General features: G+C 40.8%; 106 protein-coding genes (2 of these 106 only partly in view). 80 read left to right on the forward strand and 26 right to left on the reverse strand.

Features of this window, described 5'->3' with window-relative positions; all coding sequences use genetic code 11:
* From N6H18_RS13065 to N6H18_RS13090, 6 genes are all read left to right on the forward strand, one after another.
* Window positions 1-325, forward strand: partial view of an IPExxxVDY family protein gene (locus N6H18_RS13065; protein WP_262308719.1) — the 3' portion only. The gene continues 113 nt to the left of window position 1, outside the view; 325 of the gene's 438 nt are visible here — the last part of the coding sequence; its start codon lies beyond the left edge, outside the window; the stop codon is at window positions 323-325.
* Window positions 326-339: 14 nt separating this feature from the next.
* Window positions 340-1,764, forward strand: a complete 1,425-nt coding sequence (pyk, locus tag N6H18_RS13070; protein ID WP_262308720.1) for a pyruvate kinase — start codon at window positions 340-342, stop codon at window positions 1,762-1,764.
* Window positions 1,765-1,845: 81 nt separating this feature from the next.
* Window positions 1,846-3,669 carry a hypothetical protein gene (locus N6H18_RS13075; protein ID WP_262308721.1) on the forward strand — a complete coding sequence of 608 codons (1,824 nt, stop codon included), beginning with the start codon at window positions 1,846-1,848 and terminating at the stop codon, window positions 3,667-3,669.
* Window positions 3,650-4,942 (forward strand): glutamate-1-semialdehyde 2,1-aminomutase, encoded by a 1,293-nt coding sequence (gene hemL / locus N6H18_RS13080; RefSeq protein ID WP_262308722.1) that lies wholly within the window; start codon window positions 3,650-3,652, stop codon window positions 4,940-4,942. Before N6H18_RS13075 ends, hemL begins: the two co-directional genes overlap by 20 nt.
* Before the next feature lie 5 nt (window positions 4,943-4,947).
* Window positions 4,948-7,464 carry a replication restart helicase PriA gene (gene priA / locus N6H18_RS13085; RefSeq protein ID WP_262308723.1) on the forward strand — a complete coding sequence of 839 codons (2,517 nt, stop codon included), beginning with the start codon at window positions 4,948-4,950 and terminating at the stop codon, window positions 7,462-7,464.
* 100 nt (window positions 7,465-7,564) lie between these two features.
* Complete coding sequence (locus N6H18_RS13090) at window positions 7,565-11,779, forward strand: CHAT domain-containing protein (protein WP_262308724.1); 4,215 nt, start codon at window positions 7,565-7,567, stop codon at window positions 11,777-11,779.
* A gap of 432 nt (window positions 11,780-12,211) precedes the next feature.
* Here N6H18_RS13090 and N6H18_RS13095 read toward each other — a convergent pair whose 3' ends face one another.
* Together N6H18_RS13095 and smc are read right to left on the reverse strand one after the other, a co-directional pair.
* Window positions 12,212-13,675 (reverse strand): Ig-like domain-containing protein, encoded by a 1,464-nt coding sequence (locus tag N6H18_RS13095; protein WP_262308725.1) that lies wholly within the window; start codon window positions 13,673-13,675, stop codon window positions 12,212-12,214.
* 224 nt (window positions 13,676-13,899) lie between these two features.
* Window positions 13,900-17,445, reverse strand: a complete 3,546-nt coding sequence (gene smc, locus N6H18_RS13100; protein ID WP_262308726.1) for a chromosome segregation protein SMC — start codon at window positions 17,443-17,445, stop codon at window positions 13,900-13,902.
* A gap of 56 nt (window positions 17,446-17,501) precedes the next feature.
* Here smc and N6H18_RS13105 point away from each other — a divergent pair, with 56 nt between their 5' ends.
* Complete coding sequence (locus N6H18_RS13105) at window positions 17,502-18,068, forward strand: hypothetical protein (RefSeq protein WP_262308727.1); 567 nt, start codon at window positions 17,502-17,504, stop codon at window positions 18,066-18,068.
* Here N6H18_RS13105 and nadE read toward each other — a convergent pair.
* Genes nadE through N6H18_RS13125 form a run of 4 tightly spaced genes read right to left on the reverse strand, consistent with a single transcriptional unit; the run spans window position 18,065 to window position 22,197 of the window.
* Window positions 18,065-19,918: an NAD(+) synthase gene (nadE, locus tag N6H18_RS13110; RefSeq protein WP_262308728.1), complete on the reverse strand. Its 1,854-nt coding sequence runs from the start codon at window positions 19,916-19,918 to the stop codon at window positions 18,065-18,067. The two genes, N6H18_RS13105 and nadE, sit on opposite strands and share 4 nt — an antisense overlap.
* Before the next feature lie 16 nt (window positions 19,919-19,934).
* Window positions 19,935-20,648, reverse strand: a complete 714-nt coding sequence (rnc, locus tag N6H18_RS13115) for a ribonuclease III (RefSeq protein WP_262311613.1) — start codon at window positions 20,646-20,648, stop codon at window positions 19,935-19,937.
* A 23-nt stretch (window positions 20,649-20,671) separates the two neighbouring features.
* Window positions 20,672-21,925: a beta-ketoacyl-ACP synthase II gene (gene fabF, locus N6H18_RS13120; RefSeq protein WP_262308729.1), complete on the reverse strand. Its 1,254-nt coding sequence runs from the start codon at window positions 21,923-21,925 to the stop codon at window positions 20,672-20,674.
* A gap of 35 nt (window positions 21,926-21,960) precedes the next feature.
* Window positions 21,961-22,197 (reverse strand): acyl carrier protein, encoded by a 237-nt coding sequence (locus N6H18_RS13125; RefSeq protein ID WP_262308730.1) that lies wholly within the window; start codon window positions 22,195-22,197, stop codon window positions 21,961-21,963.
* 301 nt (window positions 22,198-22,498) lie between these two features.
* Between N6H18_RS13125 and infC the strand changes: the two genes are divergently transcribed.
* The 4 genes from infC to N6H18_RS13145 all read left to right on the forward strand — a co-directional run bounded on the left by infC (window position 22,499) and on the right by N6H18_RS13145 (window position 24,864).
* Window positions 22,499-23,059 (forward strand): translation initiation factor IF-3, encoded by a 561-nt coding sequence (gene infC, locus N6H18_RS13130; RefSeq protein ID WP_262311614.1) that lies wholly within the window; start codon window positions 22,499-22,501, stop codon window positions 23,057-23,059.
* A 17-nt stretch (window positions 23,060-23,076) separates the two neighbouring features.
* Window positions 23,077-23,271 carry a 50S ribosomal protein L35 gene (rpmI, locus tag N6H18_RS13135; RefSeq protein WP_262308731.1) on the forward strand — a complete coding sequence of 65 codons (195 nt, stop codon included), beginning with the start codon at window positions 23,077-23,079 and terminating at the stop codon, window positions 23,269-23,271.
* Window positions 23,272-23,367: 96 nt separating this feature from the next.
* Entirely contained in the window at window positions 23,368-23,712 is a 345-nt protein-coding gene (gene rplT, locus N6H18_RS13140; RefSeq protein ID WP_262308732.1) for a 50S ribosomal protein L20, read from the forward strand.
* A 99-nt stretch (window positions 23,713-23,811) separates the two neighbouring features.
* Window positions 23,812-24,864 (forward strand): S66 peptidase family protein, encoded by a 1,053-nt coding sequence (locus tag N6H18_RS13145; RefSeq protein WP_262308733.1) that lies wholly within the window; start codon window positions 23,812-23,814, stop codon window positions 24,862-24,864.
* A gap of 222 nt (window positions 24,865-25,086) precedes the next feature.
* Here the strand turns inward: N6H18_RS13145 and N6H18_RS13150 are convergent, their stop codons facing one another.
* Window positions 25,087-25,500 carry a DUF1573 domain-containing protein gene (locus N6H18_RS13150; RefSeq protein ID WP_262308734.1) on the reverse strand — a complete coding sequence of 138 codons (414 nt, stop codon included), beginning with the start codon at window positions 25,498-25,500 and terminating at the stop codon, window positions 25,087-25,089.
* Between the two features lie 38 nt (window positions 25,501-25,538).
* Window positions 25,539-26,870, reverse strand: coding sequence for an ATP-dependent DNA helicase (locus N6H18_RS13155; RefSeq protein WP_262308735.1), 1,332 nt, complete (start codon window positions 26,868-26,870; stop codon window positions 25,539-25,541).
* Between the two features lie 112 nt (window positions 26,871-26,982).
* Between N6H18_RS13155 and N6H18_RS13160 the strand changes: the two genes are divergently transcribed.
* The 4 genes from N6H18_RS13160 (at window position 26,983) to coaD (ending at window position 29,500) form a co-directional block, all read left to right on the forward strand.
* On the forward strand, window positions 26,983-27,474 hold the full coding sequence (locus tag N6H18_RS13160) for an NUDIX domain-containing protein (protein WP_262308736.1): 492 nt from the start codon (window positions 26,983-26,985) through the stop codon (window positions 27,472-27,474).
* Window positions 27,475-27,540: 66 nt separating this feature from the next.
* Window positions 27,541-28,134, forward strand: a complete 594-nt coding sequence (locus N6H18_RS13165) for a hypothetical protein (protein ID WP_262308737.1) — start codon at window positions 27,541-27,543, stop codon at window positions 28,132-28,134.
* 6 nt (window positions 28,135-28,140) lie between these two features.
* Window positions 28,141-29,031, forward strand: coding sequence for a DUF3822 family protein (locus tag N6H18_RS13170; RefSeq protein ID WP_262308738.1), 891 nt, complete (start codon window positions 28,141-28,143; stop codon window positions 29,029-29,031).
* A gap of 10 nt (window positions 29,032-29,041) precedes the next feature.
* The gene (gene coaD / locus N6H18_RS13175; RefSeq protein ID WP_262308739.1) at window positions 29,042-29,500 is read left to right on the forward strand and encodes a pantetheine-phosphate adenylyltransferase; all 459 of its coding nucleotides are present in this window, start codon (window positions 29,042-29,044) and stop codon (window positions 29,498-29,500) included.
* Here coaD and N6H18_RS13180 read toward each other — a convergent pair.
* Window positions 29,488-30,183, reverse strand: a complete 696-nt coding sequence (locus tag N6H18_RS13180) for an NUDIX hydrolase (RefSeq protein WP_262308740.1) — start codon at window positions 30,181-30,183, stop codon at window positions 29,488-29,490. The genes coaD and N6H18_RS13180 overlap by 13 nt on opposite strands.
* A gap of 85 nt (window positions 30,184-30,268) precedes the next feature.
* Between N6H18_RS13180 and pyrE the strand changes: the two genes are divergently transcribed.
* Entirely contained in the window at window positions 30,269-30,919 is a 651-nt protein-coding gene (gene pyrE, locus N6H18_RS13185; RefSeq protein WP_262308741.1) for an orotate phosphoribosyltransferase, read from the forward strand.
* A gap of 70 nt (window positions 30,920-30,989) precedes the next feature.
* Here pyrE and N6H18_RS13190 read toward each other — a convergent pair whose 3' ends face one another.
* From N6H18_RS13190 to N6H18_RS13200, 3 genes are all read right to left on the reverse strand, one after another.
* Entirely contained in the window at window positions 30,990-31,754 is a 765-nt protein-coding gene (locus N6H18_RS13190) for a TIGR02757 family protein (protein ID WP_262308742.1), read from the reverse strand.
* Window positions 31,751-32,746: a LysM peptidoglycan-binding domain-containing protein gene (locus N6H18_RS13195; RefSeq protein WP_262308743.1), complete on the reverse strand. Its 996-nt coding sequence runs from the start codon at window positions 32,744-32,746 to the stop codon at window positions 31,751-31,753. Before N6H18_RS13195 ends, N6H18_RS13190 begins: the two co-directional genes overlap by 4 nt.
* 73 nt (window positions 32,747-32,819) lie before the next feature.
* Window positions 32,820-33,593, reverse strand: coding sequence for a hypothetical protein (locus N6H18_RS13200; protein ID WP_262308744.1), 774 nt, complete (start codon window positions 33,591-33,593; stop codon window positions 32,820-32,822).
* A 90-nt stretch (window positions 33,594-33,683) separates the two neighbouring features.
* Between N6H18_RS13200 and N6H18_RS13205 the strand changes: the two genes are divergently transcribed.
* From N6H18_RS13205 to N6H18_RS13345, 29 genes are all read left to right on the forward strand, one after another.
* Window positions 33,684-35,030 carry an NfeD family protein gene (locus N6H18_RS13205; RefSeq protein WP_262308745.1) on the forward strand — a complete coding sequence of 449 codons (1,347 nt, stop codon included), beginning with the start codon at window positions 33,684-33,686 and terminating at the stop codon, window positions 35,028-35,030.
* Window positions 35,031-35,035: 5 nt separating this feature from the next.
* Window positions 35,036-35,482: a nuclear transport factor 2 family protein gene (locus N6H18_RS13210; protein WP_262308746.1), complete on the forward strand. Its 447-nt coding sequence runs from the start codon at window positions 35,036-35,038 to the stop codon at window positions 35,480-35,482.
* Window positions 35,483-35,484: 2 nt separating this feature from the next.
* The gene (locus N6H18_RS13215; protein WP_262308747.1) at window positions 35,485-35,664 is read left to right on the forward strand and encodes a hypothetical protein; all 180 of its coding nucleotides are present in this window, start codon (window positions 35,485-35,487) and stop codon (window positions 35,662-35,664) included.
* A 59-nt stretch (window positions 35,665-35,723) separates the two neighbouring features.
* Entirely contained in the window at window positions 35,724-36,299 is a 576-nt protein-coding gene (locus N6H18_RS13220; protein ID WP_262308748.1) for a hypothetical protein, read from the forward strand.
* A 1-nt stretch (window position 36,300) separates the two neighbouring features.
* Window positions 36,301-37,050 carry an LVIVD repeat-containing protein gene (locus N6H18_RS13225; protein WP_262308749.1) on the forward strand — a complete coding sequence of 250 codons (750 nt, stop codon included), beginning with the start codon at window positions 36,301-36,303 and terminating at the stop codon, window positions 37,048-37,050.
* A complete protein-coding gene (locus tag N6H18_RS13230) occupies window positions 37,050-37,886 on the forward strand; it encodes a hypothetical protein (protein ID WP_262308750.1) in 837 nt (278 codons plus the stop codon). The genes N6H18_RS13225 and N6H18_RS13230 overlap by 1 nt, the downstream gene beginning before the upstream one ends.
* Entirely contained in the window at window positions 37,886-38,548 is a 663-nt protein-coding gene (locus tag N6H18_RS13235; RefSeq protein ID WP_262308751.1) for an HAD family hydrolase, read from the forward strand. The genes N6H18_RS13230 and N6H18_RS13235 overlap by 1 nt, the downstream gene beginning before the upstream one ends.
* Before the next feature lie 31 nt (window positions 38,549-38,579).
* Window positions 38,580-40,229, forward strand: a complete 1,650-nt coding sequence (pgi, locus tag N6H18_RS13240) for a glucose-6-phosphate isomerase (RefSeq protein ID WP_262308752.1) — start codon at window positions 38,580-38,582, stop codon at window positions 40,227-40,229.
* Between the two features lie 79 nt (window positions 40,230-40,308).
* The gene (locus N6H18_RS13245; RefSeq protein WP_262308753.1) at window positions 40,309-40,680 is read left to right on the forward strand and encodes a methylglyoxal synthase; all 372 of its coding nucleotides are present in this window, start codon (window positions 40,309-40,311) and stop codon (window positions 40,678-40,680) included.
* Window positions 40,681-40,862: 182 nt separating this feature from the next.
* The gene (locus N6H18_RS13250; RefSeq protein WP_262308754.1) at window positions 40,863-42,821 is read left to right on the forward strand and encodes a GNAT family N-acetyltransferase; all 1,959 of its coding nucleotides are present in this window, start codon (window positions 40,863-40,865) and stop codon (window positions 42,819-42,821) included.
* A 317-nt stretch (window positions 42,822-43,138) separates the two neighbouring features.
* Entirely contained in the window at window positions 43,139-44,125 is a 987-nt protein-coding gene (locus N6H18_RS13255; protein ID WP_262308755.1) for an aldo/keto reductase, read from the forward strand.
* An 84-nt stretch (window positions 44,126-44,209) separates the two neighbouring features.
* Window positions 44,210-45,892 carry a pseudouridine synthase gene (locus tag N6H18_RS13260; RefSeq protein ID WP_262308756.1) on the forward strand — a complete coding sequence of 561 codons (1,683 nt, stop codon included), beginning with the start codon at window positions 44,210-44,212 and terminating at the stop codon, window positions 45,890-45,892.
* A gap of 291 nt (window positions 45,893-46,183) precedes the next feature.
* Window positions 46,184-46,369: a CsbD family protein gene (locus N6H18_RS13265; protein ID WP_262308757.1), complete on the forward strand. Its 186-nt coding sequence runs from the start codon at window positions 46,184-46,186 to the stop codon at window positions 46,367-46,369.
* A 234-nt stretch (window positions 46,370-46,603) separates the two neighbouring features.
* The gene (gene surE / locus N6H18_RS13270; RefSeq protein WP_262308758.1) at window positions 46,604-47,377 is read left to right on the forward strand and encodes a 5'/3'-nucleotidase SurE; all 774 of its coding nucleotides are present in this window, start codon (window positions 46,604-46,606) and stop codon (window positions 47,375-47,377) included.
* 306 nt (window positions 47,378-47,683) lie between these two features.
* Entirely contained in the window at window positions 47,684-48,490 is an 807-nt protein-coding gene (locus tag N6H18_RS13275) for a hypothetical protein (protein ID WP_262308759.1), read from the forward strand.
* Window positions 48,491-48,748: 258 nt separating this feature from the next.
* Window positions 48,749-49,105 (forward strand): 30S ribosomal protein S6, encoded by a 357-nt coding sequence (rpsF, locus tag N6H18_RS13280; RefSeq protein ID WP_262308760.1) that lies wholly within the window; start codon window positions 48,749-48,751, stop codon window positions 49,103-49,105.
* On the forward strand, window positions 49,102-49,353 hold the full coding sequence (gene rpsR, locus N6H18_RS13285) for a 30S ribosomal protein S18 (protein WP_262308761.1): 252 nt from the start codon (window positions 49,102-49,104) through the stop codon (window positions 49,351-49,353). Before rpsF ends, rpsR begins: the two co-directional genes overlap by 4 nt.
* A gap of 9 nt (window positions 49,354-49,362) precedes the next feature.
* Complete coding sequence (gene rplI, locus N6H18_RS13290) at window positions 49,363-49,806, forward strand: 50S ribosomal protein L9 (RefSeq protein ID WP_262308762.1); 444 nt, start codon at window positions 49,363-49,365, stop codon at window positions 49,804-49,806.
* A gap of 76 nt (window positions 49,807-49,882) precedes the next feature.
* Complete coding sequence (locus tag N6H18_RS13295; protein WP_262308763.1) at window positions 49,883-50,851, forward strand: GSCFA domain-containing protein; 969 nt, start codon at window positions 49,883-49,885, stop codon at window positions 50,849-50,851.
* A gap of 352 nt (window positions 50,852-51,203) precedes the next feature.
* Window positions 51,204-51,815 (forward strand): GNAT family N-acetyltransferase, encoded by a 612-nt coding sequence (locus tag N6H18_RS13300; RefSeq protein WP_262308764.1) that lies wholly within the window; start codon window positions 51,204-51,206, stop codon window positions 51,813-51,815.
* Window positions 51,815-53,005 (forward strand): argininosuccinate synthase, encoded by a 1,191-nt coding sequence (gene argG / locus N6H18_RS13305; protein ID WP_262308765.1) that lies wholly within the window; start codon window positions 51,815-51,817, stop codon window positions 53,003-53,005. The genes N6H18_RS13300 and argG overlap by 1 nt, the downstream gene beginning before the upstream one ends.
* Complete coding sequence (gene argC / locus N6H18_RS13310) at window positions 52,998-53,963, forward strand: N-acetyl-gamma-glutamyl-phosphate reductase (RefSeq protein WP_262308766.1); 966 nt, start codon at window positions 52,998-53,000, stop codon at window positions 53,961-53,963. The genes argG and argC overlap by 8 nt, the downstream gene beginning before the upstream one ends.
* 43 nt (window positions 53,964-54,006) lie before the next feature.
* Window positions 54,007-54,813, forward strand: a complete 807-nt coding sequence (gene proC, locus N6H18_RS13315; protein ID WP_262308767.1) for a pyrroline-5-carboxylate reductase — start codon at window positions 54,007-54,009, stop codon at window positions 54,811-54,813.
* A 2-nt stretch (window positions 54,814-54,815) separates the two neighbouring features.
* A complete protein-coding gene (locus N6H18_RS13320) occupies window positions 54,816-55,940 on the forward strand; it encodes an aspartate aminotransferase family protein (RefSeq protein ID WP_262308768.1) in 1,125 nt (374 codons plus the stop codon).
* Window positions 55,937-56,893 carry an N-acetylornithine carbamoyltransferase gene (locus tag N6H18_RS13325; RefSeq protein WP_262308769.1) on the forward strand — a complete coding sequence of 319 codons (957 nt, stop codon included), beginning with the start codon at window positions 55,937-55,939 and terminating at the stop codon, window positions 56,891-56,893. Before N6H18_RS13320 ends, N6H18_RS13325 begins: the two co-directional genes overlap by 4 nt.
* An 11-nt stretch (window positions 56,894-56,904) precedes the next feature.
* On the forward strand, window positions 56,905-57,687 hold the full coding sequence (argB, locus tag N6H18_RS13330; protein WP_262308770.1) for an acetylglutamate kinase: 783 nt from the start codon (window positions 56,905-56,907) through the stop codon (window positions 57,685-57,687).
* A complete protein-coding gene (locus N6H18_RS13335) occupies window positions 57,675-58,754 on the forward strand; it encodes a M20 family metallo-hydrolase (protein ID WP_262308771.1) in 1,080 nt (359 codons plus the stop codon). The genes argB and N6H18_RS13335 overlap by 13 nt, the downstream gene beginning before the upstream one ends.
* 176 nt (window positions 58,755-58,930) lie before the next feature.
* Window positions 58,931-60,265 carry an argininosuccinate lyase gene (gene argH / locus N6H18_RS13340; protein WP_262308772.1) on the forward strand — a complete coding sequence of 445 codons (1,335 nt, stop codon included), beginning with the start codon at window positions 58,931-58,933 and terminating at the stop codon, window positions 60,263-60,265.
* Window positions 60,266-60,387: 122 nt separating this feature from the next.
* Window positions 60,388-60,855: a CBS domain-containing protein gene (locus N6H18_RS13345; protein WP_262308773.1), complete on the forward strand. Its 468-nt coding sequence runs from the start codon at window positions 60,388-60,390 to the stop codon at window positions 60,853-60,855.
* A 5-nt stretch (window positions 60,856-60,860) separates the two neighbouring features.
* Here N6H18_RS13345 and N6H18_RS13350 read toward each other — a convergent pair whose 3' ends face one another.
* From N6H18_RS13350 to N6H18_RS13365, 4 genes are all read right to left on the reverse strand, one after another.
* Window positions 60,861-60,992: a hypothetical protein gene (locus N6H18_RS13350; protein WP_262308774.1), complete on the reverse strand. Its 132-nt coding sequence runs from the start codon at window positions 60,990-60,992 to the stop codon at window positions 60,861-60,863.
* A gap of 120 nt (window positions 60,993-61,112) precedes the next feature.
* A complete protein-coding gene (locus tag N6H18_RS13355) occupies window positions 61,113-61,994 on the reverse strand; it encodes a sensor histidine kinase (RefSeq protein WP_262308775.1) in 882 nt (293 codons plus the stop codon).
* Window positions 61,994-63,130, reverse strand: a complete 1,137-nt coding sequence (locus tag N6H18_RS13360) for an FIST signal transduction protein (RefSeq protein ID WP_262308776.1) — start codon at window positions 63,128-63,130, stop codon at window positions 61,994-61,996. Before N6H18_RS13360 ends, N6H18_RS13355 begins: the two co-directional genes overlap by 1 nt.
* 94 nt (window positions 63,131-63,224) lie before the next feature.
* Window positions 63,225-64,649: an aminotransferase-like domain-containing protein gene (locus tag N6H18_RS13365; RefSeq protein ID WP_262308777.1), complete on the reverse strand. Its 1,425-nt coding sequence runs from the start codon at window positions 64,647-64,649 to the stop codon at window positions 63,225-63,227.
* An 85-nt stretch (window positions 64,650-64,734) separates the two neighbouring features.
* On the opposite strand from N6H18_RS13365, the gene N6H18_RS13370 reads away from it, so the two are divergent.
* Genes N6H18_RS13370 through N6H18_RS13385 form a run of 4 tightly spaced genes read left to right on the forward strand, consistent with a single transcriptional unit; the run spans window position 64,735 to window position 66,984 of the window.
* Window positions 64,735-65,397, forward strand: coding sequence for a pyridoxamine 5'-phosphate oxidase family protein (locus N6H18_RS13370; RefSeq protein ID WP_262308778.1), 663 nt, complete (start codon window positions 64,735-64,737; stop codon window positions 65,395-65,397).
* A 20-nt stretch (window positions 65,398-65,417) separates the two neighbouring features.
* Window positions 65,418-65,930, forward strand: coding sequence for a gamma carbonic anhydrase family protein (locus N6H18_RS13375; RefSeq protein WP_262308779.1), 513 nt, complete (start codon window positions 65,418-65,420; stop codon window positions 65,928-65,930).
* A gap of 3 nt (window positions 65,931-65,933) precedes the next feature.
* Window positions 65,934-66,452: a DinB family protein gene (locus tag N6H18_RS13380; protein ID WP_262308780.1), complete on the forward strand. Its 519-nt coding sequence runs from the start codon at window positions 65,934-65,936 to the stop codon at window positions 66,450-66,452.
* A 1-nt stretch (window position 66,453) separates the two neighbouring features.
* Window positions 66,454-66,984, forward strand: coding sequence for an acyl-CoA thioesterase (locus N6H18_RS13385; protein ID WP_262308781.1), 531 nt, complete (start codon window positions 66,454-66,456; stop codon window positions 66,982-66,984).
* Window positions 66,985-66,990: 6 nt separating this feature from the next.
* On the opposite strand, the gene N6H18_RS13390 is transcribed toward N6H18_RS13385, so the two are convergent.
* A complete protein-coding gene (locus N6H18_RS13390) occupies window positions 66,991-67,665 on the reverse strand; it encodes a metallophosphoesterase (protein ID WP_262308782.1) in 675 nt (224 codons plus the stop codon).
* Between the two features lie 192 nt (window positions 67,666-67,857).
* Here N6H18_RS13390 and N6H18_RS13395 point away from each other — a divergent pair, with 192 nt between their 5' ends.
* The 3 genes from N6H18_RS13395 to N6H18_RS13405 all read left to right on the forward strand — a co-directional run bounded on the left by N6H18_RS13395 (window position 67,858) and on the right by N6H18_RS13405 (window position 71,612).
* Window positions 67,858-68,466 carry a fumarylacetoacetate hydrolase family protein gene (locus tag N6H18_RS13395; protein ID WP_262308783.1) on the forward strand — a complete coding sequence of 203 codons (609 nt, stop codon included), beginning with the start codon at window positions 67,858-67,860 and terminating at the stop codon, window positions 68,464-68,466.
* Complete coding sequence (locus N6H18_RS13400) at window positions 68,453-70,345, forward strand: M23 family metallopeptidase (RefSeq protein ID WP_262308784.1); 1,893 nt, start codon at window positions 68,453-68,455, stop codon at window positions 70,343-70,345. The genes N6H18_RS13395 and N6H18_RS13400 overlap by 14 nt, the downstream gene beginning before the upstream one ends.
* Window positions 70,346-70,442: 97 nt before the next feature.
* Window positions 70,443-71,612 carry an aspartyl protease family protein gene (locus tag N6H18_RS13405; protein ID WP_262308785.1) on the forward strand — a complete coding sequence of 390 codons (1,170 nt, stop codon included), beginning with the start codon at window positions 70,443-70,445 and terminating at the stop codon, window positions 71,610-71,612.
* Window positions 71,613-71,675: 63 nt separating this feature from the next.
* Here the strand turns inward: N6H18_RS13405 and N6H18_RS13410 are convergent, their stop codons facing one another.
* Window positions 71,676-72,860: an aspartate aminotransferase family protein gene (locus N6H18_RS13410; protein ID WP_262308786.1), complete on the reverse strand. Its 1,185-nt coding sequence runs from the start codon at window positions 72,858-72,860 to the stop codon at window positions 71,676-71,678.
* A gap of 118 nt (window positions 72,861-72,978) precedes the next feature.
* Between N6H18_RS13410 and N6H18_RS13415 the strand changes: the two genes are divergently transcribed.
* The 9 genes from N6H18_RS13415 (at window position 72,979) to N6H18_RS13455 (ending at window position 86,132) form a co-directional block, all read left to right on the forward strand.
* Window positions 72,979-75,042, forward strand: coding sequence for a carboxy terminal-processing peptidase (locus N6H18_RS13415; RefSeq protein ID WP_262308787.1), 2,064 nt, complete (start codon window positions 72,979-72,981; stop codon window positions 75,040-75,042).
* Between the two features lie 9 nt (window positions 75,043-75,051).
* The gene (locus N6H18_RS13420) at window positions 75,052-75,849 is read left to right on the forward strand and encodes an alpha/beta hydrolase (RefSeq protein WP_262308788.1); all 798 of its coding nucleotides are present in this window, start codon (window positions 75,052-75,054) and stop codon (window positions 75,847-75,849) included.
* 26 nt (window positions 75,850-75,875) lie between these two features.
* Window positions 75,876-76,334 carry a DUF302 domain-containing protein gene (locus N6H18_RS13425; RefSeq protein ID WP_262308789.1) on the forward strand — a complete coding sequence of 153 codons (459 nt, stop codon included), beginning with the start codon at window positions 75,876-75,878 and terminating at the stop codon, window positions 76,332-76,334.
* 177 nt (window positions 76,335-76,511) lie between these two features.
* The gene (gene holA / locus N6H18_RS13430; protein WP_262308790.1) at window positions 76,512-77,531 is read left to right on the forward strand and encodes a DNA polymerase III subunit delta; all 1,020 of its coding nucleotides are present in this window, start codon (window positions 76,512-76,514) and stop codon (window positions 77,529-77,531) included.
* Between the two features lie 66 nt (window positions 77,532-77,597).
* A complete protein-coding gene (locus N6H18_RS13435) occupies window positions 77,598-80,564 on the forward strand; it encodes a tetratricopeptide repeat protein (protein ID WP_262308791.1) in 2,967 nt (988 codons plus the stop codon).
* 7 nt (window positions 80,565-80,571) lie between these two features.
* Window positions 80,572-82,212, forward strand: coding sequence for a porin family protein (locus N6H18_RS13440; RefSeq protein ID WP_262308792.1), 1,641 nt, complete (start codon window positions 80,572-80,574; stop codon window positions 82,210-82,212).
* Window positions 82,213-82,301: 89 nt separating this feature from the next.
* Window positions 82,302-82,844 (forward strand): hypothetical protein, encoded by a 543-nt coding sequence (locus N6H18_RS13445; protein ID WP_262308793.1) that lies wholly within the window; start codon window positions 82,302-82,304, stop codon window positions 82,842-82,844.
* A gap of 111 nt (window positions 82,845-82,955) precedes the next feature.
* Window positions 82,956-83,495 carry a type 2 periplasmic-binding domain-containing protein gene (locus N6H18_RS13450; protein ID WP_262308794.1) on the forward strand — a complete coding sequence of 180 codons (540 nt, stop codon included), beginning with the start codon at window positions 82,956-82,958 and terminating at the stop codon, window positions 83,493-83,495.
* Window positions 83,496-83,579: 84 nt separating this feature from the next.
* Window positions 83,580-86,132 (forward strand): M1 family metallopeptidase, encoded by a 2,553-nt coding sequence (locus N6H18_RS13455; RefSeq protein ID WP_262308795.1) that lies wholly within the window; start codon window positions 83,580-83,582, stop codon window positions 86,130-86,132.
* On the opposite strand, the gene N6H18_RS13460 is transcribed toward N6H18_RS13455, so the two are convergent.
* The 3 genes from N6H18_RS13460 to N6H18_RS13470 form a co-directional block, all read right to left on the reverse strand.
* The gene (locus N6H18_RS13460) at window positions 86,129-87,865 is read right to left on the reverse strand and encodes an ABC transporter ATP-binding protein (RefSeq protein WP_262308796.1); all 1,737 of its coding nucleotides are present in this window, start codon (window positions 87,863-87,865) and stop codon (window positions 86,129-86,131) included. The genes N6H18_RS13455 and N6H18_RS13460 overlap by 4 nt on opposite strands.
* Before the next feature lie 84 nt (window positions 87,866-87,949).
* Window positions 87,950-88,540 carry a hypothetical protein gene (locus tag N6H18_RS13465; RefSeq protein WP_262308797.1) on the reverse strand — a complete coding sequence of 197 codons (591 nt, stop codon included), beginning with the start codon at window positions 88,538-88,540 and terminating at the stop codon, window positions 87,950-87,952.
* A gap of 10 nt (window positions 88,541-88,550) precedes the next feature.
* Complete coding sequence (locus N6H18_RS13470; protein ID WP_262308798.1) at window positions 88,551-89,156, reverse strand: DUF4136 domain-containing protein; 606 nt, start codon at window positions 89,154-89,156, stop codon at window positions 88,551-88,553.
* 287 nt (window positions 89,157-89,443) lie between these two features.
* On the opposite strand from N6H18_RS13470, the gene N6H18_RS13475 reads away from it, so the two are divergent.
* The 8 genes from N6H18_RS13475 to N6H18_RS13510 all read left to right on the forward strand — a co-directional run bounded on the left by N6H18_RS13475 (window position 89,444) and on the right by N6H18_RS13510 (window position 99,263).
* Complete coding sequence (locus tag N6H18_RS13475) at window positions 89,444-89,638, forward strand: helix-turn-helix transcriptional regulator (RefSeq protein ID WP_262308799.1); 195 nt, start codon at window positions 89,444-89,446, stop codon at window positions 89,636-89,638.
* Window positions 89,639-92,662 (forward strand): type I restriction endonuclease subunit R, encoded by a 3,024-nt coding sequence (locus N6H18_RS13480; protein WP_262308800.1) that lies wholly within the window; start codon window positions 89,639-89,641, stop codon window positions 92,660-92,662. It abuts the gene before it with no gap.
* A 56-nt stretch (window positions 92,663-92,718) separates the two neighbouring features.
* Window positions 92,719-93,159, forward strand: coding sequence for a GxxExxY protein (locus N6H18_RS13485; protein ID WP_262308801.1), 441 nt, complete (start codon window positions 92,719-92,721; stop codon window positions 93,157-93,159).
* The gene (locus N6H18_RS13490) at window positions 93,156-94,529 is read left to right on the forward strand and encodes a restriction endonuclease subunit S (RefSeq protein WP_262308802.1); all 1,374 of its coding nucleotides are present in this window, start codon (window positions 93,156-93,158) and stop codon (window positions 94,527-94,529) included. The genes N6H18_RS13485 and N6H18_RS13490 overlap by 4 nt, the downstream gene beginning before the upstream one ends.
* A 3-nt stretch (window positions 94,530-94,532) precedes the next feature.
* Entirely contained in the window at window positions 94,533-95,522 is a 990-nt protein-coding gene (gene rhuM / locus N6H18_RS13495) for a virulence RhuM family protein (RefSeq protein ID WP_262308803.1), read from the forward strand.
* Window positions 95,523-97,178 (forward strand): type I restriction-modification system subunit M, encoded by a 1,656-nt coding sequence (locus N6H18_RS13500; protein ID WP_262308804.1) that lies wholly within the window; start codon window positions 95,523-95,525, stop codon window positions 97,176-97,178. It abuts the gene before it with no gap.
* 836 nt (window positions 97,179-98,014) lie between these two features.
* On the forward strand, window positions 98,015-98,407 hold the full coding sequence (locus N6H18_RS13505; RefSeq protein ID WP_262308805.1) for an HU family DNA-binding protein: 393 nt from the start codon (window positions 98,015-98,017) through the stop codon (window positions 98,405-98,407).
* Between the two features lie 451 nt (window positions 98,408-98,858).
* Window positions 98,859-99,263 (forward strand): rhodanese-like domain-containing protein, encoded by a 405-nt coding sequence (locus tag N6H18_RS13510; protein WP_262308806.1) that lies wholly within the window; start codon window positions 98,859-98,861, stop codon window positions 99,261-99,263.
* Here the strand turns inward: N6H18_RS13510 and N6H18_RS13515 are convergent.
* On the reverse strand, window positions 99,241-100,425 hold the full coding sequence (locus N6H18_RS13515; protein WP_262308807.1) for an exo-beta-N-acetylmuramidase NamZ family protein: 1,185 nt from the start codon (window positions 100,423-100,425) through the stop codon (window positions 99,241-99,243). The genes N6H18_RS13510 and N6H18_RS13515 overlap by 23 nt on opposite strands.
* Before the next feature lie 53 nt (window positions 100,426-100,478).
* On the opposite strand from N6H18_RS13515, the gene N6H18_RS13520 reads away from it, so the two are divergent.
* From N6H18_RS13520 to N6H18_RS13540, 5 genes are all read left to right on the forward strand, one after another.
* Window positions 100,479-101,696 (forward strand): ABC transporter permease, encoded by a 1,218-nt coding sequence (locus N6H18_RS13520; RefSeq protein WP_262308808.1) that lies wholly within the window; start codon window positions 100,479-100,481, stop codon window positions 101,694-101,696.
* Between the two features lie 51 nt (window positions 101,697-101,747).
* Window positions 101,748-102,335 carry an RNA polymerase sigma-70 factor gene (locus tag N6H18_RS13525; RefSeq protein ID WP_262308809.1) on the forward strand — a complete coding sequence of 196 codons (588 nt, stop codon included), beginning with the start codon at window positions 101,748-101,750 and terminating at the stop codon, window positions 102,333-102,335.
* A gap of 53 nt (window positions 102,336-102,388) precedes the next feature.
* A complete protein-coding gene (locus N6H18_RS13530) occupies window positions 102,389-103,360 on the forward strand; it encodes a FecR family protein (RefSeq protein ID WP_262308810.1) in 972 nt (323 codons plus the stop codon).
* Window positions 103,361-103,589: 229 nt separating this feature from the next.
* Window positions 103,590-106,118 carry a TonB-dependent receptor gene (locus N6H18_RS13535; RefSeq protein ID WP_262308811.1) on the forward strand — a complete coding sequence of 843 codons (2,529 nt, stop codon included), beginning with the start codon at window positions 103,590-103,592 and terminating at the stop codon, window positions 106,116-106,118.
* A gap of 2 nt (window positions 106,119-106,120) precedes the next feature.
* Window positions 106,121-106,975 carry a DUF4249 domain-containing protein gene (locus N6H18_RS13540; RefSeq protein WP_262308812.1) on the forward strand — a complete coding sequence of 285 codons (855 nt, stop codon included), beginning with the start codon at window positions 106,121-106,123 and terminating at the stop codon, window positions 106,973-106,975.
* Between the two features lie 213 nt (window positions 106,976-107,188).
* Here N6H18_RS13540 and N6H18_RS13545 read toward each other — a convergent pair whose 3' ends face one another.
* The gene (locus N6H18_RS13545) at window positions 107,189-107,563 is read right to left on the reverse strand and encodes a hypothetical protein (RefSeq protein ID WP_262308813.1); all 375 of its coding nucleotides are present in this window, start codon (window positions 107,561-107,563) and stop codon (window positions 107,189-107,191) included.
* 206 nt (window positions 107,564-107,769) lie between these two features.
* Here N6H18_RS13545 and N6H18_RS13550 point away from each other — a divergent pair, with 206 nt between their 5' ends.
* The 6 genes from N6H18_RS13550 (at window position 107,770) to trmB (ending at window position 113,017) form a co-directional block, all read left to right on the forward strand.
* Window positions 107,770-109,068 (forward strand): SPOR domain-containing protein, encoded by a 1,299-nt coding sequence (locus N6H18_RS13550; protein WP_262308814.1) that lies wholly within the window; start codon window positions 107,770-107,772, stop codon window positions 109,066-109,068.
* 68 nt (window positions 109,069-109,136) lie between these two features.
* Complete coding sequence (locus N6H18_RS13555; protein ID WP_262308815.1) at window positions 109,137-109,838, forward strand: MotA/TolQ/ExbB proton channel family protein; 702 nt, start codon at window positions 109,137-109,139, stop codon at window positions 109,836-109,838.
* A gap of 9 nt (window positions 109,839-109,847) precedes the next feature.
* Window positions 109,848-110,237 carry an ExbD/TolR family protein gene (locus tag N6H18_RS13560; RefSeq protein ID WP_262308816.1) on the forward strand — a complete coding sequence of 130 codons (390 nt, stop codon included), beginning with the start codon at window positions 109,848-109,850 and terminating at the stop codon, window positions 110,235-110,237.
* Between the two features lie 2 nt (window positions 110,238-110,239).
* Window positions 110,240-111,064 (forward strand): hypothetical protein, encoded by an 825-nt coding sequence (locus tag N6H18_RS13565; protein WP_262308817.1) that lies wholly within the window; start codon window positions 110,240-110,242, stop codon window positions 111,062-111,064.
* Between the two features lie 4 nt (window positions 111,065-111,068).
* Window positions 111,069-112,355, forward strand: coding sequence for a bifunctional folylpolyglutamate synthase/dihydrofolate synthase (locus N6H18_RS13570; protein WP_262308818.1), 1,287 nt, complete (start codon window positions 111,069-111,071; stop codon window positions 112,353-112,355).
* A complete protein-coding gene (gene trmB, locus N6H18_RS13575; RefSeq protein WP_262308819.1) occupies window positions 112,355-113,017 on the forward strand; it encodes a tRNA (guanosine(46)-N7)-methyltransferase TrmB in 663 nt (220 codons plus the stop codon). The genes N6H18_RS13570 and trmB overlap by 1 nt, the downstream gene beginning before the upstream one ends.
* On the opposite strand, the gene N6H18_RS13580 is transcribed toward trmB, so the two are convergent.
* From N6H18_RS13580 to N6H18_RS13590, 3 genes are all read right to left on the reverse strand, one after another.
* A complete protein-coding gene (locus tag N6H18_RS13580; RefSeq protein ID WP_262308820.1) occupies window positions 113,014-113,919 on the reverse strand; it encodes a hypothetical protein in 906 nt (301 codons plus the stop codon). The two genes, trmB and N6H18_RS13580, sit on opposite strands and share 4 nt — an antisense overlap.
* A 12-nt stretch (window positions 113,920-113,931) precedes the next feature.
* The gene (locus N6H18_RS13585) at window positions 113,932-114,465 is read right to left on the reverse strand and encodes an RNA polymerase sigma factor (protein ID WP_262308821.1); all 534 of its coding nucleotides are present in this window, start codon (window positions 114,463-114,465) and stop codon (window positions 113,932-113,934) included.
* Between the two features lie 162 nt (window positions 114,466-114,627).
* Window positions 114,628-115,343 carry the 3' portion of a calcium/sodium antiporter gene (locus N6H18_RS13590; protein ID WP_262308822.1) on the reverse strand. Its footprint extends 256 nt past the window's final position, so only the last 716 of its 972 coding nucleotides appear in the window; the start codon falls outside the window, past its right edge — the gene reads right to left on this strand; it ends in the stop codon at window positions 114,628-114,630.

Here is a 115,343-nt window from a genome sequence, read left to right on the forward strand (position 1 = left end):
TTTGGGCATTGTGCTAAGAAAAGAAGTGGATTTAGAGATAGAGATGAAAAGTAGTGGCGTGATGCGCGTGTCGAATTATACCTACGAAAATGAATTGTTGAAATTCTCATTGCTATCCAATACACTGATTACTGGACCAATGGCGACCCAAAAACTACTTGTTCCGTCACTAGGAAGCTTTGATTATTTATTGAAAATAGAAGAACTGGAGGAGATTTCAGACTTGGATGTGATATTTAATCAACTGAGGAATACCGACAAGATTGATTCCTTAGTGAAATTGGACGTGAACAAGATTAAAGAAAAGGAGAGTTTTTTATTTTAACTAAACAGGAATTGATGCAATCAAAAAGGGCAAAAATCATCGCTACTTTAGGGCCGGCGAGCCAAGACAAGGAAACGATCAAAAAGCTAATTCATGCTGGAGCGGACGTTTTTAGGTTGAACTTCTCTCATGGTACTCACCAAGATCACCTTGAAAGAATCAACACGATTAATGAAGTCAATGAAGAGTTGGGGACGAATGTATGCAAGTTGCAAGATTTGCAGGGTCCTAAAATTAGAATTGGTGAAATGGAGAATGGAGGTGCTGAGATAGTACCGGGTCAAAAATTAACCATTATTACCGAAGATATCTTGGGTACTAGCGAGAGAGTAAGTACGACTTACAAGCCGCTAGCAACCGATGTGGTCAAAGGTGATTACATCTTGATTGATGATGGAAATCTACAAATCCGAGTTTTGTCTACTGATGGCAAGGAAGTAGTCACTGAAGTAATCCACGGGGGTATGTTGAAATCTCGAAAAGGAATCAACTTGCCAGATACAGCTATTTCTTCTCCCTCTCTTACAGAGAAAGACAGAGAAGATCTAGAGTTTGGATTGGATCATGATGTGGAGTGGGTAGCCTTGTCTTTCGTGAGAAATGCCAAGGATATCGAAGAACTCAGAGAGATCATCACCAAGAGAGGTAAAACTACTAAGATCATCGCAAAGATAGAGAAACCAGAGGCAGTAGCAGATATCGATGCGATCATCGAAGCAACAGATGCCATCATGGTAGCGCGTGGAGATCTAGGAGTAGAAGTCCAAATGGAAGATGTGCCTCCAATCCAAAAAAGCATTGTCAGAAAATGCAACAATCTAGGGAAACCTGTAATCGTGGCTACTCAGATGCTGGAAAGTATGACTGATAATCCTCGTCCTACAAGAGCAGAAGCCAATGACGTGGCAAATTCTATCTATGACGGAGCAGATACTGTGATGTTGTCAGCAGAGTCTGCATCAGGTAAGTTTCCGGTAGAATCTGTTCAAAGTATGGCTAAGTGTATTGCAGCTATCGAAAAATCATCTGATTTTGTATTCAATAAGTACTGGGAAGATTCAGGAAGAAAGGATTTAGGAGCAAATAGTCTTTTGGTGAGTTCGGCTTGTAGATTGAGCAAGGCGGTTGGAGCTAAAGCAATCATCGGCATGACCAAATCAGGATATACAGGGTTGAGTTTGGCGAAAAACAGACCAGAAGCTGATATCTATATTTTCACTGATGACAAGCAAATGTTGAGAACACTCAACTTAGTTTGGGGTATCAAAGGGTTTTATTATGACTCTCAACACCCGATTGATGTGACATTTGATGACTTAGTCAATATTTTGAAAGAAAAAGGACATTTGAAAACAGGTGATACTTATATCACGACAGCTTCTATGCCATTGCATTGGCAGTCCAAAACAAATACAATGAAAGTCGATGTGGTAAAATAATTTACCACAATTGATAGATTGCCAAAGCCAAATTTTATAGTTTTAAGCCGTTTTATTTCATACAAATAACCCTCCGGCTTGATGCGACTTATAAAGTTTGGCTTTATTTTTTTTATACCTCTTCTATTCTCAACACGCGTAGTATTAGCGCAAGACGAACAAACTACTTATCTCAAAGCTAAGGAGTACTTCCAAGAGGGTGAATACACCTTTGCTATGGAGTATTTTAGACAATTGTCAGCTAGTAGTTCATCCAATCCATTCAAGGAGTACGCTTCGTTTTATTATGGTCTATCTGCTTATAAAGCGGGTGATCTCAAAGCAGCAAAATCCATGTGGCTACAGATGACCATCAAAAACAAGGGATGGAAAAATATTTCTGAAGTTAACTATTGGTTGTCCGAGTTGTATTTTCAAGAAAAGGATTATGCCAATGGAGTATTGTATGCCAAGAAATCAGGTGTTGATGTGAGTATGGATTTGATGCGGATCAAGTTGGCAGAAGTAGAGGACGTTGAGACTTTAGAAAAGCTATTTTATCAGTTCCCCAATGACGAAATCGTGGCAGAGGCATTGGCTAGCCGCATAGCAGCATTGCCACTCTCATCCAGAAATACAGAATTGCTTGATAATGTGGTTGACAAGTTCGAACTAGATGCTGCTGAGTTGGGATTACATACTTTAGGCGAGAGCAAAATGAAGAAGACTTATAAAATTGCAGTTTTATTGCCTTTTATGTTTGATGGATTGAATGATCCACGCCGTACCGTCAGAAACAAATTCATCATGGATATCTATCACGGGATGGAAGAAGCAGCAGAGATGCTGAATCAAAAAGGAACAAAAATACAGCTGTTTGCCTATGATACCCGACGTGATTCTACAGTGACAGCAGCTTTGCTAGCCATGCCAGAGATGAAAAGCATGGATCTTTTGGTTGGCCCCTTGTTTCCGATCCCAAGTCAGTTGGTGTCAGATTTTAGCTACAACAACAAAATCAATATGATCAACCCAATATCCAATAGTACAGAGGTCATAGGAAACAACCCCTATTCCTTTTTGTATGGGCCTAGTGTAGAGTCCCAAGCATTGGCTGCAGCTGTGTTGGCAAGTGAGAAAGTCAACAACAAAAATGCAATGGTATTTTATGAAGACAACAAAAAGGATTCAATAAGTGCTTATACCTATGCACAAAAGATCATGGAGAATGGGTTCAAGGTTTTGTATTTAGAGAAAGTGAGAGATACTACCGTTATAGCCTCTTATGATTTGCTGACTAAAAAATATGAAGTGCGTTATTCAAAGGAAAGGGCAGACACAATCAGAGCTAATAATCCATCAAGAATTATCAAAGAAAAGAAATCGATCAAAGAGAAAGATGTAATTGTATATTATGAGGAGAGATTCGCTATCGCACCAGATAGTATCGGTCATATCTATGTAGCGTCATCCAAAACTTTGTTTGCTTCCAATTACATTTCAGCAGTGGAGATTAGAGCGGATAGTACACAGATAATTGGTCGTGCCGAGTGGCAAAATACAGAAACACTTACTTTCGAGGAGATGGAGAGGCTAGGGGTTTATTTTGTGGACCCATGGTACGTGGATAATACAAAGGGTTCTTACCAGTCATTCAGAAAAAAGTACATCAATAAGTACAATGATATACCTAGCCAAAATGCCATGATAGGATATGATATGACGATGACAATTGGAAAGATGATGATTAAAAACGGTCATTATTTCCAGTCCGCAGATAATAGTAAAAAATTTATGGTTGGTGAAATATTTGAAGGTGTGTCCTTTGATGGGGGCAATTCCAATCAATATGTACCAATCACACGATTTGAAGATTCACGGTTAAAAGTAGTCAACAGCAGGAAAGATGGAAAAGGGGAAGAGTAAAAAGATATTTGAACAAGCACAGTTGAGTATTCCAGGTGGTGTCAATTCCCCTGTGCGGGCATTTAGAGCCGTTGGTGGAGAACCTGTTTTTATGGAATCTGCTCAGGGTGCTTATATGACAGACATTGATGGTAACAGTTATATCGACTTGATCAATAGCTGGGGGCCGATGATTTTAGGTCATGGCAACCCTTTGATTGCTGATGCAGTAACAGATGCTGTCAAGCGGTCTTTATCCTTTGGTACGCCTACTGCTGCTGAGGTGACGATGGCAGAACTAATCTGCTCTATGGTACCTTCGATGGACAAAGTAAGAATGGTCAATTCTGGAACAGAAGCTACGATGTCTGCAATCAGGGTTGCGAGAGGCTATACAGGCCGTGATAAAATTATCAAATTCGAAGGATGCTACCATGGACATGGTGATTCATTTTTGATTGCGGCAGGCAGTGGTGCAGCAACCATGGGTGAGCCAGATAGTCCAGGTGTGACCAAAGGCACTGCTCGGGATACCCTGACTGTGCCATACAACAATCTCGAAAAATTACAGGAAGTAGTCCATGAGAATAAAGACCAAGTTGCAGCGATTATTTTAGAACCAGTAGTAGGCAATATGGGTTGTGTACCACCTATAGACGGCTACCTTCAGGGATTGAGGCAGATTTGTGATGATCACGGTATTGTTTTGATATTTGATGAGGTCATGACAGGTTTTAGATTGGCGTCAGGCGGAGCGCAAGAATTGTACGGCGTGAAAGCTGACATGACTACTCTAGGCAAGATCATCGGAGGGGGGATGCCAGTCGGAGCTTATGGAGGAAGAGCTGATATCATGGATATGGTCTCACCTAAGGGACCAGTCTATCAAGCAGGTACTTTGTCTGGCAATCCGGTAGCTATGGCGGCTGGATTAGCCATGTTGGGCTACTTACATGACAACAGAGGTCTCTATGTCCAGTTGGAATCTGTCCAACAGATCATCACTGGTGGGATCAGAACCAATATGAAAAGGCTTGGTTTGAACTATCAAATCAATGCGGTAGGCTCGATGTTCTCATTGTTTTTCACAGAGACGCCCGTGGTAGATTTTGAGACTGCCAAAACCAGTGATTTGACGATGTTTGGCAAATACTTCAATGCGATGCTGAATAGGGGAGTGTATTTGGCTCCTTCACAGTATGAGACCTTGTTTTTATCCACAGCAATCGGAGAAGCAGAGATGGAAAAAATCATAGCTGCCAACTACGAAGCTTTACAGGAAATCCACAGTTAATTTCATTGAGTCAACTGGAGCTAAATAGCGATGTAGAGGGCGATTTCGAAGAACTCGTCACTTACTTTGCTGATGTTATTTTGCCTATTCCCCTTCCTGGGAGTTATACATATCGTGTCCCTCTGGATCTCAAGGGAGTCATTCAAGTAGGCTGTCGGGTGATTGTTCAGTTTGGTAAACAAAAGATTTACACAGGGATAGTTACTGCCCTGCACACTACTGCTCCCAAAGTCTATGAGGCCAAATTGATCATGGATTGCTTGGATGTTCATCCATCTGTCAACTCTTTTCAACTCAAGTTGTTTACTTGGATGGCAGAGTACTACATGTGCACAATTGGAGAAGTGCTCAATGCAGGACTGCCTAGTGGGCTCAAATTGAATAGTGAATCCTTCATACAGTTGAATCCTGATCGTGAGGAGCAAGTAGATTATTCCGATAAGGAAGAAAAAATCTTGGAGGCATTGAAAAGCAACGATCGCCTATCCTATCAGGATATATCCGAGGTGCTAGGAATCAAAATGATTCATCCTGTCTTGAAATCCCTCATACAAAAAGGAGCAATCCTACTTTATGAACAGGTCAAGGATAAATACAAGCCCAAGACCAAAAAGGTGCTGTGGCTCGATGAAAAATACCTAGTGGATCCAGTTCAAATGGAGCAATTGTTTGAAGAATTGGAAAAGCGTCCAAAACAACTGGAAGTATTGCTCAAATACCTCAGTTTGATCAGGATGGATGAGGGTACTACTAGAGCGGTCAAAGTGGATAAATCGGTTGTCACAGAGGCTGGTGTTTCTGCTTCTGGATTGAAGACCCTGCTCAAGAACGGGATTTTCTACGAGAAGGAAATCATCGTATCTCGAATAGAAGCGACAACAACCGCATCAGTTCATCAAGGAGATTTATCTGATTCGCAACAGGCCGCTTTGATGGAGGTAATAGAAGGGTTTCAGGCCAATAAACCTGTATTGCTGCACGGTATTACAGGTAGCGGAAAGACCGAAATTTATATAGAGTTGATCAAACAGGCATTAGAGAGTGGAGGGCAGGTACTTTACTTGCTGCCTGAGATTGCTTTGACTACTCAAATAGTAGCTCGGTTGCACAAGGTATTTGGGAGTAGTTTGGGTGTTTATCATTCCAAATACTCTGACAATGAACGTGTAGAAATATGGAATCAGGTGAGCGAAGGCAAAGTCAATTTGGTGGCGGGAGTGCGGTCTTCCTTGTTTTTGCCATTCAATGATTTGTCTCTGATCATCATTGATGAAGAACATGAGTCTTCGTTCAAGCAGTATGAGCCAGCACCGAGGTACCATGCCAGAGATTCTGCCATTTGGCTATCCCAGATCCATCAAGCCAATGTGTTGATGGGTACGGCCACACCTTCTCTGGATAGCTATCAAAATGCCCTAGAGGGCAAGTATCATTTGGTCGAGCTGCATGAGCGATTCGGGTCTGGTAGCCTGCCCAAGTTCACATTGGCTAATATTCTCAATGCGAGAAAGGCTAAACGGATGCATGGAGATTTCACTCCAGAGCTACTTGAAGCGATAGGTTCAGCCCTAGAGAAGAAAGAACAGGTGATCTTGTTTCAAAACCGGAGAGGATACTCTCCCTACTTGATATGTCATGATTGCAATCATGTGCCAAGATGCCAGAGTTGTGACGTGAGTTTAACTTTTCACATGCACTCCAATCACCTGATATGCCATTATTGTGGGTACAAAGAGTCTGTTCCAGCGGTGTGTGAAGCATGCGGATCTACAGCCATTCGTACCGTTGGCGTTGGAACGGAGAAAATAGAAGAAGACTTGAAAATATTATTTCCAGAGGCGCATGTTCAGCGCATGGATCAAGATACAACAAGGAGTAAATACGGTTATCAAAACATCATTGACAGATTCCAAAATGGAGAAACTGATATTTTGGTTGGAACCCAGATGTTGAGCAAGGGGCTGGATTTTGATAAGGTTTCGTTGGTAGGGGTGTTTGATTATGACAGAATCGTCCATTTTCCAGATTTTCGCTCTCATGAGCGGGCATTTCAGTTGATCACTCAAGTCAGTGGGAGAGCAGGTAGAAAAAATGACCAAGGCCAAGTAGTGATACAAACAGGAGAACCCGAGGGAGGTTTGTTGCAACTTATCTTGAGAGGGGATTACAAAGGGTTTTATCAGCAGGAGATATTAGAGAGAGGTAATTTTAATTATCCTCCTTTTTATCGCATGATCAAAATCATCCTCAAGCACAAAGAGCCACAAGTGTTGCAAAATGCTGCTGTGGATTATAGTGCCTTACTGGTAGGTGAACTAGGGAAGCGCCGTGTTTTGGGACCTCAAAAACCAGTGATTGGTCGGATTAGAAATTTGTATATTGAAGAAATTTTCCTGAAAATAGAAAAGAAGGGGGTGAGCATCAGCAAGGTGAAAGAGCTGACATACCGTTTGAATCTTGATTTGAGGAAGAAAAAAGAATATGCCTCGCTCAGAGTTTATTTTGATGTAGATCCAGTATGATATACAATCATTGCAGAACTTACACGTTGACTATTTGATACCAAGTAGATATTTTTGATATTTATAGAATTGAACCCATTTTGTACAAACATAACATAGTATGAGAATTGTAAAAACCTACCTTTTCCTCATGATCGTGCTTTCAGCTTTTTCGGTCAGCGCACAGACGAAATACGATAAAAAACTAGAGAAAGCAGATGAGGCTTATGAACTAGGGCAGTACAATAGCGCACGTGCTGAAATAGAAAAGATAAAAAAGCAGTCCACCAAAAAATTGGGAGCAACCAATGACTTCCTGCCGATTGCATACATCAAAGAAGCAAAGTATGACGTGGCACTTGGGATGTTGGGAAATATCGATGCATCCGTTACCAAGGGGTTGGAGTTGAGTGCTACGATCAACGGCGAAGAGAGTGAAGTGCACGCTTTGTTACTCAAAGAAGCTACCGAAGTGATGATACAGTATGGTAACTATGTCACAGCTAAAAAATATTTGGACTTGGCAAAGCCTATTCTCAGAGGAGCTGGTATGGATGAGGATTTGGCAGCCAGTATGGATGTATTAGAAGCACAAATATTGGTAGGTAGGGGCTTCTATACAGAGGCTATCAAATTGATCAATGAGAAAATGCCATTCTATCTCCAGCGAGCCCTAAATGAAGAAGGTAGAAGAAGTGCCGTTCGTGAAAGAAAGAGGGAGTTGGCGCGTATGATGATCTTTAAAGGGAATGCTTACAGACAAATGGGTAACTACCTCAGTGCAGATTCCTCTTTTGTTTATGCAGACACTTGGATCAACAAAAATTTGGGGAAGGCTGACATCCTTTATTCAGAGAATCAATACTGGAATACATACTTATTAGAAGAAAATGGGCTTGAAATTGGTTCTGTTGTAGACTTATATGAAAAGGCATATACACATACCATTAGAAAATATGCTCCTTCACATTATGTGACAATAATGATTCAAGAGAGGTTGATCAAGAGCTATATTAAGAATGGTAATTCTGGCAAGTTAAAAACACAAGAAGAGTTGTTTAGAAAAACGATAAAAGCGGAATATGGCAAAAACAGCATGAATAGTTTGATGCTCAAAACATTGAATTATGATGTGTTGATGGGAGGGAAAGATGTAGGACTAGAGAATGATGTAGCTACTATACTTAATAGTGAGTCATTGATCCCTAAATACCACCCCAAGAGGATTGAAATGCTAGAGTTTGCCAACAAAATTGCATTGATCAATGGCAGAAATGACAATTCTTACATGTATCTGAAAAATATCGCTCAGATCAAAGAAGTGCTGTATGGTAAGGAATCTCCTCAATACAATCTTACCATGGTACACATGGCCAATTACTATGTGGACTATACAGAAAAGTTTGCCGAGGCATTAGACATCTATTCTACTAGCTGGGATCAGATCGTCAAGAAAGAAATAACCGAAGGGCATTTGGATTATGTGGATATTTTGGATCACCAAGCGATCTTTTATGAAGAAAATGATCAGTACGATAAGGCGTCTGAGATATTAGATATTGCCTTGGAGGCATCAAGGAGAAAATATGATAACCAAGATCCAGCTTATGCTTTGGAATTGGACAAAATAGCTAACCTACAGTACAAAATAGGAAAATATGCAGAAGCAGAGAAGAATATAGAGATTGCGATTGCCATTTTGAAGAATTCAGATACGGATTTTGCTCCAGCATATTATGCACAATCATTGATTACACAGGCTACACTGTTGGCCATCAAAGGGGAGTATGATCAGGCAGAAGAAAACATCAATAGATCCGAAAAATTGCAAAGTCAAGGAGTACGTACTGTTGAAACTTCAGGGATTGAAATTGCAGATGAACTGGCAGAAGTGTTTTTGGATATCGGTAGGTACAAAGAAGCAGAGAAGTTGATTGATGAGGATCTGAAAAGAAAAGAAAGAAGATTTGGAACCAACTCTCGTCATTTGGATGATCCATTGGTTTTAAAGTCAAGAATTAAAATGACCTTGGGTGATTATACACAAGCAGAGCAATTTGCCCAACGAGCCAATGACATCACAACAGGTATTTTTGGTAAGGAGTCTTCTAAGGTCACGAATAGCATGATGGCTTTGGCCAAAGTAAATACATTGGTCGGTGACTATGAAACGGCCATTGATATCTTAGAAAAGGTCGTAGATATCAGAGAAACACAATTCGGTAGAGACCATATAGATGTGGCTCGTGCCGTTTCTGAACTGGCATTGGTCAAGTTTTACAACAATGAACCGCTGGCAGAAGTAGAGGACTTGTTTTTGAGAGCAGAAAAGATAATAGGAAAAAAATTGGGTGCATCAAACCCTACCTATGCTACCATTCTAAAAAACCTAGCAATTCTGTACATCGCAGATGGTAGATACAATTCTGCCATCAGTTTCCTTGATGAAGCAGGTGCTATATGGAGCAAGAAAATCGGTGTAAGAAATAATGTGAACGCTGCTAGTATCAGCGTACTCAAAGGAGATATCTTCTACAACAAAAAGGAATATAGCAAAGCGGATAGTTACTATGAAGAAGCCAAGAAAATGTATTCTAAATTCTTCAGTACCAGCCACCCTGAGTATGTCAAGGTTCAATCAAAACTGAGCAAGACCTATTTCATGAATGGAGATATCAAGAGGTCTCAAGTAGCATTGGAAGATGTATTGAGCAATTATTCGCTATTTATCCAAGAGTACTTTCCTGCTTTGAGTGAACGTGAAAAGGCAAAATTCTGGAATACGATCAAGTCAGATTATGAATTTTACAATACACTCGTGATCAACTACAACAGAAAGAATGATGAAATGATAGGTAATCTTTACAACAATGCGCTATTGACTAAGGCCTTGTTGTTGAGTTCATCAATCAAAATTCGTCAAAGAATTCTTTCTTCTGGAGACGAGGAGCTGAAGGCGATTTATCAAGATTGGGAAGCCAAAAAGGACTTGTTGACCAAAGTATTGTCCATGAGCTCGGATCAATTGATGCAGGCAGGGATAGATGGCCCATCGCTTTTGGGTCAAGTAGAAGATTTGGAGAAGAGGTTAAGTGAGAAGTCGGAGGACTTTAGTAGTGGATTTGAGAAAAGAACAGTCACCTGGCTGGATGTAAAGAACTCATTGAAACCCAATGAGGTGGCATTGGAAATGATCAGATTTAGAGTATTTGACCATACTTTTTCTGATGATTCTATCATGTACGCTGTGTTGTATATCAAGAATGAAGGAAAGAGAAGTGCTCCAGGTTTGATTCTCCTCAAAAATGGTAAGGACTTGGAAACCAAATATTTGAAATACTATAGAAATAGTATTCGATACAGAGTGGATGATCCTAAGTCTTATGAAAATTTCTGGAAACCAATTCAAGATGTGGTAGGTAATCCAGGTAAGATATACTTGTCGGCGGATGGTGTGTATAATCAGATCAATCTGGAAGCGATCAAACTAGAAGATGATAGTTATGTGTTGGATAAATCAAACATTATTTTGATCAGTAACACCAAGGATTTGTTCTTTGATAAAGTCACAACAAGGATTACGCAACAAGCCAATACAGCGTCAATGTTTGGAGACCCTAAATACTACGTGGCTACCTCTCCAGGAGAGTGGACAGGACGAGCTGCAATGCGTGGAGGTAACCCTGATGTAATAGGTAGGCTATATGGTACCGCAGAAGAGGTAGATGGCCTCAAGGGTATGCTCAGACGAGATGGATGGGTGACTGAGGAATTCAAGCAAGAAAAGGCCACTGAACAGGCCGTCAAGGACATGAATAATCCTAAGATATTCCATATTGCTACCCATGGTTTCTTCCAGCCAGATGCTAACTTGACTGACGAAGACATCGCATTGAATGAAAATGCTGCTGCACAAAACCCTCTGTTGAAAACAGGTTTGTTAATGGCTGGAGCAGGAGATATCTTGAATGAAACCAAGTCTAATTTTAACATCGAGGATGGTATTCTTACTGCCTATGAGGCAATGAACCTAAATTTGGATAAAACGGATTTAGTGGTTCTTTCTGCCTGTGAGACAGGGCTAGGGGAAATAGAGGCAGGTGAAGGTGTCTATGGTCTACAGAGAGCCTTTCTAGTGGCTGGAGCGAGGACAATCATCATGTCACTGTTCAAAGTGTCTGATGAGGCAACTCAGAAGCTAATGGTTAAATTCTACTCCAAATGGTTGACTACTGGAGACAAGAGATCAGCCTTCATAGAAGCGAAGCAAGAAATCAGAGATGAATACAAAGACCCTATTTTCTGGGGACCATTTATTATGATTGGGTTGGATTAAATTCTGATTTGATCAGGTTATATAAAAAGCAAGAGGCTGTCTCAAAAGTATGAGACAGCCTTTTGCTTTTTATAGCTAGCTTGCATCGAGCAGAGCACAATAGCTATTAGAATGAAAATAGATAGCGATACAAGTGATTAGATATTTCTCACAGTGTTTTGTTATCAGTAGAGAGGGTCAATGTGATTCAAACATGCAAAAATATTTTACACATTGAATAAACTGAGTTCGATTTTAAATAGCCCTTGAAGGGTTTTCTGCTCCTTTTATTTTGCTCTCTCTTAGCCTACAAAAATAGCATCAGGATGCTCCTGATGCTATTTTGTGTTATGTACTTCTTAATCTGACAACTGATAGATAGATACTAGCGCCGCGTATCTAATAATGCAAAAAGTGCTGTCGATTAATTTCACACTGAGGTGAATTCATACATTACAATTCTGAATGATCTGCAGCTAGTGTCGTGTAACTACCAATTAGAGCTCCTCCTTCGGTGGTTATATTAAAAGTGACCGTATAATCTCCATTCTCAATGCTCAACTCTATACTGCCGCCTGTTGCATAGTAACGATGCTGTCCGTTACACGTTGCTACTTCAGTTGTTTCATTATTAAATGAAAGCGTTTCACCATTGAATGCATAGGTTCCAGAGATAATTTCTTCTGTAGATAATAGTTCAATATTGATGTTAAAATCCTGTACATCACCATTGTGTCTATGTAAGGAAATAATAAGATAGCTGATTCCTTCAAAATCATAAGACATAGAACTAGCTCCACTGATTTCGTACTCGGCACTATTGAAAGTCACCGTTGGGACAGGTTCAGTGACTGTTACTATGAGCTCACCTATGATGCCTGATCCGTCATTGGCAGTAGCCGTGATCTTGCAGGTTCCTGCTGATACACCTGTTATGAGACCGTCGGTTGTTACGGTAGCATTGTCGTTTTCAGCAGTCCAGGTTACTGTCATGTCAGTCGCATCTGCTGGCAGTACTGTAGCTGATAGCTGTGTAGTACTACCTACTTCTACCGTTTCTGTGCCTGTGAGAGTGATGTCTGTTACCAGGTTTGAAACCAGTGTCACTTCTCTAGGAGTACTATAAACATATTCACCATCTTGTATGGCATAGGCGAAGACATAGTAAGTCGAATTGGTAGTTAAGTCTGTAATTGTCACGTCAAAATTATCAGCATCATCGTCAGATGCAATATGAACTCTGTCTGCAGAGCCTTTCTTGATATAGGCCACTCCATATTCAGTAGCTTCAGGATCACCTCCCAGAGCAGAGTTTCCTACCACGGTAAAGGAAGTAGCAGTCTGCTCTGTTATTTCCGTACCGATATTGACGGCTACTGTCTTTAACCCTTCTTCTTCCTCTTCGGATATCCCTTTCTTAACATCTTCTCCTTTTATTTCTTGAGTAGCATCTGCACAGGAGGAATAGGTCAAAACAACACTTTCAATTGCAAATGATTTAACCAAGTCTTTTATTACATCTCCATCTTGAGTTGCTTGAAAAAGAATTTTAGATTGAGTGCCATGATCACCTTTTTTGATTTCGAATTCGACTCTATCCGTCTTTTTTTCCGTAGGCTCATAGTTACCTTCTTCATTAGCAATTAGTTCCTCAAATGAATAGGTTGCAGTAACTAGCACATCACGATCAAAAGTTGACTTTGCCGCATAATAGGAATCACCATAATAAGAATAGTTATCATATACTGCTCCTCCGGCATATACATATAAAATGTAGCTTGTTGAATTATCTCCTATTGTAACCTCATCATTAAGATTGCTGCAATTTGATTCTGAACCCACTTTATCTTCATCCCAACAGCTCGTCAGTATTGTTAAGGGAATTATAAATAGAAGATTTAATGCAAATTTTTTCATTCCAGTATAGTATTAAAGTTTATGATTTCGATGAAATCCGGTTTAAAAATTGAGTAATAAATAAGGGATTGAATAGTGATATTCTACAGAGGGGATAGGCAAAATTAGATAGCTTTATTGAAAAATAAATTATTCTTATTTCACCTGCTGAGAAAAAATGATAAGGAATTCGATCAATGCTGTTTTTTGATCGATTAATGAAATTCTTGTCAGATTATGTGAGTCTAAGCCAGTTCTTTCAAATCCACAGGGACGACTCTGGATACACCTTGTTCTACCATAGTGACACCATAGATGATGTCTGTAGTAGACATGGTGCGTTTGTTGTGTGTGACGATGATGAACTGCGACTCACCTGAGAAATCTCGGATGATGTTGTTGAACTTGTCGATGTTGGCATCATCGAGTGGTGCATCGACCTCATCGAATATACAGAACGGTGCTGGTTTGATCAAGTAGATTGCAAACAGGAGCGAAGTGGCTGTCAACGTTTTCTCTCCTCCAGAGAGTTGGTTGATGGATAGTGGTCTCTTGCCTTTTGGTTTTGCAACTATCTCGATAGAAGAGTCCAAGGGATTGTCAGGATCAGACAGGAAGAGGTCGCACTGATCTTCATCTGTAAAGAGCGATCTAAATACCCTGATAAAATTGGTTTTGATGCTCTCAAAAGCCTCTAAGAAGGTCACCTTGGCTACATCATTGATTTCATCTATGGTGGACATCAGAGATTCTTTGGCTTTGGTCAAATCATCCTTTTGTGCGGTGATGAAATCATGTCTTTGCTTGATCTCTTCATACGCTTCCATCGCCATTGGATTGATTGGACCCATGGTTTCCAATCGATTTTTGAGCTTATCTACCCTGTCTCTTAGTTCAGTTTCATCTAGGCCTTCTACCTTTTTGAGATTTTCATTTTCTTCTTCACTGTCGATGAGCAATTGGTCTATATCTACTTTAAACTCTACAGAGAGTCTTTCTTTGATTCCACTCAGTTCTAGGCGCGTCTCGTTGAGCGAATTTTGAATCATCATGATTCGTTCGTCATTGTTTTCTCGTTCACGTTGCACTTCGCGGGTTCCTTTTTCGACGGTTTCTATTTGCTCACGCTCTGCATAGTATTGTTTTTCAGCTTCTGTGACACCCAGTTCTATACTTTCCTTTTCCTCATACATTTCGATCAATTGATCGTCATTGGAGTCGGTTTTTTCTATCAGTTGTCTGATCTCTTCATCGGTCATCTTGAGGTCGCTTTGGTTTTTGGCGATTCTCTCCTTAGATGATTCCAGGGTCGAAGTTTTGTGTGCAATCTCTTGCGTGATACTTGATACCTTATTTTGTTGCTGATGAAAGACTATGTTTTCTTGATTAAACGCGGAAGATTTTTCGTTGAGTAAGTCATTGAAAGACGCAATCTCTTCTTTGAAATTGTAGTTTTTTGACTCCAGCTCGTTCAAAATTTTCTGCTCGGAGATTTGTTTGGGTTCCAGTTCTGCAATTTCGTCTTGTAAAGCAGAGATTTTGTCAAGGATGTCTTCACTTTTGAGCTCATTCTCAGATAGGAGAGTGGAGTATTGCTCTTGTTTGGTAGTGAGTGAAATGTACTCCTCGTTGACTTTGTTCAAGTCATACTGTACCAGTTCGAGTTCTTCACTATAACTGCTCGCTTTGAATCTTTCTAAGTCTCCTGTTTTTTCCTCTAGGTTTTGTTTTACCTCGTCAAGTTTACTCGTGAGGTTTTTGATTGTAAGGGATAATTTTTCGAGGTTTTTTGCTCGTCCTATTTTCTTGCCTTCAAACAATCCAATAGAACCTCCAGAGATGCTGTAGTTGCGGTTGATGATCTTTCCACTTTTGGTGATGAGGACAGCGTTTTTACTCTCTACCTTTCCACTCTCATTGGTCGTGATATAGACATTGTCCAAAATATGGCCTATGAGCTTTTTGTATTTTTGATCATACTCAACCACTTCAGTGGCTGGAATGGCATTTTCTAGTAGTTCGGACTGGCTGGGATGGAAGTTTTCGAATCGATCCAGAATGAAGAAATGCGCCTTGCCTTTGGCTGCATCACTGAGGATGTTGACTGCTTTGAAGGCTTCTGCTTCTGTCTCCACAATGTAGTAGTTCATGTACGGTTCGAGGTAGTTTTCGACCGTGACTCTGTACTCTTCTGGACAAGTCAATACATCAGAGAGGAGGGGCGCATTTTTGCTCCATCCTTTTTCCTTTTTGAGGAACTTGATGGCTTCTGGAAAACCCTCAAGGTTGTCTACCAAAGATTTGGTCAGACTGTATTCGTTTTGCGAGGCGTCTAGCTTGCGGTTGACTTGCTGGAGTTCTTCGCGGATTACTTCTACGGTTTTTTCCGAATGTTTGATTCTGTTTTTGAGTTCCTCATCTTTTGACTTGAGGTACTCGTACTCCTCTTGTTTGATTTTTTTCTGACTTTCTACTTCCTTGATTCGATGCTCGAACCCTCGGAGATTTTCAGTCCTAGAGCTGCTGTCATTGGTAGCTTTCTCCAGTTCTTGTTTGAGTGTACTGAGCTGGATGTTTTTGATCTCCAGCGATTTGCTTAGTTGGTAGACTTCTTCCTTTTTTTGGATGAAATTTTCATTGAGAATTTCACCTTGTTTTTTTAGTTCAGCATTGGTTTCTTTTTCCTTCTCGTATTCACTTTGCAGTGTATTGAGTTTGTAGGTGATTTCGTTAAGAAGCTTTTCCGAAGTAGATCTTTCGTTTTCGAGACTGGCTATACTGAATGCTGACCTTTCACTGCTTTTTCGGTCTTGCTCAATGAGTTCCTTGAGGTTGTCACTTTTGTCATTGAGGAATCTCAACCTCTCGTTTTTGATTTTTTTCTCACTCTCGTACGATCTGATTTTTTGTACGTGTTCGTTAAGTGTTTTTTGGCGTGTAACGAGTAATTTTTCTTTGACGATCAGTTCTGCTTTTGCTTTTTCGAGCAAGGCGTCTTTTTCAGAGAGTTGCTTGTTGAGACTGATTTTTAGGTCATTGCATGTTTGAATTGATTTGTTGAGCTCGCTCAAACGGTTTTTTTGGTGATGGACTGTTTTTTTGGCCAGCTCGACACTGAAGACCTTGTAGTCTTCTTTGATCTCATAATATTTTTCAGCTTGTTTTGCCTGTTTTTCTAGCGATTTGAGGTTTTTTTCAATTTCGAACAGCAAGTCTTCTACACGTTCCAAATCTGCATCTGTGTCACTCAGTTTTCGCATGGTTTCTTTTTTGCGAATCTTGAATTTGGAAATCCCAGCTGCTTCTTCAAACAGCCCTCTGCGTGAGTTGTCCTTGTCATTGAGGATATTGTCTACCATACCTAGCTCAATGATCGCATAGCTGTTGGATGCGATGCCTGTATCAAGGAATAGGCTTGTGATGTCCTTGAGTCGGCAAGTGACCCCATTGAGTTGGTATTCACTTTCACCTGATCGGTAGTATCGTCTGGTGATGGTGACATTAGAGTATTCTGTAGGGAGTAGATTTTTGGTGTTTTTGAACGAAAGAGAGACCTCAGCCATCTGGGTAGCCTTTCGGTTTTTGGTGCCGTTGAAAATGATGTTCTCCATCTTTTCAGATCGGAGAGACTTGACTTTCTGCTCTCCCAAAACCCAGCGTATAGAATCTACCACATTGGATTTTCCGCAACCATTTGGTCCTACGATTCCAGTGATTCCTTCGTCAAAATTGATAACTACTCTGTCACCAAAACTTTTGAACCCCTTGATCTCTAATTTGGTTAATTGCATGCGGTTTTTAAAAATTCAGAATCGACAAATTTAAATTAATTCCTTAGATTTGGTTCATGGATGATTCTAATATTTTATACTACATTGTATTGGGTGCTATTTACCTTCTTTCTCGATTTTTGAAGAAAAAGAAACCAGAAGATGTAGCACAGGAATCTACAGAAGATACCCAACAACCAACGCCTTCTTCACGTCCCAAAGATCAGCCTTCTTTCGAAGACTTGTTCAAACAAATTACGGGAGAAAGTTATGTGCCTGTCAAGGAAAGGTCTGCCCAGGAACGCAACGTGATTGAACGCCAAGTTGAGGCACGTCAAGCCGTAGTAGAGGCAGAACGTCATGTCAAAGAGCAAACTGTATTGTCAGAAGTCGTCAAGCCTGTATCAAAACCGAGGACGTTTCAGGATAGAGCGGTGGCTCAACCTCAAAAGCATTTTGCTAAACCTAAGACCTTTGAAGAGAGAACCGATCGTGACAAACCGATAGTTTTTGCTAGATCTGAGAAATTTGCAATTCAACAAGAAGACGATGAATTCAGAGAAGATTTGTTGGATATGCTGGCAGAAGAAGACGGTGCAAAAAAGGCCTTCGTTTTGGGGGAGATATTTGATCGCAAGTACTAGAGATTTCGGAGGTCTTCTATTTCCTTTTTGAATCCACTTGTAATGATTGGAAATCTACACCAAGTCTTGGGGTCAACATTGAAATCATCCAAATGAAAAGAAGGAGCCAGTCTTTCTCTTTTCCATTGATTGATTGACCATAGTCTGTAAAATTTGATAATGTAAGACTTGAGGGTTTCTTGAGGAATAGATGAGGTTTTGTTCAGGATTAGGAATACCTGTACAGGATTTTGTCTTTGTGCAATCGCAAGTCTTTCGATGGCTACCATCAGTGTGTAGGGCATGAGATCATCCTCGTCCGTCTGTGTATATTCTTGGGGTCGTAGTTCGGCGGTAGGGGTGAGTTGGTTCACATATTTCAAACCTGTGTATCCCAATTCCTTCTCGGCATACTTTAACCATTGGAGTACAAATGGTTTGTCTACACCTGCAATTGGCGCGAGACTACCGCTGGTATCTCCATCCATGGTTGTGTAACCCACATCACCTTCGCTGCGGTTGGAGGTAGTCAATAGTATTTTGTTTTGTAGGTTGGCGATCATCCATATCAGTGGAGAGCGCGTTCTCGCTTGGATGTTTTGTAGCGCAATGTCATCTGTTTCCCATGACAGTTTGCGACCGATGGCTTCTTCGGCGATGCGATGGGCGTTGAGGACACTTTCGTCAATGGTCCATGCGCGAAATTGTGCACCAAGAGATTCAGCTAGGTTTTGAGCGGACTCTAGTGTCTGGGTGGATGAATTTTTGGTTCCTTGATAAGCTGTGAAAAGAATCTGTTGCGTGATTTGTTTGGCAGCTTGATCTTCGTCCGAATTGAGAAGAAGAGAAGAATCGAGGTGAATGGCTTTTGCAAGCGCATCTATCCCCAGCTCCTTGATTCCTATCCTGACCATGTGAGCCACCAATACAGCAATAGAAGAGGAGTCGGCACCACCGCTCAAAGACAGTACATAGCCATTGATATAGGTCTTACGCATGTAGTCAAACAATGCCAAAGCACCTGCCTGTGCAAACTCTTCTTGACTCGTACGAAAATCGTCGATGATCTTAGCTTCTTGTCTTGAGTGAATGTCATAAAAATGAAGTTCAAAGGGCTTGAAAGTCAATCTCCTGTTCTTGATAAGAAATCTCCCTTCATGCGCCAGTAATACATCTCCATCATAAATTACCCTGCCAGATTCATTCCCTAGTTGATTGACATACAAGTAGTGACAGTGAAAATTTTGACTGCTTGTTAGTACCAGTTCATCGCGCAATTGTTTTTTCTCAAATGAGAAGTGACTAGCGCTGGGGTTGAGAATGAGATCAACGCCCTTTTCGTACAAGCGACAAGCAGGTCTGTCAGTTCTCCACGCATCTTCGCAGATTTCTATTCCGACCAAAAGGCCTTCTATATCAAAAGTGAGGTCACCGATTGGATAGTTTTTGTCCTGTATCGTGATGTTGTCTACGGTATTCCTTGGCCATGAACTAAACCAGCGTTTTTCATAATGAATTCCATCGTTGGCTAGTGATTGTTTGGCATAGAAGCCTTTGATTTCCTGATTGGAAATGATACAAGTGCAGTTGTACGTATTGTGTTGATGCTGGATAGGTAGCCCTACTGCAACTGTGATATCTTGACAGTAATCTTGGAGTGAAAGGAGTTGGTTTATCGCCTCTTCAGGTACCCAATTGCTTAGGAAGAGATCTTGACATCCATATGCAGTGATGCAAAGCTCTGGAAGACATAGGATTTTGACTTGGTTCCTTTTGGCAGCGTCAATCGCTTGTTTGATGTTACGAATGTTGTTTTCCCAATCAATGGGCGTTTGGTTGAGACAAGCCCCTCCAATTCTCACTTGATTCATAAGCGACCAGGTTTTGCTATATATTCAGCTTTTGACAAGTTTTTTCAGCAGCATCTTGTTCGGCTTTTTTCTTGCTGAGTCCATGTCCCACACTAATTTCCTTTTTGCCGACAAATATCTTGGCTTCAAATTTTTTGAAGTGCTTTTGACCATCCAATTCTACCACCTCAAAGGTCAGAGGCTTGTTTTCCTTTTGTGACCACTCAATCACCCTACTTTTAAAATTGGTATCCGTTGAGATAATCATGTCAATATCTACATGGGGGATGATCAGTTTTTTGAGAATGAAACTCTTGGTAAACTGATGACCTTTGTCTAGATATACTGCTCCTACGAGTGCTTCTAGTGCATCTCCATAGATAGATTTAAAAGATTGTTTGTTTCCTTTGAGATGACCATTGTACTGGATGATTTCTTCCAGACCTATCTTCTTAGCCAACTGATTAAGGTTTTCACGGTTGACTATACGTGATCTTACCTCGGTCAAGAATCCTTCGTCCTTGAAAGGGTATTTGTTGAATAGGTATTCTGCCACAATGAGCCCCAATACCGCATCACCAAGATATTCTAACCTCTCATTAGATTCGACAAAACCTTCTCGTTTCTCCTTGGCTGCAGAGGTATGTCTCATTGCCAGATAATAGAGATCTATATTGGAAGGTTTTCCTCCAATGATTCGTCTTAGAAAGCTCGAATATGTATTGTCCTTAGATTTTTTGAATAGAAACAGACTCGTTAAACTTTAGATCCAAATTATGACTCAAATTTACGGAATATGATGGAAGTATTGTGACCACCAAATCCAAATGTATTGCTTAATGCAACATTAATGTTTCTTTTTTGAGCTTTGTTGAATGTAAAGTTGAGCTTGTTGTCAAATTGCTCGTCATCCGTGAAGTGGTTAATTGTCGGAGGAGCCACCTGATTTTGGATGGCCAATATGCAGGCTGCCGCTTCAATCGCACCAGCTGCTCCCAACAAGTGACCAGTCATAGACTTAGTCGATGAGATATTCAAATTGTATGCGTGATCTCCAAAGACCTTTTTGATCGCCGAAGACTCACTCAAGTCACCGAGTGGAGTGGAAGTACCATGTACGTTGATATAGTCAACCTCACTAGGAGAGATGTTTGCATCCCTAAGTGCGTTTTTCATCACGTTGGTTGCTCCGATTCCTTCTGGGTGTGGTGCAGTCATGTGGTAAGCGTCCGCAGACATCCCTCCACCTATTAGTTCTGCATAAATTTTTGCGCCTCTCGCTTTGGCATGTTCCAATTCTTCTAGAATCAGACAAGCGGCTCCTTCACCTAATACAAACCCATCTCTGTCTTTGTCAAAAGGTCTCGATGCTGTTTCTGGGGAGTCATTTCTTTCTGAGAGGGCTTTCATGGCATTGAAACCACCCACGCCAGATTCTGTTACTGCTGCTTCTGATCCTCCACTGATAAATATATCTGCCATACCCAGCCTGATATAATTAAAGGAATCTAGCAGTGCATTGGTGCCAGAGGCACAAGCACTCACAGTCGTGAAGTTCGGTCCACGAAAACCGTATTTGATTGAGATCATACCAGGGGCAATGTCTGCAATCATCTTAGGGATGAAAAATGGGTTGTATTTAGGTGTGCCATCTCCAGCAGCGAAATTCATCACTTCGTCTTGGAAAGTTTTGAGACCACCAATACCAGCTCCCCATATCACACCAGCTCTGTCAAGATCAATTTTTTCCAGATTCAATCCTGAATCCAATACCGCTTGGTCTGCTACTATATGAGCAAACTGTGTGAATGGATCCATTTTGCGTGCATCTTTTTTGTCAAAGTGATCGAATGGATCAAAGCCTTTGACTTCACAAGCAAATCTGGTTTTGAATTTTTCCGCGTCGAAACGGGTGATAGGCGCAGCGCCACTTACACCAGTAGATAATCCTTCCCAATATTCTTTAGGATTGTTACCTATTGGTGTAAGAGCCCCAAGGCCGGTAACTACAACTCGCTTTAATTGCATCTTTGTAAGTTCCCTGATTTAGGTATGATTTAAAATTATTTTGCGTTCGCTTCCAAGTAAGAGATAGCTTGTCCAACAGTTCCGATGTTTTCAGCCTGATCGTCTGGAATAGAGATGTTGAATTCTTTTTCGAATTCCATGATCAACTCTACTGTATCAAGTGAATCAGCACCAAGATCGTTTGTGAAGCTTGCTTCTGCGTTTACTTCAGACTCCTCTACTCCTAATTTGTCGATAATAATTGATTTTACTTTTTGTGCTATATCAGACATTATTATTATTGTTTGGTTTAAAAATCTGTGCAAAGAAATGAATTAAAAGCATTAAAGCCAAACAAATTTATTCAATCTTAAATCGGAAAATCAGGGGTGATATATCAGCGATCTTAAGTACTGAATGATGAGTGAGTTATACTTATATTTCTCTGAGTATTTTTTATACCTAGGAATTAGTTCTAATTTCGAGGAATAAATAAGGCAATATCGGTTTATTACTTAAGGTAAAAATTGCTTTTATATAAGAAAAGCCGATATTTGCACTTCGAAAATTCTTGAAACATAAATTTTACACAAAATCGCTAAACAAAAATTTCAGAGAAGGGGTCCGAGAGGCAGAGTTGAGGAACCTTACAAAGTAAATGATAAGATAACTGCTCGCGAAGTGAGAGTTGTGGGTGAGAATGTAGAAGTCGACGTGTATTCGTTGAGTGCTGCATTGAATCTAGCGAGAGAGCAAGGTCTTGATCTTGTTGAGATTTCTCCTAAAGCTGTTCCGCCTGTTTGTAAGATCATTGATTACTCAAAGTTCAAATACGAGCAGAAGAAGAAGCAAAAGGAAATCAAATCCAAGGCACATAAAACAGTGTTGAAGGAAATTCGATTTGGTCCTAATACTGACGATCATGATTTTCATTTCAAACTAAAGCATGCAGAGAAGTTTCTTGAAGAAGGAGCTAAAGTAAAGGCTTATGTTCATTTTGTAGGAAGAACAATCGTTTTTAAAGAGAGAGGGGAGATTTTATTGTTGAAATTTGCTCAAGCTCTGGAGGAATATGCTAAGGTGGAACAATTGCCAAAACTAGAGGGAAAAAGAATGTTCCTCTTGTTGTCCCCAAAGCCGGTAAAGAAGAAATAAATAGTTAAGTAAATAAAATGCCAAAAGTTAAAACTAAATCAGGAGCGAAGAAACGTTTCAAATTGACTGGAAGTGGTAAGATCAAAAGAAAGCATGCTTTCAAAAGCCACATCTTGACCAAAAAGGAAACGAAACAGAAGAGAAATCTGACTAAAATGGGCTTGGTCCACAAGACAGATCTTCCTAACGTTAAAGAGATGCTCAACATTTAATCACGCCTAGGGCGAGATTAGGTTCAAATTTTCACCAGAGGGTTGGTATTAAGATTCATCACAAGTGAACGCCAATAATCAAAAAAGTTAAAAATTATGCCAAGATCAGTAAACACTGTAGCTAGTAGAGCTAGAAGAAAAAAGGTTCTGAAATTAGCCAAGGGTTATTTCGGAAGAAGAAAAAATGTATGGACGGTAGCAAAGAATGCCGTTGAGAAGGGCTTAGGCTATTCTTACAGAGACAGAAAGGTTAAGAAAAGAGAGTTTAGAAAACTGTGGATTCAAAGAATCAACGCAGGAGCCAGAGAGCACGGCATGTCTTACTCTCAGTTTATGGGCAAAATTTCTGCTGCTCAAATCGAATTGAATAGAAAAGTATTGGCGGATTTAGCAATGAATCACCCAGCTGCTTTCAAAGCAGTAGTGGATACCTTGAAGTAATCACTACTCAATAAAGAAGTAAGAACCCTGACTGGTGTAGTCAGGGTTTTTTTGTGCCTATTATTTAATAGTTTTAGCCCTGATATAAAGGACGGGAATATGAATCGAAGAAAATTTATAGGGAATACGGCATTGTTGACTGGCGCAAGTATGTTGACCTATTGCACTACTGAAGCCAAGAGTGAAGGGAAAAAGGCAACGGTGATCAAACCTATGGGATTGAAAAAAGGCGATACTATCGGTTTGATTACACCAGGTAGTGCCTTGATAGGAGATGCTGAACTGAGAGCAGTTCGTAACATGGAGAGTCTGGGGTTTAAGGTAGTCAAGTCTAAGAATTTCAACATACGGACAGGGTTTGTGGCTGGTACCGATCAACAGCGTGTGGATGATTTGCATGCCATGTTTGCCAATCCTGAAATTAACGCAATCATTTGTGCACGTGGAGGCTATGGTACGGGTAGACTGTTGCAGCTGCTTGATTATGAATTGATTCGAAACAACCCCAAGATACTATTGGGGTTTAGTGATATCACGGCACTGCATTACGCTATTTTTCAGCAAACGGGATTGGTATGCTATCATGGGCCTGTGGCTTCTTCTGAATTCACACCGCATACCACTTTTGGGGTGCAGGACGTGCTCATGTCAACCAAGCTCGCCAAGATAGCTAGGCCAGTAGCATGGCAAACGAAATCCGCAGAGTCCTATCAATACATGAGTTTAGTGAAGGGAGTGAGTGAAGGACAATTAATTGGAGGTAATTTAAGTATCATGTGTTCATTATTGGGTACTCCATATGATGTTGATTTTGTAGGTAAAATTGTTTTCATAGAGGAGGTAGGAGAATCGCTCTATCGTGTAGATCGGATGTTGACTCAGTTGTTGAACTCTGGTAAATTGGATAATTGTGCTGGAGTTGTACTGGGGATATTTGATAGCTGCACAGCTAAATCTGGTGGAGTAGATGATGATAATTATGTAACCCTCACAAAGGTGCTCAAAGATCGTTTGGGACGATTGGCGATTCCAGTGATGTATGGCCTGCCAATCGGACACATAGATGACAACAGTACACTTCCCATTGGAATTAGAGCAAGAATGGATACAGACAGGCAGACTTTAGAATTGCTGGAAACAGCAGTAGTGTGAACGATTTAATTGATCATAAAACGAAATCTTCAATGGCTTGAGTTTATTACCTAATGTATAAACCTTGACTCTCTTGCTTGGTTTTTATGTATCATATTAGTTTTTGCAAAGGAGATTTACCTTGAGAGCAAGTGCTTAGGTTGATCGATTAAAATTATGATATAAAAAAGGCTGTCTCATGCTTTTGAGACAGCCTTTTTTGTGATTTTCTCACTCTTAATCTTACGAATCTCCTTCTGTTTTTGGAAGTATATTCGTGACGATTTTTACCCTTTCAGGATTGTTGGTAGCATTGCTTGTGATGGTAATTACTTTGTTTTGGTGGCCAATTTTGCCAGTACTGTTGAAAGTAACCTCAATCTTGCTAGATGCTCCTGGTGCAATGGGTTCTCTTGGCCAGCTAGAGGCAGTGCAACCACATGTGGTTTGTACATTGGAGATAATTACTGGTGCGTTTCCATCATTGACAAATTCAAAAGTATAGTTAACCTTGTCACCTTGTGTGATGTCACCAAAGTCATAAGAAGAGGTAGCAAATTTGATATGTGGGCCTGAGGGGATGATTTCCGCACCTTCTTGTGCAAATACTCCAATACTGCTAAGTAGTATTGAGAGGATTAGAAGTGTCTTTTTCATAGTGATCATATATAGTTTAATGTAACCTAAACGTAAGTTTAAAAGAATTTGCTGTCAAAATTAACTAGAAATAATTCGTTTTTTGCTCTGGTCATGGCAGTATATGCCCATCTGATGAAATCATTATCATCATAATCTTCACCTAAATACCCCTGATCTGCAAAAACGGCATCCCATTGTCCACCTTGAGATTTATGACAGGTGAGAGCATAGGCATACTTGACTTGTAGCGCATTCAGGTATTTGTCTGCTTTGACGGCTTCTTTTTGCTGTTTTTTTGGTAAGTCAGCGTAATCAAGTAATACGCTCTTGTAGAGTTCTTGATTCTGCTCTTTTGTCATAGCTGGACTATAGCTATGCAGACCATCCAATATAATTTTAACCTCAAAAGAATTGACGTCAGGATAATCAACCAATCGGATTTCAATATCCGCAAATCGTAATCCATGGAGTTCTTCATCTTTCTTGATCTTCAATACTTCCATAAAATCCCCGTTTGCTAAGAAACCTGATGGAACTTCTTCGGTAGCAAAGTTGTAGTTATTGCGAGCGATCATCAACAAGTCTCCCGCTTCTAGCTCTTCCTCTTTGTACAAGAGGTTGGTACGGATGTAATGATTGTACATGACTGCATTTTTATTGGATCGACAGATAACCAGCGTATTTTCAATCCCATACTTGTCATGAGCATAGCGTAGGCCGTCCTCTAGTTTTTCGGAAGTCATGCGATAGATATCCTGGTGAGTCTTGGTTTTAAATTTAATCACAGGATCTTTTTGGTTGAGCACATCTCTCAGTAGAGTCGCATTGACCAATATACCACTGTCAGCTGCTTGACGAGTGATCTCGGTCAAGGTGCTGCCAAATACCGTTAGTTTGTACACATCTCTTAGGTAGCTTTGATCCAAGGCCAGGCTTGTAGATTGATTGATTGGAGGTAACTGTGCAGTATCTCCAATTAATATGAGTTTGTTGTTTTCTTTTTCAAAGACATAATCTATTAGGTCGTTGAGCAAGCTATTGCTCTTGTACTCTGCCTCCGAGCTGATCATGGAGGCTTCATCTACAATAAAAATGGTATTGTCTTGGTAATTGCTGATTTTACTAAAAACAGGGCCAGCATCATCTGCATCACTCTTTGTTTTATAAATTCGTTTGTGAATGGTAAAGGCATTGCGCTTGGAGTATTGGCTGATGACTTTGGCTGCTCGACCTGTGGGAGCTAGCAAGACAAATTTGTAATTGAATAATGGAAGGATCTTGACCAAAGCACCAACGATAGTGGTCTTGCCTGTGCCTGCATACCCTTGAAGCACAAAAGTTGGTTTGGCTTCTTTGGAGGCAATGAACTGATCAAATTGTGCGAACATAGCCAATTGACTGACCGTAGGTTCATGTTCAAACTTATTTTTTAAAATTTCTGAAGGTAGCGGCAATTTGATATGTTTATTTTTGGAAACACAATAATAAGAATCGAGTGCTATGCGTGAGGGAGAAATCAAAAGTATTTTTGGGAATAAAGTGAGGGTACGTGTCATGGGGCTTTTTCGTCGAGACAATCAGATTCTTTTGATCAATCATCGGGGACTCAATACACACGATGAATTATGGTTGCCACCAGGTGGAGGAGTAGATTTCGGGGTAGGAATAGAGGAAACTCTTCGGCAAGAATTTAAAGAGGAATTGAATGTAGAAATTACTGTTGGAGACTTTCTTTTCTTGAGTGAATTCAGGTCTTTGGACTACCACGCAATTGAGCTATTTTTCGAAATTAAGACAATCAAAGGAGATTTGAAACTAGGGTTGGATCCAGAACTCGAACATGATCAAATCTTGCAAGAATGGCAGTTTTGGTCTTTTGACCAAATAAATAAAATACCTCAAAACCGCTTTCATGCTGTGTTTCAGAACCTTCGTGATTTGGATGAATTATTCTGTTGTCGGGGATTTTTTAATGTTGGAAATATTGTCTAAAATAGCAATTGTTTAAAAGCACATTTACTCTAAAAATATTTATACTTGCAAAAAATTGAATTTCGGATGGATAAAACTAGAATCATCGCTATTGTATTTCTTTTTGTGTCCTTAGGACTTGCGTATTTCTTAGGAAGTAGGATTTATAAGTCTATAAATGACGCCAATAGAATCGAAACGATGGAAAAAAGAGTGATCGATAAATTGTCAATGATTAGAGAGGCTCAAATCGCCTACCAATCTGTAAATGGTAAATACACCAGTGATTGGGGTAAATTGAAAGCCTTTGTTGATTCAGGTCAATTTTATCTTGTCGATAAGATAGAACATATCATGACCATGGATTATGGTGCTGACAGTGTATATATCGAAATTGATACATTAGGTACTATTTTGGTTAAAGATTCTATTTTTTCACCTAAAAGATATCCTAATTTTAAAACTGAAGATCTTTCAAAAGTCCCTGGTTCTACCAAAAATGCTGAGTTTGGCATGTGGGCTGATGAAATTGATAAAAGTGGTGTGAAAATTGACGTGGTTGAAGTATGGGATACTGACCCTGTCAATCCTATGCGTAACGAGAAAAACGAATCACGTACTAAGAAGCCACTTAGATTTGGTTCTAGAACTAACGTAACAACCGCAGGAAACTGGGAGTAAGCAACTTTGGAGACAACAAAATCCACCTCATACAAATTAGTATCAAGGATAAAAGACAGTAGGTTTGATGTAGATAGACTACACGACTATTGTCTTTTATTGCAAATCGGTCTGCGCGATATTCAAATATGCGTAACCGACACCAGGGATGATTCTTGTCTCTTGGTGGAGGATTTCTTGTTGCTAGAAATCAAAACTGTGAACTCTCGTTTGCAGGCTCTGAATGCTCTTTTTGAGAATCATCATTTGCTGACAGCTGGTTTTTGGGATTCAGTCAAGCTTTCATTGAAAAGCCATAAGTTTTCGTTGGTACCCTCTTCTCATTTTATTCCAGACTCTATCAGTGAATATTTGAAACTCAACTGTGTGGTCAATCCTAATGTAGAAGGTGAATATTACTACCAGCACAAGTCATCCAATGTCGTCAATGCTTTTGCAGCAGACAAGCGATTGATCAATTGGGTGAAGTCTTTGTATCCTTCTAAGGATATCATCATCATGCATCAAGGTAGTGCTTTGATAGAAGCAGTTTTGCGTCAAAAGGTACAGGGTGAGGGCAAGGGAGTGTTTTGCATCTTGGATCGAAATGTGCTCCATGTGTTTGTCTCTCACAACAATCAATTACATTATTACAATCAATTCTCTATTAAATCAAGTCAAGAGATGTTGAAGTATGTAATGTTGGTGTTCAAGGAGTTTGGATTAGATCAACGTACTCAACCAGTAGTGTTTTGGGGTAGTTTGTCTGAGAAAGGTGAGGCGCTGCAATTGTTGCGCAAATATATTCGCAACATTACTTTGGGCAACAAACCTTCTTTCTTGAAATTCAATTACATGTTTGATGAGATTCCTGATCATCATCTTATCGATTTGTTCAGCATGCATCTTTGCGATTAAAGCATAGATTATGTCTGCTAAAAAAATAGCGCTATTTCCAGGTTCTTTTGACCCTTTCACCAAAGGACATCTTGATATTGTTTTGAGGGCTGATGGGATGTTTGATGAAATCATCATTGCGATTGGGCACAACTCCCAGAAAAAGCGGTATTTCGATATTGAATATATGATTGAAAAGATCGAAGGAATATTTGCAGACAACGACAAGATAAGTGTCATCACGTACAATGAACTAACTGCTGTCTTGGCAAAAAAGGTGTCTGCTAATTATCTTTTGAGAGGATTGAGGAATACAACTGATTTTGAATATGAAAATAGTATCTCTCAGGTCAATAGATATCTGAATACGGAATTAGAAACTGTTTTTCTGATTACATCTCCAGAGTTTGCTCACATCAGTTCTACCATCATTAGAGAAGTGCACAAATATGACGGTGATATCAGTGCTTTCGTGCCTTACGCGATCTGATTTTTCACTTCTTCTCCTATTATCATTTCACGGTGTTTTTTGATGACTTCTTTGATGGTCTTGTAGGAGTGATACATGGCGATGTCTACTTCTGATGTGCCCATCCAAACTACTTCATCAATATTTTCAGATTTTTGAGGTTTGATATTGCTGTCGTCTTTGCAGGTCATTCGGTACCAGTGAGTCTTTTTGATGACGTATTTATGGTTCATGAGGTAGGTGTGCCACGTCGAACCAATTTTGCTGATGATTTGTACTTTGGCACCTGTCTCTTCTTCCACCTCTCTGACAGCACAGTCTTTTGGTTTTTCTTTTTTCTCCATTTTTCCTTTGGGGATATCCCAAAGATCATGACGAAGAATCATCATTACTTTATCTTCCTTTTCGACCAGCCCGCCAGCAGCTTCGATCAGGTTAAAATGTGAGATGAGGTATTCTTTTGCTTTGAGCTTGCTTTTCACTACGATTTCCACACTTTTAATTTTGTGGTGTTTCTTGTTCGTCATGATTTTGAGCAACTTATCGATGGCCATGAAGGTCTTGTTTTCTATCAAAACGTGACCTTTGAGTTTTGCCAATGGAATCAGAATGTCTGTGTCGTCCAAACGAAGATCGTATTCCTTCTCGTCTTTGCGTCTGCTATCTCGTATCCTTACTGGAATGTCGTTAATATAGATCTTCATGTTTGAATAAGCTCATTGCGCAATAATAGAAAAGTCTCAAGTATATATGTAACAGAATGGTTTAAAATATTGCTATTTTCGCAGCATGAGTAACCAAGGATCCAACATCGCACTCCGATCGCGCATCGCATCGGAACTTTTGAGAATCAAGGCCATCAAACTGAGCCCAAACGAGCCATTCAAATGGAGCTCTGGATGGAATTCGCCTATTTATTGCGACAACAGACTCACCTTGTCTTATCCAGATTTGAGGACCATGATTAAGAATGCCTTTGTACAAGATATCAAATTGAGATACCCTGATGCCGAGGTGATTGCAGGAGTGGCTACTGCGGGTATTCCGCAAGGAGCTATTATTGCCGAAGCGATGAATTTGCCATTTATCTATGTGAGAGACAAGGCCAAATCTCATGGTATGACCAATAGAATAGAAGGCCAAATTCAACCTGGAAAGAATGTCGTGGTAATCGAAGATTTGATCTCAACGGGAGGGAGCTCTATCAGAGCCATAGAGGCACTCAGAGAGGTAGACATGAAGGTGTTGGGACTTGCGGCGATCTTTTCTTATGGCTTTCCAGATGCTGACAAAAATTTCGAAGCTGCTGAGGTAGATTATTTTACTTTGTCAGGTTATGATGTGCTATTGGATATTGCTATCCATGAGAAGTATATAGAGAAGGAGGTGTTGTCATCTCTGTCTGCATGGAAAGATGATCCAGCCAGCTGGAAAGTATGATTGGATTGATTGATCGGTTACAAATCCATTTTTGTACTTTTCTTCACACGGAGTGTGTCAAGCAGCTTTTCTAAAACTTCTCGATCACACCTAAACCAAATAGGGCAAAGTCATATTTGACTGGGTCATATGGGTCTAATTGTCGTAGTTGCTGGGTCAATTCAGAGGCAGTTTGCCAATCACTTTGTTCGCGTTGTAGCAGATTTAGTTTGATCGCGGTTCGCTGTACATGTACATCCAGTGGACAGATCAGACTCGCAGGAGATAGGTTCTTCCAAATGCCGAAATCTACACCCTGATCGTCTTGCCTCACCATCCATCGCAAATACATGTTGAGTCTTTTGCATGCAGATTTGCGTGCAGGTGTTGAAACATGCTTCTTTGTTCGGTCTGGTGCATATTCTAAGCTGAAAAATCGATCATGGTAGTGTTTGAGATTGGTGTATGTATCATTGGGCAAAGAAGAAATGAACGCCTCTTCCAATGAATCATGTTGGGTGTAGTGGTGTTTGAGATAGGCAATGAAATAGAGGGTGTCGGTGGCATTGAACGTGCGGTGCTTGAATGCAGTAAGTGCTTTGAGATCTGAGTCGGTATGGTTTAGCACAAAATCATGAGGAGCATTGTCCATGGTGGCTAACAGTTCTTTGCACTTGTTGATGATCGTTTTCCTCAGTCCCCAAGCCAAAGTGGCCGCAAAAAGACCAGCAATCTCAATGTCCTGTTTTTTTCTAAAAGCATGAGGAATACAGATGGGGTCTTCTGGAATGAAATTAGGCTGATTGTATAGCTCTACTTTCTGATCTAAGAAATCTTTGAGTCTATCGGTGATCATTCTTTGGTGTATTGCGTGAGCACAGGGATCTTGGAATCTATTCCTCCCAAACCAACAAAGGCAGCATGAGAGATGCGCATCATCACATTTTTATTCAACCCTGTTTCTGGCAATGCCCCCACTACACGTACATATACTTTTTTGCCATTCATTTGATTTTGTACGAGGATCAAGGTGCCTACAGCAGCTTGTTTGTGTAAGGCGAGGTATTTGGAGGTATGATCTGTGTCTTCTATCTCCATCACGAATCCCTCTTGTTTGATCTCTGTTTTCCCAGCCTCGTTGACACTAGATTTGGTTTTGATATCTGAATTGTCCGTCTTGACATAGATCGTGTCAAGCGCAAATTTCTTTTTCTTGGGAATAAGGAGAGGGTCCTTGGTTTCAGCTTTTTCTTCCCGTGGTACACCACTTGCCACGATGAGTTTTTGCCCAATACTGAGATTGTAAGATTGAAGCTGGTTCCATGTCGTTAATTCATCTAGTGTGACTCCATATTGCTTGGAAATACCAAACATGGTCTCTTGTGGTTGTACGATGTGGTAAGTCGCCGTATTGAGAGGAAGTGTATTGACTTCTGCTGTTTTTGGAACGGGTTTGATTGATTTTTCGGGTTTCAGCAATAAGGTATCACCAATGCCAATGTTGTTGGAGGTGAGATGGTTGTATCGAATAATTGAATCAATCGGGATTTGGTAGTTTCTAGAAATAGCGAAGAGTGTTTCACCTGTCTTGACAATATGAGTACTTGACTGATTTGAGGGTTGAGGCGCTGAAGTCTTGCTTTCAGACAAGTCTGTGTCCGTGCTATCTTTTTTCTTCTTGGTATAGGGGATGGTTAATTCATCGTACATCTTGAGACCAGTGATGATGGATGGATTGTACTTTTCTATTTCGGATATTTCTACGTCATATCGTTTGGAGATTGAGTAGAGGGTTTCTTTGGGCTCTACTCTGTGAATGATGAATTTTTTTCCTTTGATTTTTTCCATCCTCAAACTATCTAGCGAACTGCTATAACCTAGTAAGACCATAGAAATGAAAAGTATCGTAAAGAGAAGTGTTTTATAATTCAATGACATTCAGTGTTTGTTTTCCTGTAATAAAAATCAAATGATTGTGGCAAATGAAAAAGGTGTATTTGCCAATTCCTTTCAGTCCTTCGGCTAGCAAATACCTGTCCAATACCTCGCCTTTTGAATCCAAAATCACCAAATGATTGGATACCTTTTGATTTTCAATCACATAGTATGATATCAGTATCGTATTGCCTTGTTTCAGGTATTCACAAGACTTGACAGGCGTATGACCCAGCCGTTTGAGTAGCTTCTCAAACCATGAAAAGTACGGTGTCTCATTGGAATAGGCAATTGGGTAGCGTACATCTGAGGATGGTGGGATTGGCTCATATTCATTTTCTGTACTGGCACCAGTATTCAAATCAATCGTCACGGTCTTACCTACAAACATCGAATGAGGAACTTTGATCCAGTGGTCTCCGTGATCCAATATTTGTGAATGGGTCAGTGTTATATATGGTTCTGCTGCACCCCATCTAAAACAAAATATCTCTACCGAGTTGGGGTTGTTTTGGTCAGAGAAACGCTGCGTCAATACATAATCCTCCCCAAAATCTTTGAGTACAATGTTTTTGTATTCAGTTGTGACCGTGAGCTCGTTAGTGATTTCTTTTTGATCAAGATCTATGAGGTAAAAAGCAGGCAAATCATGGTGTAAAAACTCAATCAGCAATTGTCGACCCTCCGCATCAGGTTGGAGGTAGAGAATAGGGCCAGGAAGTTCTAGTTCGAGGGGTGTGAGGTTCGTAGCTGAGGACAAAATATTCTCCGAATTAAATTAAAGTCACAAATTAGGGGATAAATGAATATTATTGCCAAAACACAGATTCAAAATCAAAAATTACTTGAAATGAAACTTCGGCCTATCTACTTTATCCTATGGGGATGCTTACTCTTTTCTGCTTTACAAAGTTACGGGCAATCGGACAGTACTTTGGTTTTTTTGATCAAACTACAATCTGAAATCGACCCACGAACCAATCGCTATACAGAACTGGCGCTGGACAAAGCGAACGAGCTCAATGCTGACTATGTAGTCATCGAAATGGATACATATGGAGGGGCATTGACGGATGCCGATGACATACGTACCCGAGTTTTGGAATTCGAAAAACCGATCTACGTGTATATCAACAAGGATGCAGCATCTGCTGGAGCTTTGATCTCGATCGCTTGTGATAGCATCTATATGGCTGCAGGTGCGTCTATTGGGGCGGCAACTGTAGTGACCCAAGATGGTAGTGCAGCTCCAGATAAGTACCAATCTTATATGCGCTCCATTATGCGCTCAACCGCCGAGGCAACAGGTCGAAATCCATTGATCGCAGAAGCGATGGTGGATCAAACCATCGAGGTAGATAGCATCTCTACCAATGGTAAGGTGATTACTTTCTCTACGACCGAAGCGATCAAATATGGGTTCTGTGAAGCACAAGTCAAAAACATCGATGAGATCATGAAAAGATCAGGTGTGAGTGATTATGAAGTGCATGAGTTTGAATTGAGTACTGCTGACAAGATTATAGCGATCTTCATCAATCCTTTTGTGAGTGGAATCCTCATTTTGGTGATATTGGGAGGGATCTATTTTGAACTGCAAACTCCTGGAGTTGGGTTTCCTTTGCTGGCAGCTCTGCTGGCCCTGATCCTTTATTTTGTACCCTACTACATGAATGGTCTGGCGGAGTACTGGGAGATCTTGATCTTTTTTGTGGGGGTAATACTGATTGGGTTAGAGATTTTTGTGATTCCAGGATTTGGTGTAGCAGGAGTCTCTGGAATTATCTTGTCGGCTGGTTCTTTGGTACTGATGATGATCAACAACGATTTCTTTGACTTTTCATTTGTACCAGATGGAGAGATTGCTACAGCATCATTGACGACTTTTGTGGCTGTACTAGGTGCAGTGGTACTGATGTTTGTTGGAGGAGCAAAATTTACAGAATCGCGTGCGTTTAAGCGGATCGCGTTGCAAACTGTTTTGGATTCTAAGCAAGGGTATTCGGCTAATTTTAAGAAGGAATCATTGATTGGGAAGGAAGGGGTGGCTTATACGATTTTGAGACCCAGTGGAAAGGTCATGATCGATGATACCTTGCAAGACGCATCTAGTCGTGGAGAATACATTGACAAGGACGCCAAAATAGTGGTGATAGGAGAGGAGGGTAATTACTTAAAAGTAAAAGCAGTTGTATGAAAAGGATGTTTTTAGTATCACTGTTGTTCATCTTGACGATACGTTCTTATGGCCAAGAGAAGGAAATCGGGCAGTTACTCAATAAGTGGCATTTGGCGGCAGCCCATGCTGATCTAGAGGCCTATTTTGAATTCATGGCAGACGATGGGTATTATTTGGGAACAGATCAATTTGAGGTTTGGACAAAGGATGAGTTTTATGGTTTTTGTAAACCCTATTTTGATCAGAAAAAGACTTGGGATTTTACTGTAGAGAGACGCAAGATTTTTCTTACTGAAGACAAGAAGACGGCTTGGTTTGAAGAAGTATTGTCTACATGGATGGGGTCTTGTCGTGGCTCTGGTGTGTTGGTACTGACAGAGGAAGGATGGAAGTTGAAACAATACAATTTGGCAGTATTGGTATCTAACGACGATATTCAAGACTATTTGAAAATATTAAAAGAGAAGTAAGGATGAATAAGAAAACAGTGTTGATGGTGCTGTATTGGGTTTTGTTTTCAGGGGCGATATGGGCGTTTTATGTGGGCTTACGCTCGACAACTCAGCAGTTGGAGTACACTGGCTTGGCTTTGGTAATTTGGTTGGCTGCCTTTGGTGTAAACTGGTACATGAAAAGGATGAAGAATCACTAGAAGTAGTGAGTAATTAAGGACTTAGAATAGCTAACTTTATATAATCAACCTTATAAATTATGAAACAAAGTTTTACTAGAATTAGGGGTCAAGTTTTTTACTGTAGTCTGCTTAGCCTGTTTTTTATAGCTTGTGCAGAAGAATTTGATCCCCCAACTTTTGATGTAGAGCAAATAGAGGGATATCAGCCCATTTATGATGTAGAGCAGTTAGAAATTGATTTAACTGATCCCATAGATTATGTGGCACCTCGAAATGTAATCAAGTATCAGAATTTTCTATTCATCTCAGAGTTGGCTGGTGGGTTTCATGTACTCAACAATACCAACCCTGCCAGCCCAGTGAAGATAGGTTTTTTCAGCATTCCCTCGAATGAAAATATTGCAGCCAAGGGCAACGTAATTTATGCCGATTCAGGTCCACATCTTTTAGCCATGTCTATCGAGCAGGATGGTAGTATAGATGTGAGACGATTGGAAAATGTGTTTCAATATGGGAAGAGACGAAACAGAGAGTTTGATTTGACTATTGTACCTCCTAAGTCAGGCTACTATTTCGACTGTGTTGAAGATGAAAAAGGCGCAGTTGTCGGTTGGAAGAAGGTTATTTTGAACAATCCTCAATGCTATTTTTGATATGAAGAACCTACTAAAATATATCGTATTGTCAATGCTATCTGTAGTGATGGTTTCTTGTGAGGATGGCGACATTGGCTTTGAGTTTGATGACCAAGATGTGTCCACGAGTGGATCGATAGCCAAGTTTTACATCGACCAGACACACCTGTATGTGATTGAAGAGAACTCATTATCAGTGTTTGATATTACTGATTTCGAAAATATGCAAGTGAAGGCTCAAGTAGATATCAACCGTGAAGTGGAAACTATTTTTCGTCTGGGAGATGTTTTGTATTTGGGTACCACCACTGGTGTGTTGTTTTATGATATCAGCGATCCTAATCTACCAAGCTACCTATCTTCTTACAATCATTTTACAGGGTGTGATCCTGTGGTCTCTGATGGTCAGTATGCTTATACAACCTTGCGCAGCAATGCTGGTTGTGGCGGAGGGACCAATGTATTGGATGTAGTGGACATGTCAAATCTAGATAACCCAGTGTTGGTTAAGTCTTATGAAGTGGCATCACCTTATGGTTTAGTGCTATTCGATGACTATTTGTTCCTTGCTCAAGGAAGCAATGGAATGAAAGTCTTCGATATTTCAGATGTGAGCAACGCTATCGAAGTAGGCGCTTATAGCGATATCAAAGCTTTAGATTTTATCAGAGATGGCCAAAATATAATCATCAGAACTGAGTCAGGCATCACTCAAATCGCGGTAAATGCAGATGCTAGTTTCTCAGTGTTAAGCCAAATCAACTACTAATGAATTACTACATCAAACCCACTCTTGCAGTATTGTTTTTTTCAATGATGGTACGCATGGTTGCCGCACAAGAGAATCAACCCACTAAGGAAGTCCCAATAAAGGAAGCTCCTATGCAGGAAACCTCTGTAAAACAAGAAGCCTCGAACCCAGAGCAGGCCAATACTATACTAACTGCGTCAGATCCAATCCATGGTGTCTCTGTAGGGATGGCAGTGAACCTGTTCTCTCTTTTTGGCAACTATAATACATTCATGATGTCTGGCAATGTCGTGTTTAATGAGCAATTAGGAGTAGAAATAGGGGGTGGTCCTGTATTGCAATCTGAAGTGTGGACAAGATATATGCGCGACAATCAAAACACCTTTGCACCACATATTGGGATGTTCTTTGATATTTTAGGAATGGATAATGCTGAGAAGGGAATAGAGCAGCACCAAGGATATTCACTATTTGGAGAATTTAAATACTATGTTGTTCCAGGTCGCCATCAACCGTTTTTTGGTTTGGGTTATTCCTACCTTAACTCAAGATATACTACGAGTTATGTGGTAAAAATGAATCAAAGTCAAAAATATTATAGAAATGTAAAGCAAGATTATCAATCCATTGTCAATACTTATTATCTCATGATAGGTTACAGAGTGACTTTTGCTCAAGAGAAATTATTCTTAGAAGTGGGGGTCAATTTTAGACGGGTTTACAAAGAAGTGAGTCCTGAATTTGATAATCTAATAGGTGAAGTAGTGACGAACGAAGGCTTCGTCAAAGACATTGACAAGTATCCCTTGCCAGTTTCATTGGATTTGAAAATTGGATTGAAGGTATTTAATTGATGAAGCGAAAGCTTTCTGAGCCATTTGAGGCAATACTTTTTGATATGGATGGTGTTATCATTGACAGTGAGCCTATATGTCGTACTGTCATTGCCGCCATGTTGAAGGATCGTGGGCATGTAGTAAGCGTTGAATTACAAAATCAGTATGTAGGTAGGAAGACTTCTGAGATGTGGGCAGATTTTATTACGACATTCGATCTTGCCGAACCTGTATCAGCCCTCACTGCACAATCCGATAATCAATACCTTGAGTTGATCAAACATAGTGAGATGCAGCCAATCTCGGGGCTTATACCTCTACTGGACTATTTTCAATCCCTTAACAAAAAAATGATCGTAGCTTCTTCAGCTACTGCTTACAATATTCATTTAGTTTTAGATAAATTTGCCCTCTCTCACTATTTTGAAGGGCATGTAAGTAGCGATGAGGTCAAACAGGCAAAACCCAATCCTGATATTTTTTTGCTAGCAGCCAAAAAACTTGGTGTAAACCCAACGGACTGTTTGGTGATTGAAGATTCGAGAAATGGTATTCTCGCAGCTCGTGCTGCAGGTATGTCATCTGTCGGGTATCAAAATCCCCATTCGGGCAATCAGGATTTACAATTAGCAGATGCTGTAGTACATTCATTGAGCGAGATCATTGCTCTCGTCAACTAAGATTGATTAATAAATAAACTTGAATACGAATATGTTTCCAAAAGTAAATCCTGCGCTAACCGATTCATGGTCTGAACTAGAAGAGCACTATGAAAAAATATCTGGTGAACCGATCATCGATATGTTCAAAAATGACCCAGAGCGCTTCTCAAAGTTTTCGATCCAATGGAAGGAGTTTCTGGTGGATTACTCAAAAAATATCATCAACGATGAATCCATGTCGCTGCTGATGAAGCTGGCCAAAGAATGCGAACTGAAAGACGCAATCGAGGCGATGTTTACAGGAGAAAAAATCAACGAAACAGAAGACAGAGCAGTATTGCACACCGCTTTGAGAAGCAACAGTACTGAGCCGTTGAAAGTGGATGGTCAAGACATCAGACCTCTGATCCAAACTGAGTTGAAGAAAGTAGAATCTTTCGCTAATAAATTTCATGCTGGGGAGCTCAAAGGTTATTCTGGGAAGAAATTAAACACCATCGTCAACATTGGGATTGGTGGTTCTGATTTGGGCCCATATATGGTGACAGAGGCATTGAAACCATACAGCGTAGAAGGTATCAAAGCCTATTTCGTATCCAATGTGGATGGATCTCACCTGCATCAAGTACTCAAGCAAGTAAATCCAGAAGAAACTATCTTTATCGTGGCTTCTAAGACATTTACGACACAAGAAACGATGACCAATGCGCAGTCTGCCAAGGATTGGTTCTTGGGACATGCTAAAAATGAAGCGGAAATTGCGAAGCATTTTATCGCATTGTCTACTAACAAAGCATCTGTAGAAGCGTTTGGTATTGATTCCAAAAACATGTTTGAGTTTTGGGATTGGGTAGGAGGTAGATACTCTCTATGGTCATCGATCGGGGCGTCTATTGCTTTGACAGTTGGATTCAAAAACTTCAAAGAACTTCTAAATGGTGCAGAAGCAATGGATCTTCATTTCAGGGAAACTCCATTTGATAAGAATTTGCCTGTGATCATGGCTTTGTTGGGGATTTGGTACAACAATTTCTTTGGTGCGGAATCACATGCGATTCTACCATACGATCAGTATATGCACCGTTTTGCAAGTTACTTGCAGCAAGGAGACATGGAAAGCAACGGTAAGTTTGTAGATAGAAATGGAGAGCCAATCGCAATCCAAACAGGCCCAGTGATCTGGGGAGAGCCCGGTACCAATGGTCAGCACGCATTTTACCAATTGATACACCAAGGTACCAAGTTGATCGCATCGGACTTCATTGCAGCAGCTCAAAGCCAAAACCCAATGGGAGATCATCATCCTAAGTTGTTGGCTAACTTTTTTGCACAGACGGAGGCTTTGATGAAAGGAAAAATCGAAGACCAAGTCATCAACGAATTGCTCAAAGAGGGCAAAGAAGAAGAGGAAATTGAAGCATTGTTGCCATTCAAGGTATTTGAAGGCAATCAGCCGACCAACTCTATTTTGATTAAGAAAATCACACCATTCAACTTGGGTGCTTTGATCGCCATGTACGAACACAAGATATTCGTCCAAGGAGTGATTTGGAACGTATTCAGTTTTGATCAGTGGGGCGTGGAGTTAGGCAAGCAATTGGCGGGTCAAATTTTGCCAGAGCTCAAAGGCGATGAGAAAGTCGCGTCACATGATGCCTCTACCAACGGGTTGATCAATCAGTGGAAAGCTTGGAGATAAGTAAGAATATCTATTAATTGTCCCTTGAACCTCATCATGAGTTGATGTTCAAGGGAAATTTTCAAAATGAAATTGTAATATGAAGATAGCAGTAATAGCACATGATGGAAAGAAAGCTGAAATGGTTGGTTTTCTATTGGAGAACAAAGAGAAGCTAGAAGGAGCGGAGATTTGTGCTACAGGGACTACAGGTAGTCATGCCGAAAGAGGTGGATTGGTCGTGACTAAATATCTATCAGGACCAGTAGGAGGTGATGCACAGATTGCAACTTTGGTCGCAGAGAAGAAGTTGGATGTTGTGCTTTTCTTTCGTGACCCACTGGGCAAGCACGCCCATGAGCCAGACATCCAGATGCTGATGAGATTGTGTGATGTACACAACATTCCTTTGGCTACCAATCCTGCAGGAGCACAGTTGCTCTTGGATGGTTTGTATCAAAAGGGCGTTTGATCCCTCGCATGTAAAAAACATAAGCGGATGATGTGTTGTGAAGCAGGTCATCCGCTTTTTTGTGCACAAAAGACAAATGGGTTTTTGCCGTGAAAACGAACTAAAATAAATGCCTTTTGTGCGGTTCATGGATTGGAAACTAGATTACATTTGCTCCATTATTTTCATTATTAAAATCACTCGTGTTACATATTCGTAAAGCCACAGAAAAGGATCTTGCATTGATTCAGTCCATTGAGGAATCTTCGTTTCCAGTATTTCAGCGAAGCAATCTCAGAACCCTCAGATTGAGTCTATCCAGTGCCAATCAAGAGGTTTGGGTGTATGAAGATGAAAACAAAGAGACAGCTGGAGTATTGATTTTGCATTTGCACAAGCGTACTTTGAGAATTTTTTCTATTGGAGTAAAAGAGACGCACCAAGGTCAGGGCATAGGGACAAGTTTGTTGACACATGCTTGCAACTTGGCATTGACCTACGGCAATTACAAAGTGTCACTTGAAGCGAGTGTGACCAACGAAAAATTGATCAAGTGGTATCAAAACGCAGGTTTTGTGATCACCGAAAATCTAGACAATTACTACTGCGAAGGAGAAAGTGCCGTTCGCATGGTTTTTGAAATACCAGGAGCCAAAACCAAGACAGAGACAGAAAACATCGTCGTGGTTGACAAGCCTTCAGATTTCAAGTTTGACATAGATTCAATCAAGATCGTATCTGCTAAAAATTACATTTCCAATCAGGAATTTCACAATATCAAGAATGCGAGGATTTATAATCTTTGCAACTCTTATAGTTATCAAAGCATAGGCTACTACGTATCATTATTGGCCTCAGCGAGAGATCATCGAGTGATGCCTAGTGTATCCACCATTCGAGATTTCAACAGTACACAGATCACCCGATCAGTGACATACGAATTGGGCGAAGTGATCCAAGAAACGCTTTCTAAACACAAAGAGACAGAATATAATCTGTTGGTGTACTATGGTCAGACCAACAAGACTGGATTCAAGAAACTGGCACATCAGCTGTTTCAAGTTTTTGAATCACCCATCATTAGGATCAAATTCACCAAAGCAGATAAATGGTTGATACAAAAAGTATCACCTATGCGGGTGAGTAGTTTGACTGAGGAAGAACTTCAGTTGTTGTATCGATTTTCTAAGGATTACTTTTCGCGCAAGCGCTTCCATAAAACCAAGTCCAAGCAGTACAAGTACGACTTGGCGATTTTGGTCAACCCTACGGAGGCCACTCCGCCATCAGGTCCTCAAGCGCTGAGAGCGTTTAAGAAATCTGCCGAGAAATATGGCTTTTGTGTGGAGTTTATAACCAAGGAGGACATAGATCGTATTTCGGAGTTTGATGCCTTGTTCATTCGTGAGACAACCAATGCCAAAGATCATACTTATCTCATGTCCAGACTAGCCTATGCGGAGGGTTTGGTTGTGATCGATGATCCATGGTCGATTTTGCGTTGTTCCAACAAGATTTTTCAAAACGAAAAATTGAAGCAGCACAATGTATTGACACCAGCGACACAGATTTTGGTCAAGGGTGTGTTTAAACCTGAGCATGCCAATGGAATGAATTTTCCAGTAGTACTCAAGCAGCCAGATAGTGCTTTTTCTTTGGGTGTTTCCAAAGCCAATAACAAGGAAGAGTTGATCAGCCAAATGGCGTTGTTGTTCAAAAATTCTGATCTCGTAGTAGCGCAGGAATTTTTATACTCGGATTATGATTGGCGTATTGGCGTATTGGATCAGTCACCCTTATTTGCATGCAAATATTACATGAGCAAAGATCACTGGCAGGTGTATAACTGGGAAGTCAATAAAAACGATACAGGTGGCAATGCGGAGATTTTGGAGCTCAAAGATGTGCCTCCAAAGGTGATCAAGACCGCCTTGAAGGCTGCTTCGCTTATGGGGGATGGTTTGTACGGTGTGGATCTCAAAATGGTCAACGGCAAGGTCTACGTCATAGAAGTCAACGACAATCCTAACATCGATGTGGGTTGCGAGGATTTGATCATGGGAGATGAGTTATACGACCGATTGATACACTCTATACTTACACGGATCGAAGTATCTCGCAACATCAAAAGCCCTGTTATGTCGCTTTATTCTGATCGCTAAATGTGATTTCTCTCTTTTTATCTAAGGGAGGATATGGGTTTACTTGTAGATAGCCTTATTCCTGATAGGCGTATCTACAGTGGTGGGGCTACTTTTTGAGTAATGCGTTCAGATCAGAAAATCTTGCAATGATTATTTAGTGAAGCAAGATAATTCAATATTCCATTTTAGGGCATCTTGAATGTCTACGCATTCGAAGTGATTCGAATCCCTTTTGACCAACCCATTTTGGAAATGGACGTATGGATTTTCTGAAAACCAATCGATTGTATAACTTCGGATATTGGACTTTTCGATACTAAACACAAAGATCAAACATGGAATATAGAAAATTAGGAGAATCCGACTTAGTCGTATCAGCTATTACTTTTGGTGCATGGGCAGCTGGAGGATGGATGTGGGGCAAAACTGAGCGCTCTGAGGCAGTGGAAGCGATCAGGGCATCGTATGATCAGGGGGTCACGTCGATAGATACAGCGCCCATCTATGGTCAGGGTACGAGTGAAGAGATTGTAGGAGAAGCAATCAAGGATTTGCCAAGAGACAAAGTGCAGATTTTGACCAAATTTGGGTTGAGATGGGATCTGGCACAGGGTGAATTTTACTTCAATAGTCAGGATAACCAAGGCAAGGATATAGATATCTACCGCTATGCGAGCAAGGATAGTATCATTCAGGAGTGTGAAAACAGTTTGAAGAGGTTGGGTACTGATTACATCGATCTTTATCAGATTCACTGGTCAGACAAGACTATCCCGATCGAGGAGTCCTTCGAAGCAGTGGCACAATTGATCAAAGAAGGCAAGGTACGCCATGCAGGCGTTTGTAATTATACTGTAGCACAAATGCAGGAGGCAGAAAGGGCAGTCAAGCTAGTTTCTAATCAAGTTCCCTTCAGTATGGTCAACAGAGAAATTGAGAATGAAACAGTGCCTCATTGTATAATGCATCACAAATCAATCTTGGCATATAGTCCTATGGAAAGAGGACTATTGACGGGAAAAATCAAACCTGGATACAAGTTTGAGGAAGGAGATCACCGTGCAGGACATCCCCATTTTCAAGAGGACTTTATTATCAAAACCAACAAAATGTTGGATCAAATCAAACCAATAGCTGCATCCAAAGGAGTCGCTTTGTCACAGCTAGTACTGAGATGGACAGTAGAGCGACCAGGAATTACCATTGCCCTAGCAGGTGCGCGAAATGCCCAACAAGCGGTACAAAATGCACGAGCAATGTCTTTTCATTTGAGTCAGGAAGAGCTGGCTATCATTGATCAAGCAGTCGAGGGCTTGAACTAAAAACGACAACCATACATGGAGGCTAACATCCGAAAGCATGTTAGCTTTGCATAGATATGACAATAGTTGGATAAGTGACTGGATATGATGGAAGAAAAATGTTTTACCTACTTTCAGGAGTCAATCGATTCTTATTCATTGCCTGCTCGCTTCACCTACCCATTTTACTACGAGCCTCATCCTTTGTGCTTGTTGGCGGTAAAGGAACTGCAGCAACATCTACAAACCCAAACTGAGTGGACGCATGAGTTCGGTATAGAAGGTCATGTCGAGGGCATCAATATTGGGAAGATGTTTGGCGTGCTCTTGGTGCAAAACCAAAGAGGTGAGATAGGGTATTTGTCTGCCTTTTCTGGGAAGTTGGCTGGGAGTAATCATCATGCTAAGTTTGTGCCACCAGTGGTTGATATTCTGCTCGAAGAGAGTTTTTTCCGCAAGGAGGAAAAAGTCATCATGGCCATTAATCAGCAAATTGATACCATCCAAAAATCCGAAACCTATCTCGCATGCAGGAAACGATGGGAGGATGAAAATAAACTGGCAGTTCAAGAGATAGAATCACTGCGAGAAAAAGTCAGGGAAGCCAAGGCTCATCGCAAGATGCGCAGACAGCAAGGTGAACAAGAGCTGTCTCCTGCTGATTTTGAAGCCCTGCTAGGGCAATTAGGAAGAGAAAGTGTCCAAGGTCATTTTGAACTCAAAGACCTGAATCGAAATTGGAAACTCAGGTTGTCTGCTCGACAGGAGGAACTAGAAGTGTTTGAATCCCAAATCAAGCAGCTCAAAGAAAAGCGCCGTAGCAAATCTGGTGCGCTGCAGCAAAAGATATTTGATCAATACCAGTTTTTGAATCGAGAGGGAAAATCCAAAAGCCTCCATTCGATTTTTGAAAACACCACGCTCAAAGTGCCTCCTTCGGGGGCAGGCGAATGTGCTGCTCCTAAGATGCTGCAATATGCATTCAAGCACGGCATGAAACCATTGGCTTTGGCGGAGTTCTGGTGGGGACAGTCTCCCAATTCGGAGATCAGAAAGCACGGTTATTTTTATCCCTGTTGCAAAGGGAAGTGTGAACCTATATTGTCACACATGCTGGCAGGGATGGAGATGGACGAAAGCCCTATTCTATCTGTTTCTACGACCGAAAAGACCATCGAGACCATTTATGAAGATGAGGAGATGCTCGTCATCAACAAGCCAGCTGATTTTCTTTCTGTGCCAGGTAGGTCCACGGCTGATTCGGTGTATGCTCGGATGATGAATCGATATCCACATGCTACAGGGCCAGTGATGGTGCACCGTCTGGATAGAGCGACATCTGGATTGATGCTGATCGCCAAAACGAAGGATACACACAAGGCACTACAAGATCAATTCTTGACCAATGGGATTAAGAAAAGATATGTGGCATTGCTCAAGGGGTTGGTGACTGGAGATGAAGGAACAATTGATTTGCCACTCAGGGTAGATTTGGATGATCGCCCTAGACAGCTGGTGTGCTATGAATATGGCAAACCTGCTTTGACTAAATGGAAGGTGATTTCACGTGAGAATAACCAAACGCGGATTCATTTCTATCCTATTACTGGACGTACCCATCAACTCCGGATGCATGCTGCACATGCTGATGGATTGAATCATCCTATAGTCGGGGATGAACTCTATGGTAAGAAATCAGATAGGCTGTATTTGCATGCAGAGGCTGTGGAGTTTATACATCCCGTTTTGCAGCAACGGATGAGTTTTGAGGTGCCTGCTGAGTTTTGATCTGTTTTTTTTAGCCAACCACGAAATTAATTAACCAATATTCTTGATGCTTAAGGCAGATTTAATGCATTGATCTTCTTGTGGTTTGATCCACAGTGTTCAGGTTTTTCCTCACTGTGTAGAACTTGTTACTCATAGGATTGTGTGCCATGACCACTGCAAAGCTTGATTTGGGCTCTTAGGGCTGTATTAGATGTCTTGGCATGGATATTTCAAGGTATCTATCAACTATCAATCATTACACATTGATTTTGATAGATTAAAATAAATATTCACCAAAACACAAATGTCATGAACGAGCTACAAATCAAAGGAAACTGGAATCAGATTAAAGGAAAGATCAAACAAAAATACGGAGAACTCACTGAGAATGATCTGACTTATATCGAAGGACAGGAAGACGAACTGTTAGGAAGAATCCAAGAAAAGACAGGTAAGTCCAAAGAATTCTTGATGAAAGAAATCAATAATATGTAATACTCCTAATCGAGCCAAACCTGAGCATCTGTATGGATGCTCAGGTTTTTTTGTGCCCTTTTTATACTAGATGTTTAATGTCTAGGACATATCGTACGATTCTGAAGGTATGATTTCGTTATGCTATTTTACCAAAAGAAAAAGGCTTTGTTATCATGGCCTTTTTCTTTTGGTAAATGAGTGTTAAAATCCGATGCTTACCTTAGTTTTATCCTCGCAAATAAAACACGAGATATGTCCAAGCCTTTGATCTTAATTTCCAACGATGATGGTATCACTTCTACAGGAATTCGAAAATTGGTAGAGTTGATGGCTACCTTAGGTGAGGTCGTGGTAGTCGCACCAGACAAGCCTCAGTCAGGCATGGGGCATGCGATTACTGTCGGAGATACATTGCGATTGGTGAAGTCTGATTTGTTTGGAAAGGACATCTTGGCCTATGAATGCTCTGGGACACCAGCAGATTGTATCAAATTGGCCAAAAGGGAAGTGCTCAAGGACAGACAAGTGGATTTGGTGGTAAGTGGAATCAATCATGGGTCTAACACCAGTATCAGTGTGCTGTACTCAGGTACTATGTCGGCTGCCATCGAGGGTGCGATCGAAGGAGGGCCAGCCATTGGTTTTTCACTTTGTGATTTTAGCGCCGATGCAGATTTTTCACACGTGGATAGATTCGTGCTAGAGATCACCAACAATGTATTGAGCCACGGCCTCCCAAAGGGTATTGCGCTCAATGTGAATATCCCAACCAAGCAAAATGAAGCCATCAAAGGCATCAAGATTTGTCGCCAGGCAAACGCACGCTGGGAGGAGGAGTTTGACAAGAGAATTGACCCACATGGCAGAAATTACTACTGGATGGTTGGTAATTTTGTTAATCACGACAAAGGAGAAGATAATGACGAATGGGCCATATCGGACAATTATGTATCAGTAGTACCTTGTCAGTTTGATCTCACAGGTTATCATGCCATTACCTTGCTCAATGAGAAGTGGGACATATAAGATGAAGTTGACTGATGTCTGTCTGAGATGATTTTTCTCAATATGAGAATCAAATTCTACACTTCGGTTTACTTTTCTAATCGCTAAAGAAATATTTCTTTACGGATGTTTGGTATGGGTATGCTGGGAAAGGAGTGACTAATCTGTGTAGCTTATGTTAATGATTTCATTATCAGTCATATTTATGTGTTTTTTTCTAATGCTGTGGAATTGCGTGAGAAACTGGTTGAGCATGTGCTGATTTTTGGCATTGTCATTGTAAAAAGCCTTGGCATGAATAAGATTGTTAAATCAAAACCAAGTATTATGAAAAAGCTAATAGCAATACTGTTTATTCCATTGGTCATGTTTAGTGCATGCACCGAAGATGATTCAACGAATAATGGTGAGAATACTGAGCCAACGGTACCGCCTTCATCCACGATGGCACCCGATCTCAGTTCTTTTAACGACGACTCTGCAGCAGGAGAGCGAACCGCGTTGATCGGCAATTGGGGTTATGCAGCATTGAACGTTGGTATTTATACTGGGATCCTATACAAACATTTGGTGGTGCCAGTGACAGCCTACCAAGTGACAGTCGGGACCAAAGGATATTACAATGAAGAAACTGATCTTTGGATTTGGGAGAAAAATTTTGACATTCCTACCAAAGGATCGTATAGTGTGAAATTGACGGCTAGTGTAGAGGGAGATGATGTGGACTGGAAAGGTTATATTTCACAAAGTGGTGAGATTGACGGTTTCGTATGGTTCACTGGCGAATCAAAAGTAGGAGGTGAGTCAGGAAGTTGGTCGTTGTATGAGAGTCCCGAAGAGCCAACCGTTTGGTTGACTAGTGAATGGACTGCAGAAGATGATTCTGATATGGCTACAGCCACTTTTACTGTAGAGAAGGAAGGAGACAATATGGGTAGTTCAATCAAGTATGAATCTGATGAAAGCGCAGAGCTGGATCGAATTGTGACTATCTATGATGCTAGCCTGGACAATGAAGTAGTGGTCATGTGGAACCAAACTCAAGCTTACGGTAGAGTGATGAGTGAGGCACACTTTGAAGATACTGAGTATCACTGCTGGAATACTGATCTGATCGATACGGATTGCGAATAGAAGATTGTTTGACAGAGAATCTTGACAAGGCTGGTGCATTGATTTGTACCAGCCTTTTTTTATAGAAGTATTGTCCTCGTTCATAGTGAGGACAATACTTCTATGTATTATGAGATCATTTTGGGTTCTATGATACGTGATTGATCTATAATTTACAGCAATTCCTCCTTTCTCAAAATGTAAGCTTGATTCTGGTTTGGAATTAAAGTATGAATTATCTAATTTTGCTCCTCAATTTTTAGAACTAAATTTTTTATAATGAAGAATTACGAGACGGTATTCATTTTAACTCCCGTTTTGTCTGATGATCAGATGAAGGATGCTGTCGGAAAGTTTAAAAAGGTTCTTGTGGACAATGGCGCGAAAATCGTCAACGAAGAGAACTGGGGCTTGAAAAAGTTAGCTTATCCGATTCAGCACAAATCAACAGGATTTTATCAATTATTCGAATTCCAAGGTGAGCCTACTATCGTAGATGCTTTGGAGATCGAGTACAGACGAGATGAGAAAATCATGAGATTTTTAACTACTGCTTTGGACAAACACGCTGTAGCATACAACGAGAAGAGAAAAGGCGGAGCATTTAACAAAAAGAAGGAGGAAGCTGCATCATGACATTAGTTAACGAACCAATGAACAGAACTGACAGGAAGAAAAAGTACTGCAGATTCAAGAAAAACGGTATCAAGTATATCGATTACAAAGACGCTAACTTCCTTTTGAAGTTCGTCAACGAGCAAGGAAAAATTTTGCCAAGAAGATTGACTGGTACGAGTCAAAAATTCCAAGGTAAAGTTTCTCAAGCGGTTAAAAGAGCAAGACACATTGCGTTGTTGCCATACGTTACTGATTCATTAAAATAATACAAGGACATGGAAGTAATATTGAAAGAAGATATCAAGGGCCTTGGTTATAAAAACGATATAGTAGCAGTAAAGCCTGGATATGGTAGAAACTACCTAATCCCTCAAGGATTTGCTATCATCGGTAGCCCTTCAAATAAGAAGATGATCACTGAAAACGTTCGTCAGGCTGCTCACAAAGCAGAAAAAGTGAAGCAAGATGCTGAAGATTTGGCGAAAGCAATTGGTGATACTATCATAGAAATCAAAACCAAAGCTGGCGAAAGTGGTAAAATATTTGGTGCCATCACTGCACTTCAAGTATCGGATGCTTTAGCTGTGAAAGGTTTCGCGGTAGATCGTAAGAAAATTGGATTCGATACTTCTATTAAGAATGTAGGCGAGTACAAACTAGTACTAGATTTGCACAAAGAAGTGAAGCATGAAGTTACTGTAAGTGTAGTAGCTGAATAATCACTCTCAATACTCAAGATAACGAAACCTCTGATCCACGATCAGAGGTTTTTTTGTGTCTATATTTGATCACGTTATGCAAGCATATAAAACAGACATAAGACTCAAAACCTTTCCTTCTCAGATAAAGCATGGTCAGAAAATATTGACCCTTGGTTCTTGCTTTGCCCAAGAAATGGGAGAAAGATTGACTGTCAATAAATTTGATGTCTTGGTCAATCCCTATGGTGTGATTTTCAATCCACTGTCTATTTTTCATGCACTAAAGGACTCAATGGTACATCCTGATGGCTATGTTGTACGTGATGGGATGACCTGTCACTTTGATTATCATTTTGATCTTAGAGCGGAGAGTAGAGATACGTTGCAAACTATGATTCAAAACCGAAATGAGCAGGTTCAAACTAGACTCAAAGAAGCTGACTGGTTGGTGCTGACTTTTGGGAGTGCACATGTTTATGAACTTAAATCCACAGGACAGGTAGTAGCCAATTGCCACAAAGTTTCACAAGCCAACTTTGACAAGCGTCTGTTGGGACTGCCCGAAATGAAAGCTGCATTTGATTCTTTGCTTCAATCATTGAGAGTGATCAATCCAACCTTGAAAATTGTCTTGACAGTAAGTCCAGTACGTCATATCAAGGATGGGATGGAAGAAGATCAACTAAGCAAATCATTGCTCAGGGTGTTTTGTGCTACTTTGATTAAAGATTCGTCGATTTATTATTTTCCGTCATATGAAATCATGATGGATGATTTGCGTGACTATCGGTTTTATAAAGAGGATTTGATACACCCCAACAAACAGGCAGAAGATTACATTTGGAACTGTTTTCGGCAGGTTGCCTTCAATGCAGAAACCCAGAATCTGATCCAAAAATGGCAAAATGTATTGATGGCCATGCAGCATAGACCATTTAATCCTAGCTCCACTGAATACCAACTTTTTTTGCAATCTGCCATGAAAAAACTGGAGGAGTTGTCAGGAGATTTGGATATAGCACAAGAGAAGGTTTGGTTCATGAAACAATTGTCACAGGAATGAGATATGTTGTGTTTATCACGCCTTTAAATGTGATTTGCGTACTTTGAGTAGAGTAGAAGAATCGTAATTATGAAATTGATAGTATTGCAGTCTGTTTTTTAGCTTGTATCTAAATATTTAATATTTGATTAAAAAATTAACTGTATTAGTCTGCATTTTCCTGAGAATCTATTTTCTTTGAGCCATCAAATGAAAGCATTCGCTTCACATATCGATTTCACCATAGTTACTCCTATTTCAAGGAGGAACAGGAGACCCCTTGGGGTCTGCTAAATACTGATTACCTACGTGGTAGTCGCATATCGTATATATAAAAATCTTAGAATTATTTTTTTACTTAAGTTCATAAAGAATGAACGTTGATGTGCAGTATGCAAAGCCTGAGCACGCAAAGTATGCTCTAGCTATATGTGAGTTAATCGAGTCCGCAGCGAAGGCTAGAGGTACCGGTATTGCCAAAAGAGATCCTCTCTATATAGAAAAGAAGATCAACAATGGTCAAGCGGTAATCGCCTTGACTGACAAGGGAGACTTGGCCGGTTTTGTCTACATCGAAACTTGGCAAAATAAGGAGTATCTCGCCAACTCTGGGCTGGTAGTTCATCCGGACTATCGCAACCTTGGTTTGGCTAAAAAAATCAAATTGAAGGTATTGAAACTCTCGAAAGAGAAATATCCAGATAGCAAAATATTTGGCATTACGACGAGTTTGGCAGTACTTAAGATCAATTACGAGTTGGGCTATCGTCCAGTGACGTTTTCTGAACTGACCACTGACGAAGAGTTTTGGAATGGCTGTAGAAGCTGTCCCAATTACGATATTTTAGAAAGAAATTCTCGTAAGAATTGTCTTTGTACAGGTATGCTCCTTCACGAAGCATCCAATAAATTTGTAATCAAAGAAAAGGGAATCATCGCCAAGCGTTTTCAGCGTTTGACCAATTTAAAAAAGAAGAAGAAATAATGAGCAAGAAGAAAGTAGTATTGGCTTTTAGTGGCGGATTGGATACCACCTATTGTGCCTTTTATTTGCAAGAAGAACGAAATTTGGATGTTTATACTGCCTTGGTCAACACAGGGGGATTTACTCCAGATCAGTTGGTAGAGACAGAAAAGAAGGCCAGATCTTATGGTGTAGTAGATCATGTCAATTTGGAAAAGACGCAGGATTTTTACGATGAGTGTTTGAGATACCTTATCTATGGAAATGTCCTGAAAAACAATACTTATCCTCTTTCTGTGAGTGCAGAGAGAGCCTTTCAGGCTTTGGCGATTGCCAAATATGCCAAGTCAATCAATGCTGACTACATCGCTCATGGTAGTACAGGTGCTGGCAATGACCAGGTGAGATTTGATTTGATCTTTCAGATCATTTGCCCAGATGTGGAAATCATCACGCCGATCCGAGACAACAAGCTTTCGCGTCAAGCGGAAATAGAATACCTCAAAGGAAAGGGAGTCAATCTGTCATGGGAAAAGGCCAAATATTCTGTGAACAGAGGCCTGTGGGGTACCTCTGTAGGGGGGGCTGAGACCCTGACTTCACATCTCACTTTGCCAGAGGAGGCATATCCTAGCCAAGTACAAAAAGAAGGAAGCGAAGAAGTAGAATTGACTTTCGAAAAGGGGCAGTTGACAGCTTTCAACGGAAAGAAAATGGGAGCTGTACAAGTGATCGAGTCACTCAACGCTGTGGCATCTCAGTATGGTATAGGTCGAGATGTACATGTAGGAGATACGATCATTGGTATCAAGGGACGTGTAGGTTTTGAAGCTGCTGCACCAGTGGTGATCATCAAAGCACATCACTTGCTCGAAAAACACAATTTGACCAAATGGCAGCAGCACTGGAAGGAGCAGTTGGGCAATTGGTATGGAATGCTGTTGCATGAAGGACAGTTCTTGGATCCAGTGATGAGAGATATTGAGGTTTTTCTAGAAAACACGCAAAGAAACGTGACTGGAACGGTCAAAATCAAATTGGCTCCATATAGATTTGAAGTGATTGGGGTGCAGTCAGATAAGGATCTAATGGCTTCTGATTTTGGTCAGTATGGAGAAATGAACAATGGTTGGTCTGGAGAAGACGTGAAAGGATTCACTAAAATATTGGCCAATCAAACAAAAATCTATAGTTCGATAAATAATGATTAAAGTAGGAATAATAGGTGGAGCTGGTTACACAGCAGGAGAGTTGTTGAGGATTTTGGTAGGTCATCCTGAAACTGATATTGCTTTTGTACATAGCACTAGCAATGCAGGTAACCCGATTCATTCTGTTCACAAAGACTTGGTAGGCGATATAGAAGGTGATTTTACAGACCAGTTGCAGTTTGACGTGGATGTCATTTTTATCTGTTCTGGGCATGGTCATTCTAGGTCGTTCGTTGAGTCCAATGATATTCCATCTCATGTCAAAATTATAGATTTGAGCAATGACTACCGTCTAAAGGATCATGCTGATGGTTTTGTGTATGGCTTACCCGAGTTGAATCTGGAGGCCATTAAAACGGCTAATAAAATCGCGAATCCAGGATGTTTTGCGACAGCAATCCAATTGGCAATATTGCCCTTGGCTGCAAAGGGTTGGTTGACAGAGGATGTGCATGTCAATGCCATCACAGGGTCTACTGGTGCTGGACAAAATCCAAGTGCAACGAGCCATTTCAGTTGGAGAAACAACAATATTTCGATCTACAAGGCATTTTCTCATCAGCATTTGGGAGAGATCAATCAGTCTATTCAGCAATTGCAGGATGGGTATGCAGGAGATGTGAAATTCATCCCTGTGAGAGGTAACTTTACCAAAGGCATTTTCGCGAGTGTGTACACACATTGTACAGTTGACGAGAAGGAAGTGGTGGCAGCCTATAAGGAGTTTTATAAGGATGCTAAATATGTGCATGTCTTGGATTATGCACCTGATATGAAACAAGTGGTCAATACCAATAAATGTTTGATTCATGTTGAGAAGCATGGCGATACTGTGTTGGTGACATCATGCATAGACAATTTGATCAAAGGAGCGTCAGGTCAAGCGGTTCAGAATATGAACTTGATGTTTGGCTTGGATCAAAAAGTAGGATTGCAATTAAAAAGTTTAGGGTTCTAACTCATTATTACATAACATACCCATCATCTAAATCATTTAACTCATGAAAATAGCACTAATCGGAGTAGGAAACTTAGGGCTTTCGATAGCCAAAGGACTGGTAGATCAAACCAATTTTGATGTAGAACAATTGGTACTTACCAAGCGAAACGTATCCAATTTGGATGGATGGAAGAAACACCCACATGTATTGGTGACACCATCTAACATAGACGCTGTGCGTGCTTCGGATATCATCATTCTATGTGTACAGCCGAGCCAGATCAATACAATTTTGAATGAAATCAAGGATGAGCTGGATGAAAAGAGACATTTGTTGATCTCAACCATTACTGGACGCAAGATTCAAGATATCGCAGATGTGATAGGTAAAAAGGTGGCGATCATTAGAAGTATGCCCAATACAGCCATATCAGTCCGTGAATCCATGACTTGCCTCTCTACCAACGCCAATGGCAAAGCGAAGATTGGATTGGCAGAAGAGATATTCAATGCGATGGGTGAAACCATGGTGATCGATGAAAACAAAATGCAAGCAGCAACTGTCGTCTGTGCTAGTGGGATTGCCTTTTGGATGAGACTCATCAGGGCGACCACACAAGGTGCAATTCAGCTTGGTTTCGATGCGCCTGATGCCAAAGAAATGGCGACTCAGGCCTGTCTGGGTGCAGCGACACTCTTACTAGAGTCAGGCAATCACCCAGAGGAAGAAATAGACAGGGTGACTACCCCGATGGGCTGTACCATCTCTGGATTGAACGAAATGGAGCACGAAGGGATGAGTTCTGCACTCATCAAAGGATTGATGAAATCCTATGAAAAAATATCTCAAATAATGATTGAAAAGTAAAAATGAAGAATTACAAGGTTTATCCTTTATTTGATATTACAATTGAGAAGGGCGAGGGCAATTATGTCTATGACACGGCTGGTGAGAGATACCTCGACTTTTATGGAGGGCATGCTGTCATTTCGATTGGACACTCTCATCCAACTTATGTAACCTCTATCACTGAGCAAGTCAACAAAATCGGTTTTTATTCCAACTCAGTTCAGATCCCTCAACAAGAAGAACTAGCTGAAAAACTGGGTGTATTGAGTGGGTATGAAGATTATGATTTGTTTTTGTGTAATTCAGGAGCGGAAGCCAATGAGAATGCACTGAAATTAGCCTCCTTCCAAAATGGAAGAAACAAAATAGTGGCTTTCAAAAACGGATTTCACGGGAGAACATCTCTAGCAGTAGCAGCCACTGATAATCCTAAAATCCAAGCAGCTGTCAATGCGACAGACAATATTCAGTTGTTTGAATTGGGAGACTTGGAAGGAGTCAAAGCAGCTCTAGCAACCAAAGAGGTGGCTTGTGTGATCATAGAAGGGATACAAGGTGTAGGAGGAATCAATGATCCAGGAGCAGCCTTTCTTGAAGGCCTACAGAAGGCTTGTAAAGAGACCGGAACGATATTTATCTTGGACGAAGTGCAGTCTGGTTATGGCCGTACAGGTAAGTTTTTTGCACATCAGTATGCTGATGTTAAGCCTGATTTGATCACGATTGCCAAAGGTATGGGCAATGGGTTTCCGATAGGAGGTGTCATTATCTCACCTGATTTCGAAGCGAGTTTTGGACAGTTGGGTACTACCTTTGGAGGCAATCACTTGGCTTGTGCTGCGGGTTTGGCAGTATTAGACGTGATGAAGGCTGAAAATCTGATGAATAACTCTCAACAGATCGGTGATTACATCATCTCACAGCTGAAAGATATCAAAAGTATCAAAGAAATAAGAGGCAAAGGTTTGTTGCTAGGATTGGAGTTTGAAGATTCAGTTAAAGAGTTGCGTGGGGAGTTGTTGAAAAAATATAAGATATTTACAGGTGCAGCTACAAACCCTAAGGTACTGAGATTGTTGCCGCCCATGACCATCACTAAAACTGAAGCTGATATTTTCATTAACGCATTAACAGATTTGCTATGACCAACTTTTGCTCCATCAAAGATGTCGAAGATCCCGCAGGGTGGATCAAAGAAGCTATCGAGCTAAAAGAAAAAATTGAAAAAGATGGACCCTTCGCGAGAAGTGGAAAGTCTATTTGTCTCTTGTTTTTCAATCCTAGTCTTAGGACGAGGTTGAGTATGCAGAAGGCTGCATACAACCTAGGGATTGAATCCTTTGTGTTCAACTTGAACTCAGAGGGATGGCAACTGGAGTTTGGAGATGGAGTGGTGATGAATGGCAATACCAGTGAGCATATCATCGAAGCGGCTGGAGTTATGAGTAGTTATTTTGATGCGATTGCAGTCAGAGCTTTTGCTACTTTGACACACAAGCAGGATGATTATCAAGAGAAAATTTTGAGTCAGTTTGTGAAGTATTGCTCTGTCCCTGTGATCAATATGGAGTCTGCGACTTCACATCCTTTGCAGTCATTTGCCGACATGATTACCATAGAGCAGTTCAAAAAAGTAGCCAAGCCTAAGGTGGTTTTGTCGTGGGCACCACACCCTAAGGCATTGCCACAGGCGGTAGCTAACTCGTTTCTGCATTGGAGCAATCGAATGGATTATGAGCTGGTTTTGACGCATCCAAAAGGCTATGAATTAGACCCAGCAATCGTCGGAAATGCAAGGGTAGAATATGATCAAAACAAGGCTTTTTCTGGCGCTGATTTTATCTATGCCAAAAACTGGTCTGCCTTCAATGATGAGGTCTATGGTCAGGTTGTTTCCAAAGACGAAAGCTGGACTATTACACCCGAAAAAATGGCACTGACCAATCAGGCAAAGTTCATGCATTGTCTTCCAATCCGAAGAAACGTGATTGCTATGGATGCAGTCTTGGACGGACCAGATTCGATCGTGATTACCCAAGCAGGTCATCGCATCACCTCGGCACAAATGGTGCTCAAGCAATTGTTGAATATCAAATAATCAAATAGAAAATGGAGTCTTTGACAGTCGTCAAAATAGGAGGGAAAGTCATCAATGAAGAGGCTGAACTGGAGATCTTTTTGAAGAAATTTGCGGCACTGAAAGGTAACAAAGTATTGGTACATGGAGGTGGTAACATCGCCTCTGTCGTACAAAACAAAATGGGCATACCTCCTGTGATGGTAGAGGGTAGAAGGATCACTGATGCAGATACCATTGAGATTGTCTCTATGGTATTTAGTGGCTTAAATAAAAAGATAGTTGCAAAGCTACAATCTCTTGGGATTCAGTCACTTGGTTTGTCTGGCGCAGATGCAAATCTTATTCAGTCCAAAAAGCGAAGTGTTACTACAATAGATTATGGATATGTTGGTGATGTTGAGAAAGTTAATACTTCCTTTTTAAAGTCATTATTCGATCTTGAGGTCGTGCCAGTCGTATGTGCTTTGACACACGACAACCAAGGGCAGCTATTGAATACCAACGCAGATACCATTGCTTCTGAACTAGCACGAGGGGTGGCGGATCACTATCAGGTGGACTTGGTGTATTGTTTCGAACAGCCAGGTGTATTGAGTGATTTTGAAAACAAGGTTGTCATCCCTGAGATTACTCCAGAGAGCTATGCCAAGTATAAGGCAGAGGGAGTAATTGTTGACGGCATGATCCCGAAATTGGACAATGCATTTGATGCGATCAGTGCTGGTGTGGATACTGTGAAAATCTGCCACTTTGAAGCACTCGACAAGATACAATCAAGCGACTATCCAGGAACCAAATTATGCTTGAAATAGATTCGTCATATCATAACAATACCCGTGAAGCGGTAGCGCTTTTATCGGCGATGATTGAGACAGAATCTCTGAGTCGAGAAGAAGAAAATGTGGCTAAACTAGTTCGAAAGTTTCTAGAAAATAAGGGTGTAGCGGTGCATCAAAAAAGAAACAATCTTTGGGCAAAATCAAAGACGTTTTCCAAGCACAAACCCACCATACTTTTGAACTCCCACATAGACACGGTCAAGCCTGCCAAGTCTTATACTTTGGATCCGTTCAAGGCACAAATCATTGAGGGTAGATTGCACGGTTTGGGTAGTAATGATGCAGGCGGACCTTTGGTCTCCTTGATCATGACTTTCCTGCATTTTCATGAACTGAGTGATCTACCATATAATTTGATTTTGGCAGTCACTGCCGAAGAAGAAATATCAGGGATCAATGGAATCGCTTCGATCATCTCCGAACTGGGAAAGATCGATTTGGCGATCGTGGGCGAACCGACCCTGATGGATATGGCGATTGCTGAAAAGGGGCTGATCGTGATTGACTGTGAAGCCAAAGGCGTGAGTGGTCATGCTGCCAGAGAAGAAGGAGTCAATGCGATCTACAAAGCATTGACGGAAATTGAGAAATTGAAAAACTACCAGTTCGAGAAGGAGTCAGCTTACCTAGGACCAATCAAGAAAACAGTCACTCTGATAGAAGCAGGCACCCAGCACAACGTAGTACCTGACTCCTGCAGGTTTGTCTTGGATGTACGTACCACAGATGCTTACACCAATCAAGAAGTAGTCGAAATTTTAGAGCGGGAAATTGATGTCATATTCAATCCAAGATCCTTGCGTTTGAATTCTTCGGGTATTTCTCCCGAGCATCCTATCGTGCTGAGAGGAGAAAGCTTGGGGATGAAAAAATATGGTTCGCCTACTTTGTCAGATCAGGCTTTGATGCCTTTCAAATCGATCAAGATAGGGCCAGGAGATTCGGCGCGTTCTCATACTGCTGATGAGTATATCTATGTGGATGAGATCGAAAAGGGAATCCAATTGTATATCCAGTTGTTGGATGGGTTGGTGATATAGTTTGAAGAGTTTAGACTAATAAAAGTGCTTTGGAAAGTCTCTGTAATTAGTTGAGAGGATGATATTTAAGCATAAAGCTGTCATTTCGACGTAGGAGAAATAACAAAGAAATACTTTCGATGAAAGTATTTCAATATTTGATAACAGGACGTAGGTCAATAATAAAGCAATACAACATGAAACTTTGGGACAAAGGCAATACAGAAGTATCTAAGGACATAGAAAACTACACCGTCGGACGAGACAGGGAACTGGACTTGCTCTTAGCATCCTTTGATGTCTATGGATCGATGGCGCACACCATCATGCTCGAAAGCATTGGATTGCTCACCACACCTGAATTGGCAGAGGTACAAGTTGAACTCAAGGAGATACTAAAAGTGATCGCAGCAGGTGATTTTGTCATCGAAGAAGGGATCGAAGATGTACACTCACAAGTGGAATTGATGCTGACCCGCAAACTGGGAGATACTGGCAAGAAAATCCATAGCGGACGCTCTCGCAATGACCAAGTTTTGGTTGATCTGCGTCTATTCATCCGACACGAAATCAAAACGATTGCCGAGCTGGTCACAGAGCTATTCGAAACCCTCAACAACCTGAGCAAGCAACACAAAGATATTTTGATCCCTGGTTATACACATTTGCAAGTAGCCATGCCATCTTCTTTTGGCTTGTGGTTTGGTGCCTATGCGGAAAGTTTGACAGATGATTTGCACCTGTTGCAAGCAGCGTACAAAGTGACGAATCAGAACCCCTTAGGTTCTGGTGCAGGCTATGGTTCGTCCTTTCCTTTGGATAGACAAATGACAACTGACCTGTTGGGCTTTGATGACCTGAGCTACAATGTCGTCTATGCACAGATGAGCAGAGGCAAGGTCGAGAAGACCGTCGCTTTCGCCATGAACAGCATCGCATCGACGCTTTCTCGTATGAGCATGGATATATGCCTGTACAATTCTCAGAACTTCGGTTTTCTAGAGTTGCCAGCCGAGATGACCACAGGATCGAGCATCATGCCGCACAAGAAAAATCCAGACGTGTTTGAGCTAATCCGTGCCAAGATGAACAAGCTGCAGGCACTGAGCACTGAGATCAGTCTGATCACGACCAATTTGCCGTCTGGTTACCATAGAGACATGCAGACGATCAAGGAGACTTTTCTACCTGCATTTTACGAACTGAAGTCAACCCTAGAGATAGCGATCTTTGCGATGAAGAACATCAAGGTGAAAGACGGGATCGTTCAGGATGAGAAGTACAAGGATTTGTTTAGTGTAGAAGAGGTGAACAGATTGGTGCTGCAAGGCGTGCCATTCAGAGATGCTTACATCCAAGTCGGCAAGGCGATCCAAGAAGGCTCAGACAAGCTCTCCAAGGAAGTGAATCACACCCATCTTGGCAGCATAGGTAATCCAGCTAATGATCAAGTAGAAGCGAAACTAAAAGCCGTGTTGGCTGGCTTTGGATTTGAGAAGGCAGAAGAGGCTTTGAAGAAGTTGGTGGGGTAGAGAATGTTATTTATTGACAAGGTTAATTGTTATTTGTCTTTATTTCAATGACTTATATGTTGTGATTCTAGGATTTTAGGATTCGATTTATTATCTTATCTATCCACCTAAAATCCAAAGTTATGGTTAAGAACTATCGAGGTGTACAAGAGGTAAAACCTGTTGTCATCGAAACCCAAGCTATTTCGGTCAAGGACTATATGTCCACCAGACTGATAACCTTCGATCCCGAGCAATCTATCATGGAGGTAGTAGATCAATTGTTAACTCATCGCATATCGGGAGCACCAGTGGTCAATCACATGGGCGAACTGGTCGGTGTGATCTCAGAGGGCGATTGCCTCAAAGAAGTCGTCAAAGGCAAATACCACAATCTGCCGATTTTGGGAGGTAAGGTCAAGGATCACATGGCTAGCAATGTGATCAGGATTCATCCCGATACCAATATACTTGAAGCGGCCAAGATGTTTTTGGAGATGAAGATTCGGAGATTCCCTGTGCAAGATGATCATGGCAGGCTGATCGGTCAGATCAGTCAAAAGGACGTCATGCGGGCGGTAAAGAATTTGAAAAGCGAAAATTGGCACTAGGTCTCCTAGTGCTTTTTTTCTTGCTTTATATGCCAGTGATCTTCTTTGTTGTCAATATGTATTTGATTGGCCTGGATGCCAAAAAGAATCAAAGCAATTACTGACCAACCAATGGCTACTATTTCTATCGTGTCCATTTTCGGGATGTTTTATTTCCACTGACATAGACAAAACCATACCGAAATGTTATAATCCTAATAAATAGGTAAAATGCGTAGTGGTTGGTGTAAGCAGTTGACACTTAGTGTCGTGCATAATCAGTGTCTCTCCAAGTTAGGAATGATGATGGTAAACTTGGTTCCCATGCCAAAAGTGGAGTCTACGGAGATTTGACCTTCCAGCTTCTGGATGGCTTCCTTGACAATGTACAATCCCAAACCCGAGCCTTTGGAGTCTGGACTTGCTCTGTAAAACATGTCGAATATTTTTTGCAGGTAGGTTTGTTCGATTCCTATTCCATTGTCTTCTATTTCAACTTTCATTTGCTTTTCATCAATGACGGCCTCTATGTTGACAAAACTATCTGAGATGTTGGTGTTTTGGTATTTGATGGCGTTGGAGATGAGGTTGTTGAAAATGATGGTGAGTCTACGCTGGTCGCAGTAGAACTTTTCCTTGGCATCTATGTTGACCAATTTGAGCAAGGTTGAGCAGCCTGGTAGATAATTGAGGTGCTTAAACGACTCATTGATGATCTCAGCGATATCTACTTCTTTCTTTTCTACATCCAATCTAGAGTTTCTAGAATAGTCGATGATATCACTGATGAACTTGTCTAGATTGACCGTACTATCTCTGAGTAGTTTGAGATAGCCTTGTATATCATACTGTTTGTTTTCTTTTTCAATGATGTTGAGCAATCCCAAAATAGAGAGGAGGGGAGCCCGCAGATCGTGAGAGGTGCTGTATACGAAACGATCCATTTCTTCATTGATTTTTTTTAGTTCTTGGTTGGCATCCAGCAACTCTTCCGAGCTCACATTCATGACGCGCTCGATGAGTTCTTGGTCTCGCTCAAAGTTGTCGTAGGTTTCGCTGATGTTGTCTAGCAGAGGCATCAATTCAGTAGGTATGGGATACCCCTTGGTGTATTTTTTGATTTGCTTCTGTAGTAGGTCGTTATGTTTTACGGAATCCATTAGGCTTCTCTAAATGCTGTAATAACTACACTTTGATTGTGTAACTCACTTTTTGTTTGGGGTGTGCATGGTGATATTTCTCCGTGCGAATAGAATCCTATCATGGGAGTTTTACTCCCAAATTTCGAATTTACACATTCTACTTCATCGAGAGTCCAATCTTTCAAAACATTTCGTCTACCTACACAATTAAATATCAGTACAAAGTCAGGGTTTTCATAATTCAACTTGTTCAAAACCAATTCAGCTGCTGTTTCTGAAGATCGAATCAGTGATGATATGTTGGTCTTCATCATGCGGATGCTGTCGCCTTCATTGAAGTTACCAGCATAGCTGATCGATTCATCTTCGTGGAAGGCTATTACACCACGGACGATTCGTTTGGATCCACCCTTCTTTTTGATTCCTAATGGATAAAAGATGCTGTCTTGGACTACATCATCAACTAGGCCATTGAGGTATTGGGTATAAAAATGACTGGCACTTTTATGGTCTATTTCATAGACACGGTTGTCTGTGGCTTTGGTGATGGTTTTTTCTGCACCAAAAGAAGACCAAGCACTATCCAAGCTATGCACGACTTGCAGGTCTTCTCCACTGAATCCTATCCCTATGACTCTGCCTTCTTTGGGAGGACCGTTGAGTCCTATCAGTGATTGGACGGAAGAGTTGCGTGTACCTGTCATGCCTCCCGTGATGGGTACATGTTCTGATAGATTGATGTGTATCCCAGTGAGTAGATCGGATCCATTGATTTTTTGATAATCTCCGATGATGATTAGGTTGGAAATTAAATCTTTGTCCAAATCAGCTGAGAGGTGTGTGCCTGCATCAAAACTGTCCTTTACATCTTGGATGTCTACCTGTAGCGCTTGTACGACTGTCTTTTCAAACAAAATAGCAGAAACAATAATGTAGTTGTCCGAAATGGTATGGTTGAGTATCTCACCATTGGTAGAGCAAGTGATAATGTCAGCATGTGGGTAACGTGTCTTGAGTTCAGCATATCTTTCTGCATGTCTAATCAAGTCGATTGGACCAAAGGCGAAAACGAGATTGGCACGTTCTCCAAGGTTTTTATCTGCTACATACTGCCAGTGATCTTGTTCAGACCACTTGATTTGCTCTACTATCATTGATGAGTTGGTATGGATTTAGGCGATGAAGCCCAGGGTTCAATGTATCAAAAGTCAATATAATAATTCTGCTGTTTTGGGACTTCCAAAATCATTAATTTTTCTTTAGAAGCTGCACAATAGCATAACAAAATAGATTGAGGTTTTGCGCAATTTCTTGGTTGTTCATGGACGCGAATCCCAGTCTGCACTTGTTTGTTTCATGATAGGTATCAATATCCAGATGTAGGTTGACTTTCTTACATTCTTTGATCAGATCATTGATCTGTATGTTTTTGAAGGTAGCCCAAATTGCCATGCCTCCATCAGGGATGTTAAATTGAATCTCATCCCCTAGCTTTTGTTTGAGCAGGTGGCAAAAGAGGTCGCGTCTGTGTCGGTAGATGTTCACGGCTTTTTTGATGGATCGATGGATTTCTTTTTCCTCGATCAGGATTGAAAGCGCTTTTTCGAGCACTGGATCACCTCGTCTGTCTATGAGTTTTCTGATGTCGCGACATTGATCTATGATGTTTGGGTCGGCATACATGTAGCCCATTCGTATGGAGGGAGCAAAAATCTTGCTAAACGACCCAATATAAATGACCCGCTGACCTTGGTCTATACTGGCAATGGGTAAGATGGGAGAGCCATTGTAGTGGTAGTCAAAGTCATAATCATCCTCCAAAATGTAGAAATCATGCTGTATAGACAACTCCAGCAACCTCAATCGATGCTCGATAGGCATGGTGACTGTCGTAGGGTAGTGATGGTGCGGACTGATGTAGATAGCTTTGATTTTATGTAGTTGGACTGCCTGTTCTATTTGTTCAATGTCCAAACCCTCGGGCGTAAGATCTACTTCAACCAACTTGCCACCCAAGTGCTGGATTGTTCGGTTGGCAGATCCGTAGTTGAGCTTGCCTACGATGACTTGATCTCCCGAATGTAGAATCGAAGATAGTGCTAGAAAAATAGACATCTGACTACCTCTGGTGATCATGATCTCATCGATACTTGGATTAAGAGCACGCGTTTCGTGGAGATATTTGCACAGCGAGTTGCGTAGATTGATTTCTCCTTCGAAATGATTGCCCGTCAATACAGACTTAGCTAATATTCCCTTAGTGAGTGATTTGGCAGTTTTGTAAAGCAACTCTATAGGTGCTATGCGGTAATCTGGCGTGCCTTCAGTGATTTGGTAGGTTTTGTTGGCGGTGATAGTAGACTTGTTAGGTTTTGATACGGCAGTTTTCCGATTCAGACCTTTGGGCTGGGTGACAGGAAGGTCTTTTTTGACGAATGTGCCTCTCGAAGGATGAACTTCTGTCCAGCCCTGCGCCATCAGTTCATCATAAGCTAAAAGAATGGTTTTTCGATTGAGCGTCAAGGTTTCTGCAAGAAGTCGACTGCTAGGCAATTTGGAACCAGTAGCAATTCTGCCATTCATAATTTCGAGCACGAAGGCATCTGCCAGTTGTAGGTAGATGGCTCTTTTAGAGTTCGGATTGATTGTGATTATGGATTTCCAAGGTAGCATATCTGGACCATCTGTTTGTTGCAAACTGGAGTACAATGATAAGCCACTTTGATTTTAGATTTGTGAAAACATAAACAAAAGTACTATGTCAGAGTTTGCCAAAGAATCAAGAAATAAAATAGTCAGAGGAGCCAAAAGAGGAACTTATGACAAGAAGGCCATCTATGAGATCCTAGATGCTGGTTTTTTGTGTCATATCAGTTTTGTGATGAATGACGCACCATTTATGATCCCAACTGCCTATGCCCGCCAAGGGGATAAGTTGTACATCCATGGTTCGGTCAAGAGCCGCACCATACAAGAAACCAAGAAAGGAACGCCGATTTGTTTTTGTGTCACGCATTTGGATGGTTTGGTGCTGGCGCGATCTGCTTTTCATCACTCAGTCAATTATAGATCCGCCATCATCTATGGTACTGCACACGAAGTAGTCAGTGATGAGGACAAAAACGAAGCATTGAGACTCATTACTGAGAATTTTCTAGAAGGGAGATGGAATGAAGTGAGACAGCCCAATCAGAAAGAGCTTGATATTACCTCGGTGCTGGAGATAGATATCGAGTCAGCATCCGCCAAAATCAGAACCGGCGACCCAGTAGATGACCAAGAAGACTATGATTTGGATATTTGGGCTGGACAATTGCCGATCAAGCGAATTTATGACAAGCCAGTAGCTGATCAATTGTTGAAGGAAGGAATTGAAGGAAGTAAGGCCGCACACCTTGCATGGGAAAAGTCAAAACAATAGATTTGTTCTAAACACAATTTATGACTTTGATCAGAGAGCTTTTAGGAAAGACGCCACAGTATGGCGACAATTGTTGGTTTGCAGAGACTGCTGTCATCATCGGTGACGTCACCATGGGAGACAATTGTAGTATATGGTACAACGCCGTATTGAGAGGAGATGTAAACTCCATCACGATTGGCAATAACTCCAACATACAGGACAATGCCATGATTCACTGTACTTACCTAAAAGCCCCTACTGTGATAGGCAATCATGTCTCGATTGGTCACAATGCTATTGTCCATGGTTGTACGCTAGAGGACAATGTGCTGATCGGAATGGGTGCCATCGTGATGGATCATGTCGTGGTAGGGGCAGGGTCTATCATTGGTGCTGGAGCGGTGGTATTGGAAAACACCATCATCGAGCCAGGATCGGTCTATGTAGGCAACCCAGCTAAGAAGGTCAAAGACATCGGAGAAAAAGGAACTGCCGAGATTCAAAGAATAGCAGGCAATTATTTGAAATACTCAAGTTGGTACAAACAATAACATATGAACATAGCAAAACCCAATGCAGCTGAATACAATGCCTTTTATCAAGGCTATGTGGATGAGGTAATCCAAGAAGGGGACATCATGCAATATCTCAAAACGCAGAGAGATGAAGTAGTGAGGTTCTATGAGGGTTTGTCTCAGGATAAGATCGAGTATGCGTACGAAGAAGGTAAATGGACGATGAAACAAATGCTCAGACATCTTATAGATGCAGAGAGGGTATTTGGCTACCGTGCCATGGCCATTGCCAGAGGAGACAAGACGCAATTGCCAGGGTTTAGTGAGGATGATTATGTGGTGTATGCTGATGATACGGCCAATACGATTCAGGATTTGATCACCGAGTTTATTCAGGTCAGAAATGCCAACATGAGCATGATTCAGAATCTCAATGCTGCTAGTTTAGCGAGGGTAGGTTCTGCCAATGGATCAGATACATCAGCACGTGCCATCGTCTACATTGTCGCTGGGCATTTGGCACATCATTTAATGATTTTAAAAGAGAGGTACTTATAGCATGTTTGAATTCGACCCCAACAAAAAGTACGAAAAGACGACCAAAACAAGGTCTGTGATCCGTTTTCAGGACTGTGATCCACTTCGTCATTTAAACAACGCCAAGTATTTTGATTACTACTTCAACGGCAGAGAAGACCAGGTGCCCAAACTATATGGTCTGCAAAATTCGGAGATTTATCGCGCTTTTGATGCGGTATGGGTCGTGTACAATCACCAAATATCTTACTTGAGACCTGCTGGCATGGGAGAGTGGGTCAAATTGTTGTCTCGTATCATTTGGTACGATAGCCACTCCGTATTGGTAGAGTATTTTATGATCAATGATGACGAGACGCAGCTCAAAAATATCCTCTGGAGCAAACTTCGTTTTGTGGATAACCAAGGGAAATCCACGGAGCATCCTGCCAAGCTGATGGAGTTTCTCTCTACGGTTTCTTTCAATGACTATGTCGATCATCCGATTGATTTTGATCAACGTCTGCAAGAAGTCAAAGAGGAGGTAAAAAATAAGCAGATTAGGTACTACTAAACCTGATTAGTCTTCTATACGTCCTACAAACTGCAACACCATGGTGTCTAAATCAAGACAGGTTAAATGTCCCATTGGTACACCGTCCTTGCTATCAAACACACAGCCCGCATCAATGCAGATGTTGTCTGCGCCCAACCGAATATCATCGATGATCTGCATGACAGCTTTGGGTGTATGTCCGTGAATTACCTTTTTGCCATGGGTCTGTTGTAGGTCAACTCGCTCATTTCTAGTCCATAGCATCGCTTCTGTATCGTCTCTAAATGGTACGTCAAAGTTGAAGCCAGCATGAACCAAAAAAGCGTTTTCTGTTTCATAAAAAAGATCCAAGGTATCGATGAAATCAAAGTAACAGTCTGGGATTTTTTTGATATCGGTAGTGCCAAAACTATGCAAGGTCTCTTCGCCACCAGCCTTGAACCAATGGTCGTATTTTGGCCCACCCTCAAGGGCATTTTTCATCATCAGGTCATGATTACCCATCAAAGCTTTGATTGTGTAGTTTCGTCGCAACTCTTCTATGTAGTCGATAGTTCCTTTTGAATCCAACCCTCTGTCTACATAGTCACCCAGTAGATACAAGGTGTCATCACTTTGGAGTGCCACTACATCTTCTACCAGATGCTTGAAACTCTGTGTACATCCATGTATATCGGCGATAGCTAGTTTTCTAGGCATTTTTGCTTTTTTGAGTGAATGAAAGGGTAAAATTATGGCTGTGTCTTGATATGAGCGAAGATACAATTGACTTATTTGTGTGCAAGATTGTTTCTGGACAAATTTCCATCAATAATTCTCTCCAAATACTTTTACATTCTACCTGAGTTCATTGATCTTAGCATCCGTAGTATAATAAACTGTGACAAGAAGATGAAAATACTGGCAATAGGGAGGAATTATGTAGAACATATCAAGGAACTGGACAATGAAAAGCCAGATGAGCCTGTTGTTTTTTCTAAACCTGATACCGCACTTTTGCGCAACAATGATGCATTTTATTATCCTGATTTTACCAAGGATATTCACCACGAAGTAGAAGTGGTAATTCGCATCTCTAGAGTAGGTAAAAACATTGAACCCAAGTTTGCACACAAATATTATGACCAATTCGGGATAGGGATCGATTTTACAGCACGTGATTTACAAACCAAACTGAAGAACAAAGGATTGCCATGGGATATCGCCAAGGGGTTCAATGGATCTGCTCCGATTTCTGAGTTTCGCTCTACGGAGGGCTATGATCTGAGCAATCTCAATTTTAGTCTCAACATAGATGGCAAGGAAGTACAAAATGGGAATACCCGTTTGATGATGTTTGATATTGATTTTATAGTGAGTTATGTATCCAAATTTTTCACTTTGAAGAAAGGGGATTTGATTTTTACAGGGACACCCAAAGGCGTTGGGCCAGTACACATTGGCAATCGCCTAGAAGCATTTCTTGAGGACGAAAAAGTGATGGATTTTGAGATTAAATAATTTCCTTGTTTTCCTTTTTATTGGTTTTTCTTTTTGGTCGCAGGCACAAGGTCCTAAGCGGGGAGACTTCCTGTTTCCAGTCAGACCGAATCAAGTGAATTATTTGGCAGGTACTATGGGAGAGTTGCGATCTACCCACTTTCATGCAGGTATCGACATCAAAACTAGTGGCACAACAGGCTTGCCTATCTACGCAGCAGCAGATGGGTATGTACAACGCGTCAGTGTATCTACGACAGGCTATGGCAATGCCATCTACCTGGTTCATCCTCACAACAATTCAGTCACTGTCTATGCTCATTTGGAGTACTTTAGCCCAGAGATAGCGGCCTATGTCAGAGAGCAGCAATATGAGCAAGAGAGCTTTGAGGTAAATTTATTTCCCAAATCGGATCAATTTCGTTTCAAACAAGGAGATGAAATCGCAAAATCAGGCAATACAGGTTCTTCTTCTGGGCCACATTTGCATTTTGAAATTAGAGACAAGTTGCATAAAATTTTAGATCCCTTGGCCTTCGGTTTTGACGAAATCAAAGACAAAATCCCTCCCACGATCTCGAAAGTTGCCTTCGTGACCATGGATGCCAAGGCAAGAATCAATGGGATGTTTGGCAGATTCGAATTCAATGTGATCATAGATAAAAGTGGTAATCCTGTCTTGGATGCCCCTGTCTCACTCTATGGTAAGATTGGTGTGGAGATCTATGCCTATGACATGTTTAATGGAGCGCACAATCACAACGGTATTCCTCGACAGACACTGAGTTTGGATGGAGATGTGGTTTTTCAGCAAGACATTTCTTCTATGGAATTCTACCAGCAGCGCAATATTTTGGTACATACCAACTACAAAGCATCGGTGCAAGGCAGCAGAAGATTCAACAAGTTGTACGTAGATGAAGGGAATGACTTGGATATATACCGTACCAATAACATGAAGGGGATGTTTAGAATCATGGATTTGCAAAAGCATCAACTGGACATCCGACTAGAGGATAGTTATGGCAATATCAGCCAATATCGCTTTGTAGTCAATGACACCAATGGAGATATCAGGAAGTACCAGATGGCTCAGAGCAAGAAGAAGCCTGAGTCTGATTTGTATGATAATCTGTTGGAAGTAAAAGCTGATTTGACAGGACACAGTTATTGTGAAGCTCAGTTGTTTTTGAAATATGGAGGAGGAACCACCCAGATGGCTTATGACGTCCTCAATAACGGTTATTATCTATGGGATCTCAGAAAGGGGCTACCAGATTCGGTTCAGGTATGTGATGATACCAAACGGTTTGATTATGCAACTATGATTCCTAGCGGGCGCACATTCAAATATTCGGGAGAGAACATTGAAATTTTGTTTCCAAGAGAATCATTATTCGATACGACCTATTTGCGTTACAAATACACATTGGGTGAAAGTGGCGTATTAGAAGTCTTTGATCTCAATACTGCCGAAGTACCTCTGAGAAAGTACATCGACGTGACACTTTATCCAGACTTTAGCTATGATCCCGAAAGAGCCAGCGTATATAGCGTCAATTCTCGTGGTGATTTGAGTTATGTAGGAGGAGAGTGGGATCACCACAGTATCAATTTCAAGACCCGAGATTTGGTACGCTATACCATCGCCACTGACAATGTGCCTCCAAGAATCTTGGAACTAAAGACAGTACCTCAGCGCGTACAATTCAAAATAGATGATGATATGTCAGGCATAGGGGAGATTCGCGCCGAGCTCAACGGCCGTTGGTTGTTGATGAATTATGATTATAAACGAAAACTTATCTGGTCAGATGAGAAATCAGTAATTGCAGGCCAGTTTGTACTCCGTGTCAAAGATTCTGCAGGAAACGAGACTGTTTTTGAACGAAGATACTAAGCGTATTAGGCTATGTCAGATGCTCTAATTGTATGCTCTGACTTTGAAATCTAACGATTTGAAGCTAATTTCAACCCATCGAAAAACGAACTAACACATGAAAACAAAACTAGGATTTGTAATTGCCGCGTTGTTGTACGCTGGAGCAGCGTTGGGGCAGACGCCAGTTGCAACCATTCCATTCGAACAATATGGTGACCATAGTTTCATCAAAGTCAAAATCAATGGTTCAGAAGAATTAGATTTTATATTCGATACAGGAGACGGTCTGACAGTCTTGAACATCGAAAAGGCTAAAGAACTAGGAATGGAGTCTGGCTCTGATGCAACGACTATGAGTGCTGAAGGTACAATCAGTGGCAAACTTGTCAAACACAATGAACTGACAGTAGGAGGGGCACCTATTCACAACATCCAAGTGTATGAGACCTCTTTGCTGCATCTTGAGATCAGCATCGGCAAGGACATAGATGGGATTATAGGGTATGATATTTTGAAAAACTACGTTGTGTCCATGGATTATGATCAGATGCAAATCAAACTGTACAATGCATCCGGATATACTTACCAAGGCTTAGGCAAATCATTTGATATCAACCTGACTTCTTACATTCCTCACATTCCGGCATCAATTGTTTTGCAAAACGGAGAGACGGTAAAAGGGGAGTTTTTTATTGATACAGGAGCCAAGGCTACAGTGGATTTTAATACACCATTTGTAGAAGCCAACAAATTGGCTTCTAAAGTAGGGGATAGTTATATCTATCTAGTAGCTGGATTGGGACAAAAGGAGTATGAGCATCACCGTGGATTGGTAAAGAGTTTTTCCTTTGCTGATTTCAGTTTTAGTGATATGCCAGTAGGCTTGAGTCATGCTACAAGTGGGATTCAAAACCACAAGAAGGTGGCAGGAATCATCGGCAGTGGTATCCTACGTAGGTTCAATATCGTCTACGATTACCATAGCAAAAAAATGTATTGGGAAAAGAACAAGAGCTATGAAGATAATTTTCGAATCAATAGCTCTGGTTTAGAGTTGCAGTTGAGTGAGGACAAAACAAAAGTTTTGGTTCATAAGGTATTTGACAACAGCCCGGCATCTGAGTTAGGGGTCAAAGTAGGATCAGAACTAGTGTCTGTCAATGGTGAAAAGGCCACTACAATTGGATTGGCTGAGTTGAGAAAAACCCTGAGACAAACAGGAGAGACTTTGCAACTGGTCATTGATGGACAGAGCATTGATCTGACATTGAGAGCGATGCTGTAAATCTATCGGGAGTCTAGGATGGAGAGAGGCAAAGCAAACTTGCATCTCAGTCTGGATTGCCTGTTATGAGACATCATGAATGGCTTGTAGGATAGCACTGCAAGCCATTTTTATTTCATCTTCTTCGATGATCAGAGGAGGTGCTATTCGCATGGAGTTGTCGCAGAATAGAAACCAGTCTGTCAAGTAGCCCATTTCCAGCAACCTATCAATCAGTTCCTTGAGGAAGTCAAAGGACTCAAATTCTACGGCTAGCATTAGCCCTACACCTCTCACCTCCTTGATTTTATCGTGGACGAGCAAAGATTTGAAAAGCTCCCCCTTGGATGATGCTTGATCGATGAGGTTGGTGCGCAGCAGATGAGAGACAGTTGCCAAAGACGCAGCTGCACTCACGGGATGTCCTCCGAAAGTTGTGATGTGACCTAAGATGGGATTGTGTGTCAAACAATGCATGATTTCTTTGGAAGAAATGAAAGCTCCAATGGGCATGCCACCCCCCATGCCTTTGGCGCAGAGTAGGATGTCTGGTGCTATATCATAATGCTCGAATGCCCAGAATTTGCCACTGCGGCCCATTCCGCACTGTACTTCATCAAATATCAGCAAGCATCCCACTTCATCACAGCGAGACCTCAAAGCTTCAAAATAGAGAGTATCTGTCATTCTCACACCCGCTTCTCCTTGAATAGGCTCTATGATCACTGCTGCCGTTTGTGTGTCAATGAAGTTGAGGTCTTCTTTCTCTCCAAACCTGATCTGAAAGGTGTTGGGAGCTAGGGGTCTGAATGGATTTTTGAGGTTTTCATTGCCACAGACAGACAATGCTCCAGATGTAGAACCATGATAGGCGTCCACATAGGATACAATTTTACTTCTGCCTGTATGTCGTTTTGCAAGTTTCAGTGCTCCCTCAGTAGCTTCACTTCCAGAGTTTACCAAGAATACATTGTCCAGATGGTCTGGTAGTGTGTCGCTCAGTGCTTTGGCAAGCTGTACTTGGGGTGCTTCGACAAATTCGCCATAGACCATCAAATGTAGGTACTTGTCCGTTTGGTCTTTGATGGCTTGGATGACGTCCGGATGACGATGTCCCAGACAACTGACACCTATACCAGAGATCAAATCCAAGTAGGATTTTCCATTCTTTTCGTACATATACATGCCTTCTGCCTTCTCGATTTCTATGGCTAGAGGAAATTGCGAAGTTTGACCTAAGTGGTTAGAAAACAGCTGTCTATTGTTCATGATTGCTGGGCGTAAGAAGTGGTTTCAGTAAGAAAATGACACAATTTAAACCTAATTAAGAGTTTTTTACGTTCTAATAATTCATATTTACTGAATAGCAATGGTAAAATTACATAGAATGAAATTGAGGATTAATAGAAGAAATTTGGTATTGTGTTTATTGGTATTTCAAGTCTTTGCGTCACAGGCATTTACTGCGGGTGATTCAGTCATTACCTTAGAGCCTGCAGCCAAGCATTGGAAGGAGACCTATTTGATCAACAATCTGCTCAACAAAAACCACTACCGCAAACAGGAACTCAATGACTCACTTTCATCGGTCATTTTTCACAACTATTTGGAGTCACTTGATTTCAACAAATCTTATTTTTTGCAAGCCGACTTAGACTACTTTGGTAAGTATGAGTTCGAGCTGGATGATCACATCAAAAGAGGCAATGTGGATGTAGCTTTTCAGATTTTTAGAATCTTCAGAGAACGCGCCAATACCCGTATCGATTATGTGTCTGATATTTTGGATGAGGGCTTTGATTATACAATAGATGAGGAATTGAATCTCGATGAAAAGGAAGTGAAATGGGCAAGTACCAATGATGAAATCAACGATCGTTGGAGAAAAATCATCAAGAGCCAAGCATTGAGCCTCAAGCTGGCGGGTAAAACAGATGATGAGATCAAAGATTCCCTTACCAAAAGATATTTGCGATACAGAAAGGGCATCAATCAGTACAATTCTGATGATGTGTTTCAATTCTACATGAATGCCTACACCAGCTCGTATGATCCACATACCAATTATTTTTCTCCAATTTCTTCCGAAAATTTTAATATCTCGATGAGTTTGTCATTAGAGGGGATCGGTGCGCGGTTGACACAGAGCATGGATTATACAGTGGTCAATGAGGTCGTAGCTGGCGGTCCAGCATACAAGAGTAAGTTGCTGCACAAGGATGATAAGATCATAGGAGTGGCACAAGGTGACACGGAAGCTTTCGTAGATGTCATAGGATGGAGACTACAAGATGTTGTACATTTGATTCGTGGCAAGAAAGGTACGGTGGTGAGATTGCAAGTGTTGAAATTCGATGAAGGAACGGGTGCCTTGCCCAAAGAGATCCGATTGGTTAGGGACAAAATCAGTTTAGAAGAGGAGTCTGCTAAGTCTGAGATTATTCCGATATACAATGGGAAAGAAACTTATAAACTTGGCGTCATTACTCTACCTAGTTTTTATATCAATTTTGAAGAGGCGCGTGAAGGAGTCAAAGATTATAAGAGTACTACACGTGACGTCAACAACATCATCAAAGATCTCCAAGCCAATAATGTGGATGGCATCTTGATAGACCTTAGATACAACGGTGGAGGGTCGCTCAAAGAAGCCATAGATATGACAGGCTTATTTATTGATGAAGGACCAGTTGTCCAGGTCAGAAACTCTGATGGTAGCATAGAGATCAAACGTGACGAAGATCGTCAGATACAATATACCGGTCCGCTGGCAGTGATGATCAATAGATTCTCTGCCTCAGCGTCAGAGATTTTTAGTGGAGCGATACAGGATTACAAACGTGGAATCATCGTGGGAGAAGGCTCTTTTGGCAAAGGGACTGTTCAGAATTTGATTGATTTGAACCGCATGTTTCCCAATGACGAAGATCAAATGGGACAATTGAAATTGACTTTGGCTAAGTTCTATAGAGTGAGTGGGAGTAGTACGCAAAACATAGGTGTGACACCAGACATTAGTTTCCCATCAGGTTTTGAGGCCTCGGAGTTTGGTGAGAGTTCTAGACCCAATGCTTTGCCTTGGGATCGAATCACTTCGTCCTACTACAGACCGACCAACGATATTTCCCCTCAGTTGATTAAAAACTTGGAAATGATTTATCTCAACGATCTTAAGACAGACAGGGATTTGCAGTATTTGGTGGAGGATGTAGACTTGTTGAAGTCTCAGCAGGACGAGAACTCACTGTCTCTCAACTATGAAAAGCGAAAGGCTGAATCCGATGAAGATGAGAAGCGCTTGGACGGAAGAAAGAACATTTCTGAATCTGCTGGAAAAGTAGGTCAAGAAGTAACTACCGAAGAATCACAGCAGAAAAAACTCTCTGATGATCCATACCTCAAAGAAGGATTGAAGCTATTGGCTGAGCTGGTCAAACAGGATAGAAAATAACAAAAACATATGATTTGGGTACTGTTTGGATTTTTTGTGATTTGGATAGTACTCAATTTTTTTCTTTATGTTTTTCAGGATGATTTGATCTTTAGACCTAGTGGTAGGAAGGGATTTGAATCACCCCAACTTTCGCTACCATTTCATGAACTGAGCATCCCAGTTGTCCTAGGCAATCTTCATGCGGTGCTGATCAAGTGCCCTCATGATTCACCACAAGGGCTGATTCTTTATTTTCATGGCAACACAGGAGACTTGAACCGATGGGGAGGTATAGCAGCTGATCTATGTCGCTATCACTATGATGTGTTGGTATTTGATTACCGAGGCTATGGGCAAAGCACAGGAGATAGATCAGAAAACGCGTTGTATGATGATTCGGTAGCTGTCAGAACCTATGTTGACGACCACTATGACTACCAAAAAATAGTGTACTATGGTAGATCGATTGGTGCCGCTATGGCTGTAGATTTGGCTGCCAAACATACGCCTGATCAATTGATATTGGAGACTCCTTTTGCTCAATTATCCGATGCAGTTCCCTTTCTTGGTTTTGTGTCCCTCTACCAATATTTGGTGAAGTACCAATTTAAATCTATTGACAAAATAGGATGGGTAAAATGCCCTGTTTTTGTATTGCATGGCACTTCGGATCGAGTGATTCCTTTGAGTTCTGCCAAAAGATTGTTTGAAAAAATTGCTTTGAATTGTAAAAAATTAATTGTCATTGATAAAGCAGGACATAATAATTTGAATAGTTTTGAGATTTATTACACTTCACTGGAAGAGATACTTAACCGAAATTGAAATACCTTTTGTTTGCTTTGACCCAGGTGAGGAACAGCCTAAGAGTAGGTGTCACCATTTTAACCCTTCTTCTGAGCTGCAGTTTTTCTGCATGGTCTCAAGATCCTACAATCTATGTAAGCCCTCATTCGGTAGATGAGACCCTCTCTAATGTGTACATTGGGATTGATAACAATGGTCATAAATATTTGAATACTCATTTTTATGAGACAGACTCTATTGATCAAGGAGAGTTCAAAGGCAAGGTTTATGTTGTAGATTTCACTTTGCGTAACTTAAACAAGATCATATCCTGTGAGCCAACGATTGCCCTAGATATTCCTTTGAAGATCATGGTTTGGGAGGAGGATGGCGATGTGTATTTGGCCTACATCAACCCTTTTGTTTATAAAAAGAGATATTTCATCATGGGTTGTGATGATTTGCTGGACGAATACAACAAGTCTATCATCCGCATCGTCAATGATGCCATTCGCACACACTGATCTGATCCCTTTCTAGTCTCTAGGTGTGATTCTAGTCATAGATCGATTAGGTTCAGGTACTCAATACTAACACCTCAATACTCGTGTCTAATTCTATCGCTAAAACTGATGGAGATTTACTACTTATAGTACTGCAAAATACATTTATTTGTAGTCTGTAAAATCAACACTATCTGCGTGGCGCAATATCAAGAAATACTCAATGATCTGACTAAGGGACAATATGCCCCAGTATACTTTTTGCAGGGAGAAGAATCTTATTTCATTGACAAAGTTGTTTCTTACATAGAGACAAATGCGATGGACGAGAGCATGAAGGGATTCAACCAGATTGTGATGTATGGCAAGGATGCTGATATCCCGACGATCATCAATCACGCCAAGGGCTATCCAATGATGTCCGACCGAAAAGTCGTGATTATCAAGGAAGCACAAGAGTTGGCTGGATTGGACAAGGAAGTAGGAGAGAAGTACTTTGTCAACTACCTAGAAAACCCACAGCCATCCACAATACTGGTACTGGCATACAAGTACAAGTCTCTCGATAAGAGAAAAAAGCTCTCCAAAGCTTTTGTTAAGCATGCGGTGGTTTTGGATTCGGCAAAAATGTATGACAATCAGCTACCCACTTGGATAGAGGGATATGTCAAAGACAAGGGCAAAAAAATAGATCAAAAGGCATTGTTTCTGATCACTGAAAACATCGGAAATAACCTCACCAGGATATCCAATGAGATAGACAAAATGTTGATCAATATACCGAATGAGGCACTGATCACCTCAGATCATGTTTACAAAAACATCGGTATCAGCAAGGAATACAATGTGTTTGAACTCCAGAAAGCTCTGTCATATAGAAATGTCATGAAAGCCAATGAAATCATTAACTATTTCAAGTCTGATCCCAAGTCCAATCCGTTGATTCCTATTATTGCCAATGTTTTTTCATTTTTCAATAAATTATTGTTGATTCATCACTCTCAGAATAAATCTGACAAACATTTGGCATCTTTATTGGGAGTTCATCCATTTTTCGTGAAAGAATATATGATGGCTGCTAAGAATTACCCACTATCCAAAGTGATAGACAATATCCGATACATTAAGATTGCTGACATGAAATCCAAAGGCATAGATTACCCTTCACAATCTGAGGGAGAAATCATGAAAGAATTGGTTTTTACGCTTCTACATTGAGAGGCTAATAATTAGCATTAAATTAGAGGTATCATAGATTATTGAATAACTATCCATTTACGCTTGATGAACAAAATACACCTGACGTCACCCCTACAAAGTCTTTTCTTGATTTTAGTGCTTGTGCTCTTGGCGAATCTTTCGGTTCAGGGACAAGATTTGGATCAAGATGCTCGATTCAGACATGCCAAATTGCTCTACCAAAAGAATGCTTATGTAGCTGCAAGGCTGGAATTTAGCAAGATCACCGCCAAACAATACGAAGAAGAAGTGGCTTATTTCATTGCTTCGTGTGCCGTACGTGCAGGTCAGGATGATGGAGAATACTTGATCCAACAGTTCGTTCAAAAATACCCTTACAACCCACATGCAAAAGGTGCGTTTTTTGACCTAGGTAACTACTATTTTGATCGGGGAGAATATGCCGAGGCAATCAAAAATTACGACAAGAGCAATGAAGAGTATTCTACAGAAATGTTCTTCAAGAAGGGATATGCTTTATTCAATTTGGGCAAAAAGGAAGAAGCATTGAAGTCATTTGCCAAACTGGAAGGTAGTTATACAGAGTATGAAAAGGATGGAGCGTATTTTCAAGGATATATTCTATACCACCAGGGCAAAGTCAAAGAATCATTCAAATACCTCCAAACGGGTTTTGAGTCCAAACAATTTGGAATCCCGTCCTTCGAACTATACGTCAGCGCTTTGTATTCAGACAAAAAGTACAAACAGCTAATCACACTAGTGGACTCTCAAGACAAAAGTGTGACAAGTCAGAACATCTTGAACTACTATGCTGATGCGCACTATGCACTCGGCGAGTACCGAAAGGCAGCAGATGATTATGCCAAGCTATTTGACAAGTACAGTCGTGCGAGAAATGAGAAGAATTACTTCAAATCAGGATATTCAAACTACAAGTTGGGCAACAAGGATACTGCAGAGGATCAATTAAAAAGGTCTGCAGTGGCAGATGATACAGTAGGTGCCTATGCTTCGTACTATCTGGGCGTTTTGTATCACAAAGATCAGAATTATCAGTTCTCGGTCACATCATTCGAAAATACAACCAAGTACGATACGCGCCTCAAAGAAGACGCGACGTTTCAGTTGTCAAAAACTCTCATGGAGATTCCAAACTATGACCGTGCTGTAAATGTCCTGACTGGCTATCTCAAAGACTATCCCAACAGCAAGTACAAGGAACAGGCAGGTGATATGCTAGGCATGGCATATGCCCTGACGGACAACTATGACTTGGCGATGAACTACATCGAAAGCCGAAAAGTATTGACTCCTCAAATGAAGACTACCTACCAAAGGGTTTCGTTTATGAAGGGAATGTCATTGTTCAATGACAAGAAGTTTGGATTGGCTGTCGAGGTATTTCAAAAGTCACTCATTCATGACATGGATCACGAAATCACCCAAAACGCTTATTACTGGACGGGAGAGAGTTTGTCTTTGTTAGGAAGAGAGGATGAGTCATTATTTTACTACCGTAGTGTGGTCAAGGACGGGACACAATTGTACCCCAAATCTCTATATAGCAAAGCTTACGCGCATTTCAATCTAGGTCAATACCAAGAAGCCAAAGATGCTTTTGTGGATTTTGAATCTAGGTACACTCCAGACATCAACAAGAACTACTTGTCGGACACCTACCTTAGATTGGGAGATTGCTACTTTGCACTCAAAAATTACAATCAGGGGATTAATTTCTACCAAAAGGCGATTACAGCGGGCAATAAGAAACTGGATGACCTGTATTTTCAGATTGGTTTGCTCAACAGATATTTGGATAAGAATCAAGAGGCCAAAAATTACTTCAACAAGTTGATCAAAGAGATTCCTAAATCACCCAAAATCGATCAGGCGCAATATCAAATAGCGAAAATTGAATTTGAAAAAGGTGATGGGAATAAGGCCATAGATGCTTATAGAAAATTCATCATCAACTACCCTAGTAGTTCATTTGTGCCATTTGCACTGCTAGATCAGGCGGTTGCTTTTGACAACAAAGGAGAAACCGCATCATCCATCAGAAACTACAAAGAAATATTGGAACGCTTTCCAAGACATGAAGTGGCTAATAGTGCTCTGCTAGGTCTGCAACAAAAGAGCAATCAAGGTTCTTTTGGTGAGTTTGATCAATATTTGGCGATGTACAAAGCAGCCAACCCTCAAAGTCAGGCATTGGAAAACATCGAATTTGAGACAGCTCAGGCACAGTATTATAGTCAGAAGTACACTTTGGCGATCTCAGGATTTCTGGAGTTTGTGAAGAGTTATCCGAAAAGTCCTTTGGCGGTGAGCGCCAAATATTTCATAGCGGACTCTTATTTTAGATTGGATCAGGATCAAAAATCACTTGATTATTTCTATCAAATAGAGGGAAACAAGGATTTTTCCAAGTATGACAAAGTTTTGTATAGGATTGCGACCTTGGAGGCGAAAAAGAAGGAATATCCAAAGTCAAACAACTATTACCACAAGCTGAGAGTGGTGTCAGGGACTGCTCGTAACATGATTTTTGTGGAGACTGGTTTGATGGAAAACTTCTTTGCGATGAAAAAATATGATTCGGCGGTGTACTATGGCACTTCTTTGTTGAGAAACGCCAACGCTGGAGTTTTGGTAGAGTCACAAGCCAATTTGACCATTGGCAAGGCCAAATATCTACAATCAAAATATGAAGATGCATTGGTGTATTTGCTGCCATTGGTGAGCAATTCTCCAGATGAAAGAGGGGCAGAGGCTTATCTCTACATCAGCAAGATTTATTACGCACAGAAGAAGTACGACACAGCATTGGAGAGTCTCTTTGTCCTCACCAACAATTTTAAAAATTATGAATATTGGCGAGGAGAGGCATATTTACTGATGTCTGATATCTATTTGGAGACAGATGAAGTCTTCCAAGCCAAGGCAACTTTGAACTCTTTGCTGGACAATTCAACACAGACAGAGATCAAGGCGAGAGCACAGGAAAAATTGAAAAAGATCAATGAGGTTAACAATGAAAATAATTGAAAAGCACATGAAATCTAATAGGAGAATAATACTAGGAGCTGTGCTTGTTTTTATTGCCCATCAAGGAATGGCTCAAAGACAGCAAAGTGGAGATATCCAAGATGCCGAAATTGTCATTGAAAAGGATAGACAGATCGAATTGAACAAAGAAGTGAAACTCTATGAGTTTATCAAATGGCAACCTAAGCCACAGCAGTATCAAACGGTCGATCCAGGTGAGTTTGAGGTGTTTGAATACGATTTGGCTGATGAACCAGAGGTGATTGCCTCTACTATTACGACTGTTGCCAAAAAAGAGTCTGAATATCACCAATACTTAAAGGCTGGTTTGGGTAATTATTGGTCACCTTTGATTGATTTGTCATTGGTGAGTCCAGGTGATCCTAATCAGTCTGTGGGATTGAATTACAAGCATTTGTCATTCAAGACAGGAGAGGTGGATGGAGATAACAGTGCCTCGGCTCTCAATGAAATCAGTGTGTATGGAACCAAAGTATGGCAGAGAGTCAAAACAACTGGCGTGGTGTCTTACAAATCCGATGAAAACTATTTGTATGGATATACCGACGGCACTGTGGTCAACAGAGAAGACATCAGAAAGAGCAACAAATTCGTCAGTGCTAAAGTGGAGATGGAAGACAATAACTTGACTGATGTTTGGAATTACAATTTAAATGCAGGGTATAGAGGCTTTTTTGACAATTATGACAATGCAGAAAATACATTGGATGTGGATGGATTGATCAGCAATTCCAACAAGATTTTCTTAGAGGCTCAGTTCAACTTGTCGAATTATAACCAAGCAACTCCCAGTGCGAGGAGTCATCTCAGAGCCAAACCCTACTATAGCTTTGAATACAGTGGATTCAAAATTGATGCGGGACTTTCTGTCAACATGCAGAGTGACAAGGTTGCCAATTTGAAACAATTTAAAGTGTTTCCTTATTTAGCCACTACTTATGACCTGACGGATGAATATGAGGTGTTTGCTAAGTTGGATGCTGGTTATGATTTCAATACTTTGTATGATTTTTCTGACAAAGTACCTTACTTGAACCCAGACAATACAGTGGCTAATACTGAGAAAACAGTGGATATAACTGCTGGAGTAAGAGGAGATATCACAGAGAATTGGTACTCGTCTGTGCAGGTGGGTTATCAAGGGATTAGAAATTTGCCAATGTATGTCAACTCAGCGATAGACCAGAGTTTGATCGACTTGACGTATGACAAAGACGTGACCAACCTATTTACAGTTGGGTTGACGACCGAGTATGAAATCAATAAAAAGCATCAGGTTGAATTAGGATTTACCTACTACAATTATTCAGGAGGAGATATCAGCCAAGCTTATCACCTGCCAGCTACTGACTTGTCAGTAAGAGGAGAGCATTTGTTCGTGGACAAATTGACTTTCCAATGGCAGTACAGCTTGCTCGCTGGGATCACGGCGTATGATGCGATCAATGATAGTGATGTGGATTTGAGTGCAATTTCGAGACTGGATTTGAGTGTGCACTACCAGATCAAAGAGAGGTTGGGCGCATTCATATCATCAGACAATACCATCGGAAAAGCCTATTCTAGGTATCTCTACTATCCACAGCGCGGATTACAGATCAAAGCAGGTGTCACTTTCAGGTTTTAAGTAAAAACCTGTTTTTGACTGATAAAAAGCAGGTTTTTCTTCTCAGGTAATTTTCTTAGTTTTCTTCATTGATCCAAAATAAGAGAGCTATGAGAAGAATTATCATGACTATTGCCGTATTAGGCATTTTTAGTACTGCATTTTGTCAGACATCTCGTCAAAACAATGGTTACAACCTTAAAGATTATTGCGATTCGGAGAGTTGTTTGTACTTCAAATTCCAAAATGCGATGATCCACCCCGCAGAAGGCAAGGCAGATTGGGAAATGTCTAATGTCGAGGTGGCAGTCAAAAAAACAGGCGGCTATATCCTGACGGGTGATTTGGCTATGTCCGAAAAGGATAGAGGGGCTAGATTGAATTTTGAAATTCAGTTTTTTGATAAGAATGATCAGCTGATATATAAGGAGCAATCTGGTGTGTTTGAGTTTTTTTCCGAACCTCATCGCGCAGAACCTATGGTGATCAGCGGCAGCTTGGATGAGCATATTTCACAGCAGATTGATTTTTTAGATTTCTTTCTTGTGTCCAGCGAGGTTGTTCCTTATTATGAACTTGATTCGGATTGTTATGGGCCATGCAAAAGTCATGAGCTCAATGTAAGTATCAAGGAGTTTAAGAAATTGAAGTAGGATATTAATAGCAGGGGTTCTGTTTTCTGGACTGGAGTAGTTGATGTCTTCTTGTTGTTGCTAGCATTATTTTCACTATTTTTAGTGAATCTTATCAAAGCAGCATGAGAGATGAAAGTAAAAATACTCTGTCTAGCGACATTTCTGTTCGCTGGCATTACCTGTTACGCACAGTACAAGGACAACGGGATCAATTTGGCATCTATTTGTACACCTCCCAATTGTATCTACTCAGCACTCAGAAACAGTGTTGAGCATCCTTTTGACTCTACTCCGCAGTGGACAATGAATCATGTAGAGTTTGCATTTAAGAATACAGGTAACTATTTGGTGACGGGCGATTTGGCCATCATAGGGGAGGAATTGGGTGCTGTTATCAACATAGAGATAGATTTCTTTGATGAGTCTGATCAACTGGTGACTTCAGTCAACACAGGCAAGTTTGAGTTTTATGCCGAGCTAGGCAATGCCGAACCGGTGGTTATTTCTGGCGAGATAACCGATGAGTTGGCGGCAAAAGTGTCTTTTGTCAATATGAAGGTACTCAGCAGTAAATTGGTGCCTTATTATGAAATAACTTCTGACTGTTACAATCCTTGCAAAGAAAATCTCCTGAATGAAAGTATAAAAGAATTTAAGAAGTCCAAATAGGACTTTGCTGCGAGCTGTTTAGTTTAGTGGTCAACTATGGAGTTCATTATGGTAATCAGATTTTTTTGTTATGTGATTTTTTCAGTGTGTCTACTATCATGTGGAGACCGAGTCAGTGTACAAGTGGAAGAGGGCGTCTCCAAAATATTGGCAGATGGTCGTTCACAGCAGCTGCAGTCGATCAGTTATGATCTTTCATTTGACATTCCCAAAATCAGCACGGACTCGATCACAGGTAAATTGAAACTTGCCTTTAAAACAAATCAATCCGATAGTGATGTTGTGTTGGATTTTGAATCCCCATCGATTCAGAGACTGATTGCCAATGGAGATGAACTCGTGCCTATTCAGGAAAAGGGTCATTTGATTTTACCAGCTAGCTACATCAAAAAGGGATACAATGAATTGGAAATTGATTTTGTCTCAGGAGATGAAGCGTTCAATCGCAATCAGGATTATCTCTATACCTTGTTTGTTCCCAACCATGCCTCTACGGCATTTCCTTGTTTTGACCAACCAGATTTGAAGGCACGTTTTCGCTTGCGGTTAAATATGCCTAGTGATTGGAAGGCAATTTCTAATACTGCGGTCGTTTCTGAGTCGGTGGAGGGCGACAAGAAAATAATTCAGTTTGACCAGACATTTGATATCAGTACCTATCTCTTCTCTTTCGTAGCGGGCGATTTTGATTATGAGCAGCGGTCTACCAAAGGCTTTGACTTGGAGATATTGCATCGTGAGGAGCCGGACGATCGTTTGCGTCAGAATCTCTATGAAATCACTCAACTGCACAAGCAGTCCGTAGAATGGATGGAGAATTACACAGGGATCGCTTATCCCTTTCAGAAGTTTGGAATCGCAATATTGCCCAGTTTCCAGTTTGGTGGGATGGAGCACCCTGGAGCGATTGACTACAGGGCTTCTCTGCTGATGCTGGAGGAATCCGCTACGCAGGATGACAAACTCAGACGGGCAGGATTGATTGCGCACGAGACTGTCCATATGTGGTTTGGCAACTGTGTCACAATGAAGTGGTTTGACGATGTGTGGATGAAAGAAGTGTTTGCCAACTACCTCGCAGACAAGATTGTGGCAGAGATGTTTCCAGACATCAATCACGACTTGGTTTTTCTCTATGATCATTACCCAAGTGCCTACGAAGTAGATCGCTCTAGTGGCGCAACACCGATACGCCAACCGCTTGACAACCTAGATGATGCCGCCAATATGTACGGAAGCATCATCTACCACAAGGCCCCCATCATGATGAGGCAGTTGGAGATGCTCGTGGGTGATAAAGTCCTCCAATCATCTCTCAAGGACTATCTCGATAGCTATGAATACAAGAGTGCTGATTGGGAGGATTTGATTACAATCATCGCACGTGTATCTGGCAAAGATTTGTCAGTATTCAACCAATCATGGGTCTATCAAGAAGGCATGCCCTTTTTTGAGTTGAAGTTTACAGAAACGGACGCGCTCAGTGAATATGACATCATACAGCACGATCCCAAAGGAAAAGGGAGAATCTGGCCGCAGTATTCGGATATCATATTTAGCGATGATTTGGGCGTGATGAGTCACAGCCTGATGCTAGATCAGCATCACTATATCTTGCCCAAGGTACGAGGAACGGAAGATCCGAAGTTCATCTTGATGAATAGTGAAGGAAAAGGCTATGGCGTATTTTTCCATGGTTTACAATATGTCAAGAACGAGTTTCTATTCAAGCAAGCTCGTGTGGACATCTCTCGCTACAAGAATGAACTCGTGAGGGGATCAGCATATATCAACTTGCATGAGTATCTGTTGCAAGAGGGTTTTCATCCGCAGCTGTATTTTCAGTTTTTGCAAAATTATCTCCGAGAGGAACAAAATGAGGTGATCATAACCTACCTGCTGTCTACCATTCAGCAAGTTTATTTTCAGTTCTTTACGCATGAGATGAGAATCGAAAATGCGGAGAATATCGAAAACCTCTTGTTGACAAAAATAGAATCGACAGAGAGCGGACAGTTAAAAACCACTTTGTTCAATGCCTATATGGACGTGGCTTTGAGTACCAAGGCCATAGACAATCTCAAAAAGTACTGGGAAGATGAATTACTGCCAACAGGCATCACAGTATCTAAAAGACAGCGTGAGAGTATCGCGATGAACATAGCTATGAAGGGTAGTTCAGAGGATGAAGTCTATGTGGATTGGCAAATAGAGAAAATGGAAAATAGTGATAGAATCGACAGGATGAAATTTATCCAGCCTGCCTTGTCTCACGACCAAGTAATCAGAGATCAGTTCTTCGAAAGTTTGAAATATCCTGCCAATAGACTACATGAACCATGGGTGTTGAGTGCATTGGCGTATCTCCATCATCCGTATAGACAAGAAGCCTCTATTGCCTATCTCAAGCCTTCATTGGAGATGTTGGCAGAGCTACAGCAGACGGGAGATATCTTCTTTAGCAAAGGGTGGATGAACCAAACTTTGGCGGGTTACAATTCTACACAAGCAGCTGATATAGTCAGAGCGTATTTGTCAGAGAATCAATTGTCCTCTCATTTGAGAAACAAACTTTTACAGTCTTCGGATATTCTTTTCAGGTCCGAAAAGAACCTGAAAGAATACCAAGGGAATTAAATTCTAGCCTGATAGGTGTAGAGTTCAAAGTACCTGCCTTCTTTGGCAATCAACTGATCGTGTGTGCCTGATTCCGCTATTTCTCCACCTTCGATGACCAAGATTTGATCTGCCTGTTTGATTGTACTCAATCTATGGGCGATGACAAAGGTCGTTCGACCGGCCATGAGTGATTTCAAACTTTCTTGGATGTAGGATTCACTTTCCGTATCTAGGTTGGAAGTGGCCTCATCTAGGATCAAGATTCTCGGATTGGCCAAAATGGCTCTGGCGATAGCTATTCTTTGTCTTTGTCCTCCTGATAGTTTGACGCCCCTTTCTCCAATGAGAGTATCCAAGCCATCTTCAAATCTGTCTGTGAATTCATTGACATGGGCAGATTTGACGGCTTGTAGTAACTCTTCCTCTGAGGAATCTGGTCTTGGGAACAAGATGTTTTCACGAATCGTGCCCTCAAACAAAAAGTCATCTTGTAGCACTACACCGAGGTTTTTTCTATAGCTGTTGAGCGTGATGTTGGAGAGGTCTTTTCCATCCACCAGCACACTGCCCGAAACGGGTGAAATGAAAGAAGCGACCAAGCCAGCAATCGTAGATTTGCCAGACCCTGACGTACCCACTAGTGCGGTTACACTGCCTTTGGCTGCTTCAAATGAAACTTCTTTGATGACATTTTTACCTTCCTCGTAGGCGAATGACACTTTGTCAAACTGAATGTTGCCTTCAATGTCGTCAAGCTCGATGGTTCTGTCTTTGATGTCATCTTCGGTATCCATGCCCATGATTTCTTCTGTACGATCCAGACCTGCAAAGGCTTCAGTCATTTGGCTACCGATGTTGCTCATCTGCACGATAGGCGCGATCATGAAGCCCAAGTACAGTGTGAACGCTAGGAATTCTCCCAGAGTCAAGTCATTTTCCATGATCATATAACCACCAATCCCCATGATGCCCGTAGAGGCAATCCCTAATAGGAGAGTGGCCGAACTGGTCACCAAGGCGGTAGAGGTCAAGCTTTTCTTGACATTGTCGTAGAGCTTGAGGGCACCTGTTTCGAAAGTCTTGATTTCTTGTTCTTCAGCGTTGAAGCCTTTGATCACGCGGATGCCATTGAGCGTTTCGGTCAAGCGACCTGTTACTTCTGCATTGATCTCGCCACGCTTGCGGAAGATCGGTCGGATGTAGGCAAATGCTTTCATCGACACCACTCCAAATATCGCTACAGGTACCAACACGTAGAGCGTCATCATCGGACTGATATTGATGAGCAGTACCAGTGAAATGATGGCTGTCAATACCCCTCCAAATAGTTGCACCAAGCCAGTACCGACTAGGTTTCGTACACCCTCTACATCGCTCATGATCCTAGAGACCAGTGCGCCACTTTTGTTGTTGTCGAAGAAGTTGATGGGCAGCTGAATGATTTTCTTCTGGACCTTGACGCGGAGCTGTGCGATGAGGTGTTGTGCTTCTACACTGAGCAGCCGAGTGAGGGCAAAACTCGTGACAGCTTGGATGATGATGGCTCCCAGTACAACCAAGATAAGGGTTTTGAGCAATTCGAAATCATTGTTTTTGATGACGTCATCCATCAGGTACTGAGAGGCTTTGGGCAGCACAAGACTGGCTAAACGACTGATGATGATGAGGACAAGTCCAAGGATGATTAGTTTTTTTCTAGGGAGAATGATGGTCTTAAAAACGTGACCCAATGAGGCTTTTTGCTTTGGCATGATAGGAGTTAAATAAAATAACCTTAATCTATACGGCATTAGTCCCGAATAGATTAAGATTATTTAATGATTTATTGAAGCCACTTAGTAGGTCATGGCAAAGCCAATATTGAATATCAATCCCTGTATATGGAAGTCGTTGGACGATTGGAAAGCCTGATCATATCTCCCACTGAAATTCAATCCCCCACCATAGAGTCCAATAGGGATGAATACTCCTACCTCTGGTGCAAGGGTGAAATGCGTAGTAGTTTTGGATACATCCCAAAGACCGATTTGTACTTTTTGATTGACAAAGGATACACCGGTGTTGAGTCCTAAATATGGACGGATGTCACCATCTTGACCCGCATAGAGATGTGCATTGGCCATGATAGGATAGATATTGATGTATCTTATTTGTGTACCATAGGCATCTAGTCCATCTTCAATGTGTTGTAATCCACGTTGTTTTTGATAATATACTTGCCATCCAGTATATCCCCCTACAGATAAAAAATCAGAGAAGAATTTTCTACCACCAATATTTAAGCCTTGTGCACTGGTTTCTTCAATAAAATCTTTGAACTCTCCAACTGGAGTGGCGATTTGCCAGTTGATGTTGAACATGGATTCTTGAGACCATGCCAACTCAAAGCATGAAACAAAGAGCGCTAAGAGAATTAATTTTTTCATGTCTTAATGATTAGTTGGTTTGTAAATAGGGTGATTGTAAAAATGCTTGGTCTATCAACTCTTCTACTCTGCTTTGTGATAGACTATTCCTCAACAGACCGTTGACCGCACCAATCCATACAGCTTTTGAGTCCTCATTTTGATCGTCGACATCATTTTGGTTGACCATGGCTATCAAGATAGTACCGGTAGAATAGGAGTAAACATAACTAGGAGGATAATAGCCCCATCCCCATCCAGGATACCATGGATCATACCAAAACCAACAGTCCCAACAACCACCCGCTTGATAATTTTCGGTAGTAATCACTTCGGGCAAAATAACTACGTCTGGTCTTGTCGTATGAGGGTTAATTCTAGTGTACCCATAGGAAGTCATGTTTTTGATGATTCTGTTCAGTATGGCAGCATCAAACTTATGTTCTGAATCATTGTTGCTGTCGTTGTGCAAGACAGAATCAGGCATGGCATAGGTCTTGAAGTTGTGAGCCTCGATTGTGGTCTCATCATATGAAGTCATTACTAAATCTAGCTCTTCGGTGCTGTTGATTTCGTCAGGATAGCAACCAGATACCAGTAGTAGTATCAGTAGCAAAAGAGGGTATGGTTTGTTCATGTAATTACGTTTAGTTTTATAATGTGCTAAAGTATTAAAAATATCCCGACTCAAGTCACCCTTGTAGCCCATTATACTAACCTGTTGTCCAACCCCTGTCTACCTTATCCAGAGGAGAATCATTTATCGTCAGTTTGTCGCTGGCAACTGATCTGGTCTTAGTGGACGTACGACCAGTGAGGGGGTAAATCCTAAGGAAGATGTACAGCTCCTCCAAATAAGCATCTCAAACGACAAGATATAATTATCAATCTCATTAACTTTCACTTTTGTCAAAATCAGTAGTGATGAACCGGATCAAAGCAGTACTAGAAGAAAAAGGAATCATACAAACTGGGCTAGCCGAAAAGCTGGGTAAAAGCTACAATATGACCAATTCGCATGTTCAAAATAGAAGTCAACCGAGTTTGGAGGATTTCTATAAGGTAGCAAAGATTCTAGATGTATATGTAAAGGATTTGTTGGTGTCTAACCAAAAGTAAATGACTAAAGAATATCAAATAGAAGAAAATCTGATTGAGCAACTTAAAGAGCTCAAATACACCTACCGTTCTGATATTATGGACAGGAAGGCGCTTGAACAAAATTTCAAAACGAAATTTGAAGCATTGAACCGTGTGCGCTTATCGGAAAGTGAGTTTTTGCGCTTACGAGAAGAAATCATAGAACCTGATGTTTTTGCTGCTTCAAAAAAACTTAGAGAAAGACAATATTTTCAAAGAGAAGATGGAACGCCTTTGCATTACACTTTGGTCAACATCAAAGATTGGTGTAAAAATGAGTTTGAAGTAATTAGTCAATTACGCATCAATACAGAAAACAGCCATCAACGATACGACATCATTTTGCTGATTAATGGCTTGCCTGTTGTCCAAATTGAATTGAAGAAGCTAGATGTTACTCACCGCAAGGCCATGCAACAAATTGTGGATTACAAAAATGATCCTGGCAATGGCTATACCAATACGTTGATGTGTTACATGCAGTTGTTCATTGTAAGTAATGGGTCAAGAACCATTTACTTCTCCAACAATAAGAATCAACACTTTCAATTTAATGCAGACGAACAATTCTTGCCTGTGTATGAATTGGCAGATGTAAATAACAAAAAGATTAATCGACTGGATTTATTTGCCGAGAAATTCTTGTCTAAGTGCACACTTGGCGAAATGATTAGCAAGTACATGGTATTAGTAGAAAGCGAACAGAAATTGCTCGTAATGCGACCTTACCAAGTATATGCAGTAAAGGCGATTGTTGATTGTATTAAGGATAACCGTGGAAATGGTTATATCTGGCACACCACAGGTAGTGGTAAAACACTGACTTCATTTAAAGCCTCTACGCTTCTAAAAGACAATGCAGACATTGAAAAGTGTTTGTTTGTAGTGGATCGAAAAGACCTTGATCGTCAAACCCGTGAGGAGTTCAATAAATTTCAGGAAGGCAGTGTAGAAGAAAACACGAACACCGAAACTTTGGTCAGGCGACTACTATCTACCGACTATGCAGACAAGGTGATCGTAACCACCATTCAAAAATTAGGCATTGCATTAGATAGCACCAACAAGAAAAACTACAAAGAACGTTTGGAACCATTGAGCGACAAACGTATCGTTTTCATTTTTGACGAATGTCACCGTTCGCAGTTTGGAGAAAATCATAAAGCGATTAAAGAGTTCTTCCCCAATGCACAATTGTTTGGATTTACCGGGACGCCCATTTTTGAGCAAAATGCCACTTATAGACAAATAACAGGTGAAGAAGAAACATTAAAAACCACAGACGCCATTTTTGAAAAGCAGTTGCACGCTTATACCATTACGCATGCCATAGATGATCAAAACGTACTGAAATTTCATATCGACTACTTTAAGGGAGAAGGCACTGTCACTGCAAAGCCGGGAGAAACCCTGCCCGTCCGACAGGCGGGGATTGCCCAACAAGCCGTGGCAGAAGCGATTATCGACAAACATAATGCAGCCACCAATCAACGCAAATTCAATGCGGTGCTGGCAACTGCCTCTATCAATAATGCCATTGAATATTACCGCATATTAAAGTCGGTTCAAATACAAAAACTAGCAGAAGACCCTGATTTTGTTCCGCTCAATATTGCCTGTGTATTTTCTCCTCCAGCTCAGTTGATTGCCCAAGAAGGCGACCAACAAAGCCAAAAGAATGCGGCAGACATTAAGCAACTTCAGGAAGACTTAGCACAGGAGAAGGAAGACAACAAGCATAACCCTGAAGAGAAGAAACAAGCCCTGATAGAAATCATAGCCGATTATAACCAACAGTTTGGCACCAATCACGACATCAACAATTTTGATATCTACTATCAGGACATACAAAGACGAATCAAAGACCAAAAATATAGCAACAAAGATTATCCGCACAAAAACAAGATTGATCTGACCATAGTGGTGGACATGCTGCTCACAGGGTTTGATTCTAAATACCTGAATACACTGTATGTGGACAAGAACCTGAAATACCACGGACTGATTCAAGCGTTTTCACGAACCAATCGGGTGTTGAACGACACCAAGCCTTATGGGAATGTACTCGATTTCCGTTCGCAACAAGAAGCAGTAAATCAGGCGATAACCCTCTTCTCTGGTGAAGAAGGAAGTAAAGCCAAAGAAATTTGGATGGTGGATCCTGCTCCAGTGGTGATTGACCAATACCAAAAGGCAGTGGAAGCCTTGGGCGATTTTATGAAAGAACACAACTTGGTAAACGAACCACAGGAAGTGTACAACCTGCGTGGAGATGCTGCTAAGATTGCATTCGTAAAAAACTTTAAGGAAGTGCAACGCCTAAAGACCCAACTCGACCAATACACCGATTTGGATAAAGAACAGCAAGAAACCATTGAAGGCATTCTGCCAAAAAACAACTATCAAGAATTCAAAAGTTCCTATTTAGAAACAGCAAAAGCATTCAAAAAAAGGCAAGAGAAAGAAGGGGAAGATGCACCCGAAGACATTCAACAATTAGATTTTGAGTTTGTCCTCTTCGCCTCCGCGGTGATTGATTACGATTACATCATACGCTTGATTGCCGATAGCACTCAGCAAAAGCCCTCTAAGCAGAAAATGACTGATTCACAACTCATCAGTTTGTTGAAATCCAATGCTAACCTGATGGACGAAGAGGAAGACTTAACCGATTTTATAAAACAGCTAGACAGGTCTAGAGGGTATAGCGTTGAAGATGTTTACAACATGGTCGAAACCTTTAAAGTAGAGAAATACGACAAAGAACTGGCTGCCATTGCCAATGCAAATGGTTTGAAAACAGCAGACCTAAAAGCATTTGTAGAACAGATTATGAGCCGAATGATTTTTGACGGGGAAAAACTCACTGACCTGATGGAGCCTTTGGAACTCGGCTGGAAACAGCGCAGCAAAGCTGAAACCGCCTTGATGAACGACTTAGTACCTCAACTCAAGAAATTGGCAGGCGATAGAGAGATTAGCGGATTGGTCGCTTATGAATAATTGTCTGAATTAGGATTGATATGATTAAAGGATAATAAGGTTATAAAGGAAGGATTTTGAAACACGAAGAATTAACGCATAAGATAATAGGCTGTGCAATGAAGGTGCATAGCACATTGGGTAATGGGTTTCAGGAGGTCATTTATCAGCGTGCTTTGGCTATTGAAATGGAGAATCAGGGTTTGGGTTATCAGCGGGAAATGCAAATGACCATTTTCTACGAAGGCATTGAGATTGGTACGCGTAGAGTCGATTTTTTCGTGGAAGACAACATCATGGTGGAGTTAAAAGCATTGATAAAATTGGAGGAGGTGCACTTAGCACAAGCCATGAATTACTGTCATGCCTACAACCTGCCCATCGGACTCCTAATAAATTTTGGAGCAAAAAGCCTGGAGTTCAAGCGAGTTTATAATGTAAATCACCAGGAAAACGAAGCTTACAAGAAAGAAATCCTAAAATCATCCCATCCTAAAAATCCTAATTCAGACCAATGAGTAAGGAGAAAAAATTAATACCAGCGTTGCGGTTTCCTGAGTTTGTGAAGGATGGGGAGTGGGGGGAGAATACTTTGGAGGAAGTTGCAACATTCACAAAGGGTAAGGGCGTATCAAAAGCCGATATCGTTGTAAATGGAAAATTGCCTTGTATTAGATATGGTGAACTTTATACCCATTATAATGAAACAATAAGAGATATTAAGTCATATACCAATTTAGACGCCAAAGATTTAGTTTTAAGTGAAGGTAACGATGTGATTATTCCTGCATCTGGTGAAACTCAAATTGATATTGCAACTGCTTCTTGTGTTCTGGAAGCAGGAATTGCGCTCGGTGGTGATTTGAATATCATCAGAACAAAGATAAATGGGGTTTTTCTTGCCTACTATTTAAGTAATGCTAAGAAAAAAGATATTGCAACAATGGCTCAGGGGATTGCAGTTGTCCATCTATACCCGAATCAGCTAAAGACATTATTGATAAATATTCCCAAACCCCAAGAACAACAAAAAATCGCCTCCTGTCTTTCTTCTTTAGATGAGCTGCTAGCTGCCCACAACGATAAGCTGGACGCCCTCAAAGACCACAAAAAAGGACTACTGCAAAACCTATTCCCGCAAATGTCTGAATTAGGATTTGCAAGATTAAAGGATGAAAGGATTTATGAAAATGAGGATCATACAATCTTAAAATCTACAAATCCTAAAAATCATAATTCAGACAATATTCCCAACTATCGTTTTCCTGAGTTTGAGAAGGATGGGGATTGGGTGGAGACAAGACTTGATCAACACATTGAAGTGGTCTCAGGGTATGCATTTAAAAGTGAATTTTTTTCAGAGAAAGGAAGAAAACTAGTAACTCCAAAAAACTTTACAAAGGAAGGGAAAGCAAGCTTTGATGAAAGAAATACGAAATACACAACTGAAGAGTTTGATTCCAAATACTTATGTGTGGCCGATGATCTTCTACTATTATTAACGGACTTAACTCCATCATGTGAGCTTCTTGGTAAACCTATTCTTTTGAAACAAGAAGATGGAGAGGTATTACTAAACCAGCGGATAGTAAAGGTAGGAATTAAGTCAAATCTTAATAAGAGATTTCTGTTACAATTTTTCCTAACTAATCACTTTCACAGGAGAGTAAAAAGCACCGCTTCGGGTACTACAGTTCGTCATAGTTCTAATAAAATAATACTAGAAACAGATCTATTATTACCTGACAACCCTGCGGAACAGCAAAAGATAGCTTCCTGTCTTTCAGCAGTAGATGAACTTATCACTGCCCAAGCGGAGAAAATAGCGCAATTGCAATTGCATAAAAAGGGATTGATGCAGGGATTGTTTCCTAAGCTTAACAAGTAAAAAATGAGTGATTTAGTACCAAGTAGCCATTTTATACTCTACACTACCCCCAAAGGAGAAGTGCGGTTGAGCGTGCTTTTGGAAAATGAAACCATTTGGCTTACCCAGGAGCAAATGAGTACTTTGTTTGAGCGAGAGCGCAGTGTCATTACCAAGCACATCGGCAATGTGTTCAGTGAGGGTGAGCTCGAAGAAAAAAGCAATGTGCAAATTTTGCACATTAGTGGTTCTGATCGTCCCGTCAAGTGCTACAACCTGGATGTAATCATTTCGGTAGGCTACCGTGTGAAGTCGCAGAGAGGCACCCAATTCAGGATTTGGGCTACTCAAAAATTAAAAGAGTATATCATCAAGGGATTCGTCATGGATGATGAACGCCTGAAACAAGGAGAAACTGTTTTTGGCAAAGATTATTTTAAAGAGTTATTAGAGCGTGTTCGTTCCATTCGTGCTAGTGAGCGCAGGATTTACCAGCAGATTACGGACATTTTTGCAGAATGCAGCATCGATTACGACCCACAATCTGAGATCACCCACGGTTTTTATGCCATGGTGCAAAACAAATTTCATTTTGCCATCACAGGGCAGACCGCAGCAGAAATTGTTTGCAAAAATGCTGACGCTACGAAGCAAAATATGGGCCTCACCACATGGAAAAATGCTCCAGTTGGCCGAATCCTAAAATCTGATGCCTCCATAGCCAAAAACTATTTGCAAGAAAAAGAAATAAAACAACTGGAAAGAACGGTTTCGGGCTATTTCGACTATATCGAGAATTTGATAGAACGAGAAAACACGTTTACGATGACTGGTTTGGCAAACAGCGTAGATAAATTTTTGAATTTCAATGAATTCAAGGTTTTGGAAGGAAAAGGATCTATGTCCCATCAACAGGCTGTTGAAAAAGCAGGAAAGGAATATGAGCAATTCAATAAGTCTCAAAAAATCATCTCTGATTTTGATAAAGAAATCAAGAAACTCAAAGGGAAATAAATGGCACAAAAAGAACAACACAAAAAACTAGGCGATACACTTTGGCGAATTGCAAATGATCTAAGAGGTGCCATGAATGCGGATGATTTCCGTGATTACATGCTTTCATTTTTATTTTTACGCTACCTATCGCACAATTACGAAGAGTCCGCCAAAAAGGAGCTTGGGAAAGACTATCCCGAAAATACTCCAGAGGAGAAAAGAACGGACGGGTTTGTGCCACCACCACTTGAGAAATGGTATGAAACCAATGAGGGAGATGTTCCTGAATTTGAAAAGCAAATGCGCAGGAAAGTGCATTATGTGATCAAACCTACATATCTATGGAGTAACATCACAGAATTAGCACGTACTCATAACGCAGAACTGTTAGAAACGCTCGGAGAGGGCTTTCGACATATCGAAAACGAATCTTTTGAAAGCAGCTTTCAGGGCCTGTTCTCAGAGATCAACCTGAACTCTGAAAAACTCGGAAGAACACCTCAGGACAGAAACAAAAAGCTCTGTACCATCATCCAGAAAATCGCAGAAGGCATTGCTGATTTCTCTGCCGATACCGACACCCTGGGCGATGCGTATGAGTATTTAATCGGTCAGTTTGCAGCGGGTTCGGGCAAAAAGGCAGGGGAGTTTTATACGCCTCAACAAATCTCAACGATCCTTTCAGAGATTGTGACCTTAGACAGTCAAGACCCAGCCAACCCTACTGGGCCTAAAAAGAAATTCGACAAAATATTGGATTTTGCCTGTGGTTCGGGTTCGTTGCTACTGAATGTCAGAAAGCGGATCAAAGACAATGACGGTACTGTAGGCAAAATTTATGGACAGGAAAATAATATAACTACCTACAACCTGGCTCGAATGAACATGCTCTTGCATGGCATGAAAGACACAGAGTTTGAAATCTATCACGGCGACACTTTAAAAAACCAATGGGGTATTCTAAACGAAATGAATCCCTCCAAGAAAACAGAATTTGATGCCATTGTAGCCAATCCACCTTTTAGTTTGCGATGGGAACCCAACGATACCATGGCGGAAGATTTCCGATTCAAAAGCTATGGTTTAGCACCCAAGTCAGCGGCCGATTTTTCTTTCTTGTTACACGGTTTTCATTTCCTAAGTCAAGCAGGCACAATGGCCATCATTTTGCCACACGGAGTTTTATTCCGTGGAGGAGCAGAGGAGCGCATCCGCACCAAACTTCTGAAAGACAAAAACATTGATACCGTCATTGGTTTGCCTGCTAATTTGTTTTACTCCACAGGCATTCCGGTTTGTATTCTCGTACTGAAGAAATGTAAAAAGCAAGATGATGTATTGTTCATCAATGCCAGTGAGCATTTTGAAAAGGATGGACGTTTGAATCGCTTGCGTGAAGGAGAAGATGATGAACCGAATGACATTCAAAGCATTGTAGAAACCTACAAATACAGAAGGGAGGCAGAACGCTATTCTCGTCGAGTGTCCATGGAAGAAATCGAATCCAATGGCTACAACCTGAATATCTCAAGGTATGTGAGTACATCAGAAGACGAAATACAAATTGACTTAAAAGAGGTCAATGATAAATTGATAGACATAGAAAAGAAAATCAACAAAGCAAGAGACGAGCACAATGCATTTTTGAAGGAGTTGGGGTTGCCGAAGATATGAGATTCGGACAAACTAGAAGTCTGTATTCTAAAGATAAAACAGGTATTAAAGACTCACTGACATAGTACTGGCTAGTTGAGTATGAACCCCAAATTACCCTCTTCCAAAAACCCGCGCAGGTTTACTCCAAAACATAGTGTGGTTTGTGTGAAAGTCTGCTGTGGTTTGTGCGAAAGTCTGCCTAGGTTTGGGAGAAAACCTGCCTAGGTTTGTGAGAAAGTCTGCGCGGATTGAGAAAAAGTCTGCACGGGTTTGGGACAAAATCTGCGCGGATTTGAGAGAAAGTCTGCGCAGATTTGAAGCAAAGTCTGCACGGATTTGAGGCTAAGTCTGCGCAGACTTTGAGGGGTATGTAACTAGGCCCTTTTTGATGACTAACCTACTTACTTAACTAATTGAATTACAGTTAGTTAAAGTCTTGAAGTGGAAATTTTACTAAGCACTTGATTTTTAACATATTTTGGCATTTTTTAGTGCGTTTTTGGAACGGAAATTGTTCTCCACAAAATGTCTTCAGACACATCGAAAAGGCCACTCGATAACCCCGTTTGTCTTCACTCAATTTGGTTAACAGTTCTGCTGTTTTCATCTCAAGTGTGGACAAGCACCCCGCTTTCGCAAGCACACGCACCGCACAGTCTCACTACGCATAGTTACGACCTAGCAAAGCACCCATTTGATGCAAGTATCAGTTATTACTTCGCAAAACTCCGACAGGCTTTGTCAGTTTTTGCAAGGTTGACCCTACGCAGAGTAGGAGTGTCCGTGGTACGTCTTGCCTGCGAAGCAAAGTTGAACTCATTTTTCACATTTTAAATTTTAAAATCATGTCTATCATGTATAAAGCTGTACCTAAAGCACAACCGGGAGTGGTTGGCGGAGGTCAAATCAAGTATTACGCGAGCATCGTTCGTGAGCGCCCCGTGAGCATCCGAAAGATCGCTACGGAAATCTCCAAAATGACAAGTTTGCATACCACCGATATATTTGGGGTGCTAGAGTCATTCTTGGATCGTTTGCACACCTATCTCGAAGAAGGCCGCATTGTGAAGCTTGGAGATGTGGGTAGTTTTTCACCCGCTATTGCTAGCTATGCAGAGGATCTACTAGAGGATGTAGACAAAAGAACGATCAAAAGGCTCAAGGTCAATTTTCGACCAAGCATGGAGCTAAACGAGAGATTGTCAACTATAAAGTTTGTAAAACAGCAAGATGATCCGATTGAATAAGTGTTTGCAGCCTATGACCAGCGCGAGAGGCCTCATGGGGAAACAACGATACCGTTTTGTAGAATGGTAATGGGTTGTTTTTCCGTGACGGTCTCTTTTTTTGGACAGTGGGTAGGCAATGAAACTGGTTTCGATTAATTCAACAGCGTATCTAGGTGTCTGGGGTCATTTTCGAGGCTCAACAATAGGGAAGAATCACATGATGGTAGGTGATGAAAAACGTTTCTATTTGACAGTATTCCCATATTTGATGATCACTTTCATCTCTACAGCAGTCGTCTAGCATAGCACCGTCAGTAGTGTAGCTTGTTCACTTACTATCCTCGGATATAGGGCATTATATTTTGAATTTTATGTATTCTACTCAGTGTCAATGTGAATTGAGGCAAATCATAATTTTGAGATGCTAAATTTTTAGTTACTTTTGAAGAATTGAAATAACCAACTAACAATGAAAACCATCTATACTATTTTTATAGCACTTCTATTTATGCTGTCCTGTGCTGGACACAAAGTAGAAACCATCTCAGCCAAAGAATTTCAGGAAAAATACAAAACTCAATCAGAAGCAGTACTCTTGGATCTTCGGACCAGCGAAGAAATCAGCGAAGGAATGATCGAAGGGGCAACTCAACTTGATTTTCACAATCCCGAATTCAATGATGAGTTGCTTGAATTGGATAGGTCGAAGACCTATTTTGTGTATTGTGCTGCTGGTGGCAGAAGTGGTCGTACAGCCCAAATCATGAGAGAAAATGGCTTTACCTCTGTTTATGATCTGGATGGAGGCATCTCCAACTGGAAAGAATCGGGACTACCGGTGGTCATGAACATCAAGGATACAACAGGTAATTGAGCCTTTTCGTCTTAAAGTCATCTAATTCTTTTGCCCAACTTTGCTTGATTTCAGACTCCGTTTGACCAGCTTTGATCTGTTCTTCTAGTTGATTATTACCAGCAAGTTTGCTAAAAAATGAATTAAAAAAGCCTTCTGGGGTTTTTTGATACATGTCAATAAGGTAGCTCAGGTTGATGCTTGTTAATCTTGGGGCAGATCGTAAGTCTGTGCCGTAGCATATTGAATTTTCGTGGGGAGGATGCAAAGAATAGCCCGGCATGCTGACTGGTTGGAAACTAAAAGTCCCCAAACTGCTGTCTCCAGGATATCCATATACCTGAAAGGGGTCAGGAGTTCCTCTGCCGAGACTGATTTTGGTACCTTCAAAAAGACAAAGACTAGGGTAGAGGTTGATTGCCTGGTCATTGGGTAGATTAGGAGAGGGAGCAATCGGTAGGCTGTATCCTAGGTCATGCGTCCAGTTTTGGAGAGGGATAATCTCGATATTGAGCGTTTTTTTCGTACTCAGCCATTGTTCCCCAAGGATCATTTGGGCAAGTTCTCCAGCTGTCATCCCATATACTATAGGAATCGGATGCATGCCCACGAAGGATTCAAATCCTGGTTGAAGCACTGGACCATCCACATAGTGCCCGTTGGGGTTGGGTCTGTCCAAGATGATGAATTGCACATCATTCTCAGCGCAGGCTTCCATCATATAGTGCATGCTACTGATGTAGGTGTAGAACCGAGCACCCACATCCTGTATGTCATAGATTACAGCGTCGAGTCCAGCGAGCTGTTCAGGACTCGCTTTTTTGTTTTTGCCATAGAGAGAAATCACACGCAAACCTGTTTTTTCATCTCGGTCATCTTTGACCAGCTCGCCATTGCCTTGGTTGCCTCTGAACCCATGCTCTGGAGCAAATATCTTTTCTACCCGAATGCCTAATGATAGGAGAGTATCCACAAGGTGAGTCTGGTTGACATAGGAGGTATGATTGACGAGCAATCCAACCTTCTTGTTCTGCAATAGGGGCAGGTACTTGTCAATTTGCTCAGCACCCAACACTATTTTGTCAGTCGATTTTTGCTGAGCGCTGCATGAGTTGAGAGGAAAGCACAGCAGAAAGAGCCCAATCATCAAATAGTATTTCTTCATATTGTCATGTGCGTTCATACAAAATTGGCTTAATTTACGTCCCAACATCAAAGTAGCAAGATTCTATCACATTGAACTTTCCCTATTTCATATCTGGAAGATTATCTAAGGATGTCAATTCATCGTTTACCAGTATTATTTCAAAATTAGCAGTAGTTAGCATCACTTTGAGTCTTTCTGCTATGATTTTGGCTTATTTTATACTTGGAGGTTTTCAAAAGACGGTCAGAGATAAAATATACAATTTCAAAGGTCATCTTGAAATCACCAAATATACTTTGGGTTCTTCATTTGATGATAATTTTATCAGAGTAGACACGGATTTTATAGAGGGGCTGCATCACTACGAATTTGTGGATCACACCCAGTCCTTTGCCTACAAAGCAGGGATGCTCAAGACCCAAGAGGAAGTAGAAGGAGTGGGACTCAAGGGAGTGAGTCATGACTTTGATACATTGAGATTCAAAGAGAATATGGTAGAAGGCAGATTTATAGCTTTTACCGATTCTGCATATTCCAAAGAAGTAGTACTGAGTAGACGCATCGCTAACAAACTCAGGCTGCACGTAGGAGACAAGGTGACGGTTTATTTCGTCCAAAATCCTCCTAAATTTAGAAGGTTGGAAATCGTAGGTTTGTATGAGACGGGGTTGGAAGAAATAGACAAATCCATGGTGCTGGCTGATATTGATTTGATCAGAAGGTTGAACAATTGGGATGATACCCAAGTCGGAGGTGTGGAGATATTTGTCAAGGATGGGTATGATATGGATCAAGCAGAGGAGACCATGTATGCTGATCTAGATTCATACTTATATGTAGACAAGGTAAAAGAAAAGTACATGCAGATATTTGATTGGTTGGATTTGCTTAGTCAAAATGTATCTGTTTTTCTCATTTTGATACTCGTCGTGGCGTGTTTCAACATGGTGTCTATCTTACTGATTCTCATTATGGAGCGAACCTATATGATAGGTGTATTCCAGGCGATAGGAGCGACACGTCAACAGATCAAAAGGGTATTCTTATACAATGGAATGCGTTTGGTTTTGCAGGGTTTGTTGTTTGGCAATGGTGCAGCACTTTTGTTTGCTTTTGTCCAAGATCGCTTTCATTTGATTCCGTTGGATCCGGTCAATTATTACATGAGCTTTGTCCCTATCCAATGGAATTTTGAGGCACTGATTTATTTGAATGCCTTGACTTTTGTGATTGTTTTGTTGGCCTTGCGTATCCCGCTGATGGTGATTACCAAAGTCAACCCAGTCACTGCGTTGAAATTCGATTGACGATTTCAAGGCGATAAGTAACATTTAGCAAGATTATACGATAGTACACAAGTGCAAATATCAGAAGAAGACATATTAGGGCGAATAGCGAGTGATGATCAAGGCGCCTTTGAGCAGATATTCAGGTTGTATTACAAGGATCTTTCTAGATACTGTCTCAAATATGTCAGAGATGAACATGTGGCAGAAGAATTGGTACAAGAGGTCTTTATCAATATCTGGGATCGTCGCTATTCACTGAAGATCAATACTTCAGTCAAGGCCTACCTATTTACGGCTGTTCGAAACCGCTCCTTTAATTATATCAAGCTTCAGATTCCCAAAGAGCAAAGGAAGGTAGATGTGGACGGAATGGTTGATCTGAGCGGTTCTTTGTCTGAAAACAGAGAAGAAGAGTTAGAGTTTGAGGAATTGCAAGTTTATGTGCAAAATGCTATCGACTCATTGCCTCCCAAATGCCAGCTGATCTTTAATCTGAGCCGCAACGCTGGCATGAGTTACAAAGAGATAGCAGAAGAATTGGACTTGTCAGTTAAAACAGTGGAAAATCAAGTGGGATTGGCTTTGAAAAAATTGAGGGTACAGCTTCATCCTATTTGGGACAAAGTATTCGTTATGATAGTCTTAAATTTTTTGTGAAAATTATCGGGTAAGATTGGGGGATGATGCAAAACTGATTGACCTACAAGTGAATGATGGAAAGTATGCAAAATATCGAGCTGAAAATACAGCAATATCTGAGCGGAGAGTTATCCCAGGAGGAGAAGGCAGAAGTGTTGGATTGGGCAAATTCGTCTGAAGCTAATCAAGCCATGCTTGATAAATACAGCAAACTCTATGATCTATCAGTGGTGGATTGTGATTCGTTCCATCCTGATGTCGACAAGGCTTGGTGTTTGGTACAAAGCAAGTTAGTCCCCAAAGCGAAACAATTTTTCTTGTTTTCCCCAACAGTGTACAAGATTGCCGCTGCGGTGGTAATGGCAGTGGGTCTTGCTTTCTTTTCGGTTTCGTATTTTCTACAACCCAATTTGATAGCACTCAAAACTGGAGAAGGGGAAGTGATTCAGGTAGTGTTGCCAGATGGTACAGAAGTAATTGTCAATGAAAAGTCTTCCTTTAAATACCCTGAAGAGTTTGGAGAGGGGTCTAGGAAAGTTTACTTGTATGGGCAAGCGTTTTTCAATGTGGCAAGAGATGAAGCACACAGTTTTAAAATTATTGGATTGTCTACAGTTACGGAAGTATTGGGGACCTCATTTGATTTGATAGCCAAAAGAACATACAATCATATTAATGTTGTGTCAGGTCAGGTATCTTTTAAATCCAAGGAGACGAACAAGAAAGTGGTCTTGTCTATGGATGAAAGAGCCGTATATACTGAATCTAAAATGGAAGTCTTTCAAGGACTTGATAATAGTACCTTAGCATGGAGATTAGGAGAGCTAAACTTTCAAAGTGCTCCTTTGGCACAGGTTGCTGCAGTTTTAGAAAAGCACTACAATGTCAAAATTAGGTTGGAAGGCAATATTGGAGCCTGCTTGATCACTTCCAAATTTCAAGGGAAAACCATAGAAGAAGTATTGTCAATTCTAAAACTAATAGCCAACATAGAATCGTCTCAAGAGGGAAATTTATTGATTCTTTCTGGACCAAGCTGCTAAGTAGCAGTTTATCACTATATTTCGTCAATATCGATACATTCATTACTCTTTGTTGAATTGATACTCAATCCTTGTATAAATTTGATCTCAAATCGAATTTGTAGCGACAGGATTGAGAAAAACATACCTTCTAACCCTATTTATTTTATTACTCTCTCTTCCCAGTGAGATTTGTGCCCAAATTGATGTCCTCAATCAAGAAATTGTACTGTCCAAAAAAAAGTATCAAGTGAGGACATTGTTGGAAAGGGTACTCCCTGCACATAACATATCGATTTCCTATCACGACAACATTGTCCCGCTGGACAAGTCAATCGTATTTGACTCCAAAATCACTAGGTTGAAATTCATCTTAACCAAGATCTGTGAGAATGAAAATTTGAATTATGAAGTTGTCAATGATCAGATTGTTTTAAAGTATTATGAACGACCTAAGAGCGAATACAAATACACGATCGATGGGGTCATCAAAGACATCGAATCTGGTGAGATACTGATCGGGGCATCGGTATATATCAAAGAAATAGCCTCGGGAGTATCCTCCAACGCCTACGGATATTATTCATTGACCTTGCCTAGAGGTAAATATGAGGTAGAAGTGCGGTACATAGGTTATGAAACGAAGTATTTCAGTATCGACATGTTCAAGAATGTCAACAATGACATAGAACTCAAACCTCAATCCATAGAAATGGAAAGTTTGCAAATCGATGAAAGAAATCCGATGGATATCAAGGCTCATAGCATTTTGTCAAGCACCAATCGGATAGATATGGAGATGGCTGAGCGAATACCCTATTTGGGAGAGGTAGATGTTTTTCAAGGATCATTGCTGTTGCCAGGTATTACCAATATAGGTGAAGGCGTGTCAGGAGTGAATGTGAGAGGAGGTAGCTCGGATCAAAATTTGGTCATGTTGGACGAGGCAGTGCTATACAGTTCCAATCATTTTTTTGGATTGATTTCAGTTTTTAATCCAGATGCTGTCAGTGATGTGGAGATTTTGAAAGGGGATTTCCCAGCCAAATATGGAGGAAGAAACTCTTCGGTCATGCACGTACGTCAAAAAGAAGGGAATGAGAATGATTTTCACGTTTCTGGAGGTTTGGGATTGATTACTAGCAGATTGATGGTAGAAGGTCCAGCCTTGGATCAAAAACTTACTTATTTGTTTTCAGCACGGAGTACTTTTTGGGACTTGATATTGAGGAATCTTAGTGACCCATTGTTCAATGACATCAGAGCTAATTTTCAAGATGTGAACGGAAAATTTAAGTACAACATCAATTCAAACAACAAAGTCTATTTGTCTGGCTATTGGGGAGCAGATGCGACCAAGTATGGTACCGATGCTTTGCAGAAGTGGGGCAATTCAATTTCATCGTTGAGATGGAATCATATATGGAAGAACAAGCATTTTTTTAATACAACCTTTTATCACAGTGGCTATCGCTACAGTGTCATCGAAACTCAGGAATTTAGAGATTATGAAGGACGAGCCACGATCAATGATTATGCTTTGAAAATGGATGTGACTAGCTATCTTAACCCTAGAAATATACTAGACTGGGGAGTGAGTGCGATATGGCATGATTTGTTGCCTGGTGAATTGGTCTCAGGTAGTTTGGATACCTCTGGTGATGATGTTTCACTTCCAGATGAGAGAGGGTTGGAGTCAGCCATTTATGTTTCTTCTGAAAACCGGATTGGGAGTAGATTGACTTCTTCTTTAGGTTTCCGATTGACCAATTTTCGTAACCAGGGAGCTTCCGATGTCTATGTATATCAGGAAAATCAACCAAAGAGCCATGCAACAATAGTCGATACACTGCGAGCCAATACGAAAGAGAATGTGAAAAGCTACTGGAGGCTATTACCTAGAGGTACTTTGAAGTTTCAATTGGGAGAGAACTCATCTACCAAGTTGAGTTACACCAGTTCTATTCAATACATGCACTTGTTGTCCAATACTACGTCTCCTTCTTCGTCAGATGCTTGGGTAATGAGTGGATACAACATTCTGCCCACTTTTATGCAGCAGTACACTACTGGTATATATCGGTACTTTCCTTTGATTGATATGAATGCCTCTGTTGAGTTGTATTATAGGAATTCTGAAGATGTGGTTGAGTACAAGAATGGAGCGAACTTGGTTTTCAATCAAACAGTAGAAACAGAGTTGATCTATGGTTCAGAAAGAGCCTATGGGGTGGAGTTTTTTGTAAAGAAGACTTTTGGTAGATGGACGGGTTGGGCTGGATATACCTTGTCCAAAGTTGAGAGGAAGTTTGAAAACAAGTTTGAAGAGTTGGAAATCAATGAAGGAAACTATTATCCTTCTGATTATGATCGGACACATGATTTTGCACTGACAGTTGTTTTTGAGATGAACAAGCGTTGGTCAATTTCTTCCAACTTTGTGTACTACACAGGACGGCCGTATTCGTTTCCAGACTCTAAATATGAGATAGACGGGATATTGGTGCCTAATTACCCAGATCGAAACCATGACAGATTGAGTAATTATCACCGCTTAGATCTGGCAGCTACCTATCAAATCAGTCCGTACAAGAAATCAGGAGAAAAGAGAAAGTATGAATCGGACTTGGTGTTTTCTGTATATAACCTCTATGGTAGGAAAAATACACAAGCCTACTTTTTTACAGCAGATGAAGACAATCCTAATCAATCTTCTACTCAGAAATTGTCTGTTTTGGCTTTCCCTGTTCCTTCAATCACATACAATTTTAGGTTTTGATCATGAAGTTTACCCAATACATAAGGTTGATTGTTGTCGGAGTGTTATGGTCTCTTGCAGGATGCATTGAACCTGTTTCGCTGGAGTTAGGTTCTGGTCAATCCGATTTTGTGGTTTTTGGATGGTTGACCAATCAGGATGAGCAATACCAAATTAGTTTGACGAAAAGTAATGGGTTTAATGACAGGGAAGCTTACCCCCTGGTTAATGATGCGCAGGTATATGTTTACTCAGGATCTGGAGCTAGATATCGTTTTGTGGAAGAGAAGAATTCGGGTATATACTTTCCTGAAGATGATGGATTCATAGGTGAAGTAGGAGAGAGTTACCTCTTGTATGTGATCGTTGAGGAAGATACTTTAGTATCTACGACAGAGTATCTTATGCCCCTACCAAAAATTGATTCCTCATTTGTCAGTTTCGTTGTGGACCCTAGTCGTTTTGAGGTACAGGAGAATCAAGCAAATTACTATGTGTCTGCGATGATCCAAGATCAACCTAATGTTAGGAATTATTTCAGATGGAAAGTGTATGTCAACGGTGTCTTGAGGAATACACCCTCAGAGTTGGTTCTCTTTGATGATTTGTTTTTGGATGGCAATAGGTTCCGAGTAGATGCCAACAATGTGCTGTTTAAGAAGGGAGACTCCGTCAGTGTGGTTCAATATTCCTTGTCAGAGCAGGCATATAACTATTATGTACAACTCAAGGGTCAAACAGATAATAGTACGCTGACACCAAACGCAAAACCAAGTATACTAGAAGGAAATATTAGTAGTCTGAGTTCTCCTGAAATCCAAGTGTTTGGATATTTTGGAGCTTCTGAGGCTCAAGTTGTTTCAGGAATCCAGCAGTAGATAGGTAAAATTCTTAAAATTCAAAATGAGATTTATGCTCATGTTTTTTAAATCTCAATCAATCAACTTTGCACAAACAAACCTATCAAAGATGAAGAATAGAAAGTTCGTGATGATGATGTTGGTATTGGTGTGTCTTCTAGTGATCAAGAAAGTGACCGATGACAATCAGACTGAGAAAAAGCACGCGGCTTCATTCACTTTGAGATAGAATTAATTCTCTTTTTTCACGACCAGTGATTCATTGGCATACCCCAATGCATTGAAACGAATTCGTAGATTTTGATCTTCATACAAGCTATCACATCTTAGTTTGTATTCAAAAAATTTTTCATTTCTATTGTGGAGCAGGATTTGATATGGTTTCCCAAGGATATCCATTACTTCACTCTCTCTAAGTCCTGATAAAGTTTTATTTACTTCAGCAATCTGCTCAACGACTGTGTTTCTGTAATCTCCACAAGTTTTGATATCTTCCGCCCAAAGTGCTGAATCTATTGTAGTTTGCTCCAAATGTTGCTTGCCTCTGCAACTAAAAAGTAGGGCACAAAATATGAAGAAAACAATATACTGTTTAGTAGAATACATGTGGTTTTATGGGTTTAATTGATTGAAAAAGCTATTGATATTAGGTTAGATAAAATATTTTACCCAATTCAATAGTGCAATATTACTGGTAATATTATTGTATTTTACAAAGCTTACGATTAAGTTGTAAAGTCAAATTAATTCTCTACATTTACTGACGAGAATTAATAATACAGTATTTTATAATATCAACAATAAGATTGACTATGGCTCAAGACAAGCTTAACCAAGGATCAGAGGAAGAAAAAAAATCGTCAAAAGATCTTTCCGATGATGATTTCGGGTTGCCTGATTTAGAATTTGATGAATTACAAGAGTTGGATATGTCCTTTGATGATGAGGAGTCTGACGAAGAGATTTCATCTCCTGAAAAATCAAATACTAAGGTGCCATTTTCTGGGTCTGATGACATAGACATGAGTGTACTTGATGATATTGATGTATCAGGGAGTTTTCATAGTGACATGGACGAAGGAGTTGATTTAGATTCTGTATTGGATGAAGGTATCGAAGAAGTTGAAGATGTTCTAGATAGTGCTCAGCTCATATCTGATCGTTTAGGTGATGATGAGGAAGAAGATTCATTGAGTACAGATTTTGGAAGTAGCATGAATTATGACGATCTGTTAGGAGACTCAGATACGGGTGGTTCTATTTTCGAGAGTGATGATGTAGAAGACACTGCTGGTGCAAGTGATGATTTTGATGAACCAGTCATGTCAAGTGATGATTTATTGGCTAGTATTGATAGTCCAGATGATTTGGCTGCATTGGGGATTGCTGATGATGACGATGACGAATTGGATTCTGGAGATTCATTGTTCTCTGCCGACATAGAATCAAGTGATTCTGATATTGACTCTTTGTTTGATGCTGATAGCGTATCATATGGATCGTCCAATGATGATGACGATGATTTTTCCCCTTCCGATGATAAAAAATTGCCTGATAATTACAAGGCATATACTTATAATGAGTCTTCTGGAGGTTTCACCAAAATCATCGTGATCGGTGTGGTAGTTATAGCTGTTATTGCTGCGGGAATGCTGTGGTTGTCTGGAGGACAAGATGCTGAAAAGAGCACAGTGGCAAAGACTGAGAAACAACCGCCTGTATTGAAGAAAGAAGTTGCCGAGCCTGTAGTGACTGAAGAAACTCCAGTCGTAGCTGAAAATGCAGAAGAAACGCTCGAATCTACGACTGATAAACCAAAACCAAAATTGGCAGCAGCTAGCTCTGCCCCTGCAGGTCAGATTGAGAAAGTAAGCTCTAAGACAGGTCAGTCCTATGTGATTATAGGTAGCTTTATTGATGAAGATTTGGCTATGGATTATGCAAATAAATTGAGTGCAGATGGCAAAGGAGTAAAAATCATTCAACCTTTTGGCGACTCAAAGAGATACAGAGTATCGGTGGCTGACTTTCCATCCTATGGAGATGCTGCTAGTCAATTGAATAGCTTTAAAGACGAATTTGGTTCGCAAGTTTGGGCATTGAAATACTAATTTTAGTTAGATAAAAATATAAATTTAAAAAGGTCATTTCTGGCCTTTTTTTTGTTTAAACTAATGATATGAAAATACTGAGTATGATTTTGATTTCTGTATTGCAGGAGTTACCTGTAGATGAAACATTGGTAGAACCTATAGCAGAAGTATCGGTTCTGGATTTATTGTTCAAGGGCGGTTATATGATGTTGCCCATCTTGTTGTTATCCCTTTTAGGTACTTACATTTTGGTTGAAAGACTGTTGACTATCAAGGCAGCGAGTCAGACTCCAGATAGTTTGATGGACGAAGTAAAGCATATGGTAGTTGCTGGTAAAGTAGCAGAAGCCCAAAGTGTTTGCGCCAGAGATTCTACACCGATCGCCAAAATGCTGGAAAAGGGCTTGTCTCGAATTGGGAATCCTTTGAAAAGCATCGAGGCATCAATAGAAAACGTAGGTAAAATTGAGGTCTACAAATTGGAGAAGAATCTCACCCTGCTAGCGACTATTTCTGGTGCAGCACCCATGATTGGTTTTTTAGGTACAGTTACGGGTATGATTCAGGCATTTATGTCAATAGCACAGGAGGAAGGAGCTGTCAGTCCAAAGCTGTTGTCTAGTGGTATATATGAAGCCATGATTACTACTGCAGCGGGTTTGTTTGTAGGGATCATTAGTTATATCGCTTACAATTATTTGATTACCAAAGTGGGCAAGTTGATTCATAAGATGGAATACACTTCTATCAACTTTATTGACCTCCTCCAAGAACCACAGAAGAAATAATACGGATACATGGACATTAAAAGCAAACATAAGGTAGACGCATCATTTGCTATGTCATCCATGACAGATGTGATCTTTTTGTTGTTGATATTTTTCATGTTGACTTCATCATTTATCACTCCGTCTGGACTTCCAGTCAACTTGCCTACCAGCAAGAGTTCAAATATTGTGATGCAAAAGGTGAGTGTGACTATTACGCCTGATTTACAATATTTTGTCAACGAAAGGAAAGTGAGCCTTGATGGGTTAGAGCAGGCTTTGAAAGCTGAGCTGAATGAGAAAGAAGGGGTCGTAGTCCTTCATTGTGACAAGTCTGTTCCTGTAGAGCACCTAGTCAATGTGGCAAGTATTGCGACCAAATTAGAAGCGAAGATATCCTTGGCTACCAAGCCAGACTAAAAATGGATCTGAACGAGAAAAAAAATAAGATAACGAGTGCTTACATCAGTGTAGGGGTACATGCTGTGCTCATCATGTTGTTCTTTTTCATGATGGCATGGACTGAGCCAGATCCACCGATACCAGAGTACGGCATAGAATTCAACTTGGGCAATGAAGTAATCAGTGATTCTGAATCTGACCAGCCTGTCAAGGCAGATGAAATAGCCAAAGTCGAAGAAGTAAAGGAAACAGAAGAAGCAGAGGAGGTGACAGAAAAGGCAGAGACTGCTTCTCAAGAAAAAGCACAAGAAACAGAAGCTACTTCTACTGACAAAGTGGTAGATGAAGTCGCGAAGACTGAGGATATCAATAGCCCTGATGTAGTAAAAAAAGTAGAGGAGAAGGTTGTCAAGAAAGAACCTGTCAAAGAAGAGAAAAAGACTGAAGTCAAAGAAAAAGAGGCAGTAGAAAAGAAGGAAGAAGCCAAGGCTACTACCACCAATAGTCAACCTAAGGTGGATGACAGAGCGATTTACAAAAAATCAGAACCAGGAGGAGGTAGCGGCAACAAAGGTGCTAGTCTAGATTTGAGTGGTTGGATGTGGGATTCTAAGCCCAATCCTAATGATCAGTCTACAGAAGAGGGTTATATCATTTTTGAAATTACTGTTGATGGTGATGGCGAGATTATAAATGTAAAGGAGCTGCAAAAAACTGTATCACCAGCGGTAGCAAACGTGTATAAAAAATCGATTACAGAATTGACATTCAGTAGAACTTCAGATAACCGCAACACTGCTTCTACATCCACGGGTAAAATTACATTTGTTATCAAATCCAACTAAAATTATGAATTATCAGGAGTCTTTGGACTTCCTCTATGAGCAGTTGCCGATTTTTCAAAGGATAGGAAAAGCTGCTCTCAAAAAGGATTTGACCAATACGCTCGTTTTGGCTGAGGCTCGTTCCAACCCGCATCATGGCTTCAAATCGATTCACATAGCAGGTACCAACGGCAAGGGGTCTACAGCGCATATGTTTGCCTCAGTATTGCAGGAGGCGGGCTACAAAGTTGGCCTATATACTTCCCCACATTTGAAGAGCTTTCGAGAGAGGATTCGGATCAATGGAGAAGAAATTGACAAAGATTTTGTGGTTGATTTTGTTGAGAATTGTAAATCACTGATGCTGGAAGTGCAGCCTTCTTTCTTTGAGATGACTGTCATCATGGCATTCGAATATTTTGCCAAGCAAAATGTAGACGTAGCAGTGATCGAAGCAGGTTTAGGGGGGAGGCTGGATTCTACCAATGTAATCTCACCAGTATTGTCAGTGATTACTTCTGTAGGACTAGATCATGAGGATATATTGGGACAAGGCATCGTCAATATTGCCAAAGAAAAATCTGGGATCATCAAGTCCAATACTCCCATAGTATTAGGTAGCTTAACAAATGAGGCACACCAAGTCATGAAAGATCAAGCCATGATCAAGCATGCTACTCTCGTAGATGCTCATGAAGGATTTGTACTCTCCCAATCAGAGAACAGGTCACTTTCTTTGATAGAAACAGCAACTGGGGATCAGTATTCTTTTGATTCGGAGTTGGGAGGAAATTCATTGCTGAAAAACGTACCTGTTATCATCAAAGGCATAGAGCAATTGCGTTCCAGTGGTTTTCACATCTCAAAAGAAAATGTAATCAACGGAGTAAACAAGGTAGTCTCTAATACAGGACTGAAAGGTCGCTGGCAACTCGTCAGGGAGAACCCCACAGTGATAGCTGATATCGGACACAATCAAGAAGCCTTGGAGGAGTTGATGCTTCGATTGAGCCATACGAAGAAAGAAGGAACAAAACTTCATGTCGTATGGGGAATGGCTGCTGACAAATCCATCGAAAAGATATTTGATTTGCTATTGAAGGATGCTCAGTACTATTTTTGTGCAGCGAAAATCCCTAGGGCTTTGTCTGTTGATGATTTGCAGAAGTATGCTAAGCAATATGATCTGACTTATCATTCGTACGAATCAGTAGATCAGGCATATGAAGCTGCGCTGAAGAATGCCAGCGTGGAGGATTTGATCTTTGTAGGAGGGAGTACATTCGTAGTAGCTGAAATAAAAGATTTATAGTGGGAAGAAAGAAATTAGAGAGGTTTGCTGACAATGCAGTAAGATACAATGTGGTCGAGGCGGGCAAGGAGTGTTATGGCCAATTGGCAGGAAAATGGAGGTCAGAGCATTTCAAGAATGATCACGAATTGGTGGTGGAGTTGGGCTGTGGCAGAGGCGAATACACGACTGGATTGGGCGTGAATTTTCCTGAAAAGAATTTTGTAGGAGTGGATGTGAAAGGTGCCAGAATCTGGGTAGGAAGTAGCTATGCTGTCAAAAACCAGATGGAGAATGTTGCTTTTTTGCGTACACAAATCGAACAGATTGATACGCATTTTGCCGAGAACGAAATCTCAGAGCTTTGGGTGACTTTCCCTGACCCAAGACCCAAAGACAAGGATGAAAAAAGACGATTGACTTCCCCCAGATTTATGGAGATGTACCGAAGCTTGTTGGCTGAGGATGGTTGGTTGAAGTTCAAGACAGATAGTACGTCATTGTTTGATTACACGTTGGAGTTGATACAAACTGGTCAGGTCAAAGTCAAAAACTTATCTCATACCCATAACTTGTACGAATCTGAGTTTATGAATGAGCATTTTGGAGTGAAGACCAAGTATGAGCAACTCTTCTATGACAAAGGGGAAGATATCAAGTATCTCAAGTTTCAGTTTGCTTAACTCACCACCAAAGCAATACCTGGGTACACTTTCTTGAAGTTATTGGTAAAGATGATTTCTGGTCCGACCTTAATATGGTTGTTGATGTTCTTGTGAACGCTTGCCTTGATGGTTTGTTTGTCAAACAAGCTACTGTCTCCAGAGTTGATTCGGTAGCCGACTCTGGCTCCCCAACCTGATGACTTGCTATTTTTTCCTTTGATGTCATATTCTAGATTGACGTAGTATGAGGGAATAGCTTGGTTGACAACTTTAGACTCTGGAGAGTGCTCTTGATAGAAAGTCATCTGACCAGAGACTCCCAAACTCAACTGTTGGACATGCGTGGTTGATTCAATTTTTAGTATGGGAGCACTGATTCCGATTTCTGGTGATGCACCTATGTTGCTGATGGCGAGTGATCCAAAAAAGTTAGGTTTGAATTTTTCTACAATAGGAAAAGAGGTTTTTTTTTCCGCTTCTTTTGCTGCAACTGCTGGTATGGTTTCTTTGTGATCATACACAATAGTGGGTATTGAAGCGACTGTCAAAGGTCTCAGTGTTTCTGCTATACCTTTTGAATTCATACGACAGATTGACGATTCTTTAGAAGTAAGTGCTATTTCTGTCTTGATACGATTGAGTGGGGCAGAGCCCATTTGTTTTTCAATTGCGGGTTTTGATATTTTGTCGAAATGCAAAAGGTCAAGACTACCTGCAATGAGTAGGGAGATAGAAGTTGCCATGGCAAAGAACCAAGTCAAAATTCGTTTGTCTACTTCTGAGAGCTTTTTAGAAAGATTCTCCCAAATGCTGGCCTTTTTCGAAGTACTAAGAAACAAGTGGTCAGCAGTTTTGCTTGCATTTTGACAAACGCGATCAATTAGATTGATATTTTTCGTGCTTTGGTGTTGATCGTTCATGATTGATACTTATTAAATGGCTCCAATGTGGACAAGTGATTTGATCAATGAAGCCCTTGCTTTACTGAGTTGAGATTTGGAAGTGTTTTCGCTGATTCCGAGTTTTTCTCCAATCTCTTTATGACTGTAGCCTTCTATGGCATACATGTTGAATACTGTCCTATAACCTTTCGGAAGTTTTTTGATCTGTTCAAGAATGTCTGTTTCTATCAAATTGCTGTCTATGCTATCTGCGTATTTCATTTTCTCATCACTTTGGTTGATTTCAACCAAGTGGTGCTTTCTTTTTCTCAGCAGCATCAGAGATTCATTGACTACTATTCTTTTCATCCATCCTTCCAAACTTCCTTTTCCTCTGTATTCAAATGTGTTGATCTTTGAGAAGATTTTTAGAAATCCTTCCGTGACGGCATCCTCCGCTTCCGCTTCGTCTGAAAGATATCGAAAGCAGATACCGTAAAACTTGCTAGCATACTTCTCATATAATATTTTTTGAGCCGCAGCGTCGAAAGCTTTACATCCCTTAATTAGTTCCCCTTCATCCAATTGATATGAATGTTTAATGTTATGTTCTTGATTGAGTAATGCGTGCAATGTGAATATGGTTGCTCGTGATAATTTATTTTCTGTAAATTATGCGGCACACCCATACGCAGCTGTTAACGGGGAGTTAAAAGATGTTAAGCACTGTTAAGGAGAATCAAGAATTTACATTCTGTTGAAGTACAGAAATGTAATGTAGCAGCCAAATCCTATTAGGTACAATAGACCTTCGGCACGGTCAAGCTTATATTTTTGAAGTGTAAACATGAAAAGGAAGAGCATAAATGATCCAATCATGACGATGTACAAATCAATGTTGAGGTCAATATCAAAACTTAATGGTGCATGAAATACAGCTGTAGCCCCTAGTACCAATAGGATATTGAAGATATTGGAGCCTACGATGTTTCCAACTGCCAAATCTGATTTTTTGTGAAATGCTGCTACTGCGGTGGTGGCTAATTCAGGCAAAGAGGTACCTGCCGCCAAAATGGTCAAACCAATCAATTTTTCACTCCACCCAAAATGATGTGCAATGATGATCGAATTGTCAACGATCATTTGTCCACCAAAAGTCAGCCCAGCCAAGCCAAAAATGATCATCAAGGTGGTCTTGAGCGTACTGTGCATTTCGATTTCGTCCATGTCTCCTCCTGTATCTCCAGTTCGCTTCATGTTTTGAAATACATAATACAGAAAGCCAAGGAACATGATGAGAAGAATAATACCGTCTAATACACTGGCTTCATTTTGTTCTGCTCCAAAAATCAATTGGTCATTGACGAGTATGAATAACACAACTGTTGCTACCAAAGAATAGGGGACTTCTTTCCAAAGTGCATTTTTTTGAACGGTAAGTGGATAGATGACACTAGAGATGC

This window comes from Reichenbachiella agarivorans (assembly GCF_025502585.1).
GTDB lineage: Bacteria > Bacteroidota > Bacteroidia > Cytophagales > Cyclobacteriaceae > Reichenbachiella > Reichenbachiella agarivorans.

Coding starts and splice junctions, on each gene's coding strand:
- pyk (WP_262308720.1), top strand. CDS start 340: ATGCAATCAAAAAGGGCAAAAATCATCGCTACTTTAGGGCCGGCGAGC.
- N6H18_RS13075 (WP_262308721.1), top strand. CDS start 1,846: ATGCGACTTATAAAGTTTGGCTTTATTTTTTTTATACCTCTTCTATTC.
- hemL (WP_262308722.1), top strand. CDS start 3,650: ATGGAAAAGGGGAAGAGTAAAAAGATATTTGAACAAGCACAGTTGAGT.
- N6H18_RS13090 (WP_262308724.1), top strand. CDS start 7,565: ATGAGAATTGTAAAAACCTACCTTTTCCTCATGATCGTGCTTTCAGCT.
- N6H18_RS13095 (WP_262308725.1), bottom strand. CDS start 13,675: ATGAAAAAATTTGCATTAAATCTTCTATTTATAATTCCCTTAACAATA.
- smc (WP_262308726.1), bottom strand. CDS start 17,445: ATGCAATTAACCAAATTAGAGATCAAGGGGTTCAAAAGTTTTGGTGAC.
- N6H18_RS13105 (WP_262308727.1), top strand. CDS start 17,502: ATGGATGATTCTAATATTTTATACTACATTGTATTGGGTGCTATTTAC.
- nadE (WP_262308728.1), bottom strand. CDS start 19,918: ATGAATCAAGTGAGAATTGGAGGGGCTTGTCTCAACCAAACGCCCATT.
- fabF (WP_262308729.1), bottom strand. CDS start 21,925: ATGCAATTAAAGCGAGTTGTAGTTACCGGCCTTGGGGCTCTTACACCA.
- N6H18_RS13125 (WP_262308730.1), bottom strand. CDS start 22,197: ATGTCTGATATAGCACAAAAAGTAAAATCAATTATTATCGACAAATTA.
- rpmI (WP_262308731.1), top strand. CDS start 23,077: ATGCCAAAAGTTAAAACTAAATCAGGAGCGAAGAAACGTTTCAAATTG.
- rplT (WP_262308732.1), top strand. CDS start 23,368: ATGCCAAGATCAGTAAACACTGTAGCTAGTAGAGCTAGAAGAAAAAAG.
- N6H18_RS13145 (WP_262308733.1), top strand. CDS start 23,812: ATGAATCGAAGAAAATTTATAGGGAATACGGCATTGTTGACTGGCGCA.
- N6H18_RS13150 (WP_262308734.1), bottom strand. CDS start 25,500: ATGAAAAAGACACTTCTAATCCTCTCAATACTACTTAGCAGTATTGGA.
- N6H18_RS13155 (WP_262308735.1), bottom strand. CDS start 26,870: ATGTTCGCACAATTTGATCAGTTCATTGCCTCCAAAGAAGCCAAACCA.
- N6H18_RS13160 (WP_262308736.1), top strand. CDS start 26,983: ATGCGTGAGGGAGAAATCAAAAGTATTTTTGGGAATAAAGTGAGGGTA.
- N6H18_RS13165 (WP_262308737.1), top strand. CDS start 27,541: ATGGATAAAACTAGAATCATCGCTATTGTATTTCTTTTTGTGTCCTTA.
- coaD (WP_262308739.1), top strand. CDS start 29,042: ATGTCTGCTAAAAAAATAGCGCTATTTCCAGGTTCTTTTGACCCTTTC.
- N6H18_RS13180 (WP_262308740.1), bottom strand. CDS start 30,183: ATGAAGATCTATATTAACGACATTCCAGTAAGGATACGAGATAGCAGA.
- pyrE (WP_262308741.1), top strand. CDS start 30,269: ATGAGTAACCAAGGATCCAACATCGCACTCCGATCGCGCATCGCATCG.
- N6H18_RS13190 (WP_262308742.1), bottom strand. CDS start 31,754: ATGATCACCGATAGACTCAAAGATTTCTTAGATCAGAAAGTAGAGCTA.
- N6H18_RS13195 (WP_262308743.1), bottom strand. CDS start 32,746: ATGGAAAAAATCAAAGGAAAAAAATTCATCATTCACAGAGTAGAGCCC.
- N6H18_RS13205 (WP_262308745.1), top strand. CDS start 33,684: ATGAAACTTCGGCCTATCTACTTTATCCTATGGGGATGCTTACTCTTT.
- N6H18_RS13210 (WP_262308746.1), top strand. CDS start 35,036: ATGTTTTTAGTATCACTGTTGTTCATCTTGACGATACGTTCTTATGGC.
- N6H18_RS13215 (WP_262308747.1), top strand. CDS start 35,485: ATGAATAAGAAAACAGTGTTGATGGTGCTGTATTGGGTTTTGTTTTCA.
- N6H18_RS13220 (WP_262308748.1), top strand. CDS start 35,724: ATGAAACAAAGTTTTACTAGAATTAGGGGTCAAGTTTTTTACTGTAGT.
- N6H18_RS13225 (WP_262308749.1), top strand. CDS start 36,301: ATGAAGAACCTACTAAAATATATCGTATTGTCAATGCTATCTGTAGTG.
- N6H18_RS13230 (WP_262308750.1), top strand. CDS start 37,050: ATGAATTACTACATCAAACCCACTCTTGCAGTATTGTTTTTTTCAATG.
- N6H18_RS13235 (WP_262308751.1), top strand. CDS start 37,886: ATGAAGCGAAAGCTTTCTGAGCCATTTGAGGCAATACTTTTTGATATG.
- pgi (WP_262308752.1), top strand. CDS start 38,580: ATGTTTCCAAAAGTAAATCCTGCGCTAACCGATTCATGGTCTGAACTA.
- N6H18_RS13245 (WP_262308753.1), top strand. CDS start 40,309: ATGAAGATAGCAGTAATAGCACATGATGGAAAGAAAGCTGAAATGGTT.
- N6H18_RS13255 (WP_262308755.1), top strand. CDS start 43,139: ATGGAATATAGAAAATTAGGAGAATCCGACTTAGTCGTATCAGCTATT.
- N6H18_RS13260 (WP_262308756.1), top strand. CDS start 44,210: ATGATGGAAGAAAAATGTTTTACCTACTTTCAGGAGTCAATCGATTCT.
- N6H18_RS13265 (WP_262308757.1), top strand. CDS start 46,184: ATGAACGAGCTACAAATCAAAGGAAACTGGAATCAGATTAAAGGAAAG.
- surE (WP_262308758.1), top strand. CDS start 46,604: ATGTCCAAGCCTTTGATCTTAATTTCCAACGATGATGGTATCACTTCT.
- N6H18_RS13275 (WP_262308759.1), top strand. CDS start 47,684: ATGAAAAAGCTAATAGCAATACTGTTTATTCCATTGGTCATGTTTAGT.
- rpsF (WP_262308760.1), top strand. CDS start 48,749: ATGAAGAATTACGAGACGGTATTCATTTTAACTCCCGTTTTGTCTGAT.
- rpsR (WP_262308761.1), top strand. CDS start 49,102: ATGACATTAGTTAACGAACCAATGAACAGAACTGACAGGAAGAAAAAG.
- rplI (WP_262308762.1), top strand. CDS start 49,363: ATGGAAGTAATATTGAAAGAAGATATCAAGGGCCTTGGTTATAAAAAC.
- N6H18_RS13295 (WP_262308763.1), top strand. CDS start 49,883: ATGCAAGCATATAAAACAGACATAAGACTCAAAACCTTTCCTTCTCAG.
- N6H18_RS13300 (WP_262308764.1), top strand. CDS start 51,204: ATGAACGTTGATGTGCAGTATGCAAAGCCTGAGCACGCAAAGTATGCT.
- argG (WP_262308765.1), top strand. CDS start 51,815: ATGAGCAAGAAGAAAGTAGTATTGGCTTTTAGTGGCGGATTGGATACC.
- argC (WP_262308766.1), top strand. CDS start 52,998: ATGATTAAAGTAGGAATAATAGGTGGAGCTGGTTACACAGCAGGAGAG.
- proC (WP_262308767.1), top strand. CDS start 54,007: ATGAAAATAGCACTAATCGGAGTAGGAAACTTAGGGCTTTCGATAGCC.
- N6H18_RS13320 (WP_262308768.1), top strand. CDS start 54,816: ATGAAGAATTACAAGGTTTATCCTTTATTTGATATTACAATTGAGAAG.
- N6H18_RS13325 (WP_262308769.1), top strand. CDS start 55,937: ATGACCAACTTTTGCTCCATCAAAGATGTCGAAGATCCCGCAGGGTGG.
- argB (WP_262308770.1), top strand. CDS start 56,905: ATGGAGTCTTTGACAGTCGTCAAAATAGGAGGGAAAGTCATCAATGAA.
- N6H18_RS13335 (WP_262308771.1), top strand. CDS start 57,675: ATGCTTGAAATAGATTCGTCATATCATAACAATACCCGTGAAGCGGTA.
- argH (WP_262308772.1), top strand. CDS start 58,931: ATGAAACTTTGGGACAAAGGCAATACAGAAGTATCTAAGGACATAGAA.
- N6H18_RS13345 (WP_262308773.1), top strand. CDS start 60,388: ATGGTTAAGAACTATCGAGGTGTACAAGAGGTAAAACCTGTTGTCATC.
- N6H18_RS13350 (WP_262308774.1), bottom strand. CDS start 60,992: ATGGACACGATAGAAATAGTAGCCATTGGTTGGTCAGTAATTGCTTTG.
- N6H18_RS13355 (WP_262308775.1), bottom strand. CDS start 61,994: ATGGATTCCGTAAAACATAACGACCTACTACAGAAGCAAATCAAAAAA.
- N6H18_RS13360 (WP_262308776.1), bottom strand. CDS start 63,130: ATGATAGTAGAGCAAATCAAGTGGTCTGAACAAGATCACTGGCAGTAT.
- N6H18_RS13365 (WP_262308777.1), bottom strand. CDS start 64,649: ATGCTACCTTGGAAATCCATAATCACAATCAATCCGAACTCTAAAAGA.
- N6H18_RS13370 (WP_262308778.1), top strand. CDS start 64,735: ATGTCAGAGTTTGCCAAAGAATCAAGAAATAAAATAGTCAGAGGAGCC.
- N6H18_RS13375 (WP_262308779.1), top strand. CDS start 65,418: ATGACTTTGATCAGAGAGCTTTTAGGAAAGACGCCACAGTATGGCGAC.
- N6H18_RS13380 (WP_262308780.1), top strand. CDS start 65,934: ATGAACATAGCAAAACCCAATGCAGCTGAATACAATGCCTTTTATCAA.
- N6H18_RS13385 (WP_262308781.1), top strand. CDS start 66,454: ATGTTTGAATTCGACCCCAACAAAAAGTACGAAAAGACGACCAAAACA.
- N6H18_RS13390 (WP_262308782.1), bottom strand. CDS start 67,665: ATGCCTAGAAAACTAGCTATCGCCGATATACATGGATGTACACAGAGT.
- N6H18_RS13395 (WP_262308783.1), top strand. CDS start 67,858: ATGAAAATACTGGCAATAGGGAGGAATTATGTAGAACATATCAAGGAA.
- N6H18_RS13405 (WP_262308785.1), top strand. CDS start 70,443: ATGAAAACAAAACTAGGATTTGTAATTGCCGCGTTGTTGTACGCTGGA.
- N6H18_RS13410 (WP_262308786.1), bottom strand. CDS start 72,860: ATGAACAATAGACAGCTGTTTTCTAACCACTTAGGTCAAACTTCGCAA.
- N6H18_RS13415 (WP_262308787.1), top strand. CDS start 72,979: ATGAAATTGAGGATTAATAGAAGAAATTTGGTATTGTGTTTATTGGTA.
- N6H18_RS13420 (WP_262308788.1), top strand. CDS start 75,052: ATGATTTGGGTACTGTTTGGATTTTTTGTGATTTGGATAGTACTCAAT.
- N6H18_RS13435 (WP_262308791.1), top strand. CDS start 77,598: ATGAACAAAATACACCTGACGTCACCCCTACAAAGTCTTTTCTTGATT.
- N6H18_RS13440 (WP_262308792.1), top strand. CDS start 80,572: ATGAAATCTAATAGGAGAATAATACTAGGAGCTGTGCTTGTTTTTATT.
- N6H18_RS13445 (WP_262308793.1), top strand. CDS start 82,302: ATGAGAAGAATTATCATGACTATTGCCGTATTAGGCATTTTTAGTACT.
- N6H18_RS13450 (WP_262308794.1), top strand. CDS start 82,956: ATGAAAGTAAAAATACTCTGTCTAGCGACATTTCTGTTCGCTGGCATT.
- N6H18_RS13460 (WP_262308796.1), bottom strand. CDS start 87,865: ATGCCAAAGCAAAAAGCCTCATTGGGTCACGTTTTTAAGACCATCATT.
- N6H18_RS13465 (WP_262308797.1), bottom strand. CDS start 88,540: ATGAAAAAATTAATTCTCTTAGCGCTCTTTGTTTCATGCTTTGAGTTG.
- N6H18_RS13470 (WP_262308798.1), bottom strand. CDS start 89,156: ATGAACAAACCATACCCTCTTTTGCTACTGATACTACTACTGGTATCT.
- N6H18_RS13475 (WP_262308799.1), top strand. CDS start 89,444: ATGAACCGGATCAAAGCAGTACTAGAAGAAAAAGGAATCATACAAACT.
- N6H18_RS13480 (WP_262308800.1), top strand. CDS start 89,639: ATGACTAAAGAATATCAAATAGAAGAAAATCTGATTGAGCAACTTAAA.
- N6H18_RS13490 (WP_262308802.1), top strand. CDS start 93,156: ATGAGTAAGGAGAAAAAATTAATACCAGCGTTGCGGTTTCCTGAGTTT.
- rhuM (WP_262308803.1), top strand. CDS start 94,533: ATGAGTGATTTAGTACCAAGTAGCCATTTTATACTCTACACTACCCCC.
- N6H18_RS13500 (WP_262308804.1), top strand. CDS start 95,523: ATGGCACAAAAAGAACAACACAAAAAACTAGGCGATACACTTTGGCGA.
- N6H18_RS13505 (WP_262308805.1), top strand. CDS start 98,015: ATGTATAAAGCTGTACCTAAAGCACAACCGGGAGTGGTTGGCGGAGGT.
- N6H18_RS13510 (WP_262308806.1), top strand. CDS start 98,859: ATGAAAACCATCTATACTATTTTTATAGCACTTCTATTTATGCTGTCC.
- N6H18_RS13515 (WP_262308807.1), bottom strand. CDS start 100,425: ATGAACGCACATGACAATATGAAGAAATACTATTTGATGATTGGGCTC.
- N6H18_RS13530 (WP_262308810.1), top strand. CDS start 102,389: ATGATGGAAAGTATGCAAAATATCGAGCTGAAAATACAGCAATATCTG.
- N6H18_RS13540 (WP_262308812.1), top strand. CDS start 106,121: ATGAAGTTTACCCAATACATAAGGTTGATTGTTGTCGGAGTGTTATGG.
- N6H18_RS13545 (WP_262308813.1), bottom strand. CDS start 107,563: ATGTATTCTACTAAACAGTATATTGTTTTCTTCATATTTTGTGCCCTA.
- N6H18_RS13550 (WP_262308814.1), top strand. CDS start 107,770: ATGGCTCAAGACAAGCTTAACCAAGGATCAGAGGAAGAAAAAAAATCG.
- N6H18_RS13555 (WP_262308815.1), top strand. CDS start 109,137: ATGAAAATACTGAGTATGATTTTGATTTCTGTATTGCAGGAGTTACCT.
- N6H18_RS13560 (WP_262308816.1), top strand. CDS start 109,848: ATGGACATTAAAAGCAAACATAAGGTAGACGCATCATTTGCTATGTCA.
- N6H18_RS13565 (WP_262308817.1), top strand. CDS start 110,240: ATGGATCTGAACGAGAAAAAAAATAAGATAACGAGTGCTTACATCAGT.
- N6H18_RS13570 (WP_262308818.1), top strand. CDS start 111,069: ATGAATTATCAGGAGTCTTTGGACTTCCTCTATGAGCAGTTGCCGATT.
- N6H18_RS13580 (WP_262308820.1), bottom strand. CDS start 113,919: ATGAACGATCAACACCAAAGCACGAAAAATATCAATCTAATTGATCGC.